The organism is Kriegella aquimaris, assembly GCF_900103215.1.
Taxonomy (GTDB): domain Bacteria; phylum Bacteroidota; class Bacteroidia; order Flavobacteriales; family Flavobacteriaceae; genus Kriegella; species Kriegella aquimaris.
The window spans coordinates 57672-173014 of sequence record NZ_FNGV01000010.1 but is presented as its reverse complement, the minus strand read 5'-3'; the positions used below and the strand labels follow the sequence as shown (position 1 = coordinate 173014).

The window sequence follows — 115343 nt, the reverse complement described above, 5'->3', positions numbered from 1 at the left end:
TGCCTTTTTTGCTGTTATTCAAAATTTTAAAAAACAGAGATGTTCAAATTGTTCATATCTCTGGTTTCTATATGCACCTTATCTATCAAGAACTAATACTTATTTATATTGTTAAACTTTTAGGCAAAAATTGTATTTATGAGTTGCGTGCGGGGGGAGTAAAAGAGTCATATATAGTGGGTTCTAAATTGTATAAATTTTTTTTTCGTAAAGCAGTTCTTTCTTCGGATGTCCTATTGGTGCAAGGAGAAAGATATGTTGAATTTTTAAATGAATTGGCAGCGAAAAGAATAGTCCATTATCCTAACTACATCATGGGACTTGTAACTCCAAGAAAAATAAATATATTGGGGGACAATGGTCGCATAAAATTAGTCTACTTTGGAAGAATGTCAGCAACTAAGAATGTTTTATTCATATTAGATGTTTGTGTAGAACTAAAAAACAAGGAAATTCCTTGTGAATTAGAATTAATTGGTGAAGGGGAATTTGAATACATTGAACAAATAAAAGAAAAAATTAGAGAAGAAAAATTAGCTGATTTTATAAAACTATCACCACCTGCTTTTGGTTCAAACCTAGTTGAAAAATTAAAGGATAAGCATTTTTTTCTATTTCCTACCCAAGAACCTAGGGAGGGCCATTCTAATTCTTTAACGGAGGCCATGGCTTTGGGCCTTGTTCCTATATGCAGTGATTATGGTTTTAATAGAGAAATTGTGAGTTCCGATCGTTTGATAATAACTGAATTTAACACAAAGTCTTATTCTGATTTAATTATTGAAATATGGCAACAAAATTTATGGGCAGATTTCTCAAAGGATATGCAGGCAATAGTTGCTAGCAAATTTACGTCTTCAATTGTTCAATCTAAACTAATATTAGTATATCAACAACACTAAAGTATTAATCAGTCAATTTAATAAAATAAGTAATTCCTCTTTATGCCAAGATTACCAGTCGGAATTTCAGGACTATTTAAAAAAAACTGTGTATCAATTTTTACAAAGTTATTAATTGATTACCCTGTTAGCAACATAACTTTGGGGTTTATTATAAATAATATATGGCTCGAGTAAATGGGGCGCGCTCAACAAAAAATGGTTTGCAAACAGAAACAACACAAAATGTCTAGGTGTGGCCAAAAATAGTTTTTAATTTTATCTACACTTTTTATACCAATCTGAGTTATTAGTTTCTATTGAATACAATACCAACTAACATTTAGTAAATTAGTGCACTACTATGAAAGAGAATAATGAACACCAAAAAATAGCTGCCGAATACTTAGCTTTAGAGGAAAAACCTATTGATATAAGGGACCTTTTAGACGGATATCTCCGTTTTTGGAAATGGTTTGTACTGGGAGGGGTTTTGGCTCTTGTAATGGCTGTCATCTATCTCAAGCTTACCAAGCCCGTCTATTTAGCAGTCGCGTCAGTGATTCTTGAAGACGAAAAACGTACGGCTCCCACGAGTGACGCGAGGGGTTACGTTGATTTGAATATGATTGGAGGGTTAGGGACTAGCAGTATTGAAAATGAATTGGGCCTAATGCGGTCGAAACGACTGATGCTTAATGCCGTAAAGGCTTTGGGTCTGAATGTGCAATACTTCAGCGACAAAGGTCTGACTGTAAAAGAATTGTATGCCCAAAGCCCCTATAAACTACGCTTAATGCGATTGGATGCATCGGCTTTACAAAAAGCGATGGATGAAGAACAAAACCTTCTCATAATAACAGAAGTTGACCAAAATACGGTTAAGATTGAACAGGTTGAAGGAAAATACAAAGCCACACATAAATTAGGGGAAATCGTGGAAATGGGTTTCGCCGATTTTATTGTGGAGCCAAATAACAAGTGGGATACTTTGACTTCTAATATCGAGAGAAATATACAGGTACACTTTTTGACGGTGAATCAGGTAGCTACTTCGCTACAATCACAATTGGAGGTGGCTTTGATCGATGAAAATTCTACCCTGATCAAACTGAGTTTAGAAGGTACCGTTCGGCAAAAAGCAGAAGACATCTTGGATCAATTGATTTTTGAATATAATCAGGAGGCTATCGAAAACAAAAACCTAATTGCACGGAATACCGCTTTTTTTATTGACGAACGATTAAACATAATCAATTCTGAATTGGATTCGGTAGAGACGGGGAAAGAGCAATTCAAATCAACCAATCAATTAACCGATATTGAAACCGAATCGTCCATTATCATCCAAGATGTCAGTGATTATAAGAACAAGCAACAAGAAGTTTCGACGGAACTGGAAGTAATCAATGCGATGATCACTCATTTAGGTACAAATGATTCCAATCTGTTGCCCACAAATTTAGGTATTGATGAATCAGGTACAAATGCTCTGATTGAAGAATTCAATAATTTGGTATTGGAACGAAATCGGTTGCTTACTGACGCCACAGAACGGAATCCCACCGTCGTTCGTTTGACCGATCAAATTCAACAAATAAAAAATAATGTACAGGCAAGTTTAGAGCGTCGGCGCTCGAATCTAGTAATAGCGCAAGATAACTTAGGTCGGCAAGCCGGTATTTTAGGTTCTCATATTGCCGAAGTACCGGCCCAAGAACGACGGTTTCGTAGCATTGAACGCCAACAAAACATCAAAGAGGCGCTTTACCTGTTCTTATTGCAAAAAAGGGAAGAAAATTCCCTGTCCCTTGCCGCAAAAGCGCCCAAAGCTAAAATAGTGGATGAAGCCTACAGTTTTAACAACCCTATATCACCAAATAAGAAAATGGTATTGGGCTTGGCATTAATGGTGGGGTTGTTTATACCCTTTCTGAGTATCCACATTCAAAAACTGATCAATACTAAAATAAACACCCGCAAAGAGCTTAAGGAACTTGCCCAAGGCATTCCAATAGTAGGCGAAATACCACATGTATTGGCTGGGGAACCTGCCTTGGTCTCCATTAAAGAAAGGTCTTTGCTCTGCGAATCGTTTAATATTTTAAGTGCCAACCTCCAATACGAGCTTAAGAAGACCAACACCATATCAGGTGGCACCTGTATTTTTACCACCTCATCTGTTCAGGGGGAAGGCAAAACATTTTCAGTAGTCAACCTGGGCATGACCTTAGCGCTTTCAGGCAAAAGCGTTATTCTAATCGGGGCCGATTTAAGAAACCCGCAGTTGCAGCGGTATGAAGATGGCGCGTTAAGTACAAAAGGGTTAAGTCGCTATTTGGAGGGGCCTCATTTAGCAATAGTTGATTTTATAGAAGATTCCAAATTACATAAAAACCTTAAGGTCTTACCCTCTGGCCCGATACCTGCCAACCCGACCCAATTGCTCCGCAATGATAAAATAGGGCCAATGTTCGAAGAACTTAAAAATAGTTTTGATTATATCATCGTCGATACGGCCCCGGCCCTATTATTGGCCGATACCTTTTTAATTAGTCACTACGCCGATCTAACACTCTATCTGATTCGGGCAGGGCAAACCAAAAAGAAGGTGCTTGAATTTGCCCTAGAAGCCAAAGCTGACAATAAGTTAAAAAATTTGGGTTTTCTGCTTAATGATGTTAAAATGGCAGATACGAGTTATGGCTATATTTACGGTTACCCATACAAATCAGGTAATGCTCGTGCCCTTTAAAGTAAGTAAAAGCGGGAATTACGATTGGGTGGACAGGATGAAGACCTGCCCCCTTTTTGTACAACGATCAAATTAAACAAAATGTTTTTCAAAGGGGCATGCCCCTTTGAAAAACATCTATAAATTCTTTCGGAGCTACTTCCGTCTAAAGACTTACAGGGATAGAACCTATTATATTCCTCCCTGATGAGTTCCGTTTCCATATTTACCTCCTCGAGGTCCCTTAACAAATGTGCATCTAGCACATCTTCGCGATACGGCCGGTTGTACCTTTCGATGAAATCGTTCTGGCTCGGTCTGCCCGCCCGGTTGTATGTACTTTATCTCGATGTCCTCGACCTCGCAATTGTTGACGAAGACCCTAAAAGGAACTCAGGGCCGTTGTCGACCTTTATAGCTAAGGGCTTGCCTTGGACCACTATGGCCTCCCAGAGATACTCCACCAGCCATATCCCAAAAATGGAGAAGTTCCCTTTCAAGCAAAGTGACTCGCGATTGAAATCGTCCATCAGATTAGAGACCCTGAGGCTCCTTTACGTTATAAGGCTGCGGACATGAAGTCCGCGCTCCACACCTCCCTTGGCTTAGCTAGCGCCGCAAAGGGCTCCTTTATCCTTTTGGGCAACCTTTTTTTGATCTTTCTCCTGAGCTGTATGCCCAATAAGCGATAAACCCTCAATACCCGTTTTCGATTTTATTTATGGCCTTGCTTGCGGATGTGTCTGTAGAACCAATCGAATGGCAAAGGCACGACCCCACTGGCCCTTGCTTGCTATGCTCAGGCCCTCCTCTATCACGATACCCTTCGCCAGTTCCCTTCGTCTTCAATGCCTCAGAGCTTTTTTTCAATGTTGTCCTAGGATAGGTTGGTCGAGGCCCAGGTCGCGCAGAAGGTTTTGAGCCTTCAGTTCTAATCCTGAAGGGATTTTCGCTCTTTCAATTGCCGAGCGTCAATTCCGCCGTACTTGCGCTTTCAGCTATAGAAAGTCGCGGTGGTAATGCCCTTTTCGCGACAGATGTCGGCGACCTTCATTCCCCAGTCATACTATTGCAACATGGCAACGATCTGTGTTTCCTTAAATCTACTCCTCTTCAGGATATAAAAGTAGTAAATTTTTATACTGTCCGAAACACTAGGGAAGCCTTCAAAACGGGAAAGGCTACATAATGAAGGGCTCTAAAGCGAAAACCCCGAACCAAGATAGGGTCGAGAAATGTATAATCAAAAAAATATTTTCACTCAGTTTTTTGCTTCGTCGAAATAGTTAATATGTGATACTGTATTCTCTATATTCCCCTTGGATGATGCTCCGAAAAGTATTGACTCTACATTAGGTAGACTGCAAACATACTCGAGAGCTTCTTTTGGAGGTATTGCACCACCACCTAATACCTGCATGGCGATGGCTCGAAATTTCCTAGTTCGCAATGTTTCTTCGTAAATTTCTTTCCCCCCTGACATTCGAAAATTAACTTTATTTATCGAAGCACAGATAATTGGATTCTGAATACCAACTGATTCCAAGGTATCTAGAAGTAAGGGCATATTCATGGTTATAAAACCAGCCTCCGCATCATACTTCTTGGCAACATAATCATAAAAACCCTTTAAAATATCTACCATTCCCAAACCAAGTAAAAGATCCGTTATCACATTTTGAAGAAAAATAACAGGTGTTTTTATACCCTTAAACATTTTCATTTCGGCATCTATCAGAAGTTCCATGATTTTAAGGTAGTCTTTTGATACAAATGCCATGCCTCCTTTAAACATGGTTCCAAAAAGATTACCCGGCACATATTGTTTTACAGTACCTGCAATACCCAATTCAGTTACCGCATTGGCATATTTATGAGCATAAGGCATACAAGGGTATATCTTAAAATCTCCGTAACGGTTAGGATTAGTCCGTATGGTATCGCAAATTTGAGCAATTCTATCATGTGTGGTACACATAAAAGTCTGTATCCCCGCATCAATTGCAAAGTCAAGTGTTTTGATAATGGCTGAATTATCTTTAAACTTCATCGCCTGCTCTCTAGATTTGGAGTCAGAAATATGATTGACCGCAAAAAACTGATTGTCTCCGTATAAGATTCTTTCCATTATATAGTTGCTTTTGCTTTGGTTTTAATGATAGATATAGCCCTGTCGGTAAGCCAGGCACTTTCAAATGTATTTATGTCATTGGGTACTTTACCTTCAACCGCTTTTACAAAATAATCTACTTGTGCTGAATATTCTTCACCTCGCAAATAAAAATCAACTTGGTCGGTCAAGTCTGTGATATATTTTACATTCCAGCCTTTCGAGTAACCAGTCGGGCAGTCGGTGTCTTTAAAATAGACTTTTAATTCGTTAGCATCGGAAATAATCTTACCTTTTTCGCCCATAATTGTTATGGAAGTAGACATCTTACGATAGGTATCATCACTCCAATTCACCGACAAAATACCAGTTGCCCCGTTTTCCAACTCCAAAAGAGAATAAACAGCATCCTCTACATTAGAGGAGTAAATCGACTTTAAATCGGTGCCTTTCGCCAAGGCTACCGGAGAGAGAATATCATTGATTAAATCAATTACATGAGAAGCATAATCCATTAAACATCCGCCGCCTTCAGCCGGATCGGACCGCCAAGTATCACTCTTTTTTTTTACAACGACCGGTCCATAAGCCTCTCCAACAAAATGATGGATTTCACCTAAATAATTACCTTTAATCAGTCGCTTGACTTCTTTAAAGGTTCCAATGAATTTATTGTGGTACCCAACTTGATTGACCAAACCATTTACTTTTGCCAATTCCTTAAGCTCTGCCCCTTGTTCGGGATTCAGACAAAATGGTTTCTCAGCGAATACATGAATTTTTTTTTGAAGCAACTCTTTTACAAAGTTATAGTGAAATTTAGTAGGCAAAGCAACAAATACCGCGTCAGGTTTCTCCTTTTCAAGCATCTTTCGATAATCGCTATAACACGTAAATTTGCTGTATTTTTCAAGAGCACCCACAACCATTTTCGCAGTGTCACAAACTCCCACAACTTTCACATCGGGATGTGCACCCAATATAGCTAAATGAGAGATACCCATTTTACCAGCACCTATAAGACCAACTTTTATCATAATTTTCGTATTTGAAACTTAAGCTTTTATTCTTTTTATATAGAGTACATGAAACAGCAAGTCTCTAAAAAACTTCATTTGATTTCCAGTATTTCTTTTTAAAATTTCAGGTCGCATAAATATGCGAACAAACCATTCCATACGGAGCTTTATCCAGATATTCGCGGGTCTCTTACTATTGCCTGCATACCAATCAAAAACATTCCCAATAGTGCTAATTACTTTTGCATTGAGTAGATGTTTATGTTCATATGCCCATTTCTCCTGTTTAGGTGCTGTCAAACCTATAAAAACTACATGGGCATCAAAATCATTAATAGCACGAACAATCTCATTATTATCTTCTTTAGAGAATTCAGGTTTGAAAGGGGGAGAATAACCGGCCAACTCAATATTAGGATAATCTCGACTGGCCCTTTTTATAATTTTCTCTAATGTTTGCGTTGATGATCCCATAAAAAATATCCGCCAATGTCGTTCATTAGCTTTGTCCATAAAAAAATCAAAACAATCTTGGCCGGCGATTTTTTTTATATTTTTACCATGAAGAAACAAGGAACCGATAGCTATTCCCATACCATCTAATACTAGATAGTCTGTATTCTTAAGTGCCGCTTCAAAAGCCTTATCTTTTAGTGCTATTCCATAAGAATTAGGACTAAAAGTATTCAGTAATACTTGTCTTTCCTCTGCATCGACAACGTCTAAGGTGGAAGAGAACACGTTATAACCAAAAATGTTAGTAAAGTTTTCCGTATATGGGCTCATAATTGAAATATTCCATTTAATCTGCCAAGAAAATATATAGCAGCCATTTCATAAAGGTGGGCAATTTAAGAAAATAAAAAAAATATTTTCAATATACTAGGTAAAGATCCGCCAAAATATCATTTCAATCACCATACTCTAAAATATTTATCAAACTCATCAATATTTCCAAATATAATAGGAATTCTTCAAATATTTCACATCTTGACTTGTTCGATTAAAGCCATTTATTTACATTTACCTCTTATTAAAAATGGAGTTTATCTCTCCCAAAAAGCACTATTTACATATCCCTTATTTGATTAACCTACTAGTAGCTCCCCAATACTAAAAAACATAAGCAATCAATCGTATTTATTTGTGCTAGAATTGTTGGTTATGTCGAAGATAATTATCGGAAATTTTAAGCTTGTCGATGAAAAGATTTAAGTATTCCGATTTGATTATTCCCATGTCCATTGCAGTCCATCTGACAATTATCAACGGTGTTCTATACCTTCTTACACTGCGTACCTATCTACAACCATTCCATATCATCTATTACAATAGTTCATGGCTACTGATCACCTATTTTTGAGTACTATTATTTTTTCTTCGACAAATTCCTTTGCTAATTTATTCAGACCAAAAAAGAAAATAGCATAACTAACAGAGAGTAAACAACTTAAGCCAACAATTATAAAGGAAAGAAAATCTTTAGGTAAATTTAAAACAAGTATTACTGGTAAAATAATTGACATAAAAATAACCTTCGTACTTGTAACAACAACCTCATTAAAATCACTTCTTAGTGATAGATTAATCATGTTTTTAATTATTAATAACCTTGCTATTTCCGCTATTATTGAAATTATTATTTGAACAATAAAAAACGTATTCAGGAACTGAACATATTTTAAAAATGTGATAAGCTATAGGTACTATCGTTATATTTATTCCTCCAGCAATTAATTGGAAATTACGAATTTTGCCTTGCGAACCTGCTGCTGCAGATATGGGATTGCCGAAAGCAGTTAACATTCCTATAAATATCATCAATTGTACAAATTTAATCGTATAATCTGGAATTTTCTTGAGCCAAATTCAGTTTCTAAAAGTACAGGAAGTGCTAAGAAGAAAAGAAGATATTGACGGTATTAAATAGGGTAAATATTAAAAAGCTTCTAACCTCTTTCTAATATCATTCAATTTCAAATATGCCCCGTTGAAGACAATAATGATTTAATATATCGATGTTTTTAACACAATGTCGATAAAAAACGTTAAAACCATAATATTTTTATAACTTTATTCATTGTATTATATGATCACTACTTTGAATAAGCTATCATTCTAGTGACGAACAACGCTATGAAAAAGTTCCCCCTTCTAATTTCATTGCTCATTTTGGCAAACTTGGTTTCCGCTCAAATCAAAATTGGGGAAAATCCACAAGTTTTAGATTCTTCCTCCTTGTTAGAGCTCGAGAGTACTACCAAGGCTTTAGTTATAAGCCGTGTTTCTGAAACCGAAATGCGCGCTCTAAACCCACTACAAGGCGCTATCGTTTATAACACTGACGCTTCTTGTATTTTTTACTACGATGGTACAAATTGGAACAATTTATGCGCTGGAAGCAGTACAGGCAATATTTCTTGGGGTGCTATTACAGGAGACCTAAGAGACCAAACTGATCTAGCATCACAGTTTCAGAATTATGTGGACCTTACAACTGCCCAATCTATAGCTGAAGAAAAGACCCTTACGGCTAAACTTACGGTAGATACTGGTGATGTAGACGCGCAAATTGCTGAATTTCTTGGTCGGGTAAAAGGAGAAGATGGTACGGCACCCGAAGATTTTGTTACTAGATTACAATTAGATGCGGTAGCAGTCGGTGGGCATACTGGTGCCAAAGGTTCTATTTTTTTTGCAGGAGCTAATACTCAACCTTCAGAAGATAATGCCAACTTATACTGGAATGAAGAGAATAAGCAACTACGGATTGGTTCATTTGTAGATGATTCAGAATTTAGCTTATTTTCAGATAATTTGACAACCTTAAGTATACAAGGTTCCGTCTCCAAACCTATTGGGTATCCGAGAATTTTAACCGAGGAACACCACACTACTATTATTTCTTGGTCTACATGGGTTACATTACCCGATCCTTCAACCTGTATTGGCAGAATATATATTATAAAAACAAGTCCTAAAGATATTAATAATCCTACAGAAAATACTAGGGTTCGAATAGCAAATGGTGGCGGTTACAATGATTCCCAATCGCAGTGGCAAACTGAATTTCCTGCAGGGAGCGTAACCCAACTGCAAAGTAGTGGCAATGCTTGGGAGCAGATTAATTAATTTCGTGCTTTTACAGCTCTAATTTAGAAAATCTATTAGATGATTTTCGGAAGATTAGACCTCTTAATTCAATTCACAAAAGCATTTTAAAACTTGTATTTCCATTTATTGAAATAATTCTAAAGTTTTACTCCTCCAGAATTTTAGTTTCCTTTAAAGCTTCTCGATTAAGGTATATCTTACAATCTAAAACCAATACTTTTATATGTAGTGCCGGTTACTGTGCGTGATATTTTTTTTGGTTTAGTCAATAAAAAGGGTACCGCTTGGAAATCAGCTTCGCAACTCGGAAAAAACAGGTATGATATACCTTAATAGCTCTTCTCTAACGCCTATTATTACTAAAATTTGTTCTTGACCAAATTAAAAAAAGAGTCAATCAAAAGAAAATATTACGAATAACTTATTTATATACCTAATATTTTACATTATTTATAATAAAATAGTATGGCACTTGTCACTTTTAAGTCTATGTCATACATTTACCAGTTGTGAAAATGTCTTTGGTATTTCAAAAACATGTTTTAAACACCCATTATTTGCTTGACCTATTTGGTGCCCTCAATGCTATAAAAGTATCAGGGATAACCAGCATGTTTTTGTATTAAAACCAATGGTTATGTTAAAAAGTAATATCGGAAATTTTAATCTTGCCCATGAAAAGGTATAAGAAATCCGACCTTATTATTCCAGTTTCCATTGTCCTCAATTTGGGGATTATCAATGGCGTACTCTATTTTCTTACGCCGGAAACCTACCTCAACCCGTTTAACATTCTGTACTACACTATTTCTTGGCTGCTCATCACCTATTTTTTAAACTATTACCCAAAAGATCGGAAAGAACGTTTTATGACCAAGTTTCATAAAATGATACAATTGTTCGTCATCTATGGCCTTGCTTATTTTGCCTTATTCGGGCTTATAGGCCGAAACTTTACTTCGCTGTACTATCAACTTTTGGTCTTTTTATTGATCTGTGTCTGTCTCATGTGGTATCGAATAATCTTCTTTTGGACTATACGCAAATATAGAATGGTCGGTGGTAATTCTGTCAATGTGATTGTTATTGGCAGGGATGGCAACCTAAAGAAAATTCGAAAGGAATTTGACGATCCCGAACTGGGCTATCGATATAAAGGTTTTTTTGATGACCAAGAATCTAAAAGTCCTACCTATTTGGGTAAAATCGTCGATTGCTTCGGCTATATTTTGCAAAACGAAATCGATGAAATTTACTGTGTCGCCTCAAAGTTTAACCATCAACAACTGGAAAATCTTATCGATTTTGCAGACAATAACTTAATCAGGTTTAAAATAATACTAGACAATAAGGAAATATATTCCAGGGCCATGTCGATAGAATCGTATGGTAATGTACCCGTACTTAACCTGCGAAAAGTACCCTTGGATACCGAATTTGCCCGTATCATTAAGCGGACCTTTGATATTATTTTCTCTTCGCTCGTCATTGTTTGTATACTGTCTTGGCTTACCCCTTTGTTGTATATCTTAATTAAATTGGAGTCTCCCGGAGACTTGTTCTTTAAACAAAAACGGCACGGGTTTAAGCGTAGACCGTTCTGGTGCTATAAATTTAGATCCATGACGGCCAGCACCGATGCCCATTCAAAAATGGCCAGCAAAAACGACATGCGAATTACTCGAATAGGGAAGATATTGCGAAAGACGAGTCTCGATGAATTGCCTCAATTTATTAATGTGCTTTTGGGCGACATGAGTGTTGTCGGTCCGCGTCCCCATATGGCACTACATACCCAAGATTATGAAACTTCGGTCGACAAATATTTGGTACGCCACTTTGTAAAACCAGGTATAACGGGCTTGGCGCAAGTACGCGGTTACCGAGGTGAAATACTTAAAAAAGCCGATATTTTGAATAGGGTTCGGCTCGATATTTTTTATGTCGAAAAATGGACCTTTGCCCTTGATTTACGGATTATTGTAAAGACCGTTTTCAACGCGGTATTGGGGGAAGAAAAAGCGTATTAGTTGCACTAACCGTCACACCAAAAAACAACCTCATCAGGATTGCAGTAGCCTGTCCCTTTTGACAAAAGACACTTCCTCAAAAGATTCCGAAACGGCAAATATACCGTATCCCTTCTCCTTTAATTTTTTGACCAATCGTTTCGATTGAGACACGCCATCTTTTATCATACGATCATGGAATTCAATCAAAATTTGGGTAATCGAGATACCGCTGTCCAAGATACTTTCGACAACACCATATTCCGCACCCTCAATATCTATTTTCAGCACGTCAATATGTGTATGTTGATTTTCAGTTACAATATCTTCCAATGATCGCATCTCTACCTGAACTTTTTCCAGGGCACTCGTATTGCTGTTCACAAATAAGCTACCCGATACATGATCGGGGTTTTTCGGCAAGAAAAAATTGGCGAACCCACTTTGTGTACTCAACCCAAATTCATGGAAATGAAATTTCTCGAAAAGCTTTTGACCTTTGATCCACCGTATTGATTTTGGTGTGGGGTCAAAGCCGTACACATGGCAACCATACCTTTTGTGGATCTCACTATCAAAAGATACGTCTTCCCCTATTCCAAAGGAATATACAATCGAGTTTTCATTTAAAGATCCAGGCCAAACATAAAAACCCCCGTAACGCGTACCCAGCCAAAGATGTTCACAAGACAACTCTTTTTTGAAATGTCCGGTTTTAATCGATCTTCGTACGCCCCTTACTACTTTCTTAATTCGTTCTAACATACCCCTCTTTTTAGCAATCTGTTAATTTTCAGGAAGTATCAAGTGTTTGGTCGAACACAACTACTCTCTAGAAAAATATTCCACAAAGCTGCCGATTGCTGGCGAAATACGGGGGATTAGCTACTAAAACATATAAATATCATGGAACTTCTTCTTCTTAAATATAATACATTTATTCGGGTAGCCATAATCTTGGAAAGAAGTTACCAAAGCCCTTCAAATTGTAAGGGCATATGAATTAGGCTTTTCTGCCACTAAAAAACACAAAAAAGGCAATGTATTTACTACTAGCGTTTTAAGCTTAGCCCATAACTTTAAGTTATCAATGCTCTAGGACGGCTACTTTTTTCCCACAAAACTACCGATTGAAGTTCCTTGAAATGCTTTCCTGTTCACTGCGAAAATCGTACTTTTCACTACCATTAGTGTTACCTTAATGCTGACAGGACGTATAGGGCAATCGTGGATTTTGGCTTAACTGCACATTACTATTTTAACGATTTTATGGAGAAAAAACTGTTTGACGATTTTCAACCGGTTTCGGCAAAAGCTTGGAAACAGCAGATTCAGTATGCCCTAAAGGGAGCGGATTATAATAAAAATATGATCTATGAGTCGTTGGAAGGTATTCCCATCAAACCCTTTTACCATGCCGATGACCTCGAAAAGAACGTTTTAGACCAACCAAACGTACCTGAAACTTGGGCGATAGGGCAAGAATTGTTTGTAGCCGATGCCAAAAGGACGAATACCAAAGCGTTGAAAGCCTTAGAACGCGGTGTGGAAAGTCTGTTATTTAATATTCCCTCGGAAAAGATAGCGGTTAAAACACTGATCAACGGAATTGACATGTTCAAAACCCCTCTGCATTTCAAGAGTCAATTTTTATCGAAATCGTATGCGGAACAAATTTTAAAAGCTACAACTACCGCCACACGTAGTTTTTTGCATCTCGATCCCATCGGCCATTTTGTGCAATCAGGAAATTGGTATACCAACCAAGCCACCGACCTTGCAACAGTATCCGAAATTCTAAAGTTATCAAAAGCGCATAGCAATACCAGCATTTTATCGGTCGATGCTTCGCTATACCAAAATGCCGGGGCGACTATGGTACAGCAGTTGGCCTATGCCCTCGCGCATTCTCACGAATACCTGCATTTCCTGGCCCCACCATTGATTAAGGGCATAACTTTTAAAATAGCGGTGGGCAGCAATTACTTTTTTGAAATAGCCAAAGTCCGCGCACTGCGTCTCTTATGGCGCACCTTGGCCGAGACTTACGATATTGCCCCCGATTGCCATATTGTGGCCACACCTACCAGACGGAACAAAACCCTATATTCCCCGAACACGAACATGCTGCGAACGACCACCGAATGTATGTCCGCCATTCTTGGTGGTGCCGATACGATTTGCAATGCACCCTATGATGCTATCTATCACAAAGACAATGATTTTGGGGAACGACTGGCCCGAAATCAGTTGTTGCTGCTCAAACATGAAAGTCATTATAATCAGGTCGCCCATGCTGCCGGAGGTGCGTACTATATCGAGACCCTTACCCAACAATTGGCCCAAAAAGCATTGGACCTTTTTAAAACTATAGAAGCCAGTGGTGGATACTTAAAACAGTTGAAAACGGGTGTTATTCAACGAAAAATAAGCGAAAGTGCTCAAAAAGAACAATTGGCATTCGATGCGCATAATGAAATATTGGTCGGTACCAATGCCTTCCAAAAAACCACCGAAACCGTAAAAGATACGTTGGAACTGTATCCGTTTGTAAAAACAAACCCACGAAAGACCTTGATCGTTCCTATTATTCCGAAACGTTTGGCAGAAGCTACGGAGCAACAAAGGTTGAAAGAAGAATGATAGTTGATAGTTGATAGTTGATAGTTGATAGTTGATAGTTGATAGTTGATAGTTGATAGTTGATAGTTGATAGTTGAAGGTTAAAAAATAAACGGTGAAAGAAGAAAGGTTAATGGTTAAGGGTTAACCCAAAACAAAATGGAACATAGGAAACGAAAAAACGTACAACAGCTGACCTTGATCGGGAAGACAGAAAAAGAAGCTACTTCAGATTCCCCATCATTCGAGCACTTGGATTTTGCGGCTGGTATCCCGCCTTTTTTACGGGGACCCTATGCGACCATGTACGTACAGCGTCCCTGGACCATACGCCAATACGCCGGATTTTCAACAGCGGAAGAGAGCAATGCTTTTTATAGAAGAAATCTGGCAGCAGGCCAAAAGGGACTTTCCATAGCCTTTGATCTGCCGACCCATCGTGGTTACGATAGCGACCACGAACGTGTGGCGGGCGACGTAGGTAAAGCCGGAGTCGCCATCGATTCCGTTGAGGATATGAAAATCTTGTTCGATAAAATTCCTTTGGATAAAATGTCGGTTTCCATGACCATGAACGGGGCCGTATTGCCCATCATGGCCTTTTATATTGTCGCTGCCGAAGAACAGGGCGTAGCCCCCGAACTGCTCACAGGAACCATTCAGAATGACATTCTCAAAGAGTTTATGGTGCGCAACACCTATATTTATCCGCCAGCGCCTTCCATGCAAATCGTCAGTGCCATTTTCGAATATTGCAGCGCCCATATGCCAAAATTCAATAGTATCAGTATTTCGGGATACCACATGCACGAAGCAGGGGCCACGGCGGAAATCGAATTGGCCTATACCCTTGCCGATGGTCTCGAATACCTGCGTACGGGATTAAAAGCGGGAATCGATATCGATACCCTTGCTCCTAGGCTTTCGTTCTTTTGGGGCATTGGAATGCACCACTTTATGGAAATTGCCAAAATGCGCGCCGGACGTATGCTCTGGGCGAAATTGGTAAAACAGTTCAATCCGAAAGATGCGAAGTCCATGGCCCTCCGTACCCATTGTCAGACCAGCGGCTGGAGCCTTACGGAACAAGACCCTTTTAATAATGTTGCCCGCACGACCATTGAAGCGGCAGCAGCCGTTTTTGGCGGCACCCAAAGCCTACACACCAATGCCTTGGACGAGGCCATTGCGCTACCCACCGATTTTTCGGCACGCATTGCACGAAATACGCAGCTTTTTCTGCGGGAAGAGACCAAAATCACCAAAACGGTAGACCCGTGGGCAGGTAGCCATTATGTGGAAAAATTGACGGATGAACTCGCACAAAAAGCCTGGAAACTAATTCAGGAAGTCGAAGAATTGGGCGGGATGACCAAAGCGATAGAAGCCGGAATTCCGAAAATGCGTATCGAGGAAGCCGCTGCAAAAAAACAAGCGAATATCGATAACGACCATGACATTATTGTGGGTGTCAACAAATACCAACTCGAGTCGGAAGACCCGCTACAAATTTTGGAAGTGGACAATAAAACCGTGCGCGACCAACAATTAAAACGTTTGGCACTGCTCAAAAAGAAAAGGAATACCGAAGACGTTACCACTGCTTTAAAACGACTGACGGCGGCAGCCAAAAAAAGGATGACTGCGGTTGCCCATGAAAAAGATACCGTCCTTCCTCAGAATACCGATAATTTACTAGCTTTAACGATAGAAGCCGCACGGGCACGGGCAACCTTAGGGGAAATCAGTACGGCACTGGAAGTCGCTTTTGGGCGGCATGTGGCAAAAACACAAACAATATCGGGGGTGTATTCCAAAGAAATAAAAAAAGACGAACATTTTCTCAAGGCTCGGGAACTGGCTGACCGCTTTGCAAAAGAGGAAGGGCGTCGCCCTCGGATCTTGATAGCTAAAATGGGACAAGATGGCCATGACCGTGGTGCCAAAGTGGTGGCAACAAGCTATGCTGACCTCGGTTTTGACGTTGATATCGGTCCGCTTTTTCAAACTCCGGAAGAAGCTGCCAAACAAGCCGTGGAAAACGATGTACACATTTTAGGTATTTCTTCGTTGGCAGGAGGGCATAAAACCTTGGTACCCCAAGTTATCGAACAGCTTAAAAACTATGGGCGGGAAGATATTATGGTCATTGTCGGAGGGGTCATCCCCAAACAAGATTATCAATTTCTGATCGATAAGGGTACCACTGCTATTTTTGGTCCCGGCACGAAAATTCCTGAAGCCGCTATTCAGGTTTTGGAATTACTTTTAAACTAAACTCCCCTTTCTCCCAATTCATTCCCCTCTTTTACAAGAGGGGAGCACATAAATTTGACTGTGATAAACAAATCTGAATCGGAGGAGGCTCCTCCCTTTTTCAAAGGGAGGTGTCCCGCGAAGCGGGACGGAGGGTTAGCTTATATTATTTAAATTTATAGTAAACTAAACTCCCCTTTCTTCCTATTGTACCAAAAACTTGGCACAACCGGAATTCATTCCCCTCTTTCACAAAAGAGGGGAGCACATAAATTTGACTGTGATAAACAAATCTGAATCAGAGGTAGCTCCTCCCTTTTTCAAAGGGAGGAGGCCCGCGCAGCGGGACGGAGGGTTAACCTTACTATTAATTATGTAAATTGTGCAAAACTAAACTCCCCTTTCTTCCGTTTTGCACCAAAACTTGGCGCAACCGGAATTCATTCCCCTCTTTCACAAAAGAGGGGAGCACACAGATTGAGTTTATGAAACCAAAGAAGATACATTCAAAAAAAGAACTTCAGGAACGAAGAAGGGAACTAAGAAAAAACATGACCCCTGCAGAGGCATTTTTATGGTCACATATAAAAGCAAGGCAGCTAGACGGAAAACGTTTTACCAAACAACATAGCATAGGCTATTACATTGTGGATTTTTATTGCGCTTCACAGAAATTGATTATTGAATTGGACGGGGAAGTTCATAATAATCCGACCGCAGCAGAATATGACCAAAAAAGAACTGCCTATTTAAACGGATTGGGTTACAAGGTTCTTAGGTTTGAGAATAAAATGGTCTTTGATTTTTTAAGTTCCGTTTTAGATGAAATCAAGGATAATTTCCAGGAAAATGATTAAAGATTGCAAGAGGTTGAACAGGGTTTTGCTCCTCCCTTTACCAAAGGGAGCTGGCCCGCAAAGCGGGACGGAGGGTTAACCTTACTATTAATTATGTAAATTGTGCAAAACTAAACTCCCCTTTCTTCCGTTTTGCACCAAAACTCGGCACAACCCGAATTCATTCCCGGCTGTAAAAAAGAGGGGAGCACACAAATTTGACTGTGATAAACAAATCTGAATCAGAGGTGGCTCCTCCCTTTTTCAAAGGGAGGTGGCCCGCGTAGCGGGACGGAGGGTTAACCTTACTATTAATTATGTAAATTGTGTAAAACTAAACTCCCCTTTCTTCCATTTGCGCCAAACTCGGCGCAACCGGAATTCATTCCCCTCTTTTATAAAAGAGGGGAGCACATAAATTTGACTGTGATAAACAAATCTGAATCAGAGGTAGCTCCTCCCTTTTTCAAAGGGAGGTGGCCCGCGCAGCGGGACGGAGGGTTAACTTATCTTATTAAAATGTGTAAATTATAGTAAACTAAACTCCCCTTTCTTCCTATTGTACCAAAAACTTGGCACAACCGGAATTCATTCCCCTCTTTTGTAAAAGAGGGGAGCACATAAATTTGACTGTGATAAACAAATCTGAATCAGAGGAGGCTCCTCCCTTTTTCAAAGGGAGGTGGCCCGCGTAGCGGGACGGAGGGTTAGCTTATATTATTTAAATTTATAGTAAACTAAACTCCCCTTTCTTCCTATTCTACCAAAAACTTGGCACAACCGGAATTCATTCCCGGCTGCAAAAAAGAGGGGAGCACACAGATTGAAATTTTATATAGAATTTTGAATCGGAAGCGGAAGGTTTATTAATTAAGGCTCAAATACCAAACGTTCATACTTTCCATCGTATCACCGATCAAGGTATTGTTCAATAACGTACCCCCATACGAAAAACCATGTTTGCTAAAGGTAATGTTGAGTCCGTAAGAAGTTGCCCTAACCGAAGTATAAATAGTTTTCAGTCCTCTTTCTGCACTTTTTTTCTTGATTTTCTGTACCAAATAATACGAAAGGTTTTGACCTCGGTAATTGGAATTGGTAACAAAATCAACGATTTCCATATTCGATTCCGCTTCATTGGGCCGCAAGATACTGGCTACAATCAGTTGCCCCTTTTCGAATAAACCATAAAACTCGTACCCTTGTTGTAACAATTCGATCAGAAAAGACTTGTCGTGAATGGGAAAGGGGTACGACCGGAACGCTCTTTCGTTCAACCGGGCCAAGGCTGTCAATTCGTCAAGCTCTTCGCTACGCAGCTGATGAATCTCCAAGGCATCGGGTAGAGCCATAAACGAATTATGGGCGGTATTGGCCGCCGCCAAAGCAATTGTCTTTACCGACTGGATCATCTTTAACTTTTGTTCGGCACAATTCGAGCGCTCCTTATTCAAAAAATCAGCTACAAAATATCCTGTACTCACCCCATTGTATAAACCGGGAATCTTAGCTTCCACCTGATAGCCCTTTGATTGAAACGAAGCAATGCCTGCCTCGGGAACCCTACTTACGATCTTATCATATTTCCGTTGCTGGGCTAGGTTTTTCATACTGGAAATCAACTGATTCCAGTTGCCATGATCGGCTTCCAGCAAATACACCCTTTTATTCCCCTTGCCATGATGAACAAGGCCTCCTTCTATTCGTTCTATCGTATCAAACATTTGAAACTAAAAATTAATCGATTCATAAATCAGTTGAAACCCGTATCAGTCGCGCACTTGGCCATCGCCATAGATATAATATTTATTGGTAACCAACTCGTTAAGGCCTAAAGGACCTCGGTGATGCAACTTATCGGTACTGATGGCAAGTTCGGCCCCTACCCCCATCTGACCACCATCGGTAAACCGGGTGGAGGCATTTTGGTATACGGCCGCACAATCTACCTGCTCCATAAAGCGTTCGGCAGCTTGGGTATCGGTCGTCATAATCGTAGCAGAATGCCCCCCGGAATAATCATTTATCTTTTGTATCGCATCGGAAAGCGTATCGACCGATCCAATACAGCATCGCAAGGCTAAAAATTCTTCCGACCATACCGACTCCTCGGGAATAAGCACCTCATTTTTCAAAACCTCCATTGTTTTTGTATCCACCATCACCGATACGCCATTATCCTCTAAAATATTCCGTAGTCCGTTCAATTTTTCCTCATAACCGGAAACGTTGGTATTCACCAATATTTTATCCAAAGCATTACAGGCAGAAATCTTATCGGTCTTTGCATTTAGAATGACCTTGAGACTTTTTTCCCAATCGGCATCCTCGTCAACATACAAGAAGTTATTACCGCGGCCACTTACTAAAACGGCGCATTTCGCATGCTCTTTTACAAAAGCGATCAACCGTTCACCACCACGGGGCACGATAAGGTCTAAAGGTTCGGTAGGTTCTTTTAAAAACTGTTGCGTCTCCGTTCTATTCATGGTGAGTAACTGAATACAATCGGTACCCAAACCATTTTCCTTCAAAGCTTGCTGCCAAAAATCGACAAGTACCGTATTGCTATACTGGGCTTCCTTTCCTCCTTTGAGTAAAATCTTGTTGTTAGCCTTAAATGCCAGGACTGCCGCTTCTACCGTTACATCAGGCCGGGATTCATAAATAATCATTATCGTTCCGAAAGGAGCGGTCTTATTGATGACCTCTAGACCATTATCCATTTCTTTTCGGGTAATCTCTTTATTCACCGGATCGTCTTGTGACCGCACCGCTTTGACCGCTTTGATCATACCATCTATCTTTTTGTCGGTAACGATCAATCGGTCGTACATGGCTTGGTCCTCTTTTTTGAACAGGTCTAAATCGATTTTATTGGCGCCGAGCAATAATACCCGATTTTCATCTAAAAGACGCTCCATACTGGCCAGCACCTTGTTCTTTATATCTGTTGCTATCAATTTCATAGTTCTGTCTTTTTTAACTTGTTATGTCATGGCTACTTTGGTACCCACGTTTTTACCATCAATAATATCGATTATGGTGTTGTCTTTTTTCCCATTGGCAATAAAGGTGGGAATACTATTTGCGGCCGCCTGTTGGGCATAATCCAATTTAGAGCCCATACCACCACGACCTTCTGCCTCTTTTTTATTGCTGTCTTTAATGTACTTATTCAAATCTTCATTGGGATCTACATTTTGAATAAGGTCACTATTTTCTGCATCGGGATGCCCCGTGTAGAGTCCGTCAATATCCGTCAGAATAATCAATCGATCGGCATTGATCAACTGTGCGATAAGACTGGCCAACTCATCGTTATCGGAAAACATCGACATGGTTACCGAAACGGCGTCGTCTTCATTGGCAATCGGAATTATGCCTTCGGAAAGCAGCCCCTCACAACAATTGATCATATTCTGACGGTGCATACCCGGACTAAAATCGCGCTTGGTAGGAAGTACTTGTGCACACTTCATTCCGTAATCTTGAAAAATATTATAGTACAGTCGCATCATACGCGGTTGGCCTATTGCCGAATACACCTGTCTTCTTTGGGTCTTGTCTTCGATACGTGAATCGCCCAGCACTTCTTTTCCGGCGATTACCGAACCAGACGATACCAAAATGGTAATGATATCGCGCTCGTAAAGTTCCGCAATCTGTTTTACCAATCTTCGCAAGACCGGCCTAACGATCCGATTGTCTTTATTCGTCATTACATTCGTTCCGACCTTAATAACAATTCTCTCTTTATACATTTTAGTTTTCTTTTCCTAGTTCTACTGCTCGATTAAAGGCGGCAAAAGCGGCATCTTTAATCAGTACGTTTACATTGTTGTCTTCCATTGAATCTAAAGCGGCACGGGTTGTACCACCCTTTGAGGCTACCTTTTCCATCCAAGAATTTGGCGATAGGTCATTTTGGTTAAAGAGTTCAATGGCCCCGGTAAATGTCTGCCCCACCAAGACCTTGGAATCGTTTTTCGAGAAGCCCATCTGCAATGCAGCCTCCATCATGCTTTGCATAAAATAGAATACATAAGCGGGTCCGCTACCGGAAATCCCCGTAGAGGCATCGATGAATTTTTCGCTGCTGACCAACATCGATTTTCCTGTGGTGTCCAACAGACTTTCTACGGTCAATAGTTCGATACGTGACACTTCGGGGGAAGCGACATACGAGGTGAGTCCTTTACCGATTTTTGCCGGCAGGTTGGGCATGGCCCTGACAACTTTGTTGAGATTGCTCCATTCTTTAATCGAAGCAATGGTAATCCCCGCCATAATGGAAATAACCAGTTGCTGCGGTTTGACCATCGGATTGATTTTTTTAAGCAAGTCTTCTGCGTGATAAGGCTTCACGGCAAGAAAAATAATATCTGCTTCGGGCACGCAATCTTCCAAATGCTCATAGGCATCAAAATGTGAAATTTGATGTAATTCTTCCCGTTTTTCTGCGGAAGTGTCCAACACCATAATATTTCTTTTTTTGAGCAGTTTTGATTTTGTCATGCCTTCGGCATAGGTAAGCCCCATGTTTCCTGCCCCTATTACAAGTACTTTCATATTGATTTTTTGATGATTGGATGTATTGGTCTACATCTTTGATTATTAAAAAAAGTTCATGGATTTTCCATTTCGGGAGCTATGGCCAGCCCTATCACTAATATTGTCTTGAAGCGGTCTGCTTCGCAATCGGCATGATTCCTAATTTTACAAATGGATTTATTGTGAAACAATCGCATGAACACGATAAAATTGTGGTTGATAGATTAGATAAACAGCACACAGTCCCTACAATCCTTCACTTCCCCATAATAGGTTTCGCGGTATTTATGAATTGTTCTAATGGGCAAGCCCAAAAGGCATTGATTAATATAGGTGACTCTTGTAGTTAAATGTCCCATATTTTTACTGTAGCGTTTCTCTGTTTTTGTTTTTCTTTTAATCTGTAAAAATTGCATAAAATTTGTTTGGTCAAAACATAAGATATCAAGACCCAAATGCAAGAAAATGATGTTAACATTTTGTTATTTCGGGACGTAAGTGCAACTATAGCTTTTTAGAAAAAAGCCCTTTTACCTAATAATTCTGTGGGAAGTACGAAGAACATTCTCCCTTACACCCACATAATAGGTGCTACACTGCAAAAACGGAGATATCTGCGCCAGTCGATTACTGGGCTTGGGTAGTGTTTTACTCAATGGGCCAATTATACCATTTCAAGCGTAAGAGTTGCTTGATTTCCGATTTGGAAAAGCGTTTGCGAATCAAAACCGCAAGATTGCCATCTTCTACGGCATAAGGCGCAATATCTTTTGGGGCACACTGCGCTGGCAATAATAGCACCACCTCTATATACAGCAAGGCTAAAAGATTGATCTGAAATCGTGCTTTAATTCCCGCATACGCTCTTTTCTTATAACATCCATTTCCTTTTGAAAAAAGAGGGATAACCGCTGACCGCCATATCGTGGGGCAATGGCATCATCAGCCATAAAAGTCAAAAAGAATTCAATGGGTCCATAGGTCCTTGGGGATGTAAAGGTGCGTACCGCCCATAAGGTCAATTTTCGAACCCAATGGGGAAGGTGAATAATGTTTATGGGTTTGCCGCAGGCCAATAATGCCATTTGACCAATCTCGTTATGCGTCAAAATATCAGGTCCCCCTACTGCAATTTCTGTCTCTCCGCCTTCAATCGCATCAACGCAAACGACCGCGAGATCTTTGCCATGGACGGGGTTGATCTTTTGGCTTCCGTTACCGAATAAATAGACCCTGCCTTTCTCGGCCATTTTTAAAAAATCGCGCATATCGGAAAAGAATCCATTCGGGCGTATCACCGTATACTCCAATCCTGAATGCTTCAAAGCATCGACAAAAGCTTCCTTTGCCTCCAGCATTTTAAGATTGCGATGTAAAGGGCCATTGATTACCGATACATAGATAAACTTTTTGATTCCTGCTTTCTTGGCTTCTTCCAACAAGTTTATATTCGCCTGATAATCAACATCCATATAACTCAACCCATCTTTTTGACGTGTAATACCTACAATCGAAATAACCACGGACACATTCTCAAAAAGCCCCTTTAAGGTTTCAGCACGGGTAACCTCTGCTTGTATAACCTTAACGTTCTCGGAAGCTAGATCAGCTCCCTTTTCCACATTTCTCACAATTAATTCGGCAGGAATACTTCTGACAATCAATTCCTTCGTGATAAAACCTCCCAAATAGCCTGTTGCTCCTGCCAATAAGACGGTTCCATTATCCCTCATTACTCTTCTTTTTTATTTTTGATAGTTTTTTTATGTGTGACAGCACTTGAATCATGAAGACCACATGCTTTTTTTGGTAAGCGGTTTGGTTAAATGTCCCTGTGAGATAGACATCCATTTCAGGGCAGTAGTACATAAAAGCGCCCGATGAGCCCGAATGGCCGATAAGCGTATATTTATACAGTACAGGATATAATTTCTTTAACTCGAATTTGCGCAGACCATAGCCGTATTTTAAACCAAACGATTCGTTCGTCCATTTTTGCATTTGTCGCAAGCTACTTTTAGAAAGTAGTACGCCTTCTTTCAAACCCTTATGGAATTTAAGCAAGTCGTTTGATGTGGTCACCAATCCGCCGCCGCCCCAATCGGCACTTAAACTTTTGAAATGACCGACTTCAATGTCATCTGCATAAAATTCCGCTAAGGCACCTGTGGTCGCATCGATAGGTTTTGAATGAAGGTTCATATAGGTATGTTCCATGCTTAAGGGTTCAATTATTTTTTCAAAAAGCACTTCGTGGAGCCTTTTGCCCGTCAGTTCTTCAATCAATAGCCCCAACAACACATATTCGGTATCGGAATAGTGATAGCCTTTCCCGGGAGGGAAATGAGGTGTTAATTTCGATTTGGCAAAATCGATTGTTTCTTTCGGTGTCCAAATTCTATCGGTATCGGCGAACAGCAATTCCATAAAAGTAGGACCGCTTGTCGGGGCATCCTCAAAATAATCGGGAATACCCGAGGTATGTTGTAACAAATGCTTGATGCGCACTTCCCTTGAATAGTCGACACCCTGATAGGTATGTATTCCATTTAAAATATCGGAAGACAGGTATTCTGCCAATCGGTCGTCTACATTCAACTTGCCTATTTCTTGCAACTGCATAATCAAAGTTGCTGTAAACGTTTTGGCAATGCTTGTTGAGAGAAACGGATTTTTTACGCTTACGGGAGTACCGTCGTTAAAGTTTCCCCCGAAATAGTTCCATTCTATATCCAGTTTGCCGGAATATACGGTGAGAAAGGCATTGTGTACATTTTTACGCTGTACCTCCTTTTTGAACAAGGAATCTACTTTTTTCTTGGTCTGGTCCATTTGTTGGCCATACGACAAACTGCTGCCAAATAGTGTAAAGAGCATAATGATGACATATTTATAATTCATGATACTGTAATTCAATAAATGCGTTTTTTCGAATTGATGCATTGCACAACTAGTTGTTTCGCCGTCCAAGTTTTTCAATCTTATGCAGCCAATCATTCCTGAATTTATCGGTCGATAACCGTATAGGGCCGATAGCCGTAATTTTTACTTTTTTAACCCCGACAAATTGTAAGGTCAGTTTCTTCATGGCCTTATGGCTCGGACTACCATACACCCATTTGTAATACCATGTAGGCTGATCCATCGTACATATCAATCGGGCTGTTTTTCCCGTAAGGTATTTATCCCACCAGACAGAACCTTTCCGTTTTTTAAAGGCGAAGCCAGGGAGAAAAACCCGATCGATAAAACCTTTCATCACTGCCGGAACCGAACCCCACCAAACGGGATAGACCCAGACCAAGTGTTCGGCCCATTTTATTTTTTCTTGCGCATCAAGCAAGTCGGGTTCGAGCTCTGTTCTTTTTCTATAACCATATTTAAGGTTCGGATCGAATTGTAGTTCCGCTATTTTCAGCTCTTTTACGGCAGCCCCAGATTGAATAGCACCGATTTTATACGCCTCTGCGATACCATGATTAAAACTTTCTTTATCGGGATGCCCATTAATGATCAGAATTTTTTTCATCGGTGTATGTATTTGGTTAGCGGTTTGTGGCAAAATCGGTGCTTTTGGTTATCACAATCTAAAATACTGCTTTAAAATCTTTCTGCTCGAATCAGTTAGTTTCTAAAAACTGTGCTACTCCTTTGGCTACTTTCTCCTTAACCTTGGCAAAGTTTTCATACTTGCATCTAGCGGTTGTTTATTAGAATCTACAATGCTACCCAAAATACCAGATTATTAGCAATGAGGTCTCGAAAGGGCGGTTAAAAAACAAATTATTTAAAAAAATTCAAAAAAACCAAGGGTATCATAATTTTGGTTACGTCGTATTAATATAATCCGAGTTATGATTCCGAAGAATATTGAAAATTATATCGTCAAATACCTCACGAAAACGGCTACCGCCGAAGAACTTGAGGAATTGGAGGCATGGATAAAGGATCCATCGAACAAATTGCTTTTTGAAGACTACGTTCGGCATCACTATACCGTAAATATGGCCCTAAACAATTCGGATAGTGGCCCTACTAAAGCATATTTGACCCGTGAGATAAGAAGGAACAACTCCTTTTTACGCAGGTTCAATTCCCGCAACCTGTTAAAATACGCGGCGGCAGCGGTACTCTTGGTGGCATTGGGGTATCTCTTTGTTGAAGACTCGACCAATCAACAACCGAAAATTGTAATCGATAAGAATCAAATTACACTTGAACTAGACAATGGGCATATTGAAGTTATAAGTGAAGATGGGCAACGAAAAATAATAGATAGTGAGGGAAACGAAGTCGGTTCACAGCAAGGCAATCAGCTGAGTTATAAAGAAAGTAAGGAACAGGCAACTCCCCAGTATAACCAACTGAACATTCCAAATGGCAAGCAGTTCGAATTGGCCCTGTCCGATGGCACTATAGTCACACTTAATTCCGGTTCTTCGATAAAATATCCTGTGCAGTTCGTATCGGATCAGAGCAGGGAGGTAACCCTAATCGGAGAAGCCTACTTTAAAGTAGCAAAAGACACCAACAACCCATTCATCGTCAACGTGAATGATTTAAAAGTACGTGTTCTGGGAACCGAATTCAACCTTTCGGCCTATCCCGAAGATAGTGACATCACTACCGTTTTAGTAGAAGGGTTGGTCGGTTTGTATAATCAAAGTACTTATGACCAACAAACGGCGACCCTAATAGAACCAGGTTCAAAGGGGGTATATAATCAATCTAAGGGTGATTTTTCAGTCAACGAAGTCGATACGAACCTCTATACCAGTTGGAAAAACGGAAGGTTTGTTTTCAGACATGAGCAGTTCAAAAATATTATCAAGAAACTAGAGCGCGCCTACAATATCACCATTATTAACAACAACAAAGAACTGGGCGAGCAGTATTACAATGCCAGTTTTGATATGGAGGAAGAAATGGAGCAAATTTTCATCTCTTTTACTAAGAGTTATTCTTTTACATATACCATTGACCAGAATAAAATTACGATAAACTAAACCGGAAAAAGCGTATGAAATAAACCAAAAAAACCCAGAAAAAAAACTCACAAAAAAACTGAAAGATGCGCGAACATCTTTCAGCAACTCAAAAGTGAGGAAATTAATACCCACTAATAATCAATACAAAAATATGAAAATCCATCTCAAAATTGGGAGTAGGCTGATATGTCCTCCAGAATTTAGTTTAAAAATGAAATTAACCACATTCTTGCTGTTCATTGCCCTATTCAATATAAGGGCCAATAATTATGCGCAGGGTACACGAATAACATTAGACCTGAAAGAAGTAACCGTTGAGGCGGTACTGAATGAAATTGAATTAAATACCGAATTCAAATTTCTGTACAACATTAAAGATGTTGACATCAACAGAATAGTTACGGTGAAGGTTAAGAATGAAAAAATTGAAAAGATACTGCACAGCATTTTCACCAAAGAATCGTACGAAGTATCGGGGAAACATATAATTATAAGGTCTAAAAAAGAAAGACTGCCCGAAAAAATTCCTGAGAAAGCCGCAGCTCCACAAGTAATCGAAGTGTCAGGTACCGTAAAAGATACCGACGGCGAGATTCTACCCGGGGTGAATATCATTATAAAGGGGACGAACAAAGGCATTGTTTCCGATTTCGATGGTAATTTCACCATCGAAGTACCAAATACGATGGCCGTTCTTATCTTCTCATATATAGGAATGGAAACCAAAGAAATATTGGTTGGTAACCAGACAGTTTTAAATGTCGCCCTAGTACCGTCTGCCCAAAAAATGGATGAAGTGGTAGTCACCGCTTTGGGTATGAAAAGGGAAAAAAGAGCCCTGGGCTATTCGGTCGGAGAAGTTGATAGTGAAAAAATGAACTTGGTACCCCAAGAAAATGCGTTGGCCGGTTTGTCGAGTAAGGTTTCAGGGTTAGACGTTCGAAGATCGGGTAACGACTTAAATGCCGAAACCCATGTTTATATCAGGGGTAGAACATCCTTGGCCGGAAATGATGAACCTTTGGTTGTTGTTGATGGCTCTCCCGTTGGAAGCACTGCCGTTTTAAATGATATCAGTGCCGTGAACATCAAAAGTGTTTCGATACTAAAAGGGGCAAGTGCCGCTGCACTTTATGGTTCAAGAGCTGGTAACGGCGTAATTCTCGTTACCACTAAATCCGGAGAGGGCGTTAAAAAGGGAATTGGAGTTTCTTTTACCACCAGCTCAACACTCAATACACCCTATAAATATTTTGAAACTCAGAATAGATTTACCAACGGGCAAAGAGGTATTTTCGATGAAGCCACTTGGCAGCATTGGTACGGGCCTGAAGAAGGCGGCTCTGCGGTACAGTGGAACAGCAATGGAGAGGCAGTACCTTTAAAATTTTACCAGAACCCTCAGAAAGATTATTTTAGGACTGGATTTACCGTAATAAATGATGCTAGTATTAGCGGAAATTATGATAAGGGGAACTTTCGCCTTGCAATATCCCATATGAAGGGAGAGGGCTATTCGCCAGGTACGGAACTTGAAAAGCTTGGTTTCCGTCTGAACACATCTTATAAAATAACCGATAAGGTAACCGTTTCTACAAATATCAATTTCTCAAACCCTAATTCGGACCAAAACCCAATTAGATATCTCAATGGGGACAATCAATATTTTGATTTATTTAATATTGCGCCCCATATCAATATCAATGATCTAAAGGGAGATTATTGGGAATCACCGAACGTTGCCCAACGAAAGGTAACGGAGGGTTACAATAACCCCTGGTTTTCCGCCAATGAACGAATAAATAAATTTGACAAACTCAGTGGCTTTGGAAACATTAAACTGGACTGGGAAATTACCTCAAATTTTAACGCCATGGCCCGTGTTGCCTATAGCGGTAATACTAATAAGGAGGAAACTTTAAAACCATGGTCTTTTCAAGGATTTGGTGGCGGCACCACAAAACCTTTTGGGGCCTATAACCTTGACAACAGCAATTCTAGGGAGACTAATGTGGATGTTTTATTTTCCTATGATAAAAAAATTGGAGATTTCCGTATCTCTCCTTCCGTAGGTGGAAATATAATGAAGAGCAATATCTCTACGTATAATTCCGGAGGGGACAATTTGGTGCTTCCAGGGCTGTTTACACTTTCCAATGTAACAAGAGGAGGACTCGATTACAGAAGTGGTTCTTATAAAAAGGCGGTTTACAGTGTTTATGGAATGGCCACAATGAGCTATAAAAACATGCTTTTTCTAGACTTAACTGCACGTAACGATTGGTCTAGTACCCTTCCTAAGGAGAACAGCTCTTACTTTTACCCTTCCGTTTCCGGTAGTGTTCTAGTCTCTGAAATGTTACCAATGCCATCATGGGTCTCGTTATTTAAACTACGTTCTGGATGGGCTCAGGTAGGTAAGGATACCGAGCCTTATTTGATCAACCCTACTTTGTCGCAAGGGTTTTGGGGTGATGATTTCACCTATTCACTTCCGAGTAGTATGCCAAATACCAAGCTAAAACCAGAGATAGCTACTTCCTATGAAGTGGGCGCGGACCTAGGATTTTTCAAAGGTAGATTAGGACTGGAGGCTACCTATTACAAAACTCAAAACAAAAACCAAATTTTAAATGTTAACGTCTCTCCACTTACTGGGTATACCAGCACGACCATTAATGCAGGAAACGTTGAAAATTACGGATTTGAATTTGGGTTGAATATGGTACCCATAAAATCTGAGGATTTTGAATGGAACATGAACGTTAATTTCACCACACAGGAAAGTAAACTTGTAGAATTGGTTGACGGTATTGACCTTGTAAGATTTGGTGGAGGAACAGATGGTGGTGCTCATACAAAAGTAGGAGGGGTTATTGGAGACATGTACTCCCCTTATATAAAAAAGGTAGAGGAAGGTGAGTATGCGGGATGGAATCTATTGGATTCCAATGGCAGATGGGATGTAGATAGAACTCGGGAAAATCAGATTAAGGTCGGAAACTTCAACAATGATTTCGCCGTTGGTTTAAACACCTCTATTCGCTATAAAAACCTAACCCTTTCTGCAAGTTTCGACTGGAGACAGGGTGGAGATTTCTACTCCGAATCTATGAAGCGTATGGCGCGTTCTGGAAAAATCGAGGACTGGAAAAATGGGGTTAGCTCAAGTACCTATTCTGGTATCCTAGATGCTAATTCTTATTCAGATAGGGCAGCTTTAGCCAATGAAATCAAATCAAATCCTATTTACAGGGACAACGATGTCTGGGTCGGTGGACGAAATGAAGAATTGGGCGGATTCGAATTTAACGGTAATTACAACGGTGCTTTTTTCCCTGGGGTAATAGACAACGGTGACGGCACCTATACCGAGAATTTCGGAGATGCCGGAACACAGTTATTCGACGCCTACAGGGTGGTAGAATCAAGTGGTAGCTTTTGGAGAACGGGTTATGCCTTTATGTACGATGCATCCTTTATTAAGTTAAGGGACATTACCATGACTTACGAATTTTCCCCTGATGTAGCCAAGTTTGTTGCGGCTGATAATATAGCTTTATCCTTATTTGCTAAAAACATTATGCTTTGGACCGCAGCTGGAATCGGAATCGACCCTGAGCTAGCTTATGACCAAGGAGCCCAAGGGTTTGAAGAATGGAATGTAGCCCCATGGACTGCTCCCATAGGCCTTAGACTAAATATAAGTTTCTAAAAAAATATAAGATGACTGAAATAAAGAAAAATATAATTGCATTGTTACTGCCAATGGTAGTACTTTTTGTTACGTCGTGCTCCGAATCATTGGAGGAAATCAATGTTAGCCCCAATAGTTTACCGGATACCGAGATCGATATAAAATTTGTGCTGACCGGTATTTTAGCACAATCTGCAACGATGACGTCTGAGGTTAATATTGGTGCGGCTGAAATTACGGCAACGACCCAATACTTGCAACGTGACTTTACGAGTTACGACCGATTTAATTTCAACTGGCAAGCTTCGAGCTATGCCGCCTATTACGAACCTCTTAAAGATAGTCAGTATATCTACGATCGCGCTGAGGCCGAAAAAACAGGAAATATTAAGAATTACTACCAAGGGGTTGCCCTTATCATGAAATCTTATTGGTATGGGTTCTTAACGTCTGCTTTTGGAGATTTACCCTATACGAATGCCCTCCAAGCAGAAAATGGAGGAGATGATTTTTTTAAACCCGTATATGATGATCAACTATCCATTTTTAAGGGAATATTAAGCGATCTCGAACAAGCAAATACCCTTCTAAAAGGTACTGGGGTCATACAAGAAGTTGGGGATGCAGACCTTATATATAACGGGGATGCCTTAAAGTGGCGTAAATTTGCGAATTCGTTGCGCCTTAGATATTACATGCGTTTATCAGAAAAGGGAGGTATTGATATCAATCCTGCCCAAGAGATTGCTACTATTATTGGCAATAGTGCGGAATATCCAATTTTAGTTGATAATGGTGACAATGCGTCCATCGCATTCGTTGGCACAAATAGTGACAACAGTTGGTACGGAGGCCCCTTAAGAAGTAGTAACCGCTCTGAATTTTATCGTAGAAAACCCTCAGCTACCATTGTAGATGACTTGACTGCCTTGGGCGATCCAAGACTAACTACATGGGTAAGACCAGTAGATGTTCAAATTTTTGAGGGAGCCACAAATGAAATTGTACAGGAAGATGGCGTGTTAAAACGATATACCACTGAAGATATAGACGCAAGGAATAACGATGCGAATAAGGAGAATGATGTAAATACCTCTCTTTTCGTTGGTTTGCCAGTTGCCCTGACGGATCCGAACCAATTTCACAAATTTGCAGATGATCTCAATGTCAATGAAGTGGTTGCAAGCTTAGATGAAAGCATCTATCTGGCCGCAGCATCAAACCCCCATGCCTCATATCTAACCGAAATGTATGCCGAAAATGCCAATCCGATGGTAAAGGCAGTGTTAATGAATGCTGCAGAGGTAAGCTTTATTCTAGCTGAGGCAAGTGTCCGAGGTTGGGTAGCTAGCAACGCATTGGATCATTACAGCAATGGAATTCAATTGTCATTAGCGCAATACGGAATTTCAGATGGTGATGCATCCGCAGTGTACGATAAAGAGAACAACACCCTTATTCCTTTTAATCAAGGGGTGTATATGGCACAGGTGCAACAAATTTTTAATGATGCTGCCAATAAGATGGAGCCCATTATTCACCAAAAATGGATTTCTCAATGGCTTACGCCAGAATCGTGGTTCGATTGGCGTAGAACAGGACTTCCAAATTTAAATGTCAACATCATATCAGGAACTAAAGGACAAGAGATACCGGTTAGGTTTTATTACGATGACCCCTTTAATGAAGAGAATATGTTGCAAGCCATTAGTAAACTTCAGCCTGCTGAAAATGATCAGTGGTCTAAAATGTGGCTACTACAATAAGCTAGTATTATAGATAAACTTATCTCCAAGCTTGGACGCGAAAGGTGTTCGGGCTTGGAGATTTTTTTATGCCATATAACAGACCTAACGCTTTAAATAGTGATAGTGTTCAATTATTTTTTGCTTTAACTCCGGGTGTTATCGACGGATCAGTGAATGAAACAGCAGCACCAAGTTTGAAGTTTTAACTTTGGCTTTGGTATTTTTCCTAATTATGGTGTAGGCATTTGAGATATGACCTTCTACCGACTTTATAGAAATATTTAAATGTTCCGCAATTTCAAGATTGGTCAGACCTTCCTGCTTGCTCAATAAAAAGACCTGTTTGCACTTCTTGGGCAAACGTTCCACCTCCTTTTTGATTACAGCAATCTTATTTTCTACTAGTTTGTTGTTGCCATCATCCGTGGCCACCGTATGTAGAGCATCCCAATATACTTGGTTCAAGACAGAAGTTGATTGATCTTTTCGAAGACCGTCGACAAACTCGTTGTAAACCGACCTATACAAAAAACCCTTAAGCGACTTCTTAATATTCAAACTTTGTCGTAGTTCCCATATGCGCAAGAATACATTCTGAACAATATCTTGTGAAACGGCATAATCGTCTGTCAAACTATAAGCATATACCAGAAGTTTTTTATAATATGTTTCTACCAACAGTAAATACGCCTCCTCGTCACCTTCAATAAGTCTTTCTAATAAAATGGAGGCCTTTTGGTTGGTATCGGTCATTATCGGGAACTTGTTCTTTCTAGGCATAAAAAATTACTGCAAGGAACTTAAAACCATCATATTTACTGTTACTTCATCATTATCTCATTGTTACCATTTCAACAGCACAGATATATCTAACTGAGAGGTAGAGTGAAATCCTTTAAACAGATGGCCACTATGAAGTGGTCCTTAAATTTATAAAAATATATTTTAATCAAAGTAACTACTTCATTTTTTTGGATATAATAAAAATTTCCCACACAATTTATGATTTATGAATTGTAGGAATACACTACTGCACGAAACGAATACCTTAAACTCGCTGTTTTTTGAAGTACAATTACCACTTAAGAACTTGCATTTTATCACAAATGCAAAATTTTCGAACGCCTGTGTTTTAGCCGCTCCTCTATTGGCCGAAAGAGCTCCTATTTTCTTATAATAGTGTACAACTCAAAATTGGCCTCTTTACCTCTTAAGGCTGTTTCGCCTAACGATCTGGATTGTAATTCAGGATCGAGCTGCAAGCTTTGCACGAGTTTGTCAGAAACTAAAAGATCTACTTGATACGCATTGCATAGTTCCTGAATTCTGGCAGTGGTATTTAAAACATCGCCCGTAAAAATGATTTCCTTTTTAAGAACACCTATTTCACCCGTCGTGACTTTACCAAAGTGTAGCCCCGCCTTAAAAGTCGGGGTGATCCCAAAAGTCAAAGTATACCAAGCCTCGCGTTTCTTGAGACTGTCTTTCATAGCAAAAAAGCATTTGACGCAGTTGTTATTCGAAATACCGTCTTCATATTTCCATGAAATAACAATTTCATCCCCAACATACTGATAGACTTCCCCGGAATACCGAATGATGGCATCCGAGAAATCGGAATAATACTCCTTGAGCAATTCAAAATATTTAATGTGTCCCAATCGCTCAGCGATGGTGGTCGAAGATTTCATGTCCAAGAACATAAATATTCTTTTTTCCTCAGTCGGGGTGTGGTATTTTCCGGTAAAGAAATTCATCAACACCCCATGCCCTAAATTTTCACTGATTTCCGCATAAAATAGACTTAAAAACAAACTGAACGCCACGGAAACCAAGGTGCTCAAGAAATCGATGCTAATCAAAAAGTTAGAAAATTTGTTCAGAACAATGGTATCGAATGGCGATTTGTGCAGTTCTATACTCGCCGCAATTGGGTAGATTACGATAATAATCACGATTAAAAAGAGAGTGTAGAAGCCTACTTTATATAAAATTTTCTGCGAAAAACTATTTTTGCCGAAAAGTTTGCCCAACCATAAAACTTCGATTGCCCCGACAAGTAACCCAATACAAGTAACGGCAATACTCGCAAAGACAAAAACCTCAAAGGTCACAGAAATCGCGGAGGTAGGATTTAAATTTCGATTTAGGGTTGCGGCTTCTTGTACAAACAAAAGGATCCAACCGACAAAAAGCCAAATCACCCCGAAGGGAATGATTCGCGAGATGTTTCGTTTGCTTTTTGGAGTAAGCCTTAACATTTATTTGATAGGATTAGTCTATACTAAAATAAGTCCTTTTTTTCAAGAAATGCGCTGAATGGATTCTAACAAATAATTGTATTTTTAAAGTTCATATTCCCAATATCTCCAGCCAAACGCAAACTTTGCAGATTATCGCTTAAAGCCAGCACATGAAAAGTCATAAAAAACGTCGTATTTCAGCTGTCATGTTTACTGATATTGTGGGCTATACCGCCTTGATGCAACGCAACGAAAAGGCTGCTGCGGCTGTTCGATCCAAACATCGGAAAGAATTTAAAAAATATCATGAGATTTATCAAGGTGAAATTATACAATATTTTGGAGATGGCACTTTAAGTGTCTTTCAGAGTGGAGTTCAGGCCGTTGAATGTGCTATTGCTTTACAAAAAAGCTTGCAAGAAGAACCAACGGTACCCTTACGTATCGGAATTGATATGGGCGATATCGTTTTTGATGGCACTGAAATTTACGGAGATAGCGTAAATCAGGCATCACGTATTGAAAGCTTAAGTGTCACCGGAGCAATTCTACTGTCGGGAAAGTTAAATGAAGAGCTAAAAAATCAGGAAGCGATCAAGACCAAATCCCTAGGCAGTTTTAGTCTAAAAAATGTAACCAAGCCCGTTGAAATTTTTGCCGTCGACCACGATGGCATCAAAATGCCAAAGGCGTTCGAACTCCCAGATACGCCGCAGAAACAAGATAAATCGATCGCCGTACTTCCATTTGTGAATATGAGTTCCGATAGTGAGAACGAATATTTTAGCGATGGTATGACCGAGGAAATCATCAATGCCCTTGCAAAAATCAAGGATCTCAAAGTAACATCACGCACCTCCTCCTTCCATTTTAAAAATCAGAACCTATCGATTTCAAAAATCGGTCAAGCATTGAACGTTTCCACAATTCTGGAAGGTAGTGTTCGCCTTTCGGGAAATAAGATGCGAATTACGGCGCAGCTGATCGATGTGGCTGCCGATTATCATTTTTGGTCCGAAACTTTTGACCGCTCTATCAATGATGTTTTTTCAGTTCAAGATGAAGTGAGCTTACTGATTGCCGACAAATTACGTGAACACATGGGCCATTTTGACATTGCAGATCGGCTGGTCGATGCTCTAGAAGTTCCTGTAGAAATATATAAGAAGTATTTAAGGGGGCGCTATTATTTGATGAAGTTGAATCTTCTGGACACCGAAAAAAGTATCTCCATATTTCGTGAGGTGATTCAAGAGCAGCCGAACTTTCCACTACCCTACTTAGATATTAATCAAGGTTATGCATTTTTGGGTACCATGGGGCTATTGCCCGCCCAGGAATCCTTTAGCAAGGGCAAACCCTTTCTTGACAAGGCCCTTGAACTGGATAAGAATTTACCGAAATCACAATTGAATCTCGCTTGGATCAGCTGTTGGCAAAATTGGGATTTAAAAAGTACATATCGCCATTTGAACAATGCGTTGGAAATACGTCCTTCTGATGAAATCTACCTGACCATGTCGAATACGCTAACGCTTGAAGGAAAGCTGAAGGCGGCCATGAATTATGTGGACAAGGCGTTGGAACTTGATCCTTTTTCAGCAATGAACATTCATTACAAAGGCTTTTTGTTCTATTTAATGGAAGCGTATGACAAGGCCATTCCGTTCTTTGAACAGGCACTAAGTGTAAAACCCGACCTACCTTTTCCTCCTTTATATTTGGGCACTATTTTGATAGTGCAGGATCGCCCCTTAGAAGGTTTAACTTATTTCAAAAATCTTCCATCCCACGGCGCGGGAAATTTGACAAAATTAGGCGGAACCACATTGGCTTATATTGCCTTAAACGAGACGGCCAAAGCACAAGAGGGCATATCTCAACTAGAAGCGGCATTGCAAACCGATGCCATGGGAAGCGCCCTATTTTTTCTAATACTCTGTCATAGCATGAAGGGCAATCACGAAGAAGCCATACAACTGACAGAAAAAGGGTTGCAATATCGATTACCCAGAATTTTACTGTTGAATACCGAACCCATCTTAAAACCGCTCCGTTCAATTCCACGTTTCCAAAAATTGATGCAACAAGCGTTGGGAGACACTAGCATAACCAAAAACCCCAACAGGAAATATAAAAAGTCTTTATTGGATAAGGAAGAACTTAAAAAGTACAAGACACAATTAAATCAATTAATGTCCGATGAAGCACCTTTCTTAATTGCGGACTTGACCCTGCGCGATTTGGCCGATATGTTGAACATTCCCCCGAACCATTTATCACAATTGCTCAACGAGGGTTTTGACAAAAACTTTTCTGAATTTGTGAATTCGTACCGTCTTGAAATCTTTAAGAAAAAAGTCGCCGATCCATCCCTTAGACATTTAACGATTCTGGCCTTGGCCTATGACAGTGGTTTTAACTCTAAAACCGTTTTCAACACCTACTTCAAAAAAACCATGGGCATCACCCCGAGAACCTATTGGAAAAAGGTGGTTCACTAAACCATTGTATTCCCACTAATACGTTCCAATTCTCAAACCCGAACGATTGGCTTTCTTTTGACTTCTACTTTTGAAGCAAATAAAAACACCATAAATTCTAACACGTATGATAGTTTCATTAAAATTTCTCTTGACCACAAGTGCTGTGGTTAAATTAATAATAGTAGCACTGCATCTAGTTTTTACCTTATTACAATAAAAAATTACGTACCAGTAAACCTGATTTTATTCAAATAGTCTAAATCCATATAAAAGATCCGAACATACGGCCGAAACTATGGCATGAGGCAAAAAGCATTCACAACATCAATAATTTAAAAAAATGAAAGCAATCATCATAACAAAATATGGACCTCCCGATGTTCTTAAACTGAGGGAAGTAGAAAAACCAACACCTAAAAACAATGAAGTATTGATAAAAATAAAATCAGCTAGTGTCACCGCCGCCGATTCGATGATGCGGAAAGGAAAACCCTTTTATGGCAGACTTTTTATCGGTTTAAGAAAACCAAAATACCCCGTAAGCGGAACGGGTTTTTCAGGAGTCATCGAAAAAACAGGCAACGATGTAATTACCCTTAAAATCGGGGATAAGGTATACGGAGAATCTGTTTTGGGGGCAGGTACAAACGCCGAGTACCTCTGCATGCCCGAAGACGGTGTGCTTGCCCTAAAACCAGAACATCTGACCCATGAAGAAGTTGCCTCGGTCTGCGATGGCCCACTCACTTCATGGAATTTTCTCAAGGAAATGGCAAAAGTCGAACACGGTCAAAAAGTATTGGTGAACGGTGCCTCTGGAAGTTTGGGAACCGCAGCGGTACAATTGGCGAACTATTTGGGCGCCGAAGTTACAGGGGTTTGCAGTACATCAAATCTGGAAATGGTACAATCTCTTGGTGCGACATACGTAGTCGATTATACCCGTACGGACTTTACCAAATCCGATAAAAAATATGATGTGGTTTTCGATTCGGTTGGAAAGAGTTCCTTTTCAAAGTGCAAAAAAATATTGGTTGAAAAGGGAAGTTATCTTTCTCCCGTATTGAGCTTGCCCCTTCTCTTTCAAATGCTAAGAACCTCGGTATTTGGTAGTAAGAAAGCCTTGTTTTCGGCTACAGGTCTTAAACCTGTAAAAGAGCTTCGAAAGTTATTGAACGAACTGAATGAACTTCTTGAGAGCGGACATTTAAAGATGATTGTTGACAAGCGATTTTCTTTAGAACAAGTGCCCGATGCACATCGGTATGTCGATACCGGACATAAAAAAGGAAATGTTGTCATTCAAATACGTTAATTAGCGGTACGTTCGCTTTTAAACCTTTTTTCGGCACCTGTCCCGTGTTGTTATTTGCTGTTTACCTGAGTGAAGGCCGTACTTACCAAATCGGTGAATTCCCCAATTTCCTCTTTAGCAAGCCGGCCAACATAAGTCTCAGTAATGAATTATTTTGCAAAATGCATAGTAGATACACTTGCAAAATTTAATTGATTTTCATTGTACTCAAACTATTCATTTTTTTGGGATTAGTTTTCCGATAAGCTGCAATCACATGAAGGGCAATCAACTCCTCATCAAGTACTTCATTATTTGGTAAGATGAGTTGTAAACTGTCATCAATAGGGTTTGTAAAAATGGTAAAACCATGTCGGCAATTTTCGAACCGGAACCCAAACGCCTTGATTCCTGCCCAAAATCCGTTTTGGCTCGTTTGTTCGAAAACAAAGCCCGAGCATGACTTACGAAAAATACAGGACCCCCGTTTTGACTTGGGGGTTACTTTCCAGTATATCTTAATCGCTATTAAAAGAAAAAATCGCATCTACTTTTTACTAAAAATTATAATCTGTCGCGTTGTATAATACCCTGGGGTCGACCCGATACCGAAACAGCCACTGGTGGGTTGAACAAAAGTTGAAACGTTTTCTAAGCGGACATACTCCCACCCCCTATTGGAATGTTCTGCAATAATTTCCCCTAACTGCTCTGCTACATGCTTGGTTGTGCCCTTGTTCGGGTTAATCGAGGTAATGAAGGGTAAAACTTTATATTCCATTTCATGAACATTTGCGCTTTGGTTCTTTCCAGCATGATTTTTTTTAGTTCATATCAGACATGTCAAACCTAACTCCATAAAAAGACAACCCCTTACGGAAATCCGTAATGACCCAAAATTTGATAAAACATGCCCTCAGTTAAATCTTTATTTTACTAAAATTGAACAACTCATCCGATAGTGACTGAAAGAGGGAGAGGACCCCACGGTTCAAAGCCTATTGTTTGATTTTTAGACTAAAAAAATGGCATAGTGTCATTGTATGACGCAATCCACGTAAAAAGGAAGTATTTTAGAACCTTCACAATGCAGTGAATGCAACATAGCAGTACAAAACAATTGCCCAAACATCGAAGAATGACAAAGAATTTCCCACCTGTATTTAATCAAAATGTTTTCTTTTTAGGAATTTTCTTCTTCTTTCAAATCACCTCCACCGCGACCGCACAGTCACGCGCAGAAATACAACTTACCGAAGGACGCCCAACACTCGTCATCAACGGAAAAACGTATCCCCCGTTCGCATATATGTCATACTTGGGGGAAGAAAAATACTATAAAGAGGTCGCCGATGCAGGCATCCACCTTTACAACATACCCGCCTATCTTGCCGATAGGGGCATCAATTCAATTTCGGGTATTGGGGCTTTTCGAAAGCCCATTTGGATCGGTGAAAACGAGTATGATTTTTCTAGTGTAATCGAAGACTTCGAGAAAATCAGAACAGCGGACCCCCATGCCAAAGTAATCGTTCGCCTCTATTTGGACCCGCCATTATGGTGGGAACGATCGCACCCGGAGGCATCCGCCCAATTACCCGATGGAAGCACCTTTCGCCAATGCTTTTCTTCCGAGATATGGAAAGCCAAAACTGCAGAGGTACTCGAAGACTTTCTCGATTGGGTACAGAAATCCCCTTATGCCGCTAATCTCGCGGGAATACATGTTGCAAGCGGATTCACCGAAGAATGGTTCTACCATCCCAAACAATACCACGATCAAAATCCCGCTCGCCTAGAAGGGTTGCGCCAGTGGTTGCGTGACAGGTACAAAAATGTGTCTGCCCTACGAACAGCATGGAACAATACCACTGTTACTTTTACCACGGCCCGATTGGCCAACATTCACGAAAAGGGGCGAAAAAAAGAATGGCGAGATCCGAAAACGGAGCAGAACTATATCGACACCTTTCGTTTCCATACCGAAGTAATGGCCGATAACATCGCCTATTTTTGCAAGATTGTCAAAGACAAAAGTAATGGCAAGCTGTTGACAGGGGCTTTTTATGGCTACCACTATTTTGTAACCGACCCTAGACGGGGCCATGGCGCATTGGCTAAATTGTTGGATTGCCCCGACCTCGATTACCTATCGAGCCCCAATGCCTATAACAGGGTGTTGGGCGAAGATTGGCCCGCCATGGCAGCCATTAATTCGGTATGGTTACACGGTAAATTATGGCTTACCGAAAACGACACCCGCACTTCGATAACCACACTGTTAAAAGACCGATCGGAAGGCATTGCACCACCCGGGCAATATGAAGATGGCGTATGGTTAGGGCCCGATGACATAGAAACATCAAAGGCATTCCTATGGAAGAATACGGCACGAATGCTTGCCTATGGTTACGGCGGTTGGTGGTTCGACATGTGGGGCGGATGGTTCAGTGACCCCGAATTATTGAACGTTCTGAAAGAGACACAGCGATTACATTCCGATTACATCCCCAAGAACATCGAAAAAATGAAATCGGAAGTGTTGGTCGTAGTGGACGAGGAACTCTCGTTTTGGGATACCAGTTACGGCAGTCTTTCCGAAAACATATTGTCTAACCGCTATCCCTTGGCAAAAACAGGAACATCGTACGATCTTTTTCTTCGAACCGATTTGGATGCCATTCCAACGAACCAATACAAAATGGTCTGGCTTATGGGGCTATTGCGATTAAATGCGGATGAAAAACTCAAAATAGAAAATTGGCAAAAACAGGGCGTCGCTGTGATATGGACCGACGCTAACGGAACCAAAATCTATACTAAGAATGACGATGAACCGGTTTTTTTTGATGGGAAAGTAAAATGGTCCGCTACCGAATTGCGTGAACTCTGGCAAAAATCAGGGGTACACATTTACAATGATACCGATGATGTATTTTACATTGGCAACAATTGGCTGGGCATACACACCATAAATGGAGGGGAACGTACGCTACATTTTCCGTCCGAAGTTCAGGTTATCGACCCCTTGAAGGATGAGATTCTAGCCAACTCAACAACTGTATTAAGGCTGAAATTAAACCCTAAATCGACTACGCTGTTGCGAATAAATCCGTGATTCCTTTTTGCAGTAAAATTCAAGTATTCCGTATTACAGGTTCCGCGCTCGGGAGTACAGGAAAGCACACTTCCTGAGAACTATTATTTCTTCCCTATTCAAAAAGATGTTTTGGATAGAAATCCTGAATTGGAACAGAATATCAACTGGGGAGGCACCTTTGATCCAACACTTTCTTAATTTTGGATGGCATAAAATTGGATGGCATAAAAATTTACGGCAGATTTAAAAGTCTGTTGTAAATTTGAATTGCCGGAATAAATCAAAAAATCCAATAAAATTAAAACTTATGAAAAAAACGATAGTCTTATTTTTATTTGCAATGGTCCTGGCCAGTTGCAAATCAGAAACAAAAAAAGAGAGTAAGGAAGTCGAAACCGCAAAGGATGAAATTTCAAAAACGGATGACTGGATCTATCTTTTCGATGGCAAGACCACCACTGGATGGCGTGCCTACAATGGCGACTCGCTACCACCGGGCTGGGTCGTAAAAGATGGTACATTGACCTTTGATACCGAATTGGGACTAGAACAAGACTACAAAGGTGGAACGGATATTATTTATGGGGCGGAAGAGTTTGACAATTTTGAACTGTACCTTGAATGGAAGCTTCCAGAAGGTGGCAACAGTGGGATATTCTACCATTTAAAAGAGGGCTACGATGGCCCTCCGGAAGTATCGCCCGAATATCAGCTTATCGATGATGAAAATTATGCGAAAATACATGATTTGACCGCTTACAATACAAGTTTAGGGTATACAGAGCATCCAGAAGAGTTGAAGCCCTTGCAACAAACCGGCGCAGATTATGCGATGCACCCACCCGATGCATCACAAAAAGTTTTACATCCTGTAGGAGAGTGGAATTCATCTAAAATCGTATTTACCCCTGAAAAGGTCGAACATTGGCTGAACGGAAAAAAGTTGCTCTCTTTTAAGCCATGGACAGAAGAATGGTATGAAAAGAAAAATTCCGATAAATGGAAAAATAGTGCTGATTATGGTAAATTCAAGACGGGTTATATCGGACTGCAAGATCATTCAAGTCCAATTTGGTTCAGAAATATAAAAATCAAGAAACTATAATCAAGGAATAATTACAAACGTACCCATTAAAAACAAAAAAGGCCGACTTTAAAAAGTCGGCCTTTTTTTATTCAGCAATTATCTCGGCTATCGTAGTTTCACAAGCCCTAACACTTAAAATTACTTATTCGACAATTTTAATATCGACCGAAGTTCTACTTTGCCATCCTGTCGCATCTGTTATAGAAAACGAGCAGTGGTAATCACCGGTATCAGCATCAATAGGAAGGGTAATCCTAATGTTTATCTCATAACTGGTCAACCCATCTTCTATGGCATAATTTTCCATGAATATTAATGGATTTACAGCCTCCTTCTTTGGCTCTAAGTCGCACTCTCCCACTTGATCATCGTGGGTGTGATGATCAAAATTGTGATGGATATCTATACCATAGGAAGCCAAAGCCTGATTGTCTGTTACCATAGCTCTAAATTCATAGGTTTCTCCTCTTACGAGTTCTTCACAACCATGTGGAAACCCTCCGTCATAATTAATGTTAATGGTGGGTTTTTCTTCATCTTTATCTATACCATCATCACTCGAACATGAAGCCAATAGCATGATGAACAAAAAGTAAAAATATTTTGTTTTAAATTTCATTTAACAATATTAAAAGCCGTATCGCAATGAAACGCTATACGGCGTTGTTATTTTTATTATGCCGTAACATCTATATGTGTTTCATATTCTTTGGTATTGCCATCTTCGTCTTCGATGGTAAATATAATATGATACTCACCTACAGGAGCGGTTGCCGGAACATCTATATGCTCATGAAACTCCCCTTCGGTCAACTCGTGGTATTTTTCAGAAAAATCACCTTCAAAATCCCACTCTTCTTCACCTTCACCAACAGGTAGGTCATGACCATGTACATCAACCAAAACTTCGTGAATTCCGTTTACTGCGTCAATCATAAATTCAACATGAAAATCTTCGCCTCTCACCACGGACTCATCCATTTCAAAACCGCTAATGGTAATTGGGTCTAAAACTTGAACATGCCCTTCGACTTCGGTACTATTACCCATCACATCGGTTACCAATAATTCAATATGATACTCGCCTGCTGGAGCTGCTGCCGGAATATCTATATGCTCATGGAAAGTTGGATTAATAACTAAGTAATTGGCATCTGTAAATACTTGTTCAAAATCCCATTCCACTTCGCCTTCACCTGGTTCTACATCATGGGCGTGAATAACAAGCGTGATACTACTTACCGTAGCTTCAGCATTAATTGTAGCTTCTAAATGAATATCAGCGCCCTTGTAGGCCACACGGTCGGTCGAATGGTCGGTTCCCGAACCATATTCAAAATCAGAAATTTCGGGTGCGTTTAAAGCAGGGGTAGCATCATCATCACTACTACAGGAGTGTAAAAAAATACCAAGAAATGCAATGATTGCCAAAGATTTTAGATTTGTTTTCATAAAATTTGTTTTAAAGGTGTTTAAATTAAAACGGTTTGTTTTCATGTTCTAAATTTTAATGATTACGGGTTATTATTTACCAAAGGGTACTGTTACTGATATTGATATATTTCTGCCAGGCTCAGGCACCTCTATTAACCTATAGAAACTGGTATGATCAAAATATTTGGTATTGAATACATTATTGAGTTTGATGCGCATTTGAACAGGCGAACTATTTTTAAACACGTTCATTTCTGTCATAAACGACATGTTTACAACGTGATAGCCTTCCGTTGTTTTTTCAGGAGGTACAATTTCATTTTGCGCTGCCGTAATTCGATAATCGGCAATAAGTTGTGGTTTATTAAAGAAAAGAAAATCTTTAAATTGATAATTGGCCGAGAATAACCCTGACAGTGGTGGTGAAAAAGGAAGGGTAAAATCTTTCTTTGGGCCACTGGTTTGTCTGGCAAAAACGTATTCGGCAGAAGCATCTAATTTTAATTTTTTAAGTACTGTAGTACTTGCCCTTAGTTCACCTCCAAACCTAAAAACCTTGGCTTGTGTGTACTCGTAAATCTGTTGTGTTTCGTTGTATTCCGATGTTGGGTTTAAATAGATATAGTTTTCGAAAAAATTAAGGAAAGGACTAACACCAACGCTAAACAACTCGGCAGTATGGTCAATATCAATATCCAATTGATACGATTCTTCGGGGTCTAAATCTAAATTTCCTCTTTCATAACGGTACATGCTATAAAAAACACCGTCAGAAGCCAACTCATTAGCCAAAGGCATTCTAAAACTCTTGCCAACATTTATTTTATATGTGGTGTTTTTATTTATATAACTAAGCCCAACAGAACCACTGACATTATCAAAATCCAAGGTTTTGTCTTGAGCTCTTTGTAAATACACATATGAAATAGAACCGTTGGCATTATCAATGGTAGACGGAAACCAATCGTAATAAGATTTACTCCGTATTCGCCCATAATCATAACGAATGCCTGCTAAAAGATGAAAATTTGAACGAATTTCATATTGATCATAAGCAAATGCTCCGATAGTAAAACGGTTATATTCTGGAATTAAAAATCCCCACCCATCTATTTTGTTGTCTTGAAATTCTGTATTTATTCCTGCAACCAAATCATGTCTATCATTAGGTTTAAAGGAGTCTTTGGCATTCAATGAAAATGTGTTTTTATGAAACACTCGCTCTTTCGTGCTTGAAGGTTTTGGCATGTACCCATGAGGTGTTGGTTCTGTATGTTCTTCCCTATAATTAGTTTGATAACCTAAATCGAACTTAAGCGTATGATTTTCGAATGCTAAAGTGATGCTATTCATCACTTTAAAATGATTAACCGTTTGATATGGAAGGTCAATATCTCTATTGGAACTATCAAAATCTATACTGGAGGCTCTGGCTTCTAGACCATGGGCATTAGCAAAGTAACCGTTTTTGGCATTTACACTACTGAAGAAAGTTTCTGATTTCATCTTATCTGAAACATAGCCAACACTAAAGCTGGCATTGGCCTCTTTTCCAGCTGTATTTCTTAAATTATTTTCGTGTAGGGTGAAAATGTAATTTTCGTAATTGATTTGATCCGTTGGTACTTTGTAATCTCCATAATCCCTATAGGTTAGGCGCGCACGATAAAACCATTTTTCTTTTCTTCCTTGAACGCCCGCCGAAATACCCAACAAATCGTTGTTGCTTTCTCCCAGAACGTTTACCTCCCCAGTAAACGAGTTTTGGAAAGGAATTACGTTGGGTTGAATATCAACCACTCCGGCAATTGCGTCTGAGCCATAAACTAGGGATGCAGGACCTTTTATAATCTGTATATTCTCGATACCATATTGATCTATTTCAAGCCCATGGTCGTTGCCCCATTGTTGGGCTTCGTGTTTAATTCCGTTCTGAACAACAGCAATCCTATTGAATCCTAATCCTCTGATAACCGGTTTGGATTGGCCTGATCCAATGCTTATAGTACTTACCCCCGGAATCTTCTTAAGCGTCTGCATAAGACTGTTTTCCCTATTGCTGTCTAAAAATTCTTTAGAAACGGTATGTGTAACAACAGGGACCTCCATGGCTTCCCTTTTCTTAGTTTTCCCTTCAATCTGTACTTCATCAAGCTCTGTCGTAGACTCGTTTAAGAAAATCTTGAGTTCGTCCATATTTGGTCCCACGTCAACACTAATGGTTTTAGATTCGCAACCAATATGGGATATGGTAAACCTGTACGTACCTTCGACCACATTATTAATGGTAAAAGCACCTGTTGCCGATGTAACTGCAAAAAGATTTTTCCCAACAATATTTGCACCTTCTGCAGGTTGTAATGTGCCCGCGTGTATCACAAACCCTTTTATCTGAAAAGAATCCTGTGCTATCGCAATTGAGATTAGGCTAAAGAATAGCACTACGCTCAGTATTTTATGAAACATAATGAGAGAACTATAAGATTAGAATAATTACCCAAAAAAAGGGTTATGCCAACCTATACAAATACATGAGTGGAAGTAAAAAAAACCTTGCCGTTCTTACGGATTAGAGCTTCCTTTTTTTATTATTAATGAATGTAGAAAATTTAATGTGCTATTATCCAATTATATGAATCCATAGCCATATATCGAAAAAACGACATATATTTTTATGTTCATTAACCATCATCAATAATAAGAATGTATAGGGGTGCCTATAGTAAAAAAGGAGGAGGTCTGGAAAATAATTGGTCGGAATCTAAAGTTCGGGCACCAATAAAGGTATAATGTGTATTAGCCTCTTGAAGAAAGCTAACCTCAAATTTATGTACTTTAAAATCCGGTAAATCCGGTGCGATAACCGGAACCTGGTTATGTGCAGTAGTATGGTCGCAAATAGCACAATTTAACGCATGGTCTTTATCATCAGAGTGAGACAATACGTGAAGACCTGCCATTTTCACAGAAAGGAAAAGGACAAGCAAGAAATATGATATGCTATGTTTTAAGCGACCTTTTAACATATAGTTCGCAAACTTAATAAAAGATTGTAGATTTCACCTTAACACACCCATTAATATAATCTTAACAGAAAGTTAAATTCTTTGACCTTTGATTTATATTGAAAATGGAATAAAGGAAGTCTCTCGGTTTTCTGAGACTTCTCGATGTATAAATGGGAAATACCTTACCGACGGCTAGGTTGCGGCCTTAGTAACATCAAAAAAGGTCGAGGATATTATGACTCTTATATTTATTTTTTAACCAAACCAAATCATTTTTCATATAATTCGAAATTTCAGCTATTCCCATGGTTGGGTTTTTCTTACCATGTTCAGCCCCTCCAAGATCATACTCATAATGGATAGTTGTCGGGCGAATAATTTTATGCTTGATCGCTTCCTCAAGGTACGCATCAAAATCTACGACACCATCACCTAATGGCACGTTTTCTATTATTGATTTTCCATTTAGCGTTTTCCAATCAAAGTCTTTAATCGCCCAAGTTTTAATCCATGGGGAGAGAAGGTCTAACCCTAACGGCCAAGATTTCGCCCCTTCAACAATTGCATGACGTATATCGTATTGAACACCGACATACTCAGGGTCAAAGTCTTTTAAAAGCCAATAAAGATCCCATACGGGTCCACCAACACCTGTTCCGGCATGATTTTGATAACAGCCTTGAATACCGAATTTTCTGTTGAGCTTTTCAAGTTTATCAAATACTTTCCTATGGGAATCGAGATTCTCCATTATCGACTTTTTGGGGTCATAATGTAAATATCCCATCCTATAATAACCTACACCATGTTCTGACGCTGTCCCGAGCACTCTTTCCGTAAGTGGCTCATCAGGATTATTAATTCCTGTGACCATCATGGGCACGGTAATTCCTGATTGTTGAAGAATTTTTATTGCCTTCGGAAGGTCCTTTGCAACATTTTCGGGGAGAACGTGGCCTTTATTTCTTACGGATAATTCTGCCGAATTAAAGCCAATTTTTACAAGTGCTTCTCCAAGTTGCGGATAATCAAGAAATTGCAAGCATTTACTAAAAACACAGATAGGGTATTTTGGCGCTTGAATTTTTTGTTGGCGAGCAAAAAGTGATGGATTTACTATGACTCCGGCAGACACAGCCGATGTCGTTTTAATAAAATTACGTCTAGAAGACTTCATAATTTATCATTTTTTAAATTTTTGCATAATATTCGGCTCATGAATTCTTGCATTGGCCAATACCAAGTTACAATTCGAGTTTTGGTCATCCGTTACTAAAAACAGGATATGGGGTATTCACTACTCTTTCTTCATGATATAAGCAAACAGATTCTTAACATCTTCATCGGTCAATTTATCGAGAAGGCCCTCGGGCATAAGCGAGTGTTCTTCGGGTTCCATGCTAAGAATCTGATCCGTGGAAAATTGCATTGTTTCCCCTCCGTATGGTTTTACACTAACATTCATTTCGCTACGTGAAGTCAGAAAACCGACTATGGTTCTTCCGTCTTTTGTTTTCAAAGTGTAACTGGCATATCCTTCCCTAATATCGGCACTAGGGTCGACGACCTGCGAAATCATATTGCCATAATTTCGCCTTTCATAACCTGTAAGTTCCGGTCCGATAGACCCACCTTGGCCGAAAAGTCGATGGCAGGCGCCACAGGCATTCTGGTAAACTGATTTTCCGCTCTCCGGGTTTCCTTTTTCTGATTTGACAAGATCAATATACCGCTTAATTTGTGTCGTTTTTTCAGAAGCCGTCGATCGAATGGATTCAGGCCATATTTTTTCGGTTCTTTCCATTAACTTTTCATCACCTAGCAGCTTTATCCGATTAACAAGATCGATTGTCAAATCATTTTTGTCTATTGTCAAATTTTCTTCTATTTCGTCTAATAAACTTGAAGTCCATTCGGGTCTTGAAATCAAAAGGCCAAGTGCTGTCGATCGGACATCGTGATTTTCACGAAGAATATATGGGTACAGCCGTAATACCGTTTTCCCGATACTATCCGTACTATAGTTTTGAAGCGTATTGAGTGAGGCTATCTTGATTGTATTTGATTCTTCAGATTCCGGTCGTCCAATTATTTCTAACAATACCGGTACAAATTCAGCGTAATCGCCTTGCCCTAAGATGCGAATATAGCTTTGCCGCTCCGCTAAATCGGTTTTGCGATTTTGTATAGCCCGCAAAGCTTCATTTTTCGCATGTGCATCTTTTTGTCGCAAAGCCATGGCCCATTGACCTTCTCCATGAATTTTGTATGGGCGTATTGCTTTTATAAGTTCAGCGGGCAATTCACTATAGTTCTTGCCTCTTAAGCCTTCTTCAAGGCCTTTCATCAAACTTGACCCAGTTTCCTTATCAGGTGCCAATTTAAAAAGTTCGGTCGTCGCAGCATAGTTCTCCACTCCGGGAACCATAATATAACGCTGTATCAATCGGTTCAGCAATACCTGCTTCACCAAAGGCACTTCCCATAATTGTTTGTTACGGAACATCGCTATAACCTCAGCACTATTCGACTCTGACTTTGATTCCAAGGCCCACCAGATTTGCATCGGGATGTCTGGATCTTCGGAATCGTCATGATTCAGCAAAAGTCCTTTAATGATTGGTAAAGCTACCGTACCTTGCACTCGTTTAGCTGTGGCTGCAAGTTGACTTCGCACTTCCACGTCATTTTCCTGCACACTTATTTCTGCTAGTGCCTTGGCTTCATTGTCGGATATTCGAAACCTATCACCCAACAAGCGAACCGTCCACATCCGCACATACGGATTTTGATGGCGCAGCCCTTCTAACGCTATTTTTTCATTAAATCCACCGATAAGATGTATCGCCCATAATGCCTCCAAGGATACTTGTCCTTTTCCCGTCAGGAAGAGATCGGTTAAATCAGGCAACATCGATGTATCTTTTTTTTCGCCTAATACTTGTAATGCTTTTTGTCTGAACCATCGATTTTTGTGCCGTAACAGTTCTATCAATTTTTCGTTAGAATACCTACTGATATCAAAGGGTTTATACCCTACTTCACCGTTTTGCTTTTTTACGCGATAAATACGTCCGCTTTTTTTGAACCAGGTATCATTTGGATCAACATGTGACAAACGGCTATCGTACCAGTCAGATACATATATGTTTCCGTCTGGGCCTGCTTGCATATCGATTGGTCGAAACCATACATCTTTTGTATCTACTATTTTCTCTTTGTCGACCGTACGTAAACTTGATCCATTGTCTACTGCGTTAGACAAAATGATATCGCCCTGCAGCGGGTTAAGGGCAATGAAATTGCCTTCGAAACGACTCGGTAATTCACCCGACTCATATCGTAATATCGCATGTGTGAAACGGGTATTGTCTCCTTCAAAATCCATATCGCCTAAATAACCGAACGCATACGGATTTGTCAACGAACCATGTTTGCCCCAACTTTTATGGTAGTAGGCTCCCTGCTTATAATAAGGACCTCTTCCCACGCCATTATGCCCTGAAAACAGGTTTCCTCTGGAATCGAATTCTACGTTAAAGGTGTTTCCGCCTCCTTCGGAAAATATTTCGAACACGCTGGTTTCAGGATGATATCGCCATATGGCCTGTCCTTGAAAAAATACATTTTCAGTTGCCGCCGAACTGACGCTGGAGGTTGTAGTACTGCCTTGAGCGCCGTATAACCAACCATCTGGCCCCCATCGCAAGCTATTGGCCACCGCATGCGTATCTTGAATTCCAAACCCTTGTAAATGTATCTCGGGATCATCATCGGGAATACCATCTCCGTCCGAATCTGGATAAGCGATTAGATAGGGAGGATTCAGAACCCAGATTTTTTTCCTTCCCAAAGCAACACTGGTGGCAATATTCAATCCCGTAATGGCATCGGTAGATTTATCGAAAGAACCGTTCCCGTCGGTATCTTCAAAAATTGTAATCTTATCAGCACCCTTGCTACCTGCTGGTGGCGCTTCCGGCATTTTATCGAACTGAACCCGGAGATGATTGTCAATGCCCTTTATTTTAAGACCTTCAGGATAGGGGTATTGATTGTATTGAACTACCCATAGTCTACCTTTCGTGTCAAAACTGATTTCGACCGGTTGATAGACCAAAGGTTCGCTCAGAACAAGGTCTAGATCCAAATCTGACGATACTTCGAATTGTTTTATAGCCTCTTCCGCGGGTGTTGGCTCTGACCCATCGGTCAAGGCGCCACGCCCTTCAAAGGCGGTCAAATGATTTGCGACTTCTTCGTTATCGGCAATTTCACTTAAGCCTCTTACTTGTTCCTTGTCCTTATCTTCCCGGCAGCCATAAAATGCAACGGCAAGAACTAATAGCAATATCATCCGTTTCAGAAAATACAACGCTTTTGACATTCCAATGGTCTTCTTTGTGCTTTTATAACTCATAAAAAGTTCTTTAAATTTTGCATATCCACTATTGCATTTAAGCGTTGTTGCTATAGGAAGGTAAAAAAGGTCTAAATCTAGTTCTAAGTAAAAGCTAGATTTCCTTGAACAACGCTTCATAATGCTCCGATGGAAGAAATATCCCTCCGCTTTCTTCATAAAATGAATTGCCCGTTTTATAGACACCATTTTCGGTTTGGGTCCACTTCGCGCCTGCCCGTGGATGATAAGTAGTGAGTTTGTCCCAGTTTTTATAATATTGATGGCCGTTTGTTTCCAATAGACCGATATCCATCATAGGAAGCGGTGCCAAACGTGCGGCAATCGTTTTGTTCCAGTCCACCAAAATCGGATTCACGGTAAGGTCGGCACTAAAGCAAGGTACTTTTCGCTCATGGCAGGCCTGTACAATTTTCATGGTCATACTCAGGGTTTTGGCTATCGCCTTAACGACTATGGTACCGTAACCCTGCTCCATACGATTTATGGCATCTTGTACGGTATGCGCACTTTCATCGGCCGCAATCGTAACCCCTACATCGCCTACGAATGATTCATCTTCTTCCCTTAATGGCTCCTCAATTACGGCAATCTGATCGAATGCACCGATTTTTCTGGCATGGTCTAAAAAGCGTAACAAGGTGTCTTTGGATTCGTACCTTCCATTGGGATCGATGTAATAGGGAATCTTACCGTCTTTGGTATGAGGTGTTTCATAATGACCGACGGCTTTATGTACGTTGGATAGAAATTCCATGTCATGGGCCAACATCTCTTTCTGGGTACCCTTGGAGCCCGTTTTCAATTTCATGATAAAATAGCCCTCATCGGCTGCGGACTTTATCTTTTCAATTGCGGTACCCACGGGAAAGGAAGGAATACTAGCCACCTTCTCATGTCTATACGATAGGCCAGGTCTGTATTGTTCCGGAACCATCTCGTCGAAGGTCTTCATATTGTTTTCATGGGCATAAAGTAGCCAAGCTGCATTATCGACGCAGACTAGGGAATTCAATGCAAAGGTCATTCTAAGATCGGGTTCGCCCGTAATTTTTTGACCATACGCATGCACTTCGGGCAATATATCGTCCATTAGTTGTATAGGGTCGGTAAATGTGCGACCCTTCGCCAATTGCAATGCCTTTTCGCTCATAGCGAACATCAATGCATTGGCACCATTTTCTGAATGGTCACCGGCAACGCTGGAATCGGACCATAGCGGACTCTGGGTACCCAGTCCGATTTTCGCAACTCCCGATTCACTTTGTAGCCAAGCTGCCGTCTGCCAAAGCTGGGTAACGGCGCTCCCTTTAAAGCGGTAAGGAAAAAGCGATTCCCTTTCAAAATTCGAGTTTGTGTCCTTGATCTTGATTGTTTTTTGCATTTTTTTCTCTTTTCCGAGTGCGTTAATATTTAATGGCAGCCCCATGGCTCCCAAGGCCGTAGCGGCGGCGGTTTTATTTACAAACTCTCTACGCTTCATAAGCCTATTGTTTTCTTTTGATGATTGATTATTCTTTCGTTCATTTTTCAGGTATAGCGTTCAAGGTATACCAAGCTTCGGAAGACCATAGGTTCTGGCCGTCGGCATTCCGAAGATTGTCGGGAATCCTTAAATATACGACATGTTCCTTTTTCAGGCCAGGCAACTCCAAATACAGTTTTTTGCGGTCTTGCGATAGATTCGTTGCCTTTACTGTTAATTGCTCGAAATCCAACTTGGGACCACCGTAATCTTCAGTGGGGTCATACCGCCATTGGGTAATATAAAAATCAGCCCAAAAAATTTTCGAATTATTCTCCAAAGGCTGCGTGAATTCTATCTCGAAACCCTTGGGCTTTGCCCGTATGGCCAACATTTCAAAAGTCGGCTCACCGTTATATTTTATGCGCTGCAGGCCATATTTCTTTTCTTTCCAAGACCAGCCGCCGACCATACCAATTTCCCCAATATAAAGTGCTCCGTCAGGGCCCCAACAAAGCCGGTTGACCCCTGCCGCAAGGCCTTGGGTAAATCGGAATACCGCGCCTTGATAATTGCCGTTTACCTTTTCAAGAAAATCTCGCTTTATGCCGCCATGGCTTACATCGCCATGAAGCATTTGCCCCTTGTAGGGACCATCTTTCATCATTATAGGCTCTGATGGGGAATTACCTATTTCCGTTTGTGGCAGCCAAAGGGTAGGCGGTACCATTTTTGGCGGTTCCTGCAATGAATCCAAAAGACCCCATGCCATACCATTATACTCCCCTTTTTTAACATGAATAAGCTTGTTCGCCGGTAGCCACTGACCCTGGTTGTCGGTCACAAAAAGCTCTCCGTCGACTCCCCTGCCGATTCCATTGGGCGTTCGTAGTCCGTAATTGATTCGCTCATAACTTCCGTCAGGCGCAATTTTTATCGTTCTGCCCCGATCGAGTTTCTGTTTTTCAGTGGCCAACAGGCGCATAGCCATCGATAATGTAATATAAAAATACCCCTCGTCGTAATCTAGACCAAATGCGAATTCGTGGAAATCTTCCGTGACCTGCCACGTATTGCAGATGGCCCTGTATTCATCGATGACGTCGTCTCCATTTAAATCGATCAACTGGGTAAGTTCGTGCTTCTGAACTACAAATATATTTCCGTCCACGACTTCGATACCTAGTGGTTCGTGCAAACCGGCGGCTATTCTTTTGGTACTAATTTTTGTACTATCACCCCCTTGAAACCCATCGAGTATGTACACCCCGCCTTCGGTATCCCAAATGGTAAAAAGCAGTCTACCATCGGGCAGAAAGGCCAATCCGCCTACTTTGGGTCTAAAATCCCCGCCATGCAGGGTGGTCAGATCATAACTCGGATGTACCGCTTCCAAAGGCTGCCCATGGCCCGGTGTGGCCTCGTGTTTTTCGGCCGCTACCAAATAATCCCTTACAAATGGCTTATAGGCAACCGTATCTTCTTCATTCTTTAGGCTTAACACATAGCCCAACATCATTTTTAGTTCCCTTTCGCTGAATTGTGGATGGGGGTTCATCACGTTTTGACCCCATACGCCCGAACCGCCCTGCCGTATTTTTTGGCTGAGTTTTACAAGGGTTTCCCCATTGTTGGGGTAGCGCTGTGCGATTTGGGTAAAGGCGGGGCCTACATCCGGTTTATCGATGTCATGGCAAGTAAAGCAATCGCTTTCTTCCATCCACATCCTACCCAAATGGTCATAGGAAGCCTTCGGGTCAGGAGGAAACTGTTCGGGAAGGATGTCAAAATAATCCGTTTTGACGCTAATACCGTTTGAGGCCAGTTTAAAGAATTCATTATTTTGTTGCAAGGAGATGGAAGTTCCTTGGGGTACCCCAACCGTTTTAAACCATCTTTCATATCCGGGCTTCCCTGTTGGATCTTTTACATATTCAGGACGTTCCTTGACTAGCATGGAATCCCCCGTTGATAAGACTAGGAGGTATTCGAGGTATACCTGATCATCTTTGAACGAATAACCTTTGTTTGTAATTTTTGAGGTTTCCTTTTTTCCGTTTCGCTCCACGACCCACTGTTGCTGAAGTGGACTATCAGAAATATAGGTGGTGCCCCACGAGGTCGGTTGTATGTTTTTTTTTGAGGTGTAAGGGGCCCCTTCCATAGTAACGCCGCCTTTCCAAGCTTTATAAAGCGTGCATCGGGCAAGGTCGTATGCCACATACAATTGGGAGTCTAAGGCAACGGTCAGCATTCTGGGCTTCTTGTCCAATACGGAACGGAAGACCCAGACATCTATAGGTCGATGGCTCTTTACCCGATCGGCACCGGTACAGCCCAATAATATATAAAGGACAGCGAAACCGAAAGTGAAGATTTTAATACTTAATTTCATAGATACTTGACCCGTCATGCATTTAGGGCGTAAAAAGAGAACGGTGTGCAAGCTGCCCAATAGCCACAACTGCAAACCAATTTAGAATGTACAACTTTGGAACAAATTACGATAAAAATCTTAAGGTATCGGAGCATGTAGAACCGAAACAAGAAATTATACAAAGCCCCAAGACGGATTCAAAAATAACGGCGATGACAGTTCACCAAAACATCAATCAATTCGTTTTTGAAAGAAATATCGATAATCTAAAAATCAATGGCGCCCAAATACACATTAGGTTGATTGATTACAGACGAAATAATTTCTTTGCATTTTCATATAATATTTTACGCTCGGTTGGCTTAGCTACCAGTCTACGAATCTCGGCAATATCAAGCGTGCCAGAACAACTTTCCGGATCCGAGCCTGTTGGGTCTGCACAATCACTACCGTACAATAACTTGTCTTGGTGCCTTTCCAAGAAAGCTTTCGCATGATCCTCATCGCGTTTGAGTGCGTTCAGACCTGAGCCCGCAGAAAGATCGCCATACATGTTCGGGTAATCGCTAAGATACCGATCTGTAATCCCCCCAGCAATAACAGGTTCTTTTGGATAAAGAACGGATTGGTCTGTATGATTTTTGTCAATATTGGCCCACCAGGTTTGCGCATGGCCGATGAAATTTACCTTCGGATATTTTTCCAACATTTTATAAAAACGTTCGAAGCCATAATTATACATCCCATGCTGCCAATGCATAAGTACCGGAACATTATAGTTTTGTGCCAATTGGTAAATTTTTTGCATCTCGGGCGAGTCACATGTAACGCCAAATTTCAATTCACCAATAACCACCGCACCCAATTTTAGATATTTTTCAATCTCATAAAGACCATCTTTCATATCTGGAACAGCACAGGCACCAAAACGGAATTCCTTCTTATGTTGGCTTGCAAATAAGTAACACTCCGCATTTCCTCCAGCTTCAGCCTGTAATCCATTGGCTATGCCCTGGTGCGTTGATGGCGAATTTACCGGACGACCGGATGGCAACAGAATAGTTGTCGTAATGCCCATTGCCCATTGATGTGCAAGTAACTGTTCGTCTGTGCGTTGCACATAATGGGTGTGCTGATGGATATCAATTATCGGTTCTTTTTTGATGCTTGAAATTTCAGTAAACGCGTTTAGTTTTAAAGAAGTGCCTATTGCGAACAAACTAGTACCTGCTATAAATTCACGACGGGAAAATCCTTTTTTTGATTTTGACATAAGAACAAATTTAATGGGGGAGTGATTAAACCATTTTCTACTTTTTTCTAAATTTTTTCAGTTATGTGGTTACAGCCGCCCATTGAACACAATGGCCCTCGGCGTATACGGGTCCTTTAAATAGGATGCATCCCCCACATTTGTTATCTGGCTTCGCAGGAATAAAGAGGGTGCAATTACCACAAGAATTATCAGGAACGGCAGATTGTTTTACATAGCCCAAGCTTTGGCGCTTTTTGATTTCTCCGTCACTAATATCGGATAAATCATTACAAGGATCTTCGGAAGTACTTTCTTTCTTGGTCTCAACTTCATTTCGCGATGATTCATTCGCACCGCGACAGTTAAGCAGTAGGGCTCCTCCTAAAAATAAACTACCGGTCTTAAAACATTTATTTATAAATTTCCTTCTGGAATAGTCTTTATCCCCCATTTTTAAAACTGGTATTTAATGAATATGATTTGATGATATTCGCAACTGTTTTGCTTCATCTTTCAAGGAACTCCTCTACTTTTTTACACAAACTTCTTTTTGCAGTAAAGCGGTATCTCATCCTCTAAAAGAACTCTTTATTCGGCATACAATTTTTTTAATTCTTTGATTGCTTTAGCGGAATTGCTTTCTGCTTCCGATCCAATGGTTTTTAATTTTTCTTTTAATGCATCTTCCGATCCTTCCGCATTTTCTAATCCTTTGATCAACCCTCCTATACCGGCCGACTGGAATTTCGGTGTATTTGCTATCGATGGCTGAGTAAGGATACTTAATAAATCGAAAATTTGGCCTTTATTATTACGGGCACCGATTATATGGGAACATGTCTCAAAAAATTTCAGTTTCCACGATGCCGCATCTTGAAAAAATGAATGCTCCCCTAAGGTTTGTAATAAGTCGATACCTGATCCAGCTTCTGAGCTCAATACTGCAGTCCTGAACCACGCGCTCTCTCCATGGAGCGCTAACGCTTTTGCAAGTGCGGGTATCGCCGTATTATCGTTAAATTGACCTAAACTCAAAGTAGCTTGGAAAGCAACCCTGGTCGAAGCGTCATTGATCATTTCCTCTAACTGGGGCAAACAATCTGGAAAGCGTTCGGCAAGTATCGCGGCATTTTCTCTTACCCCTGGTGCAGGATCTTTCATTGCAGTCTTTACCGTGGGGGCGTCCAAGGCGTCCATCCCTTCTAAAACATATAGGGCATGTAATCTATGTCTTGGATTTTCACTTTCGGCAAATAATGCGCTTACTTCAAGCAATACACTTTTATCCTGACGCTCTAAAAGAAGTCTTTGAGCTGTACGGCTCCACCAACGGTTTTCATGCGTCAAGGCTTTGACCAAGTCGGAAGATGATACATTGGTCAGATTGGGGTTCACCGCTTTATACGGTGCAGCGTCTTTAGGTACTATTCTGTAAATACGGCCATAGGCATCACCGGCGTCGAAGTCCATTGTCTCTTGTAGGTCTTCAGGGATAGACATTGGCGTTTCAATATGTTGCCGATACATATCCATCAGGTACAAATAACCATCAGGGCCAACCGATAAATTTGCTGGACGAAACCATGAATCCTTTGTAGCCATGAATTCTTTGTCCTTTTCACTCGCTCCACGTTTAGCAACCATAAAAGGAACACTATCAAGAACAGAAAGAATATCGCGGTGTACCAGGTTGCCCGCAACATCGCCAGTGAAAATATTTCCATAATATGCTGTTGGAAACTTATCACCGCCATAATACGTACCACCAGAAGCGCCTGTAAAATGATCTCGCGCATATTCCACCCGGTCAAGATTATTCTCTTGGTAATTTTTATTACGTCGATCCGTGCGTTCCTGTCTCCAGAATGGCGTTTCACTTAATTGGTTCATCAGTGGATCATGGTCGGAAATATTTTGATTTGAACTTTTCGCCGAAGCTGGCAGGAATGGATTTCTTTCAAGGTATCTCATTGGAACAACGGCCTCTCGGATGTGCAATGAATTTGCTGTAAAAAAACGGTGGCCCCAATCGTCTATGGCAAGACCAAATTGGCCTGGCCCGGTACTGCGTTCAAATTGATTGCGGTCAAGTCGAAAACGAAAATCTGCACCTTGCACATTTAGTCGAGGCGCATCTGGTTTACGGCTAAAATTTATTTCACCTGCCTGCCCGGCATTATTTGCATAGATCCAATTATCAACACCAAAACGAAGATTGGTTATTTGTGCCTCTTCATTTTTATTAAAGAAACCGGTAAAAAGAATCTCTTTTAAATCTGAACGTCCATCCCCGTCCGTATCCTTATAATATGTGATATTCGGTGCTGCGCATACCAGCAGGCCACCCTTCCATGGCAGTATACTGGTCGCCTCCCTGAGACTGTCTACGAAAACTGTAGACGCGTCGGCCTTTCCATCGCCATCAGTATCTTTTAATAGCACAATTTTCCCTTTTCCTTTTACAGTATCGGGCTTATAGGCATCTAACATACCGACTACATACGCATTGCCATCTGCATCATATTGCATGGCGACAGGATCGATGACCAAAGGTTCCGATGCGAATAATTCAGCCTTAAAGTTATCAGCAAACTGAAAAGTTTTTATGGCTTCTTCTGGACTAAGCGGACCTTCATACAGCGACTCGCTCTTGCAGGAAACTAAGATGATTATAAATAATATCAGGGATTGTTTCGTAATCGTCAAGAACCTTTTTAAGATGTTACATTTGTTTTTTAACCGCATAATTTTCTTGATAGTGAAATTTTTAGTTCTTGTCTTTTTCTGAAATCATTATTTGAATAGTAGAAATTATGCTTAACAGCGTAAAATACGGTAATCAGCACCCGAAAATACTAAAAAAAAAGTGTCGTCTGAATTGATATTAAAAAGGATTAAAGTAAACCACTAAAAAAGCCGATTTTATTGATAAGAACGTGCTAGACAAATAAATATACTGATTAAGTTAGTTTCCGGGTCGTCCGTTTTTAAAATAAAATTTTTCAATATCTTGACACGATAATAAAAAAAATTAGACCTAAATTAATTAACCTTCCCAAAAAAATATCCTTTATTTACAAGCGCTTACAATTTCAATTACACGACTATTCGAACAATACTTCATTAATAGCTCAAAAGACCACTTTTTAGTACTAAAAGGCCTATGGTTTTCCAAAAACCGGGGAATATGCAAATAAAAATCTAGGGGAGCGTATAGGTTAAGAAATACAATACGCTTATTAAATATGTAATGAGGTTCAAAATTAAATAAACTTGAAAAACAGAGAAACTATCAAGAAAATTAAGTTATTACCAATTTTATTTTTGGTGTGCATTTATGGCAATGTCTACGCTCAATATTATCCACATAACGATAATATAGACTATAAGGAAAACTATAGAGGTCAGTTTCATTTTAGTCCAAAATCAGAATGGATGAATGACATCAATGGATTAGTATACCAAGGGGGCAAATACCATATGATATATCAATGGGGTAAGGAAATTAGACATGGTGGTTATGCCACTAGCAAAGATCTTTTACATTGGAAAGATGAGGGAGTGGCATTGATACCACAAAAATCTTTTTTACCACCGGATGCTGTACGAAATGTTTCTGGTGACCAGGTATATTCGGGAAGTGCTGTTGTGGTTTCAGGCAAAGCGGCCAAAAAGATAACAGGGTCTAAAAAAGAAGCAATTATTGCCATATATACGGGTACTGCTGTAGGTACTTGCTTGGCATGGAGCAATGATTTGGGGAAGACTTGGCATAATTATGCCAATAACCCAGTTGCTAATTTTACCAAAACTGCAAAGCCCCGGGATCCCTGTGTAATTTGGCACGAGCCATCATCTCAATGGGTATTGGCAATTTACGAAAACGGAACCACTTTCTACGGCTCTACCGACCTCATAAGCTGGAAGTTTCTTAGTAATCTGGATTTTGGGTACGAGTGTCCGGATCTATTTCTATTGCCCCTGGACGAGGACACAAATAATAAAAAATGGGTGCTACAAGATGCCAATGGTTCTTATTTGGTAGGTGATTTTGATGGCACCTCTTTTATAAAAGATAAAGAACAAGACACACTAGTCATGGATGTAGGTCCCGATTTTTATGCAGGGCAAACTTTCCCAATGGGCAATCTTCCAAATAACGATTCCCGACTGATCCAAATCGCATGGATGGACCACTGGAACGGAGGGATTGGAGAGGAAATTTGGGAAAGAAACGCAACTTTCCCTGTTTCTTTAGGACTGGCAACCTACAACGGTCAGATGAGAGTTACACGAAATCCCATTAAAGAAATAGCTTCCATCTATAAGAACAAAAAAACATGGAAAAATCAAACGATCAATCAAGGTATAAACCTATTGTCCGAGATTAAGTCCAAAACATTTGATCTTACCGTAGAAGTCGACCTGACGGAAACCACTGCGAATAGCTTTGGCTTTAAGGTTGCCAATAAAGAAATTAGCTATGATATTAAAGAAAAGACCTTGCTATCAAAACAACTGCTGCCCGATGCCTCGAACCGCATTAAGATAAGGCTATTGGTCGATTGGGGACAACTCGAAGTTTTTGCGAACGATGGGGTATTCTCCTATTCGGAGCAGTTTGCCTTTGACCCCGATAGAAATGATCTTGAATTATATTCAGATGGGGAGATTAAAATAGTGTCAATCGAGTTCAATGAGGTGGCAAGAACATGGTAAAACAACCATGCCATCCATTTATAAAGCAAACCCTATAAAGCTACGACAGTAAACCTTTTCGATGCCTATAGAGTTTAAAACGGCATCTAAGACATCGTATGTATCTTTATGGGTAGGAAAACGGTTTAGGTTTCTTGCAATAGTCATAATTCGGATGGCAAAGGAATGGCACCCAATATGATTCTATTTCAACTATACAAAATCAAATGAGAGAAATGATTACATGTTTGAGCATTGTTTGACCAAAATAAGAAAAGCCGACTTTAAAAGTCGGCTTTTGCTTTTTGTACAGGCGGAGAGACTCGAACTCTCACACCTTGCGGCACTAGATCCTAAGTCTAGCGTGTCTACCAATTCCACCACGCCTGCAGCTCAATATGTAATCGGTCGCACAAGGTAAAATCCCTATTCACCACCGCCCATTATTTAATGGGATGCAAATATAAGTCAAAATTTCATTTCTGAAATACTCTATCATTAAAAAAATTATTGATTTATTTTTTATTATTTCTTTCCACAACAAGCCCACCCCTAACACTTTAAGAGCTGCGCTTCTGTACACAATAGCATAAAGCCGAATAACAAACATTGAAATTTTAATTTTCGTAACAATTCAATAAGATTTGTGCCGTTATTTGTATTTTTAGATACGATACAAAGTTATTTTCATGCAAAATATTAAGGAATACCTCAATAAACACAAAGACCGATTCATTTCAGAGCTTATCACCTTATTAAAAATGCCCTCCGTCAGTGCCGACCCGGCGTTTACACAAGATGTTTTAAATACCGCGGATGCTGTAAAGCTAGCTTTAGAAGAGGCGGGTTGCGATTTGGTCGAAATTCATGAGACCAACGGTTATCCTATTGTATATGGTGAGAAAATTATAAATACTGAACTCCCAACGGTTCTTGTGTACGGACATTATGATGTACAACCTCCAGACCCCTTAGGGCTATGGGACTCTCCGCCATTTGAACCTGTTATCAAAGAAACGGAACTTCATCCCGATGGGGCCATTTTCGCCCGTGGCGCCTGTGATGACAAAGGTCAGATGTACATGCACGTAAAGGCGTTGGAATTTATGATCAAGACCGATCAATTGCCTTGTAATGTCAAATTTATGATCGAAGGCGAAGAAGAGGTCGGTAGCGCAAACTTGGGCCTATTTGTTGCAGCAAACAAGGAAAAACTAAAAAACGACGTCATCTTAATTTCCGATACCGGAATGATTGCCAATGATGTGCCCTCGATAACCACGGGCTTACGTGGCTTAAGTTATGTGGAGGTCGAAGTCACTGGCCCCAATCGCGATTTACACTCAGGACTCTATGGTGGGGCGGTTGCCAACCCCATCAATATTTTGGCAAAAATGATTGCTTCGTTGCATGATGAAAACAACCATATCACTATTCCTGGTTTTTATGATCGGGTTGAAGAATTGTCAAAAGAAGAGCGTGCTGAAATGGCAAAGGCGCCCTTCAGCTTAGAAGCGTATAAAAAAGCATTGAACATCAATGCGGTTTACGGCGAAAAAGGATATTCTACCAACGAGCGCAACTCCATTCGCCCCACCCTTGATGTCAACGGCATTTGGGGAGGGTATATAGGCGAAGGTGCAAAAACGGTAATCGGCGCCAAAGCATACGCCAAGATATCAATGCGGTTGGTACCCAATCAAGATTGGAAAGAAATTACCCAATTGTTTAAGACCCATTTTGAAAGTATTGCTCCCGAAGGAGTAACCGTAAAGGTAACACCGCACCACGGAGGGCAAGCATATGTCACGCCCATAGACCATATTGGTTACAAAGCGGCGGCAAAAGCTTATGAAACAACTTTCGGAAAACCACCCGTACCGCAGCGCGGGGGCGGTAGTATTCCCATTGTTGCACTTTTTGAAAAAGAATTGGAAAGCAAGACTATTTTGATGGGCTTCGGCCTCGATAGTGATGCCATACACTCGCCCAACGAACATTTTGGTATTTGGAACTACCTCAAAGGTATCGAGACCATCCCCTATTTTTATGAGAATTTTGTCGCTTTACAGTCGTAGGTTTTAAATGCCTAACATTTTTTATTGGCAAATAATAGCGGCTGATAGATCACAATCCTTTATTTGAAAGAAAGAAATCAGTATCTTTAAGTTCATCACTTAAACAACTGTGTTATGAGCCATAGTTACGACATGGTCAATAGGGTTAGGCAGAATAAGGCATTGTTGGGCAGAAAAAAATTCAAGACAAACAGTAGGGAGAATATCCATTCCGATGATAATAACGAACGTACCGAATACAATTTCCCGAAAGCCTCATCCGATGATCTTGGAAAGATAAAAAAGGGTACAAAGCATGCCAATTACCTAAATGCAAAGCGTTCAATGCTTATTTTTATTGGGTGTTTGGCAATTGTGGCCATACTGCTTTTTATTATTATCAATTACGCATCGATAATCAAATAAAAAGCAGCAGCAGCGATTCGATTAGTTTCTTGAATTCAAAAAAACCTTAGGTTTTCTTGACGTATTTGGTAATAATCACAATTTGTTGACCGTCTACTTTTCCTTCAATATATTCGGCATTTTCGCGATCCAATGATATTCGACGTACCGCTGTTCCTTGTTTGGCGACCATACTTGACCCTTTCACCTTCAGATCTTTGATCAACACCACATTATCGCCATTCTCTAAAATAACGCCGTTTACATCGCGGTGAATAATTTTTTCGCTTTCGGCAACACCTTCACCCGTAGCCTGTCCCCATTGTAGGGTTTCGTCGCTCAAATAGAGCATATCGAGCAAATCTTGGGGCCAACCTTCTGCTTTTAGACGCGATAACATGCGCCAAGCAACCGCTTGAACCGGGGCATATTCGCTCCACATACTATCGTTCAAACAACGCCAGTGGTTCGCATCCGTAGTTTCGGGATCTTCAATTTGACCAATACAAGTAGCACACCCTAAAAGACTGCCATCGACACCTCCCGTAGAGACAGGCGGCACTTCGTAAACACTTAAGCCGTCGGTAGCACCGCACAGCTCACATTTTCCACCACTTCTATTCGTCAATTGTTCAAGTATATCCATTGCTCATATAATTTTAAGAGTTGCAAACTTAGAACTTTTCCCCATAAAATAAACCGTAATATTAAAAACACTACCCCTGAAACTGATTCCTAGGGCGTTACCCTCCTCATGTCAGGTCGGGCTATCCGTTAGAAGTCCTCAGGCTAAAAAGCCATTGCGGGCTTTTCACTGCTATCCCTAACGCAAATCAAAAAAACTGAAATCACTATCTTCATTAGGAACCAAAAGTATTTTAGCCTATGAGCTCCGTAGAACACATTCTCGACACGATCAACAGAATCAAGTAAAACAAAGTTTCCCAAAGGAAGAAATTGAAGGATGATAATCGAGAAAATATATATTCTGAGAAATTCAATCAAAAAACGGAATACGACTTTCCTAAAGCCTCGCCAAGTAAGCTGGAGGCTCTAAAACTTCAGATCCACCGAAAAATTACAAAAAACAACCGACGATTTTTTTCTGCTACTCATTTCTCTTCACGTTGCTACCTTTGCATTTTGGGCGATAATGACCTTTGCCAATAAAATAATCTTAAGCGACCAAAGGATAGGGCTTTTTGATGAAGCTTAATTTTTAAATATATCCTTTAAGCTCGGATCTATTTTAATCTTTTTATTGGAAAATCGATAAGACACCGCAAAATTGATGACGTAATCGGCAAAAGCGGCATCACCGCTTCTCGGCTCTCCTGTAGCCACTTCGGTCTGCATATCGGTTACGCTCTGTGGTCGATCTCTTCGAACAGCAAAGGGAACGTTAAGATTAAGCGAAAAATTTCCTGCCATAAAAGCTATGCCGGGATCTATGGAAAGCACATTACCAGGCCTTCTAAACCCTTCGTTTCCCCCAATCAAATCTTTTACAGGAACACAGTCAAAACGGGAACCCAAGGATCCCGAGACGGCAGACGATATGCTATAACTAACACCTGCGCGAACCGAATATTGGTCGGGTACGGCCATTATGGCCTCGTTTTGTAGAATGGGGCTAAGTGTTTCCCTAAAGGTTTTTGTTCCATTGTTTTCCCGCGGATTTAAAAGATAAAAACCACTGGCATAGGCAAAAAGATCAGGAACTATCCGCTGATAAAGCTGAAAGTCAATGGTAGCCCCGAACCCTCCGTCACCTGGCTGTATGGACTGGTCCACGGGACGAACCTGCGGTTCCCCGCTAGGTCCCACATTATAAAATATATCCGAAGCATTGTAATTGCCAGTAGGTATCTTTAGTCCTAACCCCACAGCCAAATTACCGTTCGGATGGCTCTCGAGGTCGAACAACCAATAACCGAACCCCAAACGAATATCCGCTAAACCTCTAGAGAAGCTGGTATTGCGTTCGTTCCTACCATGCTCATATAAAGAAGATCGCGTATTGATTACAGTGGGTATGGTCACACTGGCGTACAATCTTTCGGAAATTCCGTAGGTAAGAAAAAAATCCCAGGCATGTGAATTATTGACTACTTCGGTGTTATTGGTTACTCTATCGGGCTCTTCCTCAGTACCCCTAAAATGCCGAAAAGACTTGAAATATCTATAGTTCATACCTATTTGGATATCACCCGAATTTAAAAGATTGTTTTCTAGGGTACTGCCAACACACGATGAAAAGTGCCGAATAGCTACACAGCCTTGGGCGTTCATTTGATGAATGGGAAAAAGAAGGAATAGTAACGTAAATACTAAAAAATTTGTGTTGGTTGGTTTCATGTTTCTGTTTTTTTTAGATTCCAATACTATTCCTTTATAGGTTGCCATAGGAATTTATTACATGAAAGCTTGATATGAGCGGATGAAACTCATCATTCAATTGACGAGAAATTGTTCGATTCTTTTGCCTAATCCCTAATTTGTGATTTGCTGCGGACATGAAAAAAATACCATCAACTTTATACAAAGGATTGGCTTGGCCACATCGTTCTATTTATGTAGGTTTTAATAAGATTCTTATTAATGGGTTTTTAGAACCTAAAAGAAATGCGAGCGAATTATCTGATATTCGTCAATTTACAACAAAACAACTCTACATTTGTAGAATTAAAATATTTGTTCTACATTAGTAGAGTTAAATTCGTAAAAACGAAGCTTATGCAGTTGTCAAAATCAGAAGAAGAGCTTATGAACATCCTATGGAGACGGAAAAAGGCCTTTATGAAAGACCTGCTCGAGGCCTACCCCGAACCAAAACCTGCGACCACAACAGTGGCAACCCTTTTAAAGCGTATGACCGACAAAGGTTTTGTGGCCTATCAAAGTTTAGGGCGCTTACGGGAATATTACCCTTTGGTCAAAAAAAAGGATTACTTCTCGAAACATGTCAACGGGCTCATCAAAAACTTTTTTAATGATAGTCCGGGACAATTTGCTTCCTTCTTTACGCAAGAGACGGACCTCAGCAAAACCGAATTGGAGGAATTAAAAAAACTGATCGATAACGAATTGAAAAAGAAATAACATGATACTTCACCTTCTAAAATCGAGTCTCTGTCTGGCAGTTTTTCTGCTATTCTATCAGATTTTTCTGGAAAAGGAGAACATACACCACTTCAAACGCTATTATCTCTTGGGCTCGTTACTACTCGCCTTGGGCATTCCGTTCATCACTTTTACCGAATATGTAACAGCTCCCGCGGCAATTTTTCAACCCATATCTTTCGAAGTCGAATCAGCGGTTACCATAAATCAAGAAACCTCCTATCCCTATTGGCCGGTTCTTTTATGGACTATATATGGCCTTGGGTTTCTTGTATTCGCATTCAAGTTCATAAAGAACTTATGGAGAATTAGACAAAACATACGTATCCACACTAAAATAAAAATCAATGAGTTTATACATGTACTGCTTCAAAAAGCGGTCATTCCCCATACTTTTTTCTGGTATATTTTTTTAAACAAACAGCAATTCGAGGCAAATCAAATTCCGGAAGAAGTCATCGTTCACGAGAAAACGCATGCAGAACAATGGCATAGCCTCGACGTACTAGTTATCGAACTGCTACAAGTGTTGTTGTGGTTTAATCCGTTGGTCTATTGGGCCAAATACCATATCAAGCTCAACCATGAGTTTCTGGCCGATCAGGCCGTACTTGCCTCGAATACAGATACAAAAAGCTACCAGAAGATACTATTATCCTTTACCGAACATCATCATCAATCGTTGGCGAACGCCATTATATATTCATCAAATTCATCAATCAGACTTAGCCTTTTCGGGAAATCGTTCACTTTCGGGCGAAATCCCCTTGGGCAGGTCAAAAAACGTTTTAAAGTCATGAAAACACACACCTCTAAAAAGTCGGTATTATTTAGAAGTCTACTGCTGCTCCCTTTGCTATCATTTGTTGTATTTGGGTTTAGCGAAACTAAGCTAGTGGAAGTAAAAAGGACCATAAAAACAGTACCTGATAGTACAATTCAACAATCTGACAAAAATGTGGCTTCATCCATTTTTAATCAAAGAAAACCAACTGTTAAAGATTTTGAAGAATGGAAAAACCAAAATGAATTCGCAATTTGGATTCATGAAAAACCAGTTGACAACAATATATTGAGCAATTATCAACCTTCGGATTTTGTACATTACTTCCTAAGTTTTGTACATCAAAATGCCCGAAGTGAAAAATTTCCCCAACCCTATCAACTACATTTATATACGCAAGACGAGTTTGTAAATACCTTTTTTCAAGACGACAGGCTAATAAAAATTCTAATAAACAAAAATGGTCAACTACTCGTTGGACCAGAGCTTGTCCCGCTCGAATATTTGGATTCGTTCTTGATGCAATTCAACCAGCATCTTTCAAAAGAAGAAAGGAAACTATTCGTTCGAGCGATAATCGTTCCCGATACATCCGCGCCACAAGAGATAATCGACACCGTTGAAAATGTACTTACCGAATATGGGGTAGCACAAATTGACATTAGGGGACCGGAAAACGCGTCTCATCTCCCCACCCAAAAAGGCGCTACCCAAGAACAAATCAAGGAATTCAACACGCTCGCAAAAAAATACAATGCACAACCCAAAGAAAAAAGGGTGGTTCCATTAAAGGATCTTAAAACATTGGAGCATATTTACGGTCGCATGACCGAAGCACAGAAAAAGGAGGCACAACCGTTTCCCGAATGTCCCGAACCGCCTAAAAAACCGGCATCCCCAGATGCTCCCAAACAGACAAATCAAAATATTCCGCCTCCACCACCACCTGTTGTAGTTCCCGATGGTCAAGAAAGCCAAGCTGTTCCACCGCCGCCACCGCCGTATAAAATTCCCGACCCTAAAAAACATTCCAAAGCACTCTTGGATGCTTTTAAAAAATTTGATACAAAAGCCAATACCTACAGCAAAGCTGTACAGAACTATATGCAGCACAAGAAAGGAACAATCGCCAATCTTCAAAAGCTATATAAAGAAACCATGACAAAGTATGACCACTATGTCGACTTGGCTGTGGAGGCAGGTTTAATGTCTCGGCCCATTGAAAAATCGAATAATTAAATACGGTACGTAAAGTGTCGAGGCTTGATTGCGACCCCGATAATTATCGGGGTCGCAATATGTTTGTTGGTAACAAAATGTCACAGATTGCTTCGTGCCTCGCAATTACGTATAATTTAACTAAATAGCTCCATTTTTATGTAACAAATCTTTATAAAAAGCGTCACATATGTTCATCATCAATCAAATCAGAACATCATGTTACAACGTTTTTTTATCCGTTGCTCGGGGGCGGACACTACAATTCTTGACACCTGTTCGCAAGGAGAGCAAAACAAATACGCCGGCATAGGGGCCACCGTTTTCTTTACGGCCGTTATGGCTTTTATTGCCAGCAGCTATGCCCTATTCACGGTTTTTGACACCATTTATCCCGCAATTTTCTTCGGATTGATTTGGGGACTTTTAATCTTTAACCTCGACCGATTTATTGTTTCCACCATTAAAAAGCGAAATAGTTTTGGCAATGAGTTGCTACAAGCTACACCACGAATCATTCTAGCGGTTATTATTGCCGTTGTAATCTCCAAACCTTTGGAACTTAAAATATTCGAAAAAGAAATCAATCAGGTACTGCTTGAACAGAAAAACGAAATGACCTTAGCAAACAAACAGCAGTTGGCATTGCAGTATACGCCTGAGGTTGAAAAATTACAACAAAACATTGTTTCATTAAAAAATGAAATTGCCGTCAAGGAGGCAGAAACAAATGCATTGTACGACACCTATATTGCCGAAGCCGAAGGTCGGGAAGGCACCCTCTTATTGGGAAAAGGTCCCGTTTATGAAGAGAAGCGAGAAAAACACGATACTTCCCTGGCTCAGTTGGAAAACCTGAGAGAAACCAATACCCAAAAAATTACCGAATTTGAAAGTCAAATCGCCTTGTTGAATTCCACTTATTCCGAAGAAGTCAAAAACACACAACCAGCTATTGACGGTTTTGACGGACTCATGGCCCGAATTACGGCATTAGGCGAATTACCATGGTTTCCGTCTTTCTTTATTTTTCTTTTGTTTCTGGCCATCGAAACTTCCCCGATTATTGGCAAATTACTGGCTCCAAAAGGAGAATATGACCTTAAGGAAGAAGATGCCGAAAGTGTGCTCAAAACTTGGGTCACCCAAAAAGTGTACCAACGCGAACAACTTCTGACTACGGATACGGCTTTGAATAAAAAGATATACAGCGAAATCACCGAAGAAGAATCGGTATACGCTTATAAAAAGCAAAAGGCCGAAGAACTTTTAAAAAAGCAGGCCGATAAATTTTATGAAATCCAGGTCAAAAGTTTATAATCTATCTACACCGCTCGCAAACCGGACGTTAGCGTCCAGATAAGCCAAGCGACTCAATGCACTCTAAAAAGGAAACTTATTTTTTCTTAAGAAGCGCCACCCAATCTTGATTGGCTTCCACGGTTGGAGGATTTCCCAAACTTTGAGTGCTTCCGCCATTTAAGACTTCGATAGTCCCTTTCTGCAATTCTCCTCCCTTTAAGGGATTGAACCATAACAGTTCGAATTCTCCATTAGCTTCTGCCAGATCAATCGTATATGCTGCAGAATCAGGCAAATAAACGGCATAAACTTCGTTTTCCTTATGGAAACAATAGGCATCTTTTGAATTGACAAGCCCATGCTCCGGTCGCATTTCCCAGTAGGGTAGATTATCCCTAAAAAATGTAAGTGCAAATTCGGTCAATTCCCAGAGTCGGTCACGCGTTCGCCAGTCTTCGGTATTCAAATCGTGATATCGGTTATTCGCCCCAAAATACCATTCCACTCCTGCCGCCCCAGAAAGCAAGGTTCCCCAAAGCACATACCGCCGTAGTGTGTCGTGGTGGGCATCTAACGAATCGGAAACCGCGCCCGTATGCCACATGCCGATCTCATCCATTGTAATCATCCATTCGTGCCCCGCATCACGTGCCTTTCGCTTCCAAGTTTCAACGACCTCAGCTGCTCCTTCGCGTTTATCGACCTGTAATGATAACCCGTCCAAGTCTTTGAATCCGACAATGGAATCTAAAATATTTTCCCGTGCGGGCTCATGGGAATGCGTATGCAGCAACAGAGGATGATTGTACGGATCGCTTTCCTTTATAAATGTGGTCATCGCCCTGCGCTGCGCATCATTTTGAGCTATCGGCGTAAAATCGGCGAAACCATTTTCCTCTCCCAAATTAAAGTTCATGGCAAGGTGGTGCCCGAAACGCGCAATCAATTCATTAATATAAAGTTGTCGTAACGGTCCTGTATCCCCTCCATCCAACATGGTTTCGTTCTCTGTTTCCTGAAGTACGAGATGTATTAAAATGCCCTTAGATTGCATGTGCTCGAAAACGATTTCCCATTGTTCCAATTTACTGACATCGAATCGGGTAAAATCATCAGGGGTTCGATACGGCCATACATCTTTTCCATCGCCTAGAATATTTAGGGTTAAAAAATATACTGCGTTCATGCCTTTCGAAGCCAAATAGTTCACGGCACCGATAATCGCTTTTCCCTTTCCGTTCTGCCAAGTAGGGTCACCCACTTCCCAATCGCTCAAATGTGGAATGTACTTATGGATGCTATTGTCTGTCTTGGCCTCACCATCGTCACTGGAGCTTTGCATACGGTAGGTTTCGTCAAAATCTTCGTAAGCCAAAAAATTCTCGGGGCTATCGGCTCCGCCTTTTACCCAATAGGTATCAGCATCCTTAAAATAAAAATAGCCGTTTTTATTCACCAACGGCCCCTGACCACGAAAATCAGGCTTTTGTTTATCAGACGGAATAACCTGAAATTTACCCGAAGCATTTTTCAAATCGACCGTCTGAACAGAACCATAATCGGTGCTCAGGGCGACCGAATCACCATGGTATAAAGTTGCTGCATATGACCATTCCCCCACTTTATCAGGCGTAAACCTTACTTGCCAAATGCCACCCGAATCTGAACTCGTTTCGTCAGCATCACCATCTGCCGCATAAAAACCACGAATAGTATATTTGGTGTCCTCATTTTTAAACTCGACAGATAATTTATAGTTTAAAAACGGATTATCTTCCGCATTTTCGTTGGTATCAGGCCCTTCAAAGGGCAAGGTCACCGTATGCCATTGTTGATGGGTTTCAAGTACAACTGCCTTTTTTTTATTTCCACAAGAAAACAGTAAAAGTATCAAAACATATATGCTTAATTTTTTCATGATTTTTGATTGTTCCGTTTACCTATTTATTAAAAAAAGCACAAACCTGAAATAAGATACTCCTTCTTCGGATATTCGCAGCATTCTAGTTTTGGTTTAATTACCCCACATACGCAGCCATAGTTCGCGTAGCAGTTTTTTAGCATCACCTCTCATTTTGGGCATTTCTTCCACTTTTACCTTGCCCCCATTTTCCTCGAGTTTATAACTAAAGGCGAACTGCGATTCATTGGGATCTAAACTGATCGGTCCGAAACGGAGGTCATTAAAAAAAAGCATGCCATCTCTTTTTGTTATGGTAAACCAACCACCAGTAATGGCCTCAAGACGTTTCACTTTATCGTTTGCGGCCAGTTCGCCCAATAATTCGTGATTTTTCGGATAAGCCTGAAACGCAATTTGCTCTTCATCGAAGAAGGAGAAATTTGCGATAAGGTAAGCATCTTCGGTGTCGACATTGGCCGTCCAGAGCATTGTATTGAAAGGGGTGGGCCTAGTGTCGATATCGGAATAAGCAATACCCTGCGCCTCCAAGGCCATTTCAAACCGCTGATAAGCCATTCCTTTTAGAACTACCGTTGCCGCCAAATATCCCGTACTGATCGATAATCCTAGACGATTGTACCGTTCGCGCTTTGGATCGGTTTTTTTCCTTCGCATCGCCAAAATCAACAGTACTAAAAAAGGAAGGGTATATAATGGGTCGATTACAAAAATACTCTGGAATGCCAATCGTACATCGAATGGCCAGAACAACTGTGTACCCCAGGTCGTAAATGCATCTAATACCGGATGGGTAAAAAGCCCCCAGAACATCAACCACGACCAATCTTGCCAAGCAACATTTTGTTTCCGTTCCAGTTTTGAAATCAACCATCCAAAAACAGGGGAGAAAAGCATGGAAAAGAAAATGGAATGGCTAAAACCTCTATGCCATTCAATGGCCGTGACCGTATCGGCAAAATAGCGGGACAGTACATCAAGATCTGGGATTGTACCCGCAATGGCACCGTAGAGCATGGCCTTATTACCCACTTTTTTACCTAAAACAGCCTCTCCAACCGCAGCACCTAATACTATTTGAGTTAATGAATCCATTAATTTTAGATTTAAGCCAATTTTTCAACAGATTCCTTCGTTCCTTGGAATTACGTTATTACAATAACACCGGAATCTGCCCATCTTATCGACACCAGTTTCAAACAATCCCCATCTTCTTTAGCAAAAAGGATGCATTCATGTTCTGGCAAATACCTTTTTTGAATTTGTAATCAAAATGCAGTTCATTGTCAATAATCTCAGCGTCGAAATAATAATTTTTGACCTGCGGCAATTCTTCGGCGACCTCACAAAGACTTAAATCGTGGGTTGCTATAATTCCCGTTGATTTCGAGGCCACCAAACGCTCTACAAACTTTCGGGAACCTTTCGCCTTATCGATACTATTTGTTCCTTTTAGAATTTCATCCAAAACAATAAAATATCGGTCCGTTTGAATTTCGTCTACGATGAACTTTAATCGTTTCAACTCCGAAAAGAAATACGATTCATCATCGGTAAGCGAATCGGTGGTTCGCATGCTCGTAATCAATTTAATGGGATTATACTCCGCATCGACGGCGCATACCGGCAGCCCCAAATTGGCCATTACAATTTGAAGGGAAACGGTTCTTAAAAACGTACTTTTCCCGGCCATGTTTGCTCCTGTAATAATAAAGAACTGTTCGTTATCAATCCTTATATCATTCAGAATACTCTTTTTGGGATCCAACAAAGGATGCCCGGCACCCTCTGACTTTAGCACGATACCAGTTTCTACCAAACGAGGGTAGCTATAATCAGGATGATTGTAACCAAAATTGCCAAGGCTATTGTAGGCATCAAAAAAGGCAATCGTTTTGAACCATGCCTCAATGTCGTGCCCGTGTTCTCCGATCCATTTCTCTATGGCGTAACTAAGCTGTAAATCACGCAATAAAAAAGCATTTGCGAATAGTGCGATCAAGATATTGTTTCGCTGATCCAAGGCGCTTAAATGGCGAGAAAATTGATGCAGTATTTTCGAAGCCTTGCCACTTTCCTGAACTATCGTCCGCCTTTTTTCATCGAGCAAATCACATTGAAAATCAGCATCTTCCAACTTCTCGATCAATTGTTTATATTGCTGAAACGTAGTTTGAATTTTGGAGGTATCGTAAGACAGCTTATTGATTTTTTTGAGAAATCTTCCGCTAATAATCAATCCCAAGAAAAACCATGCAATCAGGATAAGACCGGGAATAATGCCCGTAAAATACCCAGCTATGATGACCACGGATGCAATGGAAAACAGCATAGGAAGAAATTTCATCAGTGCGGGAACGAAGGCCTGGTACTGCTTCATCCATTTGATAATAACGGTGTAAGGCGTCTCGGTCTTTACCAAAGATGCGATAGCGCTAAAATTTTGTCGCCAGTCGGGCATTTGTGCCAGTTCCATAATCGCTTCCTGCTTTTTGCCGATAGCAGTTATAACATTTTCCTTTAACAATGTAGCCAAGGTCTCGCTTCCTTGCGGCAATGCCGTACGATTGCAATATTGGAAAAAAGAACCTCTTCCGAAAAGATCGATATCTTGACTGAAAGAATGGTCAGGATCTTTATATTCAACGCCCGTGGCAAGAGTAAGGTAATTACGCTTCAACACCTGAATCTCAGTCGCATTAATTTTGATAAGCGCCAACAATTTATCCCGCTTATACTGCAAGTCGGTATGTCTGGAAACCAATATCAAAAACAGAGCTATTGCTAAAATAACAATGGCAAGAATCAGTCTAGGGCTACCGAAAAAGAAATAGATAGCAAAAGCCGCAGCACCAAAAACAATCAATCGAATCATACTAGAATTAAACAATTGGCTTTTCACCGCAGCCAATCGAGTCTCGTATAAAGTTATTTTATCGTTGTAAAAAGAGTGGAGGATATTCATTTAGGAATTAGTTGTTGGTGCGCTAATTTAGCACTATTTACATCGTTCTAAAGTGCGTCAAATTGGGCACGGAGCTTTTTGGTCAGGCCGGAGACCACCAAGTCGTAGGAATGATCGATCAATTCTTTGACTAATTCGGGGGCAAGATTTTCTAACATCAGGGTATTCCAATGATTTTTGCTCATGTGGTAGCCGGGGGTGATATCTCCGTCGTACGTCTCACGTAAATCAATGGCCCGCTCGGGATTGCATTTGAGATTGACTTTTAAGGGCATACGTTCCAACGGGGCCAAGGCAAACATCTTACCCATGACCTTGAACACCAATGTTCCGGAGTCAAAGGGAAAATCTTCTGCCGCCCCTTTTTTCGTAATGCAATATTCCCTAAAATCTTCAATATTCACCGTTACGTTTTATTTAACCTTTGTCAGTAGTGCTTTCATATCGCTCCAAAAGTAGCGTGATTTTAAGATGGTACGATCGCCAATGTCGTTTCCTGAAACCGTTTCGATTTTTTTACCATTCAAGTGCGCATAAAAGTTTTGGGCCATTTCATTTTGTTCCAAAACCCATAAATACAAACCAGAATGTGGATACCGCTCATCGGCCTCCTTGGCTACCAAAGCCATTAAATTTTTACCAATGCCTGCACCCTTCATATCTGAAGACACATGCGGGTTGTCTAATAGCGTACCATATTCCGGACTATGATTTAAATACGCATAGACAAAACCAACGATAGCACCTTCATTTTCGGCCACGCTGATAAACTGCTCGGGCTCATTATCGTTAAGTCGTGCTTGCCAAACAAGCCTTCGCTCGATCAAAGCTTCAGCATCAAGAAACATGTCACTAAAAGCACCCCTATAATTTTGCTGCCAACTCGTGACATGGAGACTAGCAATACCTTCGCTATCGGAAGGAGTTGCAGCTCTGAAAACAACCATCAAAAGTTGTTTTAAATAGTTTTGGAGTCATACACAATGACTTTACTCCAGAGCTTACTTGATTCTTCTATAAAAGTATTGTGAACATCTTCCTCTTGGTATTTTTGCTGTGCCTCAGCCGATTCGAAGGTGGCTATCAACGAATAGGTGAAAGAGCCGTCTACAACGTCTCTACTGGCCTGCGGTGGTGTGCCGATAAATTTGGTTTTGGCATATTTCGAACTGTTCAAAAACTTCTGCAACGAAGTTTCAAACGCTTTTCTGTCTTCTTGGCTCTCTGGATTATGTAACCAGAAGAATACCGTATGGGTAAATGTTGGATCAAATTCTCTCATTCTATTTAATTTTGACCAAGTTTTAATGGGGTCTTTTTCAAAAATATAAAAATACTACGCCTCTTTTTACTTTTGATCAGGAATTCTCTTCCAAAAGTTTCTGACGTTCTTCGCTCAACTCAAGGGCCGTATAATCTAATTTCCAACCGATGGTCTCCACTATCTTCTCAATCATCATTACCGCTTGCCAGGCATCCTTTCGTGCCGTTTCCATCAAACCACTTTGGGGAATTTTATTAAGAATATGCTGTTTGCCTTCTTTGTTCAAAGTCGTAATATCCTCTGAAGAAAAGAAATTGAACATTCCGCTTTTTATATCATAATACTGAATTTCAGGTTCAATCGAAAGCACCTCGGGCCGTGGCATATAAGCCAGAATAATTTTTCGTTTCTCTTTATCGGCATGAACTTTTACCTTTTTAAAATCATAACCGATATGTACCTTGGCATTGATTACCAGCAAGGCCTTTTTTTTACTTCTGAAGAGGTTGGTAAAATCGTTCTTAGTATTTTCATACGTATAGATTTCAGCAAAATCACCCTCGACCGATATCAATTTGCAGACACTTCTGATTTTTTCCAACAAAATAATCGATTGCTGATTCGTGCGTTCTATATTCTGTTTTATACGAAATCTCGAGAATAGCCAGTACATAAGAGCGGCACCGAGAATAAGCCCAATAATCAGTAATGGTATACTATCCATTCGAATTTCCTATTTCCCCCAAATGGGTGTATTTGAATCCTTTGTTATATTTAAGTCCGTACCCCAAAGTCCTATCCAAAGCAGAATGGGCAAAAAGAATGACTCCGATCAATTGAAGCAAAGATAAGGAAAGATATGCCCCTAAAAGGTAAACCAGAATAGCCACTCCTTTGTGATGAAAGAGATTGTAAACCGTCGCTCCAATGATATTCCCAAAAAGATAACCTACCATGCCAATATCGGGTGCGAGTATTAACACTAAGAACCACCACCATCCATAGGGCAGCAGTCCGAACAGGTAAATTCCCAATACGAACATCATTAACTCCTCTAATTTCAAGATTGTTCCCATGTTTGATTTATTAAAGTTTCACAAGATCATAAAATGGTATTCATTGGTTTTCCAAAGCATACAAAACGGGTCTACTGGGGCTCGCATCGTTCTCAAAGGGAGCCACTTGGAGATTCAAAAAATAGGTGTCGTCTTGTATTGAATTGGCAACAAAAATAAACTCGGTAATCGTGGCATTTTTGCGGATGGCACCCTCAACACCCCAAAAAGCTTTGTGTGCCCATAGCGCTCCATTATCTTTCTCTTTATCGACCGAGGGCAGATCAACAAGCAGATGCTCAACCCCTTTATCTGCCAAAAATTGGGCGGCAGTACCCAACAAATAAGGTGGATTGGTATGACCATACTGCCTTGTCAATTTATCTTTTAAATTCGGAAGGGTACGAATAATTACGGCTTCCCTTTTTTTGTTTCCCAAGGCATACTGCAACTGTTTGGGGGAAATAACCAAATCGCCCTGATACCGTTCCGGAGCGATGGTGATGAGTTCCGCATAAAAGAAAAAGCGATCCATATTCTGATTGACCGAATGGAAATCTTCGGTAATATGCCCCACACATTCGGTATGTGTACCATGGGCGTGGGGGTTAAACGAGATATCATTGAAGTTAATGGCAGCCCCTTCGGTAACTTTACCAATGAATTCACCTTCGGTATGGGGTTCTATTCTAGGAGGTGGCACATACCATGCATTTACGTTGGAATCATTACCACGCAACGGCATCGAGATATCTAAAGGTTTTGACAGATCGATTTGATGGTTCTTGTTTTGGTATTTTACTGTTGCTATCATTTATGCTGAACTTGTTTCCGTATCTAAATTTACCATAAAAAGGTCGGCTGCGATTCCGTCAGTCAAAAATTTTCCATTTCTGGTAACCAATAGAACATCATCTTGTATATGCAATAAGTCTTGCTCCAAATATTTTCTTGCCTGTTGAAGGAGGTATTCAAGTCTATTTTTACCGAAATCATTTTCAACTCGCAGTAAAGAAACGCCCCAAATGGTTCGAAGTCCGGTCATTATATATTCATTATAGCGATCCGTTTTCGAAAGCGTTTCAATTTCCATGGGAAGTTGCCCCTCGGCAATCGCCTTCATATATTTGGCGTTATTTCGCACATTCCACGCTCGGTTCTTTCCGTCATAGGAATGGGCTGAAGGACCAATCCCTATATACTTCTTGCCTTGCCAATAAGCTGTATTATTTTTTGAAAAATAGTCGGGTTTACCGAAGTTTGAAATTTCATAACAAACATAGCCGGCCTTGGCTAGTTTCGTTGTAAGAATATCGTAGTGCGATTGGGCCGCTTCATCGTCTAATGGAGCAACACTCCCTTTTTTTATAAAATTGGCCAATGCCGTTTTAGGTTCAACGGTAAGCGCATAGCTTGAAATATGCGGAAGGTCAAAAGACAGGGCTTTTTCAATATTGCGTTCCCAGCGCTCGTTGGTCATACCAGGAACTCCATAAATCAAATCAATGGAAATATTGTCAAAGTGCTTGGTAGCTTCCTGTAGGCAATTTTCAGCTTCGATGGCGTTATGCGCGCGATTCATGAATTTCAGGTCTTCTTCAAAAAATGATTGGATACCGATACTTAAACGATTGATTCCCAAATTGCGATAAGCACTAAAAATGTTAGTGCCAGAACTACGCTCGGAGTCCGTGAAAATTAAATCATCAGGGTTCGCTTCCAAGGTGATTTCCGGATTTTCAGACACCTTATAATTTTGATAAACCGTAGCAATAATGGCCTCGATTTCATCCAAATCTAATACCGATGGGGTTCCCCCGCCAAAATAGATGGTTTCAACCACTTCGGTTTCAAATTCTTCCTTTCGCAATGCCAATTCGGTTTGCAATGCTAAAACCATGGCCTCCTTTTTTCCCATAGTCGTCGAAAAATGGAAGTCACAATAATGACAGGCCTGTTTGCAAAAAGGAATATGGATGTAAATTCCGCTCATTTCAATTTATAATTAACAGTAAACAATTAGCAATATAAAGTCGGTAATTGCTAATCATTTATTCTCGTTGTCTTTAGTATAGAAAACATGATTTTGGAAAGTTCATCTGCCTTATGAATGAAGCTAGTTGCATTCGCTACATTTATATAATCAGAATCTCTTAGTAAATTCAACCAATATTTTGTCTCCAAACTTTCTTTATAGGCAATTGAAATTTTCGCAGAAAAATCAGCTTTTGAAATTGCACCATTAGCTTCAGCTAGATTTGCGCCTATTGAAGTCCCTGATTTCAGCAATTGTTTGAATAAAGTGAATTCTTTCTTCTCAGCAATTATCGCTTTATAGCGCAAGACTATTTTTAAAGCAAAATCATATGATTTTTTTAACAAGGGGTTGCTATCTAAGCTCATATTGAAAATTGCTCATTGTCCACTTCCCACAGTTCACTGTTCACTTTCTACCGATTACTTATTTACTGCTTTACTATCAATTATTTACAGTTCACTTCTTAACCCTTTTATCGTTCTGCTTTACAAAAGCCTCCCATCCTGAATAGTTCTTCCCGACCTCAACACGGCCTTCGTTGTAAAAATGACATACGGCAGCGGCAAGACCATCGGTACTGTCCAAATTTTTAGGCAGCGATTTTAGTCCCAAGGTACTTTGCAGCATTTTTGCCACTTGTTCCTTACTCGCATTTCCATTGCCGGTGATGGCCATTTTTATTTTTTTTGGAAGGTATTCCGTTATGGGAATCTGTCGTGAAAGTCCGGCTGCCATAGCCACTCCCTGTGCCCTGCCCAATTTCAACATCGATTGTACATTTTTCCCAAAGAATGGGGCCTCGATTGCAATTTCGTCGGGATGATAAGTATCTATGAGCTCCAAAGTTCTTTCGAAAATAAGTTTTAGTTTGACATATGGATCATCATATTTTTTCAGCAACAGTTCGTTCATTTGAAGAAATTGCATCTTTTTATTGACAACCTTGATAAGGCCAAAACCCATAATAGTCGTTCCGGGGTCGATACCTAATATTATTTTTTCCGTCGGCAATTGTTAGTTGTTAGTTGTTAGAGAACTCAATATTCCGCTTTAGAATTCACACTTAAATTGGGCGTTGGTCTTAATCGGGGTACTACATTTAAATTATAATGAAAATCGCTTATTTCGGATTGATCACAATCGGGATCCTGAATTTTGAGCGTATCGGGATTCCCCTTTTTAAAGCTGGCTCCAATTGAGGAAGACTATTTAGGCTCTGTTCTATTTTCTCATCGAACTCCGCCTTACGGGAACCAAAAATCTCACTGTTCAAAATATTCAAAACGGTGATACTACCATTATTTTCAGAAGTGAATTCAACATAAACCGTGTCTTTAACTTCATTATCAACCGTAAATTCATTTTCTTGGAGCATCTCTAAAATGTGTAGGAACAACGTTTCTTCAAAACACTTTTTTTGTAAGACTTTGGTCACAGTTTCATCACATTTGCTAAATAAGGGGTATTGATCCACTTCGTTCCAATCAATATTCTGCATTTCTTGGTTTACTAGTTTCTGGGTCTTGGCATCCTTTGATTCGAAAAAATCACAGGATGTAAAACCACATACCATTAGTAAAATCAAAAACTTTCGCATAACCGCTAAAATTGCACGGAAATTACGATTTTTTTGTGGGATTTTAGGTGTACCTGACCCAATGCAAAATCGTTTCCCTTATGAAACAAATACGAAGTAATGAACATATGCCACTAGCAATGCAAGGTTCTACGCCCTTGATAATACATATGGTTTCAAATAAAAACTTAAGAATTTTAGATTTTTAACTCCCCGGCCTTGCCTAAAAGCAAGTCCACCCCTCTTTAAAAAAGAGGGGAGCCTATAAATCCAACATTCTTCTAAAGATGAGTTTTACGAAAATTTTAATTAAGAGGAGCTCCTCCCTTCTTTGAAGGGAGGAGCTTTGACCTTTAGTCAGGACGGAGAGTTGCTTTTTGAGTTAAAAGTTAAGACTTAAAAAAATGAACGCCGCTTCAAAAAAAGAGCCCCCTTAAATTAGGCTCAATTGCTCCCAAAATGGATTTCCTGTTTCAATTCTTTGATGCGTTTCGAAACCATTTCAGAAAAATAGCGTTGTTCGTTTCCGAATTTTTTGATGAAACTTTCATAATACTCAAGTTTCACCTTAGGATCCTTTAGATGCTGATCGGAAAGAAAACACACCTGATAAAAGACCCTCATATTGTCAGGATCTTCCTTTAAGGACAGCTTGTAGTATTTGATCGATTCCTCTGGTTTTTCCTGTACGGCAGCGATCCGTGCCAAGCTTTCATACTCCCTTGCGAAGTTGACCTCTTGCACTTCCTTTGAAAGTTTTATATAATACTGGGCACTATCCAACATTCGGTCCTTAAAAAATACATGGCCCAAATTAAAGTAGTAATCCGGATTCGAATCATCGATATCCAATAACACATGATAGTTCGTTTTGGCCTTTTCAAATTCCCACATATGATATTGGCAAATTGCGAGCTTATAGTAAATATATTCTTTTCGTTCACCCAGCTCCAGCAACCGCTCGAACCAAGGCGCAGCCTTGCCAAATTCATCGTTATTGTAATACGCCAAGGCTTTCAGATTTATGAGGGCGACATCCTTTTCATAAAAGCGCAATCCCATATCGACATAGGTCAAAGCGGAATCTTTTTCTTTTTGAGCCACATAGTATTTCCCCAACTGGAAGAGGCTACGAAGATGTGTACTATCCAACCCTACGGCTTTTTGATAGGCGAGAACACTTTCATCCGTCTTTTTTAGCCATTGTAACGATTCTGCCAAGTAATATAGATACTCTGGGTTGTCGTTATTTTCTTCGGATAACTTTTCAAAAAGAGATTTACCTTTCTCCGCTTGTTTTGTTTTAAGATACAATTTCCCCAATTCAAAACGGGCAATCTGCAATGTCGGATGTTCTTTAAGAATACCTTCATACTGCGCTACCGACTTATCAAAATTACCGATAGCATTGTAGGCACGCGCAATTTGCAACGCCGATTGTTGCGAACCAACTTGTGCATACGTATTTATGGCTTGGGTATAATCGCCAAGCATATAGAGACTATCGGCTGTGGTAAAAGCCGAAGTTTGGGCTTCCGCCTTTATCACAAAAACAAGTGCTAAAAGAACAATATTTTTCACAGGCCTACTGTAACTTAAAGGTAATGGGAATGGCATAAACAGCGCTTACGGGATTCCCGTTTCGTTTACCTGCTGTCATTCTGGGTAATTTTCTGATAATTCGATCGGCTTCGGCCTCCAAAGACGGGTCTGGCCCCCGATATTTTATATTGTTGATGAGTCCATCTTCTGTAATTGTAAACAAAATCCCAACGCGACCTTGTATCCCCCTCGTTTGTGCATCCTCTGGATATCGGAAGTTTTTGGAAATATGACGATGTATCATTTGTTTGAAACAATCTTCCTTATTGGATGCACCTTCACAACCCGGAAATACAGGGGCTTCATCCAATTGTGCAAAGGGCACGGCTTCCATTGCAGTCATAAGCTCATCCATTTGCAAACGCTTTGCGTCAGATCCGGAATCATTTTTCTTAGTTGTCGCTACAGGGTTAAAATTTGCCTGTTCAAGTTTAAAAGTTACTGGCACCGAATAAGGTATTTTAACATTCTTGCCGTCAAGTTTTCCGGGAACCATTTTTGGTAATTTAAAAATAATGCGTTCTACCTCTTGTTCCAACAACACATGTGGCCCCCTCATCCTGATATCTTGAATTGTACCATCTTCAACGATTGTAAACATAACCGAAACACGACCTTGAATTCCCTGCTCCTGAGCTTCTAGTGGATATCGGAAATTTTTACTAATATGTCTTTGCATCATTCTATTAAAGCACTCCCTCGGATCCGCTTCATCCTCGCAGCCAGGAAAAATGGGTGATTGGTCGGCAAAAGCGAAGGGCACCAAGTTTTTGGTTTTATACGATTCTTTCCAATCCAATGGTTTGCCTTTTGACCCCATAAAGTTCTTGTAAAGTTTTTGCGAATCTTTGTAGTCTATTGACATTTGGGCACGAATGGGTTCGTTGTGCATTCCTGAAATAAAATGATCAGCTTCGGTATCGACAAAACTTACAACGGTTTCTGCATCTTTCACCTGTAGTTCCCAATGTTCATCGTTTTCTGAAAGTGTTTTTAATTTTGAATACACCTTATTTTCTTCTTCTTGGGTCAAATTTTCAATGTCGCCGACTTTAATAAGTCTATCTCCATTTTGCGCTTCTTCCAAGGAAACTCCATTTTGTAATGCGGTTTCATTTTCACACGAAGTATAAAATAATATTCCCATTAGTATGGGCAACAAAGCCAAATACTTTAGTTTCCAAATGTTTTTTGATCTTGATTTTTGTAACATGACGATTCGTTTTTTGATTAATGATGATTTAAAAAATTGATTGATGAACGATATGTGTTCTGTTTGAAATACTTCGGACAAAAGAAGCTGATAAGACTCCTTTTTATCGGTTTTAGCTACTGCTGCATCGGCGATGAACTCGTGCAGTTCTGAGATTCGACTTTGATAGACATAGACCAACGGGTTGAACCAACTACCGATACGCATCAGTTCAAAGAATATGAGATCCCATGAATGCTTTTGTTCAATATGTACCAACTCATGGCGAATGATGCTTTCGTGCTCTTTTTCGAGCACCTTATCGCCCATAAAAATGGATTTAAAAAATGAAAAGGCCAAATTGCTATTTTGCACCACGATACGCGTAAAGTTTGGAAAACGCCGAACCTTGCCCTTGTTTCGCAATTGTTGAATTTTATACAATTTAAAGGCGAATAGTAGGGCTGCAGCTACCATTCCTCCAAAAATAAGTACTTGGCCCCATGGCAGGCTACTCAAGAAACCTTCGGTCGTTGACGGGGTGACCGTAACCTCATCCATATTCCAAAAAAACTCTGGGTATACATAAAATTGTTGGGACACGGTCGTCTTCAGCGCCTCGATTTTCACCCAAGGCAATACAAGCGACAAGGCATAGGTGCCAATCAAATACAAACGGTTCCATTGAAAGAAGGTCTCCCTTTTTAAGAACAGGTCATAAATAACAAGGAACACCATTTGAAAGGCGATGGCTTCTATTATATATTGTATCATTTCTTCAATTTTTCAATTTGGTCGTTAAGTTCTTTTATCTTCTAATTTAAATTCATCGTTTTAAGAGAAGATTCCATTTGTTGACGTAATGCAGCAATTTCATAATCAAGAGATTTAATTATAGGATTTTCTTCATTTGTACTTTGCAAAAGTCTGCTACGAGTAGCCATTATGGTAACCAAGGCATTGTATTTGGATTTAAAATCGGAAATAGCCGGACTGCCCAATTTTTCGTCATAGAACCTCCTTTCACCTTTAAAAAGTGCCCCGTCTTTTCCTGAAATGCCTTCAACTCCATTTGGAAAAGTTTTATAAATCATCATGGCTAAAGCGTCTCGTTCCGCATCTGTCAAAGAATCTTTCTTTACTATCTCTTCCATGAGTTCTGAGATTTTTCCTGATAATGACTTTTCTTGTATGACCATTGTAGCGCTGATTCTTTTATTGTTTGGAAAAGTTATATAGGAACCATTCTCTGCTTTGGTATATGTTATGGAGTTATTTTCATCCCTTACCATAAAATCCCAATGCTTTTCACTATCGGAAAGTACCTTGACAGTAGCGTATATCTCAGTTTCCTCCGCTGGAGTCAAATTTTCTATATCGTCAACAATCATAAAGGAACCTGTAAGATTCTCGGTCTCTTTCTGACACGAAGTATATAACAACATACCTGCTAGCAAGGGTATCATTAACAAATATTTTAATTGTAGAATTTTCTTCGACTGTTCCTTTTGTAACATGACGATTCGTTTTTTGATTAATGATGATTTAAAAAAATGATTGATGAACGATATATGTTCGGTTTGAAATACTTCAGACAAAAGCAATTGATAAGACTCCCTTTTATCGGTTTTTGCCACTGCCGCATCGGCGATGAACTCGTGCAGTTCTGAGATTCGACTTTGATAGATATACACCAGCGGGTTGAACCAACAACAGATACGCATCAGTTCAAAGAATATGAGATCCCATGAATGCTTCTGCCGAATATGTACCAGCTCGTGTTTAATGATATTATCGTGTTCGCGCCGCACAACCTTGTCACCCAAGAAAATATACCGGAAAAACGAAAAAGCCAATTCACTTTTCGCAACGACAACCCGTGTGAAATTTGGAAAATACCGCACACTACCATTCTTACGAAGTCTATAAATTCGGTATATCTTGAACATAAAATAGAAACCTGCCAACAGCATACCACCATAAAAAATACCTTCTTGCCATGACCAATCGATCGTTTGGTGCTTCGCAGTCTCAATAATGACCTGATCGGCTACCCCATCGGTTGGCCATAAGAATTTAGGGTACACATAATACTGTTCGGGCACGGTCGTCTTCAACGCCTCGATTTTCACCCAAGGCAATACAAGCGACAAGGCATAGGTGCCAATCAAATACAAACGGTTCCATTGAAAGAAGGTCTCCCTTTTTAAGAACAGGTCATAAATAACAAGGAACACCATTTGAAAGGCGATGGCTTCTATTATATATTGTATCATGGCTTGTCTTCTTTTTTGATATCCTTTAAAATGGATTCCAATTCGGAAAGGCTCATATCGTTCTTCTTCATAAAAAAGGAGACCATACTCTTGAAGGAGCCCTGAAAATAGCCGTCGACCAATTTATTTATAGACTGGTTGCTGTAATCGGACTTTTTGACCAATGGAAAGTATAAATAGCCTCGCCCCTCTTGCTGGTGATCTACAAAACCTTTGTCCTCTAAAATGCGTACAATAGTCGAAACCGTATTATAAGCCGGTTTGGGCTCGGGCAATTCGTCAATAATGGCGGCCACGTTGCATTTCTCCAATTGCCACAAGATCTGCATGACCTCTTCTTCTGCTTTTGTTAGTTGTTTCATTTGTGCTGAACTTATTTTAGTATCCTATTAGATACTTGTTAAATTTTTTTCCCCTATACACGTACAGTTTCCTAAACCGCACTACTAATATAACTAATTTTTTAGTTTAAACTAATTATTTAGTTATAAAATTTTGATGAATACTCTTTTTGCTACCTTTAAAGCTGTAACAAATAAGTCTAAACCCCGTCTCATAAAAAAATATCGAATGGACATTGCTTTATTGATTCTAGGCCTATTTCTAATGCTTGTAGGCATTTTAGGTAGTTTCCTGCCTATTTTACCGGGACCGCCCATAAGTTGGCTAGGATTATTGTTGTTACACCTTACCACGGCAGTGCCCGAAGATTGGACACTTTTGGGTATTACAGGAGCAATTGCACTGGTAGTTCTCGCCCTCGATTATATCATTCCCGCTGTGGGCACCAAAAAATTCGGAGGTAGCAAATCGGGAATAATAGGTACTACTATCGGGCTGTTGGTCGCATTGGTTTTTCCTGTTTTCGGACCTTTTGGTATTATTATCTGGCCCTTTATTGGTGCTTTTGTTGGAGAACTTCTTAACAAGTCTGATAAAAAAACGGCCGTCAAAGCCGCTTTTGGTTCGTTTTTAGGCTTTATTACCGGAACTTTTCTAAAGTTTATGTTGGCTATAATTTTTTTGGGCCTCTTTATTTCAAAGGCATGGGATTATAAAAACGCCCTCTTTCCATATTTCAATTAGCGCCTTTACTAATTTGTCAATTAATCTTTTATAAAGTCCGTTTTTGATGTGGAATCAGGCAAAATCAAAAATCATAATTGAACCACCTTACACAAGAGGAAAGCTTAGAAAAAAATTACATCCAAACGACCTTGTCGGCAATAGGGGTGCGGGTCTGCTCTGCAATTTCTTCATCGGAATAGCCCATATAAAAAAAACCTAGGCATTTTTCACCAACGTTTAGGTCAAAAAATTCATCCATGTATTTAATGAGTCCGGGTGTACTCCAATAACTGCCAATCCCCATTTCGGTACAACAAAGCCACATATTCTGTACGGCCATTGCGGTAGCCGCTATTTCCTCCCATTCAGGCACACATTCACTGGGGTCTCGCTGCATGCAGACCGCAACGATTGCCCCTGCCCGTTTTGGATTCTCTATAAGTTTTTTAACCTTAAATTCCTTGGGGTTTGGGTCTTTCTCCATATATTTCAATGAAAGGAACATTCCTAACTTGGCCTGTGATTCACCCTGAAGCACTTTAAAACGCCACGGTTCGGTTTTTTTATGGCTCGGCGCCCAATTCGCAGCTTCCAGAATTTTTTCAATATCTGATTTCGCAATAGGTTTGGTATTGTACTGTACCGGAAAAACCGAACGTCTATTTTTTATAAGGTCAAAAATCATTTTTCGCTAGCTTTTTTTTAAATGGAAAGCCAAAATTAGTCATTTTTAATCGTTCCGAATGACTGGAGGATTTGAGGGAAAATAGAAAAACCAGAGACGATATATCGTAGTCACCACACAATTAGCCGTTCATGTAATACTCGATAAACTCACTTTCCTTTGTTCATACATCTACCGCTTACTGTTCACCGCTTACTATTTACTCTCTACTGCTCTCCGCTTATTACTCCAACCAACTTTGATAATACTTGCCATCATCAATGTCTAAAGCGGCCTGCGTCAGCTGCAAAGGTTTAAAGGTATCGATCATGACCGCCAACTCTTCCGTCTTCGTCTTACCGATACTGGCCTCATAAGTACCTGGGTGCGGCCCATGTGGAATACCGGCAGGGTGCAATGAAATATAACCTTGATCGATACTTTTTCGACTCATAAAATCGCCATCGACGTAGTACAACATCTCATCGGAATCAATATTCGAGTGATTATAGGGTGCCGGAATGGACTGCGGATGGTAATCGTATAATCTCGGACAGAACGAACAAACCACGAAAGCACTGGTTTCAAAGGTCTGGTGAACTGGTGGCGGTTGGTGTACGCGCCCGGTAATAGGCTCAAAATCATGAATTGAAAAAGCATACGGATAATTGTAACCATCCCAACCGACAACATCAAAAGGATGCGACGCATAGACCAAATGATGCAGTTGCCCCTGTTTTTTTACTTTTATCAAAAACTCGCCCTTTTTATCATGTGTCTGTAGATTTTGGGGCAGCTTAAAATCGCGTTCGCAGAAAGGGGAATGTTCCAAATGCTGCCCGAACCAATTGCGATAGCGTTTAGGCGTATAAATCGGATGGTACGATTCGGTCACCAATAACCGATTGTCTTTGGTGTCAAACTCAATCTGATAAATCACCCCGCGCGGAATTAGGATATAATCGCCGTATTTAAAAGCTATTTCACCAAACAGGCTTTTTAATGTTCCTGATCCCTTATGCACAAATAAAAGTTCATCAGCATCGGTATTTTTATAAAAATAATCGGTCAACGAAGTTCTTGGAGCTGCCAAACCGATATGGACATCGTTATTGAAAAGCACTGTTTTTCGACTTTCGAGATAATCGTCTTCAGGTTTGATATCAAACCCTTTCAACAATCTCGATTTTATATTATGTGGCACTGCCGCACGGGGGGCAATATCTAAAGTCTTGCCTACATTTTTAACTTGCGTGGGTCGATACAAATGGTACATTAAAGACGACATACCGTCGAAGCCGATCGTTCCGAACAATTGCTCATAATGAAGGCTGCCATCCACTTTCTTGAAAATGGTATGACGCTTATGGGGTATTTTGCCCAATTTATGATATAAAGGCATAGTGATGAATTACTTTTCTTCTTCCTTAAATTTACAAATATTTTAAAGGAATAGCTTTATTTAGTCCAAAGTCATTGCGAATTATGGCTTTTATTTTTCCGTTCTTAATAACATCATCATATTCAATGGGGAACAAAAGAAACGACTTCGACTACACTTCTCGAAAAGAATCCTTAGAGCAAGTAAAAAAGACACGTAAATTATATGTCGTAAGCGGATGGGAATAAGCCTAAACAAAAAAAGCCTCCCATAAGGAAAGCCTTTCATTGGTGGACAATTTTGGTCGTCCAACACATCCCCGTGTGGGGACACAACACAACGCACAAATATACTAAAGGTTTTTGGATTAATTTAAAATTAAGTAAAACCTATTTCTGTTGTGCTAAAAAGGCTACCAATGAGGCCATTTCCTCGTAACTTAATGAATTCGCCAAACCTGCCGGCATCATCGAGGTTTCCAATTCTTTTCGCTCGGCGATATCCGATTTTTTTAGGTCCGTGGCAGTTCCGACAATATTTCGGATCGTCAAATCATTCGCCGATTCACTGGTTACGAAACCTACATAGTTATCACCTCCTTTGGTACTAATCTGTACTGTTGAAAATCCTTGGGAAATCGATGCATTCGGCTTTAAAATAGATTCTGCAATCTGTTCCCTATTCATAATAGACCCGATCTGCCCCATAAAGGGACCTTTCATAACCTGATCCTTAGAAATACTATGACAGGCAACGCAACCTTGACCATTAAAGAGCTCGGCTCCTTTTGACGGATCTCCTTTGATCTTACCCAAGGCCAGCATTACATCTTCTATTGAAGCCTCAGCAATCTGTCCCTTTTTGTTTTTAATTTTTTCAAAATCGACAACGGGCATATCTTCCTTCGGCTTTTCAACTTTTACTTCTCCAAAAGCATCGATACCTAACCGATATTTACTATTAAGCTCTGCAAAAAACTGCTTATCACTTCGACCCATTTTCTTGAACTCGCCTACCAAGAATGACCGAATGACCGGTGACTGCTCCCATTCGACCGTCTTGTAGTACGGACCATGGGTATCGGGCCTGGTACTCCACCACCATGAGGTGTCGTAAGGCGCTTCTTTGTGATAGATTCGTGCCATTGTATTGATTACCTTTTTCTTGAATACTTCGTCATTTGATTTATTGGAAGCATCAATAAGAGCGGTCACTACCTTCGGACTATGTATATAACGCATGGCCCAAAGTGCCATCGCTTCTTGGTCCGTTCCCAATGCAGCAATACAATCATCAACAGCATTCAAAGCCACCAATGCTTTTACGGCCAAATGGGGCAATATAATGGCAGCGTTTGGTGTCGCATGCGGACCTTCGGTATTAATTTTCGGGGCAACAAATGAACCCGGCACTTCGAACTGCAACAGTTCTTTAGCCGCCGATGGATTACCCAAACGGCCCAAACCGATAATAGCTGCGGCTTGAACTTCGGGGGCATTGGATTTCAGTCCCGTTAAAAAGGGCTCCATTGGCGCTTTTGCCGCCATTGCTTTCGTATCTGCGAGTGAACGCAATGCAAAACGTTGAACCGCCGCATCTTCTGTTAGCGCCACTAAGTCTTCAATACCTGCCTCACCCGCAATTTGGGAATAGGTAAAAATTGCAGCAGCACGTACCTCTAAAGGTTGTCCATTTTCTTGGGCCAATTGCAAGACTTTTGCAGCTGATCCGCTTTCAGAGCGCTGTAACAATTCATATTGGGCACTCAAACGCGACTTTGCGTTTTTAGCTTTCAATAAATCGACCAATTCGTTGATCGACGCATCTTCTATATCCACAAAGGGTTCATACATAAACCCTTTTGGAATCACCCGAACAACATAGCCCTTATCAGGGTTTCCTGAATAACCGGCACCATCCCAAGCAGAAAGATACATCGTACCGGAAGCATCTACATCTACATCGGTAATCTGGGGTAACTGAATAAATTGTTCTTCACTTTGGGTAAAACTTGGTCCATCTTCGGTAACGCGATGTATGTACAACTGGTTTCTTCCCCAATCGGCCATCATAGGCACATTATTGTATTTATCGGGCCACCTATTATCGTTCATAAAAAGAGCTCCGGTTCCCGATCCACCGCCAACATCGATCAACGCTGGCAAAGTCTCTTCCGTAAAATGTTTAAAAAGTACCGGATACCCATATTCCGCCGACTGTATCTGATGGATAAACCGAACATTCCATCCACCACCATCATTGGTATTACCTCTAGTAAAGATGTTCATAAAAGGGTCAATGGCTACATCGTAAATATTACGCAACCCATGGGTATACACTTCCATACCGGTACCATCGGGCCGTATTCTTAAAATACCTCCGCCCAATTGGGTCAGCTTGGTGCCATCGATGGCGGTAGCATTGTGGAAACCGAAATCACCGACTGCAATATAAATCCATCCGTCAATGCCCATTTGAATACCGTTCGTAGCATGGTCAGTGCCACGATCTTGCAAATATTTTGAATTACTGATATTCTTGATCAATACTTTTGCGGGACCATCGGCAACACCATCTTTATCGACGTCATCAAAAACCACAAGATCCATATTGTCGGCTTTTTTCGTGTCTTCGGAAAAAGTGGTATGAAGTACAAATACTTGATTGCCTACAGGTAATATTCCCCTAGGGTTATCCAACTGTGCAAATTCCGTGTACGAATCCATGATTCCATCATGGTTACAATCTACCAATCGTTTGATAAAACCTTTTCCTATTTCTTTGCCCAGCGAGCCCATCATATCGACTCCGACAAATACTTCTCCTGAAGGGGCAACCGCCATGCAAGCGGGACTCGGTGTAAGCTCTGGCCCTGAAAAACCTTTGACGACCAAATCCTTGGGCCAATTCAATGCATTTATCACAGAATCTGTAGGGTATTCAACAACAACCGTACTTGGCACGCAGTTCTCCTGTTTATCTTTACAGCTAACAAAAATCAAGGTAAGCACCAAAAAGTATCCGAATCTTTTAATCATAACTAGACTACTATTATTTTTCACAATGAACTCGTGCCCATATACCCAAAATTAGGGTAATAAGGCAAAATTAAGATAAGAGCTATTTATTATTAGGATTGCAAATAAACGAATTTTACACCACCTATTCAGATTATTTTATGACAGGCATCATCGACCACTATTGCAAGATTAGATCCTGATGGTTCGTAAATCTAAATACCCACTGCTTTAAAAAGCATTTATTATTGCCAAAAACTTATTTTTTTGGTTTAAAAGGCCTGACAATCAAGCGAGCGGCCTTATCATAATTTATGTAATTATAGACCCAATTAAAAAACACGATTACTTTGTTTCTAAAACCCACCAAAGCCATTAAATGAACGAACATCCAAATAAACCACGCAAAAAAACCACCGAATTTAAGCCTTGGCAAATCAACTACAGCCTTATTTCTGCCAACGGTTGCCATGGTTCCCTTATCATTATACTTAAAGGCTTTCATTGGCTTACCTTCAAGAAGTCTTTCTAAGTTATCGGCCAGAAGTTCGCCCTGTTGTATAGCAGGTTGAGCAACCTGTGGATGACCCTTGGGGTAATCATCGGTAACCATATAGGCAATATCGCCTATTGCAAAAATATTATCATAACCCTCAACCTGATTATAAGCGTTTACCTTGTAGCGGTTTAGGCGCTCAATTAAAACGGAAGTATCAAAACCAGGTATGGCTGCACCCGTAACCCCTGCTGTCCAAATAAAATTCTTGGTTCCAATGACTTCACCGTCATTTAGGGTCAATAGCTTTCCATCAAAATCTTTGACCATACTTTTCAAATGGACCTGGACTCCTAAATTTTTAAGAAATTCCGCCGCTTTTTTAGAGGCATGTTCGCTCATTGGAGGCAATAACCGATCACTTCCCTCGAACAGGTGAATCTCCATTTCGTCAATATTGAGATGCCTATAATCTTTGGGAAATACATTTCGTTTTAGTTCAGCAAATGCTCCGGCCAACTCTACACCCGTAGGGCCACCACCGACAATGCAAAAGTTTAAAAGTGCCTTTCGTTCATTCAAATCATCACTGTCGTCGGCATCTTCAAAGTTCTGAAGCATCAAACTTCTAATATTCAATGCCTGGGGCACACTCTTCATAGGCAAGGCATAATCTTGAATCGATTGATTTCCGAAAAAATTGGTACGGGTTCCGGTAGCCATGACCAAATAGTCAAAAGTAAGACTTCCTATATCTGTTACTATTTCACGTGTTCGGAGATCAATACTTTCAACCGTCGCCAGCCTAAAATGAAAATTCTTGAGGCGTTTTAATATTTTTCGAATGGGATACCCTATGGAATCGGGCTCCAAACCCCCAGTCGAAACTTGATACAATAAGGGTTGAAATGTATGGTAATTATGCCGGTCGATGACTACTACTTGGGCGTCAAGGTGCCCAAGCTTTTTAGCCAAAGAAATTCCGGCAAATCCGCCCCCAATTATTACAACTCTTTTTTTGTCGGTGTGAGGAACATTCATGCAGAAATTTTAATCAAAATTAATCAATCTCAACCCGTTTTCAGCAACTTTAATCGAAGAATTCAGAAGCAGTGCAACCAGATGAAAAACATACATAAACGATTAATAGCCTTCGGCGCGTAACTTATCGTACTTGCCTCCCTTTCGTCTTAAAAATAGCTAGGGGTCGCAAGTTTGGAATTAGCTTTAAAGAATTGCTATGAAGGCCCCAAATCACTTTCACCTATGCGCACTACGCTACTTTTTACTGCTTTAATACAATTTTTTTTCATTGCATGTTCTAAAGAAGCTATCGTTGAAATTAGTGCTGCCGAGCCTATTGTTACTACGATCATTGATTCTCCCAAAGAAATCGAAATAACATCCCCGATAACGGAAGACGAATCGTACCACTGGTTGGTAAAAATGCAACAACCCAATGGTCTTTTGGAAAGCACGGAACATTCCGATTTTGTTTCCTTGTATGACAATGCGCTCTCCGCCCTACTATTCATTGAAAGTGGCGAAATAAAAAGGGCGGAACATATTTTTGATTTCTTCCAAGACAAAATTGACAGCGAATTGCGTAATGGTGCCGACGGATTTTATCAATATCGTGATAAAAACGGCGAAAACGGAAGTCGCGTTTGGATGGGAGACAATGCTTGGCTGCTTATTGCCCTTAATACCTACCACGAAGCAACAGGAACGCAAAAATATCAAGAGTTAGCAGAAAATCTTGAAGGCTGGCTTCGCACATTGCAAGACATTGATGGAGGCCTGTGGGGAGGCCAAAATGAAGATGGAACACCAATAACCAAGGTGACCGAAGGTATTATTACCACCTTCAACGCGGTTAAAGGATACGATGACTTTCATAAAAACATCCTGACCTATTTAAACAAAAATCGATGGGGTGAAGCTACCAAAGTACTTACAGCATGGCCAGAAAACCCAGACTATCTAAATGCCTTAGACCTACACGCACTAGGCCAGATGATTTTTGAGGATTTTCCAAACTCGAACCTTGAACAAACAGAATCACTATATTTCACGACCCAATGGTCGAGCATCAGTGGGCAAGAGGTTTCAGGATATTGTTTTGACGAGGATAAAGACGTGGTCTGGTTGGAAGGAACCGGACAAATGGCGACGGCCTACAACGACATTGGCAATCATGAGAAAGCCAATGCACTTATAGCAGAACTTGAAAAAGCATTCATTGCCAGTTCAATGTTAGCAGACACTAAAGGCTTACCCTATACGACCAACTACGGCAGCACCTATGGAGCCAATCTCTTATGGGACCATGCCGACACGGCCCCAGCGGTTTCGTCAACCATCTGGTATCTTTTTGCAAAAATGGGATTTAACCCCCTTAAACTCGAAAAACAAAAAAATATTCCGGAATCGGAAAAATTCTGGACTTCCCAGAGCATTTAAACATTCATCCCGATTTACCTGAACAAGTGCCCACACATTTAACCAAAAAACTGTAAATTCATACGGAATAAAATGGCCTTTTAATGATATTCCAATAAGCCCGATCGCTTGGAACCCTAAAACAACGAAATCGCCATTAAACCAAATACCGTTATGAAACTTATACCACTAGTATTTTGCCTGCTCTTTTTTGGTGTTTTTGGATTTGCCCAAGAAGACAAATTGAACATTATTGTTTTCGGAGCCCACCCTGATGATTGCGATATCGATGCGGGAGGAACAGCCATATTGTTCTCAAAAATGGGTCACAACGTAAAGTTCGTATCGCTCACCAATGGCGATGCCGGGCACCACATCAAAGGAGGTGATGAACTTGCCAAAATACGCCTTGCAGAGGCCAAGGAAGCCGGAAAACGTTTCGCGGTAACCTATACAGTACTCGATAATCACGATGGCGAATTGATGCCAACTTTGGAAAATAGACTGAAAGTGATTCGGGAAATAAGAAAATGGAAAGCCGATATCGTTATTGCACCAAGACCTAATGACTACCACCCAGACCACAGGTATACCGGCGTACTAATTCAAGATGCGGCATATATGGTCATCGTGCCGAATGTGGCCCGCGACACCCCTCCTTTAAAAACGAATCCAGTTTTCATGTATTCGGCCGATCATTTTCAAAAGCCTAATCCGTTCGAACCTGATATTGTCGTAAATATAGATGAGGTTTTCGACCAAAAAATCTACGCCATGGCAGCCCACGAATCTCAATTTTTTGAATGGTTGCCATGGACATCGGGAAACTTGGATAAAGTTCCCAAAGACACTGATGCCAGAATATCAATGTTGGCCAATTGGCGTAAAGATGCACCCACTGACGCCACAAAGATAATCTTAAGAGAATGGTACGGTCCAAAAGCGGAAAATGTAAAACACGTAGAAGGATTTGAGATTTGCGAATACGGAAAACAGCCTTCGGAAGAAGAACTCAAAAAATTGTTTCCTATGTTAGGTAAATAGAACAACATTCAACTATTGTCCTGTTATAAAACTCCATTCCGAACAAAAGAGAAATCATTTTAACTAATCCCCTCGTCTAAAGACGCTTTCATAGTATAAAAATCATCGACCAATGGAAAACTTTACATAAGATAAACACTGGAAACTGGTTTTTTAACTTCAAAAACCTATTTTTGCCCCTTTAAAATCAAAATTATGACGCTACTTTTAATGGCTGCCGGACGAGGTAGCAGATACGGTAAATTAAAACAATTTGACGATCTTGGACCACAAGGCGAGTTTTTAATGGAATTCAGTATGTACGATGCCATTGAAAACGGATTTGACCATATTGTAGTCATTACACAAAAAGAGAATATTGATTTTTTAAAAGAACATATGGCCGGCAGACTGCCAGAAGGCGTCAAATTCGATGTGGTATCACAAGAATTAACTGATTTACCTGCATCTTCCACTTTTGAAGGTCATCGCGAAAAACCATGGGGTACGGCCCATGCGGTTTGGTCGGCAAGAAATGTTATCAATGGTCCTTTCGCCGTAATAAATGCAGATGATTACTATGGAAAGAATGCTTTTGTAGCAGCTTCGAATTTTATAAAAAATAGTACCGATGATACCGAATTCGCTTTAATGGGTTATACATTAAAAGATACACTATCTGAATACGGATCTGTTTCCAGAGGAGTTTGTAAAATGGACGCTGACGAGAATTTTATTTCCGTGGATGAGCGTTTAAAACTAGAAAAGCAGGGCGATATTGTTAAAGATACCGATACCGAACTCGAGTTTACCGGTGATGAATTGGTAAGTATGAATTTTTGGGTATGTCGCCCGTCATTCTTTGATTATGTCGAAAATGAATTCGAGGTATTTTTAAAGGATGAAGATCGAATCAAAAATTCCGAATTGTATTTGCCTATCGTAATTCAAGACATGTATGCTGTAGACAAAGCAAAGGTACGTGTAGTACCGGCAAACAGCAACTGGTTTGGAGTAACTTACTCGGAAGACCGTCAGTTTGCCGTGGACCAGCTACAAGCAATGACACAAGAGGATGGGTACAAAACACCTTTGTGGAATTAAATATCCTATATTAAAACATATTGAAGAACACTCAAGACTTACATACAATTCTCGGTCATTTCGTCATCGAGAAAAAGGACTATTCCTTTAGATCTATTAACCAAGGTTTTATCAACGATACGTTTTTGGTCTTGAATGGGGAAGAGCCCCTTTTCATTCTTCAGCGGGTCAATCACTTTGTCTTTGAAAATGTTACCGGACTGATGAAGAACATTGGTACCGCCCTTGGTTTTCTACAAGATGATGTATACACGCGTATTATTTTGGTAGAGACGGCCGAAGGAAGCACATTTGCCAAAATAGACGAAAACTATTGGCGGCTGATGACCTTTATCGACGGTACGACCGCATATGACACTACAACCCGTTCCGAAATAGCGCGTGGCGCAGGAATCATAGTGGGCAAATTTCATCAGCTTTTGGAAAAAGCACCCTATGAAGAATTTGTCGATACCATTCCGCAGTTTCATGATTTAAGCCTTAGAAAAAATCAATTCGAATCCGCCTTGGTGACAGCATCAGAAGAACGGAAATATGTTGCCCAGAAAGCTATAGCCTTTGCACAAGATACTTTGCCTTTATTACTTGAATTTTCGAAAAGAACAATTCCTGTTCGTATCTGTCATAATGATACCAAGCTGAATAATATCCTCTTTAAAAAAGAAGATGACAACGCGTTGTGTCTGATTGATTTGGATACGATTATGAAAGGCTATTTCTATTATGATTTTGGGGATGCCGTACGTACTATTGTCAATACGGCCCCAGAAGATGAACAACAATTTGAAAAAATAACTTTTGAAAATAAGTTGTTCGAAGCCTTCGTAGACGGATTGGCAGATGTTGAGCCCTTTTTGACCAAAGAAGAGATAAAAACCCTTCCCTTAGGTGCAGTGTTTATGCCTTTCATTCACGGTTTAAGAGCTCTCACAGACTATCTCATGGGCAATGTATATTACAAAGTTGCCTATGAAAATCAGAATCTAGATCGGTGTCTGAGCTTGTTCGATTTCTCAAAAAAGGCTTTGGATAAAGTTGCTTACATGGAAAATATCGTTTCGCAGAAATTAATTGCACGAGAAGAATAGAAGTTTTTGCTTGTTTTTCGCTAGAAAATAACTCACTAGCGCATCTAAAAAATTATCGGCTTCTCTTAAAAAATCGGACGCCTTACACATAATAAAAACTTGTTTATCAACCCGCTGACAAAAGTCCAATTCAATTAATTTTCCCAAAATCGGGAAGCTAATACCATGAACCCACTTATTGTTCATCGACTCTGATTAATTTTTGTACTTTGTAAGGGTTAATTCTAAAAGTAAGCATGATGTTAAAACAGTACTTAAAATATGTAATGACCCTTACTCTATGTCTAGGTTCTATGACGCTAGTTTCAGGTCAAAATTCCGGCAACGCACAAGAAGAAGGTTGGGTTTCTTTATTTAATGGAAAGAACCTAGACGGTTGGAAAGTGGGCGAAAACGCCGATACGTTCTCTGTAGAAAACGGTTACATCAAGGTTGCAGGTAAAAGAGCACATCTTTATTATATGGGACCGGTAGAAAATCACAACTTTAAAAACTTCGAATTTAAAGCGCAGGTAATGACCAAGCCAAGTGCGAATTCAGGCATTTACATACATACGAAGTATGAAGAGGGAGGTTGGCCAAGTCAAGGTTATGAAGTGCAGGTAAATAATACGCAAAGCGACTGGAAGCGTACCGGGAGCCTTTATAACATCGTTGATGTCAAGGAGCAGTATGTTCCCGATAATGAATGGTATACCGAATACGTAAAAGTGGAAGGCAAACGCATCATTATCAAAATCAATGACATGGTCGTTGTAGACTATACAGAGCCTGAAAATGCAAAACGCGATGATGGTCAAAAAAACCGATTGCTCTCAAGTGGCACTTTTGCATTGCAAGGTCATGACCCAGGCAGTGTCATCTTTTATAAAGACATCATGGTGAAACCACTACCCTAATGCGGGTCTAAGCATGTAACAGAACCATAGCTGACATATAAAAATTGCAGAAGGCCCAATAAACTATCGGGCCTTTTTATGTTTGATTGCTTGCTGATTTCATTACCTCGTAATTCGATAGTCCACATCTCATTATGAAGCGTTACCAATTTGTAAAAGATCCATCTTTTCGCCATAATCTCGGTATTTCCACAGGTACGAAATTCTGTTTTGAGGCATACTCCTCATCGAATTCCACACCAAGTCCAGGGGTATTCAAAACAGCATAACGAGGTCCATCCAAGATAGGCTGAACAGGGTAAAATTTTGAATCGTTCGTACCCATCTTTTGTGCCGGGGTATTCACTTCTTCCAACCAACTAAAATTTGGGCATGCTGCGGCCAAATGAAGGGTAGCCGCCGTACAGATAGGGCCTAGCGGATTGTGGGGCATTAAATCAATATAGTGTGATTCTGCCAGAGATGCAACTTTCATAGCCTCGGTGATTCCTCCAACATTACAAATATCGATACGGGCGTATTGGGTTAAATTGCGCTCTAGAAAAGGCAAAAACTGCCATTTGCTTGAAAACTCTTCCCCAATAGCGAAGGGGATATCAATTATTTTCCTGAGGCTTTCATACGCTTCTGGATTCTCATCTCGAATAGGCTCTTCGATAAAATCAATGGTCCCCTGAGGCATCTGTTTAATAAAAGCGTAAGTTTCCGGGGCCGTTAGTCGGGTATGATAATCTACTCCTATAACGATGGACGGACCGACTTCCTTTCTAAGCTCTGTAACCCATGCTGCCAAAAGAGTAATAGACTTACGAGGTTCAAAGTGATTTTTGATCTCCTGAGCTTCAAATTCAGCCGGGGCGAGACGCAAGGCCTTCCAACCTTTGGCCACACAAATCTTCGAGTAATCTAGTAATTCTTTCTTTGTGGCAAATCGTACGGAAGCAAAACATTCAACATAATCGCGTTGCTTTCCTCCCAACAATTCATAAACGGGAATACCCAAGGCTTTTCCTTTGATATCGTACAAAGCAATGTCGATAGCTGAAATAGCCGCTGTCAATACCCGACCACCTTCAAAGTATTGGCCTCTGTAAAGTTCTTGCCAAATGGCGCCGATTTGGCGCGCATCCTTTCCGATTAAAAAGCCTTTGAAATGCTCAATCACGCCTACCACGGCTAGTTCCCTTCCAGATAGCCCTGATGCGCCCCAGCCGTAAATACCAGATTCCGTTTCGACTTTGACGACCAATTGACTTCCTGACCCTACATTAATGGGATATGTTTTTATATCTGTAATTTTCATTGATTCCGATTTAAAAATACTTGTTCTAAGTTATTTGGAAAGCATCAATATTTTGGCACAATACGCTCTACTTTTCCAACGATAAAAGTGTATGAAATAAAACCTAACAAAGCAATACCTCCAATAAAGAAAAGGGCGGGGCTAAAATCACCATCATCGACCAAATAGCCGATTGCGACCGGAACAACAACACCTGCCAGCCCCCCAATAAAATTAAACGCGCCTCCAGTAAGCCCTATCATCTTTTTCGGTGCCATAAGCGAAATAAAGACCCACGCAATACTTGCCAGACCATTACCAAAAAAAGCCACTGCCAAAAATAGGATTATAAAAAATGTGCTATCCGTATAATTGGCACCGATAATACAAGTAGAGAGCAACATGCCGATAATGATGGGCGCTTTTCGCGCTATTTCAACCGAGTACCCTTTTTTAATTAAAAAATCGGAGGTAAAACCCGACAATAAAACGCCCGCGAAAGCAGCTAAAAATGGAATAGCGGCCAAAAATCCGGATTTAAGAAAATCCAAACCCCTGAATTCAACTAAGTATGTTGGGAACCAAGTAAGAAAAAAGATAGTAGTTGCACCCAAACAAAATTGGCCAATGTACAACCCCCAAAGTTTTCGATACATAAAGGCCTGTTTAAAATCTTGCCATTTGAACTTTTCACTTTTTTCAGAAGTGCTTTTTTTAGTAAAAAGACCCCCTCCCTTCTCAATATATTCCAGTTCACTGGTACTAACTTTTTTATGATCTCCTGGATCTCGATAAAACAAATACCAAATACCGGCCCATACCAGACCAATTACTCCGGAAACAATAAAAAGCCCCCTCCAGCCCATATAATTCTGTATCGCCACCAAAGTGGGGGTCAAAAAAGCCAATCCTAAAAATTGTCCCGAGGTATAAATGGCAATGGCCGATGCTCTTTCGTTTTCGGGGAACCACCGGGTCACGACTAAATTGTTGGTCGGGTACGAAGGTGCCTCAAACACACCGATACTTGCTCGAAGACCTATCAGGGCCGTAAACGAATTTACAAATCCTTGAATCAGGGTGGCTATCGACCAAAGCGCCATAATAATCGTGTATAGTATACGTGTTGGCAACTTATCGGCAACAATACCACCGGGGATTTGTAGACAGGCGTAGGTCCAGGCGAAAGCAGAAAAAACATATCCCATTTGTATGTTGCTCAACCCAAGGTCTTCTTTCATGGCAAATGCCGCCACCGAAATATTACTTCGGTCTAAATAATTAATGACCACGGTAACAAAGACCATAGCCAAGATGTTGTATCGTTTTTTGGAAGATGGAGCTGCAACACCTTTGAAGTTGGTCATTTTACTCTTTTATAATAAAGGTTAAAAAAGATTGAAACTGTTATTCAAGAGCCTTACCTGGTTTAAAAAGTATAACACCAGAAGAAATACATTTCTATCATAAAACATTTCTGTTTCATTTATCCTAAGCCATTCGCATATGCCACTATGATAATACCGGCAATCATACAACCAAGCCCGCTATATAACATATTTCTAGCTTTCGGGGATGCACTTATCCATTCATTGGTAACGATACCACTTACAATGGCAGTTGCGACCGAGGCAGTATTAAAAATGGCATAGCCTACGGTATTACCCGATGCACCAAGTTTAAAGGCTGCATACGCAAAAAGTGCCGATGCGGCATAATGGAAAACAGCCATGATCAATATAAGTGAGAGGTTTTTGCCAAAAGCAGGCGTCTTAAAGTCGCCCCAAGCCTTTTTGGCGTTCAATTGCCATAAAAAATAGGCCGTCATAACAATTCCGCCACTAATGAAAATAGGGAACATTACGGCCACGGCAGTAATCCAATCGGCATTGCCCTGCGCAATACTGGCCTCATGCAAATAAGGTCTACCCGCCGCATTGGCATAACTAAATCCAGTAGCCAACAAACCTCCGACCACAGCAATTAGAATACCCGTTGTCATCGAACCTTTAGTTGAACTATCTTCGGCCTTCTTCAGTTTTGCCTCATCTTTTTCACGAAGGAGACCAGCCTTACCATTTAAGATGACGCCTAAAAGTACCACCAAAATACCCACGAGAATAAAAGTCAAAACGTTTGATGGCGGCAAACCATCTTCAATAAACGGAAGGAGGGAACCCACTAAAATAATCGTACCTATAAATATGGAAAAACCCAAAGACAACCCGATATGGTTAATGGCCTTGCTCCACATCATAACCCCGATTCCCCACAGAAAACTAGTGAGTCCCATCTTGATCCAAATATCTGTGGGCATATTACCAAAAATTTCTCCAAATCCCTGAATGAGGGTTACGGAAGCGATAATCGGTACGACGAACATGGTCAAAAGAAAAAACAAACTCCATGTATTTTCGTACTTAAACCCTTTTGTAAATTTTTCAGGAAGTGCGTAAAGGCCCAACATCAATCCGGCGAAAATCGCCCATAATACTCCTTCGGTCATAATTTGAATATTTAATTGGGCCATGAATTTTTATAAGCATTCAAAGCCCCGTTTGGTTCACCAGTTGAATTTAAAAATGGTCGTACTGTCGTAAGATTCCCCAGCTTTCAAAATGCTTTTTGGCGCTTCGGGAATATTAGGCCCGTTCGGATAACGATGGGTCTCGCAACAAAACCCACGGTACTTTCCGTAGTGGAGTCCTGATTCACGTTTTAGTTCATCCGAAGTATATTTACCGGTATACAAAAGCATTCCTGGTTCCGTGGTGTACACTTCTAGTGAACGACCACTTTTGGGTTCATTGATTTCAGCTACTTTATCCTGCTTGAATCCTTTCTCTTCAAAAAGATAAAAATGTTCAAAACCATCGCCCATGGCCTCATGTACTTCTCTAATGGATTTAGGGGAACATAAATCATCGACTTGACCGACAACGGAAGCATTCTCACCTGTTGCCGCACCTGTTTCGTCCCAAATTTGTTTGGTCTTGGCCTTAACCATTACCGTATGACCTTCAATACTATTCTTAAATCCGGATAAATTAAAATAGGTATGATTTGTAATCGTGAATGGCGTGTCTTGATCACTACTTGCCTGATACCGTATTTTAAGTTCGTTCTCATTGTTCAAGGTAAAATTGACCTGTACCGTAACGTTACCCGGGAAACCTTCTTCCAGATGTGTACTTTTAAGTTCCATTTGAAGACTTGCCGCTTCCGAAGAAAACGATTTTACAGTCCAAATTTTCTTATCAAAGCCTATCTTTCCCCCGTGTAGGTTATTGTCTCCTACCATTTTCGCCAATTCATAATCCTTTCCATTCATAGAAAATTTGGCATCTTTTATTTGCGAACAATACCGCCCAACCGTTCCTCCGAAATAGGGCGCATTGGATTTATATGCATCTGAAAAATAGCTCTCGAACGTATCAAAACCACAAACGATTTCTTCCGGTTCCCCCTCCTTTTTCGGTAAGAGAATAGAAGTAATGGTCGCCCCGTAATCGGAGATTTTTACGGTAAGTCCGTAATCGTTTTCGAGCACAAAAAGATGTACCAAATTACCGTTGAACTTACCAAAATCGGTCTGTGTCGTTTTCATAGTTTTGCTTTCGAATGTTGTACCTGAACTTTTACTTAGACTGAAATGGCACTAGTTTCTCCCAATCGAATTGCACGCCCACTCCCGGTGTATCAGGGGCTACGGCCCGATGGTTTTCAACAACCAAGGGCCGTTTGGTGTATTGGTCGATCGGAAAGCTATGCACTTCTAACCAGCCAGAATTGGGCTGCGCCGACACCAAACTTACATGCAACTCTTGCATACCGTGCGAACAGGCAGGAATATTATGTCTATCGGCCAATCGAGCCGCTGCCAACCAACCCGTAATACCCCCGCAATTGGACGCATCGGGCTGTACAAAAGATAGCTTTGCTTGATCCATGGCATATTCGAATTCATGTATCGTATGCAAGTTCTCTCCCATTGCCAACGGAAAATTCGTAGCCTCCGAAATCTGCGCAAAGCCTTTGTAATTATCGGGAATAATGGGCTCTTCGAACCACGTAATATCGAATTGTCTAAATTTTTCAATGGCCGCGATGGCCTTCTCCACAGTCATGGAATAATTGGCATCGACCATAAAAGTCACATCAGGACCAATAAATTCACGAACTGCTTTAATACGCTCGATGTCTTCATCTAGATTTTCACGTCCGATTTTTATTTTGACCGCATTGAACCCTGCCGCCAAGTAACCCTCCATATTCTTTAGAAGTTTTGGAATAGGAAACTGCAAATCGATACCGCCACAGTAAGCTTTACAAGTATTTCCAGCTCCTCCGGCCAATTTCCAAAGGGGTTGTTCCGCCCTTTTACATTTGATATCCCACAAGGCAATATCAATGGTAGATACGGCAAAAGAAACGATTCCCCCACGGCCGACGTAATGCATGTGCCATTCCATAAAATCGTAAATGGCTTCAACATCAGAGCCATCTTTACCGATTATTGCCGGAGCAATATCGTGGTCAACCATGGCCTTGATGGCGTTCCCTCCTTTACCGCCGGTATACGTATATCCCGTTCCTAAACTTCCATCTTCCAAACTAATTGTAGTAGTAACCAATTCAAAATGCGTATGATCACCATGTTTGGCATCGTTCATGACCTCTGGTAAGGGCACCCTGAACAATTTGCAATCGACCGATTTTATTCGCGTATCCATTCTAGGCTTTATGTCTGATATAAAAAGTCTTTTTCTCCATGTACTGCTCAAAACCGTACTTACCGTCTTCGCCACCAGAACCACTCAGTTTATAACCGTTGTGGAAACCTTGGTGTTGTTCACCGTGACCACGGTTTACATAAATCTCCCCATATTCGAGCTCGTCATTGCATTTCATTATGATATTCATGTCGTTCGTAAAGACCATAGCCGCGAGTCCGTATTCGCAATCATTGGCGTAACCGATAACTTCGTCAAAAGTCTTAAATTTCAATACGGGTAGAATTGGTCCGAACGACTCTTCGTGAACGATGGTCATACTTTGGGTAACGTTCGTCAAAACTGTTGGCTCAAACCAATATCCTTTTTCGAAACCGTTACCTTCAGGGCGTTTACCTCCCGTAGCCAAGGTTGCGCCTTCTTTAAGGCTAACTGCTACCAAATGCTCCATATGTTTTAATTCGGATGCATTTACTTTGGGGCCCATATCGGTATCTTCCAACATGGGGTCACCCACTCTTATGGCCTTCGTTTTGGCTATGAACTTTTCCATGAATGCATCATAAATACCTTCATGTACATACATTCTTTCGTTACAGGTACAAACCTGGCCACAGTTATCAAAACGGGAATGTAAAGCAGCGTCAACTGCCGCATCAATATCAGCATCTGCAAAAACAATAAAGGGTGCTTTTCCGCCAAGTTCCAATTGAACATGAGTAAGGTTTTCTGCCGCATTTCTTGCGATTTGCTGCCCCACAGGCGTTGAACCGGTCATAGTCACCATTTTAGTAATCGGGTTCTCGACCAAAGCGTTGCCCATTGCCCTACCCGGCCCTGTTAAAATATTGATCACCCCATCAGGGATACCCACTTTTTGGGCCAAATAACCCAACTCTAAAGTAGCCAAAGGGGTTTCAGACGTCGGTTTGATGACAATTGTGTTTCCGGCTACAAGCGCTGGGCCCAACTTTCGCCCGGCCAATGCCAAGGGAAAGTTCCAAGCGGTAATCGCTACAACGACACCACGCGGTATTTTTTGAATCCAGATTTGCTCGTTAGGGTTGTCTGAAGGAACGATATCACCTTCTATTCTTCTAGCTCCCTCGCAAGCATATTCGATAAAAGAAGCGGTAACGGCAACCTCACCTTTAGCTACCTTTAATATTTTGCCCTGTTCCTTAACCAAAAGTTCAGCCAAGTATTCAGCATTCGCTTTGATTTCATCGGCCAATTTATACAACAGTTCAGCACGAGTGCGCGCCGGTATTTTTTTCCATTTTTTTTGTGCCCTTTCGGCAGCTTCCAAAGCTTGGTTTGCCTCTTCTACCGTGCCGTTTTGCACTCGCGCCACTATTTCCTCGGTAGTCGGGTTTACAATATCAATGGTCTCGCCCGAAGCCGACGTCACCCATTTACCGTCAATAAATAGTTGGTATTCCTTAATTGCTGACATACTTTTGATTATTTGTGTTTTCTATATGTATCCATTCTTTTGGCCGCGAGGCCCTCAAATCTTCTTTCCAATTGCCAAAGGGGCCGTTCTAACGTGAGTTCCCAATCGAAAAGCTTTTGGTACAATTCACGCACTTTCTCAGGATGTTTCGAAGCCAAATCGTTCACCTCCGAAACATCCTCTTTAATATTATAGAGTTCGGCCGGGCGATCAGGAAAACGAACGAGTTTCCAATCATTAAATCGTATGGCTCCCCTATTCTCCTTTTTCCAGTATAAAATTTCATGGGGTTTCCCATTATTTTTCCCTTGTAAATATGGAACAAGGTCAACTCCATCTAAATCTTCAATAGTAGCAACGTTACCCCCGGCAGCGGTAACGAAGGTTGGCAATAAATCCAATGTACTGATGGGGTCGTCGTAGATGGTATTACTTTTCAATTTTCCTGGCCATGACATTAAAAACGGTACGCGAATACCTCCTTCCAAATGATTGGCTTTGGTGCCACTCAATGGGTCGTTTAATGATTCGTTCGCATCTGACGGACCTCCATTATCGTTAGTAAAAACAATAAGTGTATTCTTGTCGAGCCCCAACTCTTCTATCCGATTCAAAACTTTGCCACAAGCCCTATCCATCGCAATTGCCATCGCCGCCAGCGTCTTTCTTTTGCCTGTAAGTCCATTTACCTTCCCTAAATCTTCCGAAGTGGCCTCCATAGGCGTGTGAACTGCGTTAAAAGCCAAATAGACGAAAAACGGATTGTTCTTATTTCGCTCCATGAACGCGATGGCCTCATCTGCCAGCTCGTCGGTCAGATACCCCTCATGTTCTTGAAAGTTTCCGAAACCTCGTTCTAGTTTATCCTCTTGTCGTGTAAGTTTGTTTTCTGAACCGTAAGGCATATAACTTCTGGCACCTCCCCTAAAACCATAAAATTCGTCAAAACCTCTTTTGGTAGGATGAAAACGGTCGGCATTACCTTGATGCCACTTTCCAAAAAGCGCAGTCTTATACCCCTGTTCTTTTAAGTAATCGGCCACGGTTTTTTGATCAAGAGGAAGCCCCATGTCGTCACCGGCCAGCCCACTTTTGCTCATCAGACCAGGTACATTATTCTCTTCAAAACCGAACTTTTGTTGATATTTTCCAGTAAGAAGCCCTGCCCTTGACGGCCCGCATACGGCTGCCGAAACATAGGCTTGGGTAAAACGAACACTGTTTTTCGCCAATTTGTCCAATTCTGGAGTCTTGAACTCTTTACTTCCTTGAAATCCGAAATCTGCATAACCTGCATCATCCGAAAGGATAAAAACAATGTTCGGTCGGTCTTGCGCCGAGATATGGAATAGTATAGCGAACAAGGTAAAGAGGAAGAGCACCAGTCTTGGCTTTTTCATTTTCTTTTTGATTGTATTTTGGAATTTTATTCTTTTGGGATAATTATCTTCCCATCCATCCACCGTCTACCAGCATGGTCGTTCCGTTCATATATGATGCCGCTTCGGAACACAAGAAAACCACTGGACCAGCAAAATCTTCGGGTTTGCCCCAGCGACCTGCAGGAATTCTTGATAGAATCGATGCCGAACGTTCTGGATCGTTTCTTAGGGCCTCGGTGTTATCGGTACTGATATAACCTGGTGCGATTGCATTTACGTTGACACCTTTGGCCGCCCATTCATTGGCAAATGCCATTGTCATTTGGCCAATGGCGCCCTTACTCGCTGCGTATCCCGGCACGGTGATGCCTCCCTGAAAGGTAAGTAATGATGCGGTAAACACGATTTTTCCTTCTCCGCGTTTAACCATCTCTTTACCGATTTCACGGGTCAAAACAAACTGCGCCGTTTGGTTTACTTCAATAACCTTGTCCCAATATTCATCGGAATGTTCGACTGCCGGGGCACGAAGAATGGTACCGGCATTGTTTATCAAAATATCTATGGTGGGAAAATCGTCTTTCACCGTTTTGATGAATTCGTACAGCGATTCACGATTGCTAAAATCACAGGCATACGCCTTAAATTTTCTACCAAGTGCTGTCACTTCTTGCTCTACCATGCTACCGTGCTTTTCTAAAGTTGCACTGACTCCTATGATATCGGCACCTGCCTCGGCAAGTCCTACGGCCATAGCCTTACCAATTCCACGTTTACAACCGGTAACCAAGGCCGTTTTTCCTTTAAGATTGAATTTGTTCAAAATGCTCATTGTATTTTATTTACAAGTTTCTAATTTTTAGTCAAGGTTCAGTCTGCGTTGCGCACATAAGCTTCGAACTTTCTAATATAGTCCCAACCCTCTTTATGATCAAAACATAAGCCCCATTCCAAAGCTGCAAGGGGACTTTTTTCATGGTTCAACGAACGCACGATACCTGCCGCATGTGGTGGTTTGGTACGCCCTCCAATGTGTGATTTTATTTCAAAATTGATCCCGTCAGCCGACCATTGTATGGTATTGTTCTCTGGACCATCGGAGGTCAACATCGCAGCCATTCCATTATTGTAAGGCCAAACGCAAACTTCATGACCACTATTGGTCACTGGATTGAAAGGAGATTTCTTATAGGGACCCTCCGGTTTGTCGGCTATTGCCACACCCCATTTGATTTCACGCCCTCCTAAAAAGTGCTCCTCTCCCATACGCTCACCTTTGTAATAGAGGTAAAACTTATTGTTGAAGAACATCAAACAAGGGTCGTGTACCTTTTGACTATCAAAGTCTCCCTTTTCGGTTACTTTGAAACGGTTATCTTCATCACCCGACCATTGTCCATTTTCGGAAGGTCGCAATATAGGTGCAGGCAGTTTCTTCCATGGACCCAATGGTGAATCTGCAATGGCCATACCCACTTCATTTTTAACTCGATTGACGTAAGGCGCTTTTACAGTTTGGTACACCAAATAGTACTTTTCTTCATGTGCCAATACTTCTGGCGTAAATACGGCACGATCATCATACGAACCCGGGGTGCCACGACCAACGGCTAAACCTTCGTCTTTCCAAGTTTCCCCATCCATAGAACTGGCGCACCAGACTTCGGACTTATCCCAAGGAAATACCTTTTTTTCAGCGTCGCCCGAATGGAACCCATACGAATCACCAACACTTTTGGTGTAATACACATAATAGCTATTGGCTACTTTTATGACCGCACTTGGGTCTCGTCGAACAACACCTTTCTCAAAGGCAAAAACGCCTTTCAAATCAGATTGCCGAAAACTCGTCCACCATTCCGCACCAGCATCATAACCCATTGCCAAGGCTCTTTTTGATGCCGCACTTAAACTATCTTTATTGGTTATGCCGAGTTTTTTCACAAGACCAACATCCACAGCTGTGCCTTGTCTGTCGTTCCTGTTTTTTGTTTCTCGGTTTTCCTCAGAAACATTTTTGCACGCGTTGAGCAAGGCCACTGTAAAAACTACCACCAAAAAGAGATTTCTCATAAAGTTTTAAATTACAATTGACAGTCCATCAGAACTTTCATTCCATCAGGATTGTTATCAATATTTTCGAATACCTTTTGTATGTTACTTAGCGGCTGCACATCGGTGATCATTTCTTCGAAGGGTAATTCATTGGCCGTTATCAGGGCAATAGATTTCTCGTAATCTTCCTTTTCATAAACGCGCGCTCCGATCAGACTAAGCTCCTTCCAGAAAAACTTAAACAAATCAACTTCTTTCTTCTGGCCGTGAATAGCTACCATTAGAATTCTGCCCCGAATACCTGCTACCTCGCACATCACGTCTAAGGCCGCTTGAACTCCTGCAACTTCGAAAACAACATCTGCCCGACGGTTATCAGTCTGTTCTTTTACATATTCGACCAAATCTACCTTCATGGGGTTTACGGCATGCAACCCCAATGATTTTGCCTTTGATACACGTTTTTCATTTACTTCGGATACGATGACGTTAGCTCCAATTTCTTTAGCCACCATAGCTACTAAAAGACCGATTGGACCACCACCCAAAACGACAGCAGTTTCACCGGCGACCAATCCACTTCTGCGAACATCATGTGTCGCTACCGATAGTGGCTCAATTAATGCGGCCAGTTTTAAATCGGTTTCATCCCGTAATTTATGAAGTACAAATTCAGGAACATTCCAATACTGCTGCATCGAACCAGGGCTATCAATACCGATAAATTTCAGATTTTCACAAATATGATTGAAACCTTTGTCCGAATCCTTTACCAAACGATCATCAAGCGGACGAACAACCACCTTATCTCCTACCTTATAATCGGTAACACCTTTACCGACGGCATCAATAACTCCTGACATTTCATGTCCGATAGTTAATGGCATCGCGACACGTTTGTCCATCATACCATGATAAATGTGTACATCTGTACCACAAACGCCTGAATACGCTACTTTAATTCTTACTTCACCTTTTGTAGGTGCTTCAATTTCTTTTTCAATGACTGAGAAGGTCTTGTTACCTTCATATTGAGTTGCTTTCATTTTATTGGTATTCTTATTTTTTAGATTCACCTTTTGCGGTATGGGTCGTTTTTCTTGCTGAGGAAAAACGCATTATACTTTGATAATCGCCGTTATTATAGACATGAGTCAAACCCCACCGCAGAATTTCGGTAGGTTCTTTTTCTATATCTGCAGTTCTATTTAAACCGATGGCATGGGCATTTACACCTGGTATAACGGACATGATTTCAAAATTAATCCCGTCCGGAGCCCATTGAATCGTGTTTTTCTCAGGGCCATCTGTCGTAATCAATGAGGCAATACCGCCATTATAGGGCCACACACAAATCTCGTGACCACTATTACTAATTGGGTTATAGGGTGACTTTACGTAGGGGCCTTTTGGGTTGTCGGCAATAGCGACACCGTGTCTGATCTGCCTTCCCCCGAAAGTAATCTGTTCGCCCATTTGCTCCCCTTTGTAGTACAGGTAAAACTTTCCTTTATAAGGCAAAATGCAAGGGTCATGCACTTTATGACTGTCAAAATCTCCTTTTTTCTCCACCATAAAACGGTTTTGTTCTTCACCTTTCCAAATACCATTATCGGCAGGACTTAAAATTGGCTCTTCGCTTTTGGTCCACGGGCCGTCAGGGGAATCAGACCATGCCAACCCCACTTGATTTTTTACACGTACATTATAAGGTGATTTCACAGTTTGATAGCAGAGGTAATATTTGCCTTCCCATTTCATAATTTCTACTGTAAAAACAGAGCGGTCATCATAGGCACCTTTTTCACCCCTGGGTACGGCGAGGCCCTCTTCTTTCCAAGTCCATCCATCTTCAGAAGTTGCATACCAGATATCGCAACGATCCCACGGAAACACCTTTTCTGTTTCAATATCACCGCCAAAGCCCTGTGTCGGACCTGTGCTTTTGGTATACCATACATAATATTTGCCATTCTCTTTGATTAAGGCACTTGGGTCACGGCGAACAACTCCTTCTTCGTAGGCCAAATCTCCTTTTAAAGGCTTAAGAGGGCCAAATTGTATAAACCATTCATTACCTAAATCGATAGGCCACTTTAGAGCCCTCTTTGAAGCGGCGCTCAGATGATTCACATCGGTTATACCCAAATGATCGATTTGCTCTTCGGTGATTTTGAGTTTTTCCATATTAGAATCGGACTCTTTGTTTTCCATTTTGGTAGGAGAATTACAGGATGCCATGAATGTTATTGTACTCAATGTAATCCATAAGACTTGGTTCTTCATTTTCTATTCTATTTATTTTAAACAAATACATCGATAAACATTTTTACCTATTACGTACTTTTATTTCAATATCGAAAATAAGAAATAAATACCTTCGGCAGTTGAACCCAACCAGAGCTAAACTAGCCAATGTGTAACGTAAATTACTTAGGGCAAAGATGATAAGTCCAAATTTTTATATTTATCACTTTAAACAATACTATCTTTTTATGAAAGTGAAACTCTGAGCTATCATGCTGAAAATTAAGGACATAGAATTCCGCTTTATTCCTACACGTGTTTAATTCAACTTCATCACAGTGATGAATTTGGGGTCAAGATGCCTGGCTGAAGATCCAATTGTACTTGTGGAATTGGCCAATAATTATTTTTACCCGAGGTAAAAGAACTACCCGACAACCATGGCAATTTACTATCGCTTAATTCACTAGCCAGATAAGTATTCAGAGTGTTTTCGGCTATTCCCCATCTTACCAAATCGAAGAAGCGCATTCCCTCGAGGGCAAATTCAAGCCTCATTTCGTGTCTTACCGCCATTCGGGCATATGCTACATTAGGAAAAGAATCGTAGAGTCCCAATTTATAATTTGCAGCGGGTTGTGACTCGTCTACTACGATAGGGTCACCTTCTTTAAAAGAAGTATTTGCTACTTTACCCATTACAATATCATCAGCTGCTCGCTGCCTTATTTGATTTACCAATACTAGAGCCGTAGGTAAATCATTTTCCTCTACCGCCACCTCCGCCCTCCATAATAATATATGACCAAGTCTAAGCAACCTGAAATTGTTACCGTTTACCCCTGGTGCCCAATAGCCAGACTCAGTAGAAATTATACCTCTATTACGCTTATAAAACATGTTCTTCTTATTCATGAAAGGCCCCATGTTCAATTGATCCGACATCCAATCGCTTCCACTCATTGGACCCCAATCTAAAAATGGGATACCTCTTCTTCCAATAGTCCAATCAACCCTAGGATCTAATAAATGACTAGTTGGTGTAAATTCTTCCGTATCTGAAACTTGGTAATCCTCTAAAAGAAGGTCATTCTGAAAATCATCTAACAACGGAAGACCATTATCTTCTACCTTATACGCATTGAAAAGGTCAAAAGTAGGTGCACTATAGGAATAACCAAGCCCTTCAACATTTGGATACAAAGTCTGGTGATCAACACCCGAATTCGCTACACCTGCTCCGTCATTTACTGAATATTGAATTTCAAAAATACTTTCTCCATTATTTTGATGCTCTTCATCAAAATTGTTATAAAAATGAGGTTCTAACTGAAAAGGACCTTTTTCTATAATATTATCCAAAAGTGGTTTCGCTTCAGCAAATTCGCTCTGAAACAAATGAACTCGCGCTTTTAATGCCATTGCTGCCCACTGAGATGCTCTACCGACTTCAGACGGTGCAGGATTCAGATGATCAATCCCAAATTGAAGATCGTTTTCTATATCGTCCCAAATTTCCCGATCATTTTTAACCAAAACCGGATCAACATCTTCGATTATATAGGGAACTTTTTCAAATTTAATTCTTAGTTGAAAATGAAACCATGCCCGTAAAAATTTAGCTTCGGCCTCAATTTGATCAGACTTTTCAGCCGATATCACATCTCCAGCCGTTCCTAAAACACGTAGAACATCATTAGCGCGCGCTACTCCATCAAAATTAATGCCCCAGGCACCACTTAACCATTCATTATCAGACTTTACTTCATATCTTTCAATATCATTGATTTGTGACCAACCACCGTTGGTATCACCTCTATGCATATCATCAGAAGGAACGTCTCCCCAAATCCAATTGGTTCCAGAGGCTTCCCCTGTGCCACCGTTAGGACTGCCGTTACTAGAGTATCCATCAATTAACGAGTATGCCCCTATAAGCAACCCATTTACTCCTTCCTCACTAACCAATGTTAATTCGTTTACTGTTCCCACAGGACTCTCCTCTAGAAAATCTTCACTGCAAGAAGTGATCAATATTAAAATTGAGATGGCAAAACTATTTGCGAAAAATTCATTTTTCATCTTTTCTATTTTTTAAAAATTATAAAGAAATGTTTAACCCCAACATAATTTGTTTGGATATTGGCCATGTGCCCACATCAACTCCCCTATCAATTTCTTGTGGAACGCCATTTTCTCTCTTGGCACTAATTTCAGGATCTAAACCTGAGTATTTGGTAAATGTGAATAGATTAGAACCAATTACGTACAATTGTAAATGTTTAAGGTGCAAATCTTCCACTAAACCATCAGGAAAAGTATAACCTATCTGTAAATTTTGAACTCTTAAAAAAGAACCATCCTCTATGTAATCGGTAGAAGCGTTTTGCTCAAAAGAGGTGGAGGTAGACGCTTTAGGCAAAGTAGCGTTATTGTTATCATCTAAATATGGGCTCCCCCAAGAATTATACAATCTATCTGATGAATTTGGACCATTAAACAAGCCGTACCTGGTAAATCTACTGGTGTAATTTGCTAAATCATTTCCTACACTAGCATAAAGCGTTGCTGAAACATCAACATTGCCAAACCCCATGCCCAAACGAAAACCTGCTGTAAAATCTGGATGTGGATTACCAATATATGTACGATCTTCCGGTGTAATTTCCCCATCGCCATTAACATCTCTAATTCTCAAATGACCCGGTTCATTATAAGCACCATTAGTAGCATGTGCATCCGCTTCTCCTTGCGTTTGAAAAATACCATCCACAACATAACCAAAATACTCCG

The 115343-nt window shown here is 40.6% G+C and carries 90 protein-coding genes, 1 tRNA gene and 1 pseudogene (2 of these 92 cut by a window edge); 26 read left to right on the top strand and 66 right to left on the bottom strand.

Annotation, left to right across the window (positions count from 1 at the left end):
• Positions 1–902, top strand: the 3' portion of a protein-coding gene (locus BLS33_RS17750) for a glycosyltransferase family 4 protein (RefSeq protein ID WP_089892690.1). Its footprint begins 190 nt before the window's first position; 902 of the gene's 1092 nt are visible here — the last part of the coding sequence; its start codon lies beyond the left edge, outside the window; its stop codon occupies positions 900–902.
• A 343-nt stretch (positions 903–1245) separates the two neighbouring features.
• Complete coding sequence (locus BLS33_RS17745; protein WP_089892687.1) at positions 1246–3636, top strand: GumC family protein; 2391 nt, start codon at positions 1246–1248, stop codon at positions 3634–3636.
• On the opposite strand, the pseudogene BLS33_RS25435 reads toward BLS33_RS17745, so the two are convergent.
• The 6 genes and pseudogenes from BLS33_RS25435 to BLS33_RS17715 all read right to left on the bottom strand — a co-directional run.
• Positions 3633–3938, bottom strand: a pseudogene (locus BLS33_RS25435) (integrase core domain-containing protein); the annotation flags it as partial. The gene BLS33_RS17745 and the pseudogene BLS33_RS25435 overlap by 4 nt on opposite strands.
• Before the next feature lie 938 nt (positions 3939–4876).
• On the bottom strand, positions 4877–5743 hold the full coding sequence (locus BLS33_RS17735) for an aldo-keto reductase family protein (RefSeq protein WP_089892681.1): 867 nt from the start codon (positions 5741–5743) through the stop codon (positions 4877–4879).
• Entirely contained in the window at positions 5743–6762 is a 1020-nt protein-coding gene (locus tag BLS33_RS17730; RefSeq protein ID WP_089892678.1) for a Gfo/Idh/MocA family protein, read from the bottom strand. The genes BLS33_RS17735 and BLS33_RS17730 overlap by 1 nt, the downstream gene beginning before the upstream one ends.
• 18 nt (positions 6763–6780) lie before the next feature.
• Entirely contained in the window at positions 6781–7530 is a 750-nt protein-coding gene (locus tag BLS33_RS17725; protein WP_089892675.1) for a WecB/TagA/CpsF family glycosyltransferase, read from the bottom strand.
• A gap of 563 nt (positions 7531–8093) precedes the next feature.
• A complete protein-coding gene (locus BLS33_RS17720) occupies positions 8094–8336 on the bottom strand; it encodes a hypothetical protein (protein ID WP_089892672.1) in 243 nt (80 codons plus the stop codon).
• Between the two features lie 4 nt (positions 8337–8340).
• Complete coding sequence (locus BLS33_RS17715) at positions 8341–8565, bottom strand: hypothetical protein (RefSeq protein WP_089892669.1); 225 nt, start codon at positions 8563–8565, stop codon at positions 8341–8343.
• 315 nt (positions 8566–8880) lie between these two features.
• Here BLS33_RS17715 and BLS33_RS17710 point away from each other — a divergent pair, with 315 nt between their 5' ends.
• Positions 8881–9876, top strand: a complete 996-nt coding sequence (locus tag BLS33_RS17710; RefSeq protein ID WP_089892666.1) for a hypothetical protein — start codon at positions 8881–8883, stop codon at positions 9874–9876.
• 656 nt (positions 9877–10532) lie between these two features.
• Positions 10533–11888: an undecaprenyl-phosphate glucose phosphotransferase gene (locus BLS33_RS17705; RefSeq protein WP_089892665.1), complete on the top strand. Its 1356-nt coding sequence runs from the start codon at positions 10533–10535 to the stop codon at positions 11886–11888.
• Positions 11889–11921: 33 nt separating this feature from the next.
• Here BLS33_RS17705 and BLS33_RS17700 read toward each other — a convergent pair whose 3' ends face one another.
• On the bottom strand, positions 11922–12632 hold the full coding sequence (locus BLS33_RS17700; RefSeq protein WP_089892662.1) for an FkbM family methyltransferase: 711 nt from the start codon (positions 12630–12632) through the stop codon (positions 11922–11924).
• A gap of 504 nt (positions 12633–13136) precedes the next feature.
• Here BLS33_RS17700 and BLS33_RS17695 point away from each other — a divergent pair.
• The 3 genes from BLS33_RS17695 to BLS33_RS17680 all read left to right on the top strand — a co-directional run bounded on the left by BLS33_RS17695 (position 13137) and on the right by BLS33_RS17680 (position 17602).
• Positions 13137–14510 carry a methylmalonyl-CoA mutase subunit beta gene (locus BLS33_RS17695; protein WP_089892659.1) on the top strand — a complete coding sequence of 458 codons (1374 nt, stop codon included), beginning with the start codon at positions 13137–13139 and terminating at the stop codon, positions 14508–14510.
• Between the two features lie 138 nt (positions 14511–14648).
• Positions 14649–16766 (top strand): methylmalonyl-CoA mutase, encoded by a 2118-nt coding sequence (gene scpA, locus BLS33_RS17685; RefSeq protein WP_089892656.1) that lies wholly within the window; start codon positions 14649–14651, stop codon positions 16764–16766.
• Between the two features lie 464 nt (positions 16767–17230).
• A complete protein-coding gene (locus BLS33_RS17680) occupies positions 17231–17602 on the top strand; it encodes an endonuclease domain-containing protein (protein ID WP_089892654.1) in 372 nt (123 codons plus the stop codon).
• 845 nt (positions 17603–18447) lie between these two features.
• Here the strand turns inward: BLS33_RS17680 and ablB are convergent.
• The 8 genes from ablB to BLS33_RS17640 form a co-directional block, all read right to left on the bottom strand.
• Complete coding sequence (gene ablB / locus BLS33_RS17675) at positions 18448–19305, bottom strand: putative beta-lysine N-acetyltransferase (protein ID WP_089892651.1); 858 nt, start codon at positions 19303–19305, stop codon at positions 18448–18450.
• A 45-nt stretch (positions 19306–19350) separates the two neighbouring features.
• Positions 19351–20550, bottom strand: coding sequence for a glutamate-5-semialdehyde dehydrogenase (locus BLS33_RS17670; protein WP_089892647.1), 1200 nt, complete (start codon positions 20548–20550; stop codon positions 19351–19353).
• Between the two features lie 21 nt (positions 20551–20571).
• Complete coding sequence (proB, locus tag BLS33_RS17665; protein WP_089892644.1) at positions 20572–21345, bottom strand: glutamate 5-kinase; 774 nt, start codon at positions 21343–21345, stop codon at positions 20572–20574.
• A 1-nt stretch (position 21346) separates the two neighbouring features.
• Entirely contained in the window at positions 21347–22153 is an 807-nt protein-coding gene (proC, locus tag BLS33_RS17660) for a pyrroline-5-carboxylate reductase (protein WP_089892640.1), read from the bottom strand.
• Positions 22154–22783: 630 nt separating this feature from the next.
• Positions 22784–22954, bottom strand: a complete 171-nt coding sequence (locus BLS33_RS24905; RefSeq protein ID WP_176801433.1) for an LbetaH domain-containing protein — start codon at positions 22952–22954, stop codon at positions 22784–22786.
• A gap of 2 nt (positions 22955–22956) precedes the next feature.
• A complete protein-coding gene (locus BLS33_RS17650; RefSeq protein ID WP_089892633.1) occupies positions 22957–23868 on the bottom strand; it encodes an SDR family oxidoreductase in 912 nt (303 codons plus the stop codon).
• Positions 23858–25036 carry a serine hydrolase domain-containing protein gene (locus tag BLS33_RS17645; protein WP_176801432.1) on the bottom strand — a complete coding sequence of 393 codons (1179 nt, stop codon included), beginning with the start codon at positions 25034–25036 and terminating at the stop codon, positions 23858–23860. Before BLS33_RS17645 ends, BLS33_RS17650 begins: the two co-directional genes overlap by 11 nt.
• 49 nt (positions 25037–25085) lie before the next feature.
• Positions 25086–25664: an NAD(P)H-dependent oxidoreductase gene (locus tag BLS33_RS17640; RefSeq protein WP_089892627.1), complete on the bottom strand. Its 579-nt coding sequence runs from the start codon at positions 25662–25664 to the stop codon at positions 25086–25088.
• 325 nt (positions 25665–25989) lie between these two features.
• Here BLS33_RS17640 and BLS33_RS17635 point away from each other — a divergent pair, with 325 nt between their 5' ends.
• The 3 genes from BLS33_RS17635 to BLS33_RS17625 all read left to right on the top strand — a co-directional run bounded on the left by BLS33_RS17635 (position 25990) and on the right by BLS33_RS17625 (position 32586).
• Entirely contained in the window at positions 25990–27141 is a 1152-nt protein-coding gene (locus tag BLS33_RS17635; RefSeq protein ID WP_089892624.1) for a FecR family protein, read from the top strand.
• Positions 27142–27334: 193 nt separating this feature from the next.
• Complete coding sequence (locus BLS33_RS17630) at positions 27335–30838, top strand: SusC/RagA family TonB-linked outer membrane protein (RefSeq protein ID WP_176801431.1); 3504 nt, start codon at positions 27335–27337, stop codon at positions 30836–30838.
• A gap of 11 nt (positions 30839–30849) precedes the next feature.
• Positions 30850–32586 carry a SusD/RagB family nutrient-binding outer membrane lipoprotein gene (locus BLS33_RS17625; RefSeq protein WP_089892618.1) on the top strand — a complete coding sequence of 579 codons (1737 nt, stop codon included), beginning with the start codon at positions 30850–30852 and terminating at the stop codon, positions 32584–32586.
• Between the two features lie 138 nt (positions 32587–32724).
• Here BLS33_RS17625 and BLS33_RS17620 read toward each other — a convergent pair whose 3' ends face one another.
• Entirely contained in the window at positions 32725–33321 is a 597-nt protein-coding gene (locus BLS33_RS17620; RefSeq protein ID WP_176801430.1) for an RNA polymerase sigma factor, read from the bottom strand.
• A 410-nt stretch (positions 33322–33731) separates the two neighbouring features.
• Positions 33732–34829, bottom strand: a complete 1098-nt coding sequence (locus BLS33_RS17615) for an adenylate/guanylate cyclase domain-containing protein (protein WP_176801429.1) — start codon at positions 34827–34829, stop codon at positions 33732–33734.
• 152 nt (positions 34830–34981) lie between these two features.
• Here BLS33_RS17615 and BLS33_RS17610 point away from each other — a divergent pair, with 152 nt between their 5' ends.
• Both BLS33_RS17610 and BLS33_RS17605 read left to right on the top strand, forming a co-directional pair.
• On the top strand, positions 34982–37315 hold the full coding sequence (locus tag BLS33_RS17610) for a helix-turn-helix domain-containing protein (protein WP_089892612.1): 2334 nt from the start codon (positions 34982–34984) through the stop codon (positions 37313–37315).
• Between the two features lie 322 nt (positions 37316–37637).
• Positions 37638–38612 (top strand): NAD(P)-dependent alcohol dehydrogenase, encoded by a 975-nt coding sequence (locus BLS33_RS17605; RefSeq protein WP_089892608.1) that lies wholly within the window; start codon positions 37638–37640, stop codon positions 38610–38612.
• 187 nt (positions 38613–38799) lie between these two features.
• On the opposite strand, the gene yidD is transcribed toward BLS33_RS17605, so the two are convergent.
• Both yidD and BLS33_RS17595 read right to left on the bottom strand, forming a co-directional pair.
• Entirely contained in the window at positions 38800–39138 is a 339-nt protein-coding gene (gene yidD, locus BLS33_RS17600; protein WP_089892605.1) for a membrane protein insertion efficiency factor YidD, read from the bottom strand.
• Positions 39139–39372 (bottom strand): DUF4177 domain-containing protein, encoded by a 234-nt coding sequence (locus BLS33_RS17595; protein WP_089892602.1) that lies wholly within the window; start codon positions 39370–39372, stop codon positions 39139–39141.
• 357 nt (positions 39373–39729) lie between these two features.
• Between BLS33_RS17595 and BLS33_RS17590 the strand changes: the two genes are divergently transcribed.
• On the top strand, positions 39730–41709 hold the full coding sequence (locus tag BLS33_RS17590) for a beta-galactosidase (protein ID WP_176801428.1): 1980 nt from the start codon (positions 39730–39732) through the stop codon (positions 41707–41709).
• 289 nt (positions 41710–41998) lie between these two features.
• Complete coding sequence (locus BLS33_RS17585) at positions 41999–42796, top strand: 3-keto-disaccharide hydrolase (RefSeq protein WP_089892596.1); 798 nt, start codon at positions 41999–42001, stop codon at positions 42794–42796.
• 124 nt (positions 42797–42920) lie between these two features.
• Here the strand turns inward: BLS33_RS17585 and BLS33_RS17580 are convergent, their stop codons facing one another.
• From BLS33_RS17580 to BLS33_RS17530, 10 genes are all read right to left on the bottom strand, one after another.
• A complete protein-coding gene (locus tag BLS33_RS17580) occupies positions 42921–43397 on the bottom strand; it encodes a DUF4625 domain-containing protein (protein WP_089892593.1) in 477 nt (158 codons plus the stop codon).
• Positions 43398–43453: 56 nt separating this feature from the next.
• Complete coding sequence (locus BLS33_RS17575; RefSeq protein WP_089892799.1) at positions 43454–44230, bottom strand: DUF4625 domain-containing protein; 777 nt, start codon at positions 44228–44230, stop codon at positions 43454–43456.
• Between the two features lie 72 nt (positions 44231–44302).
• Positions 44303–46678, bottom strand: a complete 2376-nt coding sequence (locus BLS33_RS17570) for a TonB-dependent receptor (RefSeq protein ID WP_089892590.1) — start codon at positions 46676–46678, stop codon at positions 44303–44305.
• A 756-nt stretch (positions 46679–47434) separates the two neighbouring features.
• Positions 47435–48397, bottom strand: a complete 963-nt coding sequence (locus BLS33_RS17560; RefSeq protein ID WP_089892583.1) for a sugar phosphate isomerase/epimerase family protein — start codon at positions 48395–48397, stop codon at positions 47435–47437.
• A gap of 120 nt (positions 48398–48517) precedes the next feature.
• Positions 48518–51640 (bottom strand): DUF7133 domain-containing protein, encoded by a 3123-nt coding sequence (locus BLS33_RS17555; protein WP_176801427.1) that lies wholly within the window; start codon positions 51638–51640, stop codon positions 48518–48520.
• 94 nt (positions 51641–51734) lie between these two features.
• On the bottom strand, positions 51735–53123 hold the full coding sequence (locus BLS33_RS17550) for a mandelate racemase/muconate lactonizing enzyme family protein (RefSeq protein WP_089892577.1): 1389 nt from the start codon (positions 53121–53123) through the stop codon (positions 51735–51737).
• 40 nt (positions 53124–53163) lie between these two features.
• Positions 53164–55500, bottom strand: a complete 2337-nt coding sequence (locus tag BLS33_RS17545; RefSeq protein ID WP_089892574.1) for a c-type cytochrome — start codon at positions 55498–55500, stop codon at positions 53164–53166.
• Positions 55501–55789: 289 nt separating this feature from the next.
• A complete protein-coding gene (locus BLS33_RS17540) occupies positions 55790–56755 on the bottom strand; it encodes an amidohydrolase family protein (RefSeq protein ID WP_089892571.1) in 966 nt (321 codons plus the stop codon).
• Positions 56756–56816: 61 nt separating this feature from the next.
• Positions 56817–57188, bottom strand: coding sequence for a high-potential iron-sulfur protein (locus BLS33_RS17535; protein ID WP_089892568.1), 372 nt, complete (start codon positions 57186–57188; stop codon positions 56817–56819).
• A gap of 137 nt (positions 57189–57325) precedes the next feature.
• The gene (locus BLS33_RS17530; RefSeq protein WP_218129589.1) at positions 57326–59443 is read right to left on the bottom strand and encodes a PVC-type heme-binding CxxCH protein; all 2118 of its coding nucleotides are present in this window, start codon (positions 59441–59443) and stop codon (positions 57326–57328) included.
• 567 nt (positions 59444–60010) lie between these two features.
• Here BLS33_RS17530 and BLS33_RS17525 point away from each other — a divergent pair.
• Positions 60011–61456 carry a glycoside hydrolase family 32 protein gene (locus tag BLS33_RS17525; RefSeq protein ID WP_218129588.1) on the top strand — a complete coding sequence of 482 codons (1446 nt, stop codon included), beginning with the start codon at positions 60011–60013 and terminating at the stop codon, positions 61454–61456.
• A gap of 287 nt (positions 61457–61743) precedes the next feature.
• Here the strand turns inward: BLS33_RS17525 and BLS33_RS17520 are convergent.
• Positions 61744–61825, bottom strand: a tRNA-Leu gene (locus BLS33_RS17520).
• 299 nt (positions 61826–62124) lie between these two features.
• On the opposite strand from BLS33_RS17520, the gene BLS33_RS17515 reads away from it, so the two are divergent.
• Both BLS33_RS17515 and BLS33_RS17510 read left to right on the top strand, forming a co-directional pair.
• Complete coding sequence (locus tag BLS33_RS17515; RefSeq protein WP_089892558.1) at positions 62125–63513, top strand: dipeptidase; 1389 nt, start codon at positions 62125–62127, stop codon at positions 63511–63513.
• A 114-nt stretch (positions 63514–63627) separates the two neighbouring features.
• Positions 63628–63918 carry a hypothetical protein gene (locus BLS33_RS17510; RefSeq protein WP_089892555.1) on the top strand — a complete coding sequence of 97 codons (291 nt, stop codon included), beginning with the start codon at positions 63628–63630 and terminating at the stop codon, positions 63916–63918.
• Positions 63919–63964: 46 nt separating this feature from the next.
• On the opposite strand, the gene BLS33_RS17505 is transcribed toward BLS33_RS17510, so the two are convergent.
• Both BLS33_RS17505 and BLS33_RS17500 read right to left on the bottom strand, forming a co-directional pair.
• On the bottom strand, positions 63965–64543 hold the full coding sequence (locus BLS33_RS17505) for a PhnA domain-containing protein (protein WP_089892552.1): 579 nt from the start codon (positions 64541–64543) through the stop codon (positions 63965–63967).
• 566 nt (positions 64544–65109) lie between these two features.
• Positions 65110–66255, bottom strand: coding sequence for a hypothetical protein (locus tag BLS33_RS17500; RefSeq protein WP_089892797.1), 1146 nt, complete (start codon positions 66253–66255; stop codon positions 65110–65112).
• Positions 66256–66633: 378 nt separating this feature from the next.
• On the opposite strand from BLS33_RS17500, the gene BLS33_RS17495 reads away from it, so the two are divergent.
• The 3 genes from BLS33_RS17495 to BLS33_RS17485 all read left to right on the top strand — a co-directional run bounded on the left by BLS33_RS17495 (position 66634) and on the right by BLS33_RS17485 (position 70342).
• Positions 66634–66999 (top strand): BlaI/MecI/CopY family transcriptional regulator, encoded by a 366-nt coding sequence (locus BLS33_RS17495; protein WP_089892795.1) that lies wholly within the window; start codon positions 66634–66636, stop codon positions 66997–66999.
• A gap of 1 nt (position 67000) precedes the next feature.
• The gene (locus BLS33_RS17490) at positions 67001–69043 is read left to right on the top strand and encodes a M56 family metallopeptidase (protein ID WP_089892549.1); all 2043 of its coding nucleotides are present in this window, start codon (positions 67001–67003) and stop codon (positions 69041–69043) included.
• A gap of 198 nt (positions 69044–69241) precedes the next feature.
• Positions 69242–70342 (top strand): DUF4407 domain-containing protein, encoded by a 1101-nt coding sequence (locus tag BLS33_RS17485; RefSeq protein WP_089892546.1) that lies wholly within the window; start codon positions 69242–69244, stop codon positions 70340–70342.
• A gap of 76 nt (positions 70343–70418) precedes the next feature.
• Here BLS33_RS17485 and BLS33_RS17480 read toward each other — a convergent pair whose 3' ends face one another.
• The 17 genes from BLS33_RS17480 to BLS33_RS17400 all read right to left on the bottom strand — a co-directional run bounded on the left by BLS33_RS17480 (position 70419) and on the right by BLS33_RS17400 (position 86575).
• On the bottom strand, positions 70419–72242 hold the full coding sequence (locus BLS33_RS17480; protein ID WP_089892543.1) for a DUF5060 domain-containing protein: 1824 nt from the start codon (positions 72240–72242) through the stop codon (positions 70419–70421).
• A 96-nt stretch (positions 72243–72338) separates the two neighbouring features.
• Entirely contained in the window at positions 72339–73340 is a 1002-nt protein-coding gene (locus tag BLS33_RS17475) for a metal-dependent hydrolase (protein ID WP_089892541.1), read from the bottom strand.
• Between the two features lie 100 nt (positions 73341–73440).
• Positions 73441–75210 (bottom strand): MutS-related protein, encoded by a 1770-nt coding sequence (locus BLS33_RS17470; RefSeq protein ID WP_089892538.1) that lies wholly within the window; start codon positions 75208–75210, stop codon positions 73441–73443.
• A gap of 47 nt (positions 75211–75257) precedes the next feature.
• Complete coding sequence (locus tag BLS33_RS17465) at positions 75258–75614, bottom strand: MmcQ/YjbR family DNA-binding protein (RefSeq protein WP_089892535.1); 357 nt, start codon at positions 75612–75614, stop codon at positions 75258–75260.
• A gap of 9 nt (positions 75615–75623) precedes the next feature.
• The gene (locus tag BLS33_RS17460) at positions 75624–76157 is read right to left on the bottom strand and encodes a GNAT family N-acetyltransferase (RefSeq protein WP_089892532.1); all 534 of its coding nucleotides are present in this window, start codon (positions 76155–76157) and stop codon (positions 75624–75626) included.
• A gap of 11 nt (positions 76158–76168) precedes the next feature.
• Positions 76169–76492: a Dabb family protein gene (locus tag BLS33_RS17455; RefSeq protein ID WP_089892529.1), complete on the bottom strand. Its 324-nt coding sequence runs from the start codon at positions 76490–76492 to the stop codon at positions 76169–76171.
• Between the two features lie 76 nt (positions 76493–76568).
• The gene (locus BLS33_RS17450; RefSeq protein ID WP_089892527.1) at positions 76569–77198 is read right to left on the bottom strand and encodes a DUF4230 domain-containing protein; all 630 of its coding nucleotides are present in this window, start codon (positions 77196–77198) and stop codon (positions 76569–76571) included.
• A complete protein-coding gene (locus BLS33_RS17445; RefSeq protein WP_089892524.1) occupies positions 77191–77550 on the bottom strand; it encodes a DUF4260 domain-containing protein in 360 nt (119 codons plus the stop codon). The genes BLS33_RS17450 and BLS33_RS17445 overlap by 8 nt, the downstream gene beginning before the upstream one ends.
• Positions 77551–77590: 40 nt before the next feature.
• Positions 77591–78343, bottom strand: coding sequence for a cyclase family protein (locus tag BLS33_RS17440; protein ID WP_089892521.1), 753 nt, complete (start codon positions 78341–78343; stop codon positions 77591–77593).
• Positions 78344–79522, bottom strand: a complete 1179-nt coding sequence (gene hemW, locus BLS33_RS17435) for a radical SAM family heme chaperone HemW (RefSeq protein WP_089892518.1) — start codon at positions 79520–79522, stop codon at positions 78344–78346. It abuts the gene before it with no gap.
• A gap of 50 nt (positions 79523–79572) precedes the next feature.
• Positions 79573–79932 (bottom strand): four helix bundle protein, encoded by a 360-nt coding sequence (locus tag BLS33_RS17430; protein ID WP_089892515.1) that lies wholly within the window; start codon positions 79930–79932, stop codon positions 79573–79575.
• A gap of 91 nt (positions 79933–80023) precedes the next feature.
• Complete coding sequence (gene ruvC / locus BLS33_RS17425) at positions 80024–80578, bottom strand: crossover junction endodeoxyribonuclease RuvC (RefSeq protein WP_089892512.1); 555 nt, start codon at positions 80576–80578, stop codon at positions 80024–80026.
• A gap of 109 nt (positions 80579–80687) precedes the next feature.
• Positions 80688–81164: an energy transducer TonB gene (locus BLS33_RS17420; protein WP_089892508.1), complete on the bottom strand. Its 477-nt coding sequence runs from the start codon at positions 81162–81164 to the stop codon at positions 80688–80690.
• Between the two features lie 423 nt (positions 81165–81587).
• Positions 81588–82724, bottom strand: a complete 1137-nt coding sequence (locus BLS33_RS17415; RefSeq protein WP_089892504.1) for a tetratricopeptide repeat protein — start codon at positions 82722–82724, stop codon at positions 81588–81590.
• A 4-nt stretch (positions 82725–82728) separates the two neighbouring features.
• Entirely contained in the window at positions 82729–84711 is a 1983-nt protein-coding gene (locus tag BLS33_RS17410) for a M56 family metallopeptidase (RefSeq protein WP_245731528.1), read from the bottom strand.
• Between the two features lie 41 nt (positions 84712–84752).
• Positions 84753–86213 carry a M56 family metallopeptidase gene (locus BLS33_RS17405; RefSeq protein WP_089892501.1) on the bottom strand — a complete coding sequence of 487 codons (1461 nt, stop codon included), beginning with the start codon at positions 86211–86213 and terminating at the stop codon, positions 84753–84755.
• Positions 86210–86575, bottom strand: coding sequence for a BlaI/MecI/CopY family transcriptional regulator (locus BLS33_RS17400; protein ID WP_089892497.1), 366 nt, complete (start codon positions 86573–86575; stop codon positions 86210–86212). The genes BLS33_RS17405 and BLS33_RS17400 overlap by 4 nt, the downstream gene beginning before the upstream one ends.
• 208 nt (positions 86576–86783) lie before the next feature.
• Here BLS33_RS17400 and BLS33_RS17395 point away from each other — a divergent pair, with 208 nt between their 5' ends.
• Positions 86784–87299, top strand: coding sequence for a DUF456 domain-containing protein (locus tag BLS33_RS17395; protein WP_089892791.1), 516 nt, complete (start codon positions 86784–86786; stop codon positions 87297–87299).
• A 115-nt stretch (positions 87300–87414) separates the two neighbouring features.
• Here BLS33_RS17395 and BLS33_RS17390 read toward each other — a convergent pair whose 3' ends face one another.
• From BLS33_RS17390 to BLS33_RS17375, 4 genes are all read right to left on the bottom strand, one after another.
• Positions 87415–87966 carry a nitroreductase family protein gene (locus BLS33_RS17390; protein ID WP_089892494.1) on the bottom strand — a complete coding sequence of 184 codons (552 nt, stop codon included), beginning with the start codon at positions 87964–87966 and terminating at the stop codon, positions 87415–87417.
• 223 nt (positions 87967–88189) lie between these two features.
• The gene (locus tag BLS33_RS17385) at positions 88190–89347 is read right to left on the bottom strand and encodes a homogentisate 1,2-dioxygenase (RefSeq protein WP_089892491.1); all 1158 of its coding nucleotides are present in this window, start codon (positions 89345–89347) and stop codon (positions 88190–88192) included.
• Positions 89348–89715: 368 nt separating this feature from the next.
• Positions 89716–92364 carry a PQQ-dependent sugar dehydrogenase gene (locus BLS33_RS17380; protein ID WP_089892487.1) on the bottom strand — a complete coding sequence of 883 codons (2649 nt, stop codon included), beginning with the start codon at positions 92362–92364 and terminating at the stop codon, positions 89716–89718.
• Between the two features lie 238 nt (positions 92365–92602).
• Complete coding sequence (locus tag BLS33_RS17375) at positions 92603–93880, bottom strand: NAD(P)/FAD-dependent oxidoreductase (RefSeq protein WP_089892484.1); 1278 nt, start codon at positions 93878–93880, stop codon at positions 92603–92605.
• A 225-nt stretch (positions 93881–94105) separates the two neighbouring features.
• On the opposite strand from BLS33_RS17375, the gene BLS33_RS17370 reads away from it, so the two are divergent.
• The 5 genes from BLS33_RS17370 (at position 94106) to BLS33_RS17345 (ending at position 99395) form a co-directional block, all read left to right on the top strand.
• Positions 94106–95302, top strand: a complete 1197-nt coding sequence (locus BLS33_RS17370) for a hypothetical protein (RefSeq protein WP_143017638.1) — start codon at positions 94106–94108, stop codon at positions 95300–95302.
• Positions 95303–95455: 153 nt separating this feature from the next.
• On the top strand, positions 95456–96325 hold the full coding sequence (locus BLS33_RS17365; RefSeq protein ID WP_089892479.1) for a PIG-L deacetylase family protein: 870 nt from the start codon (positions 95456–95458) through the stop codon (positions 96323–96325).
• A gap of 195 nt (positions 96326–96520) precedes the next feature.
• Positions 96521–97408, top strand: a complete 888-nt coding sequence (locus BLS33_RS17360) for a nucleotidyltransferase family protein (protein WP_245731525.1) — start codon at positions 96521–96523, stop codon at positions 97406–97408.
• Positions 97409–97428: 20 nt separating this feature from the next.
• A complete protein-coding gene (locus tag BLS33_RS17355) occupies positions 97429–98496 on the top strand; it encodes a phosphotransferase enzyme family protein (protein WP_089892476.1) in 1068 nt (355 codons plus the stop codon).
• Between the two features lie 266 nt (positions 98497–98762).
• The gene (locus BLS33_RS17345) at positions 98763–99395 is read left to right on the top strand and encodes a 3-keto-disaccharide hydrolase (RefSeq protein ID WP_245731524.1); all 633 of its coding nucleotides are present in this window, start codon (positions 98763–98765) and stop codon (positions 99393–99395) included.
• A gap of 142 nt (positions 99396–99537) precedes the next feature.
• On the opposite strand, the gene BLS33_RS17340 is transcribed toward BLS33_RS17345, so the two are convergent.
• From BLS33_RS17340 to BLS33_RS17280, 13 genes are all read right to left on the bottom strand, one after another.
• Positions 99538–100698 (bottom strand): mandelate racemase/muconate lactonizing enzyme family protein, encoded by a 1161-nt coding sequence (locus BLS33_RS17340; RefSeq protein ID WP_089892469.1) that lies wholly within the window; start codon positions 100696–100698, stop codon positions 99538–99540.
• Positions 100699–100742: 44 nt separating this feature from the next.
• Positions 100743–102044, bottom strand: coding sequence for an MFS transporter (locus tag BLS33_RS17335; protein ID WP_089892466.1), 1302 nt, complete (start codon positions 102042–102044; stop codon positions 100743–100745).
• Between the two features lie 119 nt (positions 102045–102163).
• The gene (locus BLS33_RS17330) at positions 102164–103183 is read right to left on the bottom strand and encodes an L-rhamnose/proton symporter RhaT (RefSeq protein WP_089892785.1); all 1020 of its coding nucleotides are present in this window, start codon (positions 103181–103183) and stop codon (positions 102164–102166) included.
• Positions 103184–103240: 57 nt separating this feature from the next.
• Positions 103241–104284 carry an aldose epimerase family protein gene (locus BLS33_RS17325; RefSeq protein WP_089892463.1) on the bottom strand — a complete coding sequence of 348 codons (1044 nt, stop codon included), beginning with the start codon at positions 104282–104284 and terminating at the stop codon, positions 103241–103243.
• Between the two features lie 31 nt (positions 104285–104315).
• Positions 104316–105410, bottom strand: a complete 1095-nt coding sequence (locus BLS33_RS17320; RefSeq protein ID WP_089892460.1) for a mandelate racemase/muconate lactonizing enzyme family protein — start codon at positions 105408–105410, stop codon at positions 104316–104318.
• A 1-nt stretch (position 105411) separates the two neighbouring features.
• Positions 105412–106866: an aldehyde dehydrogenase gene (gene aldA, locus BLS33_RS17315; RefSeq protein WP_089892456.1), complete on the bottom strand. Its 1455-nt coding sequence runs from the start codon at positions 106864–106866 to the stop codon at positions 105412–105414.
• An 8-nt stretch (positions 106867–106874) separates the two neighbouring features.
• Complete coding sequence (locus BLS33_RS17310) at positions 106875–108266, bottom strand: sulfatase (RefSeq protein ID WP_089892782.1); 1392 nt, start codon at positions 108264–108266, stop codon at positions 106875–106877.
• Between the two features lie 43 nt (positions 108267–108309).
• Positions 108310–109074: an SDR family oxidoreductase gene (locus BLS33_RS17305; protein WP_176801437.1), complete on the bottom strand. Its 765-nt coding sequence runs from the start codon at positions 109072–109074 to the stop codon at positions 108310–108312.
• Between the two features lie 44 nt (positions 109075–109118).
• The gene (locus BLS33_RS17300) at positions 109119–110321 is read right to left on the bottom strand and encodes a glycoside hydrolase family 117 protein (RefSeq protein ID WP_089892450.1); all 1203 of its coding nucleotides are present in this window, start codon (positions 110319–110321) and stop codon (positions 109119–109121) included.
• Positions 110322–110332: 11 nt separating this feature from the next.
• On the bottom strand, positions 110333–111349 hold the full coding sequence (locus BLS33_RS17295; protein WP_089892780.1) for a zinc-dependent alcohol dehydrogenase: 1017 nt from the start codon (positions 111347–111349) through the stop codon (positions 110333–110335).
• Between the two features lie 13 nt (positions 111350–111362).
• Positions 111363–112517: a glycoside hydrolase family 117 protein gene (locus BLS33_RS17290; protein WP_218129591.1), complete on the bottom strand. Its 1155-nt coding sequence runs from the start codon at positions 112515–112517 to the stop codon at positions 111363–111365.
• A 366-nt stretch (positions 112518–112883) separates the two neighbouring features.
• A complete protein-coding gene (locus BLS33_RS17285; RefSeq protein WP_089892445.1) occupies positions 112884–114632 on the bottom strand; it encodes a RagB/SusD family nutrient uptake outer membrane protein in 1749 nt (582 codons plus the stop codon).
• A gap of 19 nt (positions 114633–114651) precedes the next feature.
• Positions 114652–115343 carry the final stretch of a SusC/RagA family TonB-linked outer membrane protein gene (locus tag BLS33_RS17280; protein WP_089892777.1) on the bottom strand. The gene runs 2467 nt beyond the window's last position, so only the last 692 of its 3159 coding nucleotides appear in the window; its start codon lies off the right edge, out of view; its stop codon occupies positions 114652–114654.

Excerpts from the sequence above, each read along its gene's own strand:
- BLS33_RS17745 (WP_089892687.1), top strand. The coding sequence starts at position 1,246 with ATGAAAGAGAATAATGAACACCAAAAAATAGCTGCCGAATACTTAGCT.
- BLS33_RS17735 (WP_089892681.1), bottom strand. The coding sequence starts at position 5,743 with ATGGAAAGAATCTTATACGGAGACAATCAGTTTTTTGCGGTCAATCAT.
- BLS33_RS17730 (WP_089892678.1), bottom strand. The coding sequence starts at position 6,762 with ATGATAAAAGTTGGTCTTATAGGTGCTGGTAAAATGGGTATCTCTCAT.
- BLS33_RS17725 (WP_089892675.1), bottom strand. The coding sequence starts at position 7,530 with ATGAGCCCATATACGGAAAACTTTACTAACATTTTTGGTTATAACGTG.
- BLS33_RS17720 (WP_089892672.1), bottom strand. The coding sequence starts at position 8,336 with ATGATTAATCTATCACTAAGAAGTGATTTTAATGAGGTTGTTGTTACA.
- BLS33_RS17715 (WP_089892669.1), bottom strand. The coding sequence starts at position 8,565 with ATGATATTTATAGGAATGTTAACTGCTTTCGGCAATCCCATATCTGCA.
- BLS33_RS17710 (WP_089892666.1), top strand. The coding sequence starts at position 8,881 with ATGAAAAAGTTCCCCCTTCTAATTTCATTGCTCATTTTGGCAAACTTG.
- BLS33_RS17705 (WP_089892665.1), top strand. The coding sequence starts at position 10,533 with ATGAAAAGGTATAAGAAATCCGACCTTATTATTCCAGTTTCCATTGTC.
- BLS33_RS17700 (WP_089892662.1), bottom strand. The coding sequence starts at position 12,632 with ATGTTAGAACGAATTAAGAAAGTAGTAAGGGGCGTACGAAGATCGATT.
- BLS33_RS17695 (WP_089892659.1), top strand. The coding sequence starts at position 13,137 with ATGGAGAAAAAACTGTTTGACGATTTTCAACCGGTTTCGGCAAAAGCT.
- scpA (WP_089892656.1), top strand. The coding sequence starts at position 14,649 with ATGGAACATAGGAAACGAAAAAACGTACAACAGCTGACCTTGATCGGG.
- BLS33_RS17680 (WP_089892654.1), top strand. The coding sequence starts at position 17,231 with ATGAAACCAAAGAAGATACATTCAAAAAAAGAACTTCAGGAACGAAGA.
- ablB (WP_089892651.1), bottom strand. The coding sequence starts at position 19,305 with ATGTTTGATACGATAGAACGAATAGAAGGAGGCCTTGTTCATCATGGC.
- BLS33_RS17670 (WP_089892647.1), bottom strand. The coding sequence starts at position 20,550 with ATGAAATTGATAGCAACAGATATAAAGAACAAGGTGCTGGCCAGTATG.
- proB (WP_089892644.1), bottom strand. The coding sequence starts at position 21,345 with ATGTATAAAGAGAGAATTGTTATTAAGGTCGGAACGAATGTAATGACG.
- proC (WP_089892640.1), bottom strand. The coding sequence starts at position 22,153 with ATGAAAGTACTTGTAATAGGGGCAGGAAACATGGGGCTTACCTATGCC.
- BLS33_RS17650 (WP_089892633.1), bottom strand. The coding sequence starts at position 23,868 with ATGAGGGATAATGGAACCGTCTTATTGGCAGGAGCAACAGGCTATTTG.
- BLS33_RS17645 (WP_176801432.1), bottom strand. The coding sequence starts at position 25,036 with ATGAATTATAAATATGTCATCATTATGCTCTTTACACTATTTGGCAGC.
- BLS33_RS17640 (WP_089892627.1), bottom strand. The coding sequence starts at position 25,664 with ATGAAAAAAATTCTGATCATTAATGGGCATCCCGATAAAGAAAGTTTT.
- BLS33_RS17635 (WP_089892624.1), top strand. The coding sequence starts at position 25,990 with ATGATTCCGAAGAATATTGAAAATTATATCGTCAAATACCTCACGAAA.
- BLS33_RS17630 (WP_176801431.1), top strand. The coding sequence starts at position 27,335 with ATGAAATTAACCACATTCTTGCTGTTCATTGCCCTATTCAATATAAGG.
- BLS33_RS17625 (WP_089892618.1), top strand. The coding sequence starts at position 30,850 with ATGACTGAAATAAAGAAAAATATAATTGCATTGTTACTGCCAATGGTA.
- BLS33_RS17620 (WP_176801430.1), bottom strand. The coding sequence starts at position 33,321 with ATGACCGATACCAACCAAAAGGCCTCCATTTTATTAGAAAGACTTATT.
- BLS33_RS17615 (WP_176801429.1), bottom strand. The coding sequence starts at position 34,829 with ATGTTAAGGCTTACTCCAAAAAGCAAACGAAACATCTCGCGAATCATT.
- BLS33_RS17610 (WP_089892612.1), top strand. The coding sequence starts at position 34,982 with ATGAAAAGTCATAAAAAACGTCGTATTTCAGCTGTCATGTTTACTGAT.
- BLS33_RS17605 (WP_089892608.1), top strand. The coding sequence starts at position 37,638 with ATGAAAGCAATCATCATAACAAAATATGGACCTCCCGATGTTCTTAAA.
- yidD (WP_089892605.1), bottom strand. The coding sequence starts at position 39,138 with ATGCGATTTTTTCTTTTAATAGCGATTAAGATATACTGGAAAGTAACC.
- BLS33_RS17595 (WP_089892602.1), bottom strand. The coding sequence starts at position 39,372 with ATGGAATATAAAGTTTTACCCTTCATTACCTCGATTAACCCGAACAAG.
- BLS33_RS17590 (WP_176801428.1), top strand. The coding sequence starts at position 39,730 with ATGACAAAGAATTTCCCACCTGTATTTAATCAAAATGTTTTCTTTTTA.
- BLS33_RS17585 (WP_089892596.1), top strand. The coding sequence starts at position 41,999 with ATGAAAAAAACGATAGTCTTATTTTTATTTGCAATGGTCCTGGCCAGT.
- BLS33_RS17580 (WP_089892593.1), bottom strand. The coding sequence starts at position 43,397 with ATGAAATTTAAAACAAAATATTTTTACTTTTTGTTCATCATGCTATTG.
- BLS33_RS17575 (WP_089892799.1), bottom strand. The coding sequence starts at position 44,230 with ATGAAAACAAATCTAAAATCTTTGGCAATCATTGCATTTCTTGGTATT.
- BLS33_RS17570 (WP_089892590.1), bottom strand. The coding sequence starts at position 46,678 with ATGTTTCATAAAATACTGAGCGTAGTGCTATTCTTTAGCCTAATCTCA.
- BLS33_RS17560 (WP_089892583.1), bottom strand. The coding sequence starts at position 48,397 with ATGAAGTCTTCTAGACGTAATTTTATTAAAACGACATCGGCTGTGTCT.
- BLS33_RS17555 (WP_176801427.1), bottom strand. The coding sequence starts at position 51,640 with ATGAGTTATAAAAGCACAAAGAAGACCATTGGAATGTCAAAAGCGTTG.
- BLS33_RS17550 (WP_089892577.1), bottom strand. The coding sequence starts at position 53,123 with ATGAAGCGTAGAGAGTTTGTAAATAAAACCGCCGCCGCTACGGCCTTG.
- BLS33_RS17545 (WP_089892574.1), bottom strand. The coding sequence starts at position 55,500 with ATGAAATTAAGTATTAAAATCTTCACTTTCGGTTTCGCTGTCCTTTAT.
- BLS33_RS17540 (WP_089892571.1), bottom strand. The coding sequence starts at position 56,755 with ATGTCAAAATCAAAAAAAGGATTTTCCCGTCGTGAATTTATAGCAGGT.
- BLS33_RS17535 (WP_089892568.1), bottom strand. The coding sequence starts at position 57,188 with ATGGGGGATAAAGACTATTCCAGAAGGAAATTTATAAATAAATGTTTT.
- BLS33_RS17515 (WP_089892558.1), top strand. The coding sequence starts at position 62,125 with ATGCAAAATATTAAGGAATACCTCAATAAACACAAAGACCGATTCATT.
- BLS33_RS17510 (WP_089892555.1), top strand. The coding sequence starts at position 63,628 with ATGAGCCATAGTTACGACATGGTCAATAGGGTTAGGCAGAATAAGGCA.
- BLS33_RS17505 (WP_089892552.1), bottom strand. The coding sequence starts at position 64,543 with ATGGATATACTTGAACAATTGACGAATAGAAGTGGTGGAAAATGTGAG.
- BLS33_RS17500 (WP_089892797.1), bottom strand. The coding sequence starts at position 66,255 with ATGAAACCAACCAACACAAATTTTTTAGTATTTACGTTACTATTCCTT.
- BLS33_RS17495 (WP_089892795.1), top strand. The coding sequence starts at position 66,634 with ATGCAGTTGTCAAAATCAGAAGAAGAGCTTATGAACATCCTATGGAGA.
- BLS33_RS17490 (WP_089892549.1), top strand. The coding sequence starts at position 67,001 with ATGATACTTCACCTTCTAAAATCGAGTCTCTGTCTGGCAGTTTTTCTG.
- BLS33_RS17485 (WP_089892546.1), top strand. The coding sequence starts at position 69,242 with ATGTTACAACGTTTTTTTATCCGTTGCTCGGGGGCGGACACTACAATT.
- BLS33_RS17480 (WP_089892543.1), bottom strand. The coding sequence starts at position 72,242 with ATGAAAAAATTAAGCATATATGTTTTGATACTTTTACTGTTTTCTTGT.
- BLS33_RS17475 (WP_089892541.1), bottom strand. The coding sequence starts at position 73,340 with ATGGATTCATTAACTCAAATAGTATTAGGTGCTGCGGTTGGAGAGGCT.
- BLS33_RS17470 (WP_089892538.1), bottom strand. The coding sequence starts at position 75,210 with ATGAATATCCTCCACTCTTTTTACAACGATAAAATAACTTTATACGAG.
- BLS33_RS17460 (WP_089892532.1), bottom strand. The coding sequence starts at position 76,157 with ATGGTTGTTTTCAGAGCTGCAACTCCTTCCGATAGCGAAGGTATTGCT.
- BLS33_RS17455 (WP_089892529.1), bottom strand. The coding sequence starts at position 76,492 with ATGAGAGAATTTGATCCAACATTTACCCATACGGTATTCTTCTGGTTA.
- BLS33_RS17450 (WP_089892527.1), bottom strand. The coding sequence starts at position 77,198 with ATGGATAGTATACCATTACTGATTATTGGGCTTATTCTCGGTGCCGCT.
- BLS33_RS17445 (WP_089892524.1), bottom strand. The coding sequence starts at position 77,550 with ATGGGAACAATCTTGAAATTAGAGGAGTTAATGATGTTCGTATTGGGA.
- BLS33_RS17440 (WP_089892521.1), bottom strand. The coding sequence starts at position 78,343 with ATGATAGCAACAGTAAAATACCAAAACAAGAACCATCAAATCGATCTG.
- hemW (WP_089892518.1), bottom strand. The coding sequence starts at position 79,522 with ATGAGCGGAATTTACATCCATATTCCTTTTTGCAAACAGGCCTGTCAT.
- BLS33_RS17430 (WP_089892515.1), bottom strand. The coding sequence starts at position 79,932 with ATGAGCTTAGATAGCAACCCCTTGTTAAAAAAATCATATGATTTTGCT.
- BLS33_RS17420 (WP_089892508.1), bottom strand. The coding sequence starts at position 81,164 with ATGCGAAAGTTTTTGATTTTACTAATGGTATGTGGTTTTACATCCTGT.
- BLS33_RS17410 (WP_245731528.1), bottom strand. The coding sequence starts at position 84,711 with ATGATACAATATATAATAGAAGCCATCGCCTTTCAAATGGTGTTCCTT.
- BLS33_RS17405 (WP_089892501.1), bottom strand. The coding sequence starts at position 86,213 with ATGATACAATATATAATAGAAGCCATCGCCTTTCAAATGGTGTTCCTT.
- BLS33_RS17400 (WP_089892497.1), bottom strand. The coding sequence starts at position 86,575 with ATGAAACAACTAACAAAAGCAGAAGAAGAGGTCATGCAGATCTTGTGG.
- BLS33_RS17395 (WP_089892791.1), top strand. The coding sequence starts at position 86,784 with ATGGACATTGCTTTATTGATTCTAGGCCTATTTCTAATGCTTGTAGGC.
- BLS33_RS17390 (WP_089892494.1), bottom strand. The coding sequence starts at position 87,966 with ATGATTTTTGACCTTATAAAAAATAGACGTTCGGTTTTTCCGGTACAG.
- BLS33_RS17385 (WP_089892491.1), bottom strand. The coding sequence starts at position 89,347 with ATGCCTTTATATCATAAATTGGGCAAAATACCCCATAAGCGTCATACC.
- BLS33_RS17380 (WP_089892487.1), bottom strand. The coding sequence starts at position 92,364 with ATGATTAAAAGATTCGGATACTTTTTGGTGCTTACCTTGATTTTTGTT.
- BLS33_RS17375 (WP_089892484.1), bottom strand. The coding sequence starts at position 93,880 with ATGAATGTTCCTCACACCGACAAAAAAAGAGTTGTAATAATTGGGGGC.
- BLS33_RS17370 (WP_143017638.1), top strand. The coding sequence starts at position 94,106 with ATGCGCACTACGCTACTTTTTACTGCTTTAATACAATTTTTTTTCATT.
- BLS33_RS17365 (WP_089892479.1), top strand. The coding sequence starts at position 95,456 with ATGAAACTTATACCACTAGTATTTTGCCTGCTCTTTTTTGGTGTTTTT.
- BLS33_RS17360 (WP_245731525.1), top strand. The coding sequence starts at position 96,521 with ATGACGCTACTTTTAATGGCTGCCGGACGAGGTAGCAGATACGGTAAA.
- BLS33_RS17345 (WP_245731524.1), top strand. The coding sequence starts at position 98,763 with ATGACCCTTACTCTATGTCTAGGTTCTATGACGCTAGTTTCAGGTCAA.
- BLS33_RS17340 (WP_089892469.1), bottom strand. The coding sequence starts at position 100,698 with ATGAAAATTACAGATATAAAAACATATCCCATTAATGTAGGGTCAGGA.
- BLS33_RS17335 (WP_089892466.1), bottom strand. The coding sequence starts at position 102,044 with ATGACCAACTTCAAAGGTGTTGCAGCTCCATCTTCCAAAAAACGATAC.
- BLS33_RS17330 (WP_089892785.1), bottom strand. The coding sequence starts at position 103,183 with ATGACCGAAGGAGTATTATGGGCGATTTTCGCCGGATTGATGTTGGGC.
- BLS33_RS17325 (WP_089892463.1), bottom strand. The coding sequence starts at position 104,284 with ATGAAAACGACACAGACCGATTTTGGTAAGTTCAACGGTAATTTGGTA.
- BLS33_RS17320 (WP_089892460.1), bottom strand. The coding sequence starts at position 105,410 with ATGGATACGCGAATAAAATCGGTCGATTGCAAATTGTTCAGGGTGCCC.
- aldA (WP_089892456.1), bottom strand. The coding sequence starts at position 106,866 with ATGTCAGCAATTAAGGAATACCAACTATTTATTGACGGTAAATGGGTG.
- BLS33_RS17310 (WP_089892782.1), bottom strand. The coding sequence starts at position 108,266 with ATGAAAAAGCCAAGACTGGTGCTCTTCCTCTTTACCTTGTTCGCTATA.
- BLS33_RS17300 (WP_089892450.1), bottom strand. The coding sequence starts at position 110,321 with ATGAGAAATCTCTTTTTGGTGGTAGTTTTTACAGTGGCCTTGCTCAAC.
- BLS33_RS17295 (WP_089892780.1), bottom strand. The coding sequence starts at position 111,349 with ATGAAAGCAACTCAATATGAAGGTAACAAGACCTTCTCAGTCATTGAA.
- BLS33_RS17290 (WP_218129591.1), bottom strand. The coding sequence starts at position 112,517 with ATGGAAAACAAAGAGTCCGATTCTAATATGGAAAAACTCAAAATCACC.
- BLS33_RS17285 (WP_089892445.1), bottom strand. The coding sequence starts at position 114,632 with ATGAAAAATGAATTTTTCGCAAATAGTTTTGCCATCTCAATTTTAATA.